The organism is Streptomyces caatingaensis, from assembly GCF_001187435.1.
GTDB classification, from domain to species: Bacteria; Actinomycetota; Actinomycetes; order Streptomycetales; family Streptomycetaceae; genus Streptomyces; species Streptomyces caatingaensis.
In genome coordinates, this window is the sequence record NZ_LFXA01000004.1 from 624,020 (window position 1) to 719,325 (window position 95,306).

General features: G+C 72.5%; 81 protein-coding genes, 2 tRNA genes and 2 pseudogenes (1 of these 85 cut by a window edge). 23 read left to right on the top strand and 62 right to left on the bottom strand.

Annotated features, from left to right (window positions below; translation table 11 throughout):
- The 6 genes from AC230_RS10225 to AC230_RS10250 all read left to right on the top strand — a co-directional run.
- Window positions 1-361, top strand: partial view of a TetR/AcrR family transcriptional regulator gene (locus AC230_RS10225; protein ID WP_049715750.1) — the 3' portion only. 227 nt of this gene lie to the left of the window's left edge; the window shows 361 of its 588 coding nt (coding positions 228-588); its start codon lies off the left edge, out of view; its stop codon occupies window positions 359-361.
- Window positions 362-467: 106 nt separating this feature from the next.
- Window positions 468-776, top strand: coding sequence for an SAV_915 family protein (locus tag AC230_RS10230; RefSeq protein ID WP_157868546.1), 309 nt, complete (start codon window positions 468-470; stop codon window positions 774-776).
- Window positions 769-1,071: a DUF6317 family protein gene (locus tag AC230_RS10235; protein WP_049715752.1), complete on the top strand. Its 303-nt coding sequence runs from the start codon at window positions 769-771 to the stop codon at window positions 1,069-1,071. The genes AC230_RS10230 and AC230_RS10235 overlap by 8 nt, the downstream gene beginning before the upstream one ends.
- A complete protein-coding gene (locus AC230_RS10240; protein WP_049715753.1) occupies window positions 1,068-2,330 on the top strand; it encodes a GumC domain-containing protein in 1,263 nt (420 codons plus the stop codon). Before AC230_RS10235 ends, AC230_RS10240 begins: the two co-directional genes overlap by 4 nt.
- A 25-nt stretch (window positions 2,331-2,355) precedes the next feature.
- Window positions 2,356-2,817, top strand: a complete 462-nt coding sequence (locus tag AC230_RS10245; RefSeq protein ID WP_049715754.1) for a hypothetical protein — start codon at window positions 2,356-2,358, stop codon at window positions 2,815-2,817.
- Window positions 2,818-2,895: 78 nt separating this feature from the next.
- On the top strand, window positions 2,896-3,390 hold the full coding sequence (locus tag AC230_RS10250; RefSeq protein ID WP_049715755.1) for a hypothetical protein: 495 nt from the start codon (window positions 2,896-2,898) through the stop codon (window positions 3,388-3,390).
- On the opposite strand, the gene AC230_RS10255 is transcribed toward AC230_RS10250, so the two are convergent.
- A complete protein-coding gene (locus tag AC230_RS10255; RefSeq protein WP_049715756.1) occupies window positions 3,348-3,989 on the bottom strand; it encodes a response regulator transcription factor in 642 nt (213 codons plus the stop codon). The genes AC230_RS10250 and AC230_RS10255 overlap by 43 nt on opposite strands.
- Window positions 3,977-5,224, bottom strand: coding sequence for a sensor histidine kinase (locus AC230_RS10260; RefSeq protein WP_049715757.1), 1,248 nt, complete (start codon window positions 5,222-5,224; stop codon window positions 3,977-3,979). The genes AC230_RS10255 and AC230_RS10260 overlap by 13 nt, the downstream gene beginning before the upstream one ends.
- A 132-nt stretch (window positions 5,225-5,356) precedes the next feature.
- Between AC230_RS10260 and AC230_RS32960 the strand changes: the two genes are divergently transcribed.
- Window positions 5,357-5,890: a hypothetical protein gene (locus tag AC230_RS32960; RefSeq protein ID WP_198535485.1), complete on the top strand. Its 534-nt coding sequence runs from the start codon at window positions 5,357-5,359 to the stop codon at window positions 5,888-5,890.
- Here AC230_RS32960 and AC230_RS10270 read toward each other — a convergent pair.
- Complete coding sequence (locus AC230_RS10270) at window positions 5,860-7,242, bottom strand: glycine--tRNA ligase (RefSeq protein ID WP_049715758.1); 1,383 nt, start codon at window positions 7,240-7,242, stop codon at window positions 5,860-5,862. The two genes, AC230_RS32960 and AC230_RS10270, sit on opposite strands and share 31 nt — an antisense overlap.
- 210 nt (window positions 7,243-7,452) lie before the next feature.
- On the opposite strand from AC230_RS10270, the gene AC230_RS10275 reads away from it, so the two are divergent.
- The 4 genes from AC230_RS10275 to AC230_RS10290 all read left to right on the top strand — a co-directional run bounded on the left by AC230_RS10275 (window position 7,453) and on the right by AC230_RS10290 (window position 10,736).
- Window positions 7,453-8,475 (top strand): metal ABC transporter substrate-binding protein, encoded by a 1,023-nt coding sequence (locus AC230_RS10275; RefSeq protein ID WP_049715759.1) that lies wholly within the window; start codon window positions 7,453-7,455, stop codon window positions 8,473-8,475.
- 14 nt (window positions 8,476-8,489) lie between these two features.
- On the top strand, window positions 8,490-9,257 hold the full coding sequence (locus AC230_RS10280) for a metal ABC transporter ATP-binding protein (RefSeq protein WP_049715760.1): 768 nt from the start codon (window positions 8,490-8,492) through the stop codon (window positions 9,255-9,257).
- Window positions 9,257-10,147, top strand: a complete 891-nt coding sequence (locus tag AC230_RS10285; RefSeq protein WP_049715761.1) for a metal ABC transporter permease — start codon at window positions 9,257-9,259, stop codon at window positions 10,145-10,147. Before AC230_RS10280 ends, AC230_RS10285 begins: the two co-directional genes overlap by 1 nt.
- A 178-nt stretch (window positions 10,148-10,325) precedes the next feature.
- Window positions 10,326-10,736 carry a Fur family transcriptional regulator gene (locus tag AC230_RS10290; protein WP_049715762.1) on the top strand — a complete coding sequence of 137 codons (411 nt, stop codon included), beginning with the start codon at window positions 10,326-10,328 and terminating at the stop codon, window positions 10,734-10,736.
- A 16-nt stretch (window positions 10,737-10,752) separates the two neighbouring features.
- Here AC230_RS10290 and AC230_RS10295 read toward each other — a convergent pair whose 3' ends face one another.
- The 4 genes from AC230_RS10295 to leuA all read right to left on the bottom strand — a co-directional run bounded on the left by AC230_RS10295 (window position 10,753) and on the right by leuA (window position 15,126).
- Entirely contained in the window at window positions 10,753-11,586 is an 834-nt protein-coding gene (locus tag AC230_RS10295) for an isoprenyl transferase (protein ID WP_049715763.1), read from the bottom strand.
- Window positions 11,587-11,612: 26 nt separating this feature from the next.
- Window positions 11,613-12,359: a DNA repair protein RecO gene (recO, locus tag AC230_RS10300; RefSeq protein WP_049715764.1), complete on the bottom strand. Its 747-nt coding sequence runs from the start codon at window positions 12,357-12,359 to the stop codon at window positions 11,613-11,615.
- 76 nt (window positions 12,360-12,435) lie between these two features.
- Complete coding sequence (locus tag AC230_RS10305) at window positions 12,436-13,176, bottom strand: tellurite resistance TerB family protein (RefSeq protein ID WP_049715765.1); 741 nt, start codon at window positions 13,174-13,176, stop codon at window positions 12,436-12,438.
- Between the two features lie 171 nt (window positions 13,177-13,347).
- Window positions 13,348-15,126, bottom strand: a complete 1,779-nt coding sequence (gene leuA, locus AC230_RS10310) for a 2-isopropylmalate synthase (protein ID WP_049715766.1) — start codon at window positions 15,124-15,126, stop codon at window positions 13,348-13,350.
- Window positions 15,127-15,445: 319 nt separating this feature from the next.
- Between leuA and AC230_RS10315 the strand changes: the two genes are divergently transcribed.
- Both AC230_RS10315 and AC230_RS10320 read left to right on the top strand, forming a co-directional pair.
- The gene (locus AC230_RS10315) at window positions 15,446-16,510 is read left to right on the top strand and encodes a M4 family metallopeptidase (RefSeq protein ID WP_049715767.1); all 1,065 of its coding nucleotides are present in this window, start codon (window positions 15,446-15,448) and stop codon (window positions 16,508-16,510) included.
- 30 nt (window positions 16,511-16,540) lie between these two features.
- Window positions 16,541-16,807 carry a protealysin inhibitor emfourin gene (locus tag AC230_RS10320; protein WP_049715768.1) on the top strand — a complete coding sequence of 89 codons (267 nt, stop codon included), beginning with the start codon at window positions 16,541-16,543 and terminating at the stop codon, window positions 16,805-16,807.
- A 21-nt stretch (window positions 16,808-16,828) separates the two neighbouring features.
- Here the strand turns inward: AC230_RS10320 and era are convergent, their stop codons facing one another.
- From era to AC230_RS10335, 3 genes are read right to left on the bottom strand one after another with little or no spacing between them, the layout of a single operon-like run.
- Entirely contained in the window at window positions 16,829-17,770 is a 942-nt protein-coding gene (era, locus tag AC230_RS10325; protein WP_078871112.1) for a GTPase Era, read from the bottom strand.
- Between the two features lie 47 nt (window positions 17,771-17,817).
- Entirely contained in the window at window positions 17,818-18,180 is a 363-nt protein-coding gene (locus AC230_RS10330) for a cytidine/deoxycytidylate deaminase family protein (protein WP_049715888.1), read from the bottom strand.
- Window positions 18,177-19,055 carry a helix-turn-helix transcriptional regulator gene (locus AC230_RS10335; RefSeq protein ID WP_078871138.1) on the bottom strand — a complete coding sequence of 293 codons (879 nt, stop codon included), beginning with the start codon at window positions 19,053-19,055 and terminating at the stop codon, window positions 18,177-18,179. The genes AC230_RS10330 and AC230_RS10335 overlap by 4 nt, the downstream gene beginning before the upstream one ends.
- 153 nt (window positions 19,056-19,208) lie before the next feature.
- Here AC230_RS10335 and AC230_RS10340 point away from each other — a divergent pair, with 153 nt between their 5' ends.
- Window positions 19,209-20,717: an MFS transporter gene (locus AC230_RS10340; RefSeq protein ID WP_078871113.1), complete on the top strand. Its 1,509-nt coding sequence runs from the start codon at window positions 19,209-19,211 to the stop codon at window positions 20,715-20,717.
- Between the two features lie 5 nt (window positions 20,718-20,722).
- On the opposite strand, the gene AC230_RS10345 is transcribed toward AC230_RS10340, so the two are convergent.
- A complete protein-coding gene (locus tag AC230_RS10345; RefSeq protein WP_241833175.1) occupies window positions 20,723-21,568 on the bottom strand; it encodes a helix-turn-helix transcriptional regulator in 846 nt (281 codons plus the stop codon).
- 136 nt (window positions 21,569-21,704) lie between these two features.
- On the opposite strand from AC230_RS10345, the gene AC230_RS10350 reads away from it, so the two are divergent.
- The gene (locus AC230_RS10350; RefSeq protein WP_049715772.1) at window positions 21,705-22,886 is read left to right on the top strand and encodes an MFS transporter; all 1,182 of its coding nucleotides are present in this window, start codon (window positions 21,705-21,707) and stop codon (window positions 22,884-22,886) included.
- Window positions 22,887-22,922: 36 nt separating this feature from the next.
- On the opposite strand, the gene AC230_RS10355 is transcribed toward AC230_RS10350, so the two are convergent.
- The 5 genes from AC230_RS10355 to AC230_RS10375 form a co-directional block, all read right to left on the bottom strand.
- Window positions 22,923-23,357 carry an SRPBCC family protein gene (locus AC230_RS10355; RefSeq protein WP_049715773.1) on the bottom strand — a complete coding sequence of 145 codons (435 nt, stop codon included), beginning with the start codon at window positions 23,355-23,357 and terminating at the stop codon, window positions 22,923-22,925.
- A 54-nt stretch (window positions 23,358-23,411) separates the two neighbouring features.
- Entirely contained in the window at window positions 23,412-24,773 is a 1,362-nt protein-coding gene (locus tag AC230_RS10360; protein ID WP_049715774.1) for a hemolysin family protein, read from the bottom strand.
- On the bottom strand, window positions 24,770-25,267 hold the full coding sequence (ybeY, locus tag AC230_RS10365; protein WP_049715775.1) for an rRNA maturation RNase YbeY: 498 nt from the start codon (window positions 25,265-25,267) through the stop codon (window positions 24,770-24,772). Before ybeY ends, AC230_RS10360 begins: the two co-directional genes overlap by 4 nt.
- 12 nt (window positions 25,268-25,279) lie before the next feature.
- Complete coding sequence (locus AC230_RS10370) at window positions 25,280-27,370, bottom strand: PhoH family protein (protein ID WP_049715776.1); 2,091 nt, start codon at window positions 27,368-27,370, stop codon at window positions 25,280-25,282.
- Window positions 27,371-27,507: 137 nt separating this feature from the next.
- Complete coding sequence (locus AC230_RS10375) at window positions 27,508-28,614, bottom strand: carbohydrate kinase family protein (protein ID WP_049715777.1); 1,107 nt, start codon at window positions 28,612-28,614, stop codon at window positions 27,508-27,510.
- Between the two features lie 66 nt (window positions 28,615-28,680).
- Between AC230_RS10375 and AC230_RS10380 the strand changes: the two genes are divergently transcribed.
- Both AC230_RS10380 and AC230_RS10385 read left to right on the top strand, forming a co-directional pair.
- On the top strand, window positions 28,681-30,009 hold the full coding sequence (locus tag AC230_RS10380; RefSeq protein ID WP_049715890.1) for a family 4 glycosyl hydrolase: 1,329 nt from the start codon (window positions 28,681-28,683) through the stop codon (window positions 30,007-30,009).
- A 119-nt stretch (window positions 30,010-30,128) separates the two neighbouring features.
- A complete protein-coding gene (locus AC230_RS10385) occupies window positions 30,129-30,914 on the top strand; it encodes an HAD family acid phosphatase (RefSeq protein ID WP_107082101.1) in 786 nt (261 codons plus the stop codon).
- On the opposite strand, the gene AC230_RS10390 is transcribed toward AC230_RS10385, so the two are convergent.
- The 12 genes from AC230_RS10390 to hrcA all read right to left on the bottom strand — a co-directional run bounded on the left by AC230_RS10390 (window position 30,902) and on the right by hrcA (window position 45,520).
- Window positions 30,902-31,819, bottom strand: a complete 918-nt coding sequence (locus AC230_RS10390) for a ribonuclease Z (protein WP_049715779.1) — start codon at window positions 31,817-31,819, stop codon at window positions 30,902-30,904. The genes AC230_RS10385 and AC230_RS10390 overlap by 13 nt on opposite strands.
- 13 nt (window positions 31,820-31,832) lie before the next feature.
- Window positions 31,833-32,192 (bottom strand): histidine triad nucleotide-binding protein, encoded by a 360-nt coding sequence (locus tag AC230_RS10395; protein ID WP_049715780.1) that lies wholly within the window; start codon window positions 32,190-32,192, stop codon window positions 31,833-31,835.
- A 42-nt stretch (window positions 32,193-32,234) separates the two neighbouring features.
- On the bottom strand, window positions 32,235-33,026 hold the full coding sequence (locus tag AC230_RS10400) for an alpha/beta fold hydrolase (protein WP_049715781.1): 792 nt from the start codon (window positions 33,024-33,026) through the stop codon (window positions 32,235-32,237).
- Between the two features lie 294 nt (window positions 33,027-33,320).
- Window positions 33,321-33,659, bottom strand: a complete 339-nt coding sequence (locus tag AC230_RS10405; RefSeq protein ID WP_049715782.1) for a hypothetical protein — start codon at window positions 33,657-33,659, stop codon at window positions 33,321-33,323.
- 137 nt (window positions 33,660-33,796) lie between these two features.
- Window positions 33,797-34,729 (bottom strand): barstar family protein, encoded by a 933-nt coding sequence (locus AC230_RS32965; protein WP_053161106.1) that lies wholly within the window; start codon window positions 34,727-34,729, stop codon window positions 33,797-33,799.
- 1,068 nt (window positions 34,730-35,797) lie between these two features.
- On the bottom strand, window positions 35,798-36,367 hold the full coding sequence (locus AC230_RS10415; protein WP_049715783.1) for a hypothetical protein: 570 nt from the start codon (window positions 36,365-36,367) through the stop codon (window positions 35,798-35,800).
- Window positions 36,368-36,369: 2 nt separating this feature from the next.
- Window positions 36,370-40,620 carry a DUF6531 domain-containing protein gene (locus tag AC230_RS10420; RefSeq protein ID WP_053161109.1) on the bottom strand — a complete coding sequence of 1,417 codons (4,251 nt, stop codon included), beginning with the start codon at window positions 40,618-40,620 and terminating at the stop codon, window positions 36,370-36,372.
- Complete coding sequence (locus AC230_RS10425) at window positions 40,617-40,976, bottom strand: hypothetical protein (protein WP_422125572.1); 360 nt, start codon at window positions 40,974-40,976, stop codon at window positions 40,617-40,619. The genes AC230_RS10420 and AC230_RS10425 overlap by 4 nt, the downstream gene beginning before the upstream one ends.
- A gap of 249 nt (window positions 40,977-41,225) precedes the next feature.
- Window positions 41,226-41,975, bottom strand: a complete 750-nt coding sequence (locus AC230_RS10430) for a 16S rRNA (uracil(1498)-N(3))-methyltransferase (protein WP_049715785.1) — start codon at window positions 41,973-41,975, stop codon at window positions 41,226-41,228.
- Window positions 41,976-41,997: 22 nt separating this feature from the next.
- The gene (locus AC230_RS10435; protein WP_049715786.1) at window positions 41,998-43,104 is read right to left on the bottom strand and encodes a nitronate monooxygenase; all 1,107 of its coding nucleotides are present in this window, start codon (window positions 43,102-43,104) and stop codon (window positions 41,998-42,000) included.
- A gap of 259 nt (window positions 43,105-43,363) precedes the next feature.
- Window positions 43,364-44,503 (bottom strand): molecular chaperone DnaJ, encoded by a 1,140-nt coding sequence (gene dnaJ, locus AC230_RS10440; protein ID WP_049715787.1) that lies wholly within the window; start codon window positions 44,501-44,503, stop codon window positions 43,364-43,366.
- On the bottom strand, window positions 44,504-45,520 hold the full coding sequence (gene hrcA / locus AC230_RS10445; RefSeq protein WP_049715893.1) for a heat-inducible transcriptional repressor HrcA: 1,017 nt from the start codon (window positions 45,518-45,520) through the stop codon (window positions 44,504-44,506).
- A gap of 250 nt (window positions 45,521-45,770) precedes the next feature.
- Between hrcA and AC230_RS10450 the strand changes: the two genes are divergently transcribed.
- Together AC230_RS10450 and AC230_RS10455 are read left to right on the top strand one after the other, a co-directional pair.
- Window positions 45,771-46,490, top strand: coding sequence for an MBL fold metallo-hydrolase (locus tag AC230_RS10450; protein ID WP_049715788.1), 720 nt, complete (start codon window positions 45,771-45,773; stop codon window positions 46,488-46,490).
- Between the two features lie 33 nt (window positions 46,491-46,523).
- Window positions 46,524-47,366, top strand: a complete 843-nt coding sequence (locus tag AC230_RS10455; RefSeq protein ID WP_049715789.1) for a DUF3097 domain-containing protein — start codon at window positions 46,524-46,526, stop codon at window positions 47,364-47,366.
- Between the two features lie 870 nt (window positions 47,367-48,236).
- Here the strand turns inward: AC230_RS10455 and hemW are convergent.
- From hemW to lepA, 3 genes are all read right to left on the bottom strand, one after another.
- Window positions 48,237-49,469, bottom strand: a complete 1,233-nt coding sequence (gene hemW / locus AC230_RS10460; RefSeq protein WP_049715790.1) for a radical SAM family heme chaperone HemW — start codon at window positions 49,467-49,469, stop codon at window positions 48,237-48,239.
- Between the two features lie 26 nt (window positions 49,470-49,495).
- Window positions 49,496-51,385, bottom strand: coding sequence for an AMP-dependent synthetase/ligase (locus tag AC230_RS10465; protein WP_049715791.1), 1,890 nt, complete (start codon window positions 51,383-51,385; stop codon window positions 49,496-49,498).
- A gap of 180 nt (window positions 51,386-51,565) precedes the next feature.
- Window positions 51,566-53,431, bottom strand: a complete 1,866-nt coding sequence (gene lepA / locus AC230_RS10470) for a translation elongation factor 4 (protein ID WP_078871115.1) — start codon at window positions 53,429-53,431, stop codon at window positions 51,566-51,568.
- A gap of 206 nt (window positions 53,432-53,637) precedes the next feature.
- On the opposite strand from lepA, the gene rpsT reads away from it, so the two are divergent.
- The gene (rpsT, locus tag AC230_RS10475; protein WP_049715793.1) at window positions 53,638-53,898 is read left to right on the top strand and encodes a 30S ribosomal protein S20; all 261 of its coding nucleotides are present in this window, start codon (window positions 53,638-53,640) and stop codon (window positions 53,896-53,898) included.
- Window positions 53,899-54,090: 192 nt separating this feature from the next.
- Here the strand turns inward: rpsT and holA are convergent, their stop codons facing one another.
- On the bottom strand, window positions 54,091-55,089 hold the full coding sequence (holA, locus tag AC230_RS33575) for a DNA polymerase III subunit delta (RefSeq protein WP_078871140.1): 999 nt from the start codon (window positions 55,087-55,089) through the stop codon (window positions 54,091-54,093).
- Window positions 55,090-55,178: 89 nt separating this feature from the next.
- On the opposite strand from holA, the gene AC230_RS33580 reads away from it, so the two are divergent.
- Entirely contained in the window at window positions 55,179-55,430 is a 252-nt protein-coding gene (locus AC230_RS33580) for a hypothetical protein (RefSeq protein ID WP_078871141.1), read from the top strand.
- A gap of 25 nt (window positions 55,431-55,455) precedes the next feature.
- On the opposite strand, the pseudogene AC230_RS33585 reads toward AC230_RS33580, so the two are convergent.
- From AC230_RS33585 to AC230_RS32980, 15 genes and pseudogenes are all read right to left on the bottom strand, one after another.
- Window positions 55,456-57,882: pseudogene (locus tag AC230_RS33585) on the bottom strand (ComEC/Rec2 family competence protein); the annotation flags it as partial.
- Window positions 57,879-58,658, bottom strand: coding sequence for a ComEA family DNA-binding protein (locus AC230_RS30965; protein WP_338399788.1), 780 nt, complete (start codon window positions 58,656-58,658; stop codon window positions 57,879-57,881). The pseudogene AC230_RS33585 and the gene AC230_RS30965, both read right to left, overlap by 4 nt.
- Before the next feature lie 607 nt (window positions 58,659-59,265).
- The gene (locus AC230_RS10495) at window positions 59,266-60,111 is read right to left on the bottom strand and encodes a DegV family protein (protein ID WP_049715795.1); all 846 of its coding nucleotides are present in this window, start codon (window positions 60,109-60,111) and stop codon (window positions 59,266-59,268) included.
- 103 nt (window positions 60,112-60,214) lie between these two features.
- Window positions 60,215-60,997, bottom strand: a complete 783-nt coding sequence (locus AC230_RS10500) for a hypothetical protein (protein WP_049715796.1) — start codon at window positions 60,995-60,997, stop codon at window positions 60,215-60,217.
- Window positions 60,998-61,207: 210 nt separating this feature from the next.
- Window positions 61,208-64,093 (bottom strand): leucine--tRNA ligase, encoded by a 2,886-nt coding sequence (leuS, locus tag AC230_RS10505; RefSeq protein ID WP_049715797.1) that lies wholly within the window; start codon window positions 64,091-64,093, stop codon window positions 61,208-61,210.
- A 248-nt stretch (window positions 64,094-64,341) separates the two neighbouring features.
- Window positions 64,342-66,318 (bottom strand): S53 family peptidase, encoded by a 1,977-nt coding sequence (locus AC230_RS10510; protein WP_049715798.1) that lies wholly within the window; start codon window positions 66,316-66,318, stop codon window positions 64,342-64,344.
- Between the two features lie 221 nt (window positions 66,319-66,539).
- Window positions 66,540-66,612 (bottom strand) — tRNA-Ala (locus AC230_RS10515).
- Between the two features lie 122 nt (window positions 66,613-66,734).
- Entirely contained in the window at window positions 66,735-66,968 is a 234-nt protein-coding gene (locus tag AC230_RS10520; RefSeq protein ID WP_049715799.1) for a hypothetical protein, read from the bottom strand.
- 357 nt (window positions 66,969-67,325) lie between these two features.
- A tRNA-Ala gene (locus AC230_RS10525) sits at window positions 67,326-67,398 on the bottom strand.
- Between the two features lie 124 nt (window positions 67,399-67,522).
- A complete protein-coding gene (locus tag AC230_RS10530) occupies window positions 67,523-68,176 on the bottom strand; it encodes a histidine phosphatase family protein (protein ID WP_049715896.1) in 654 nt (217 codons plus the stop codon).
- Window positions 68,173-68,613 carry a ribosome silencing factor gene (gene rsfS / locus AC230_RS10535; RefSeq protein WP_049715800.1) on the bottom strand — a complete coding sequence of 147 codons (441 nt, stop codon included), beginning with the start codon at window positions 68,611-68,613 and terminating at the stop codon, window positions 68,173-68,175. The genes AC230_RS10530 and rsfS overlap by 4 nt, the downstream gene beginning before the upstream one ends.
- A 115-nt stretch (window positions 68,614-68,728) precedes the next feature.
- Window positions 68,729-70,297 (bottom strand): LCP family protein, encoded by a 1,569-nt coding sequence (locus AC230_RS10540; RefSeq protein WP_049715801.1) that lies wholly within the window; start codon window positions 70,295-70,297, stop codon window positions 68,729-68,731.
- Between the two features lie 57 nt (window positions 70,298-70,354).
- Window positions 70,355-70,966 carry a nicotinate-nucleotide adenylyltransferase gene (nadD, locus tag AC230_RS10545; protein WP_049715802.1) on the bottom strand — a complete coding sequence of 204 codons (612 nt, stop codon included), beginning with the start codon at window positions 70,964-70,966 and terminating at the stop codon, window positions 70,355-70,357.
- Between the two features lie 61 nt (window positions 70,967-71,027).
- Window positions 71,028-71,189 carry a hypothetical protein gene (locus tag AC230_RS32975; protein WP_049715803.1) on the bottom strand — a complete coding sequence of 54 codons (162 nt, stop codon included), beginning with the start codon at window positions 71,187-71,189 and terminating at the stop codon, window positions 71,028-71,030.
- 95 nt (window positions 71,190-71,284) lie between these two features.
- On the bottom strand, window positions 71,285-71,461 hold the full coding sequence (locus AC230_RS32980) for a hypothetical protein (protein ID WP_198535488.1): 177 nt from the start codon (window positions 71,459-71,461) through the stop codon (window positions 71,285-71,287).
- 98 nt (window positions 71,462-71,559) lie between these two features.
- Between AC230_RS32980 and AC230_RS10555 the strand changes: the two genes are divergently transcribed.
- On the top strand, window positions 71,560-72,663 hold the full coding sequence (locus tag AC230_RS10555) for a M48 family metallopeptidase (protein WP_049715804.1): 1,104 nt from the start codon (window positions 71,560-71,562) through the stop codon (window positions 72,661-72,663).
- Here the strand turns inward: AC230_RS10555 and AC230_RS10560 are convergent.
- The 5 genes from AC230_RS10560 to proB all read right to left on the bottom strand — a co-directional run bounded on the left by AC230_RS10560 (window position 72,660) and on the right by proB (window position 77,681).
- Window positions 72,660-73,727, bottom strand: coding sequence for an SCO2583 family membrane protein (locus AC230_RS10560; protein ID WP_049715805.1), 1,068 nt, complete (start codon window positions 73,725-73,727; stop codon window positions 72,660-72,662). The genes AC230_RS10555 and AC230_RS10560 overlap by 4 nt on opposite strands.
- 150 nt (window positions 73,728-73,877) lie before the next feature.
- Entirely contained in the window at window positions 73,878-74,471 is a 594-nt protein-coding gene (locus tag AC230_RS10565; protein ID WP_049715806.1) for an SCO2584 family spore wall biosynthesis protein, read from the bottom strand.
- Window positions 74,472-74,556: 85 nt separating this feature from the next.
- On the bottom strand, window positions 74,557-75,846 hold the full coding sequence (locus AC230_RS10570) for a glutamate-5-semialdehyde dehydrogenase (protein WP_049715897.1): 1,290 nt from the start codon (window positions 75,844-75,846) through the stop codon (window positions 74,557-74,559).
- A gap of 54 nt (window positions 75,847-75,900) precedes the next feature.
- On the bottom strand, window positions 75,901-76,308 hold the full coding sequence (locus tag AC230_RS31895) for a hypothetical protein (RefSeq protein WP_049715807.1): 408 nt from the start codon (window positions 76,306-76,308) through the stop codon (window positions 75,901-75,903).
- 284 nt (window positions 76,309-76,592) lie between these two features.
- Window positions 76,593-77,681 (bottom strand): glutamate 5-kinase, encoded by a 1,089-nt coding sequence (gene proB / locus AC230_RS10580; RefSeq protein ID WP_479683265.1) that lies wholly within the window; start codon window positions 77,679-77,681, stop codon window positions 76,593-76,595.
- A gap of 396 nt (window positions 77,682-78,077) precedes the next feature.
- On the opposite strand from proB, the gene AC230_RS10585 reads away from it, so the two are divergent.
- Window positions 78,078-80,126, top strand: coding sequence for a hypothetical protein (locus tag AC230_RS10585; protein WP_422125574.1), 2,049 nt, complete (start codon window positions 78,078-78,080; stop codon window positions 80,124-80,126).
- A 157-nt stretch (window positions 80,127-80,283) separates the two neighbouring features.
- Here AC230_RS10585 and obgE read toward each other — a convergent pair whose 3' ends face one another.
- The 10 genes and pseudogenes from obgE to AC230_RS33590 form a co-directional block, all read right to left on the bottom strand.
- Window positions 80,284-81,723, bottom strand: a complete 1,440-nt coding sequence (gene obgE, locus AC230_RS10590) for a GTPase ObgE (RefSeq protein WP_049715809.1) — start codon at window positions 81,721-81,723, stop codon at window positions 80,284-80,286.
- A 137-nt stretch (window positions 81,724-81,860) separates the two neighbouring features.
- Window positions 81,861-82,115 (bottom strand): 50S ribosomal protein L27, encoded by a 255-nt coding sequence (gene rpmA, locus AC230_RS10595; RefSeq protein WP_049715810.1) that lies wholly within the window; start codon window positions 82,113-82,115, stop codon window positions 81,861-81,863.
- Window positions 82,116-82,129: 14 nt separating this feature from the next.
- On the bottom strand, window positions 82,130-82,450 hold the full coding sequence (gene rplU / locus AC230_RS10600) for a 50S ribosomal protein L21 (protein ID WP_049715811.1): 321 nt from the start codon (window positions 82,448-82,450) through the stop codon (window positions 82,130-82,132).
- Between the two features lie 379 nt (window positions 82,451-82,829).
- Window positions 82,830-86,945: an Rne/Rng family ribonuclease gene (locus tag AC230_RS10605; RefSeq protein ID WP_049715812.1), complete on the bottom strand. Its 4,116-nt coding sequence runs from the start codon at window positions 86,943-86,945 to the stop codon at window positions 82,830-82,832.
- 220 nt (window positions 86,946-87,165) lie between these two features.
- Window positions 87,166-87,936 (bottom strand): TIGR03936 family radical SAM-associated protein, encoded by a 771-nt coding sequence (locus AC230_RS10610; RefSeq protein WP_049715813.1) that lies wholly within the window; start codon window positions 87,934-87,936, stop codon window positions 87,166-87,168.
- Window positions 87,937-88,075: 139 nt separating this feature from the next.
- A complete protein-coding gene (locus tag AC230_RS10615) occupies window positions 88,076-89,998 on the bottom strand; it encodes a TIGR03960 family B12-binding radical SAM protein (protein ID WP_049715814.1) in 1,923 nt (640 codons plus the stop codon).
- Window positions 89,999-90,163: 165 nt separating this feature from the next.
- Window positions 90,164-91,633 carry a CYTH and CHAD domain-containing protein gene (locus AC230_RS10620; protein WP_049715899.1) on the bottom strand — a complete coding sequence of 490 codons (1,470 nt, stop codon included), beginning with the start codon at window positions 91,631-91,633 and terminating at the stop codon, window positions 90,164-90,166.
- Window positions 91,634-91,673: 40 nt separating this feature from the next.
- On the bottom strand, window positions 91,674-92,873 hold the full coding sequence (rodA, locus tag AC230_RS10625; RefSeq protein ID WP_049715815.1) for a rod shape-determining protein RodA: 1,200 nt from the start codon (window positions 92,871-92,873) through the stop codon (window positions 91,674-91,676).
- Window positions 92,870-95,011, bottom strand: coding sequence for a penicillin-binding protein 2 (mrdA, locus tag AC230_RS10630; protein WP_049715816.1), 2,142 nt, complete (start codon window positions 95,009-95,011; stop codon window positions 92,870-92,872). Before mrdA ends, rodA begins: the two co-directional genes overlap by 4 nt.
- A gap of 40 nt (window positions 95,012-95,051) precedes the next feature.
- Window positions 95,052-95,306, bottom strand: a pseudogene (locus AC230_RS33590) (rod shape-determining protein MreD); the annotation flags it as partial.

Below are 95,306 nucleotides of genomic sequence, written 5' to 3' on the forward strand. Positions count from 1 at the left end.
CGGCCCCGCGGCCCCCCGCCTCCGCTCCTGGCTCGCCGCCCTCTTCGCGTCCAAGCGCCGCAAGGCGGGCGACGATCCGGAGCTCTTCGCGACGTACATGGTGCTCGTCGGCGAGAACAGCGCCACCGTCGACCGCCACATCGCCGAGATGATCGCCCAGATCGCCGCCATCATCGAAACCGGCGTCGCCCAGGGCGAGTTCTCGGCCACCGACCCCACCGCCACGGCCCGCGCCGTCTGGGACGCGACCAACCGCTTCCACGATCCCGCGTACGCGGCGGAGTGGGGGCGGGAGGGGATCGACGCGGCGTTCGGGGCGGTGTGCGACCTGGTGTTGCGGGGGCTGGCGAAGTCCGCCTGATGACACGTTCTTTACGCCCCGGTGACAGGATCTCCCTGGACCACCGGGGCGTCCTCTTCATAGGCTGACACTCCGTCCGACCCCCGGCCCGGCTGGAGTTGCACCCTTGACAACGCCGTTGCTGGACGACGAGCAGATCGTCCTCGCACCCGCGCATCCCCAACCGGCGGGCGAGCACGAGGGCATGGAGGACTCCATCGCCTTCGAGACGCGCCGCTCGGCCACCGGGGAACCCTACGGACTCGCGTTCACCTCCGCCGAGGCGCTCGTCTCCTGTCTCGGCCCGGACCAGCCCTGGGTGGCAGTTCCCCTCGGCGTGCTGCGCAACCTCTTCGGCCACGCGGGCGTCCCGACCGTGGCCGTCGACCCGCACGCCCTGCCGCCCCGCACGGAAGGGCACGCGGAACATGGCTGACAAGCTCAGGGCGACCGTCGAGCACATCGACGAGGCCGGGAAGGGATTCCACCGCGAAGCCCTGCACCTGGGCGAGTTCAAGCACCTGGCCTCGCCGTCCACCCCGCGCGTCGGCGACGCGGGGCTGAGCGAGGCCCTCTCCGTGCTCAGCGAAGCCTTCGGCCTCGCCCACGAGTTGCTCACGGGTCTCGTGGACACCCACGGCACCAACCTGCGCGGCGCGGCCTCCGACTACCACCACGAGGACCTCGACCGGCGCAAGATGTTCGACGACCTGATGGGCAGGGCCAAGTGATCGACGACGACATCACCGGGCTCAACGGCGTCGCCACGGACTACACCTCGGCCGTGGGCAAGTACGACGAGTCGTCCAAGGTCCTCAACAACAAGGTGAACGGCATCGTCCACGAGGCCGGCTGGACGGGCGAGGGCGCGGCCGCGTTCCAAGCGCGGTGGGCACACGACGGCACCATCGCCGCCGCCATGGCGGAAGCCATGTCCCAGACCTCCGACGTGATCTCCCTCCTCACCGAGGAACTGACCGGCGCCAAGAACGACTTGGCCGACGTCCAGGAGACGGCCCGTGCCGCCGGCCTCACCCTCGACAGCCAGGGCGGGGCGACCGGCAAGGCGGACCAGCAGGCGGCGCTCGACGCGTACCGGAAGGGCCGGGACGCGGCGCTGGCCCGGGCGCAGAGCGCGCGGGAGTCCGCGGCGCAGAGCCTGAACGCGCTCGTCGACCAGATGCTCAACAAGGGCAGCTCCACATACGTCAATGGCGCGGATGTGTGCACCCTCTCCGATGTGCTGCGGGGTCTGTACACCATTCCCGCGGCCTCTCCGGAAGCCCGGGCGAAGAAGCTGGAGAAGCTGCGGCAACGAGCCCAGGAGCTCAAGCGCGGCACGGCCAAGTCGCTTGCGCACAACAAACTGCCAAAAGGCAGCGATGATTGGAACAGGCGTCTTCAGCAGCGTCGTGAAGCCAGGGCCAAACTGACCGAGCAACGGCTCAAACTGACGTCGGCGGAGGCCCGGGCGCTCAAGGGCAGGTACCGGCTCAGCGGTCCGGCACGGGCAACCTTCGGTGACATCTCGGAGAGCTACGGCGGCAAGGGTCTCGGTGCAGCCGGCAAACTGGGAGCGGCCAGCACCGTACTGAACGCCGGCATGGTCGGGCTCCAGATGTACGACGACATGAGGACGAGGAACTGGTCCTGGCAGGAGGCACTTGCCCGGGATGCGACACCGGCGGCGGCGGGGATGGCGGCAGGGACAGTCGTCGAAGGAGGACTGGCCGCTGCAACGGCCGTATCGGTACCGGCCAGTGCCGCCGTGGGCCTGGGCATCGTCGCCGCGTACGGGGTGGGGACGTTCGGCTATGAACTGACCCACAGCGCGCACTGGGGAAGCAACATCCATAAGTACGGTGTCGTCGAGGGCATCGGGCGCAGCTTCGGCGACGCCGGCAAGGAGTGGGTGAAGTCCGACGTGGTGGGCATGACCAAAAAGGTCGGTCACACCGCGATGAAGGCGTGGCATGGCCTCTTCGGGTAAATTGGGCAGGCGGAAGTCCGCGTATATGCCGGAGCCTCTGCACTGGGTGGGGCTGACCTACCTGGAACGCGACTTCTCCTACTGGTGGCGCCGCGTGGCACTGACGCTCTTCTGGTTCTTTCTCACAGCCCTGTCCGGCGGCATGGCCGTCGGATTCTCCTACGGCATGGCACAGGTGAACACGGCCGCCCTGATCGCCTTCGTCTCCGTCTACGGATTGCTGTCCGCTACCCTCGGCTGCACAACAGCGGTGAAAATCCGGAGAGTCGACCGACTCGGTGTCACAGTCGCCTCCCACGAGGCAAGGAAGTCCCGCTTTCACGCCTGGGAACAGAAGGCCGACGCTCTGCTTTCCAGCTGCGCCCCGGTGGTGTTCATCGCCGTTCCCATCGCGTTCGGTGCCGCGCTTCCGCACTTCATCCGCAGCTTCGGCCGCTACACCATCGGCGAACGCGTCGAACGCCAGAAGTCCGGCCTCGACGCCTGACGGCACAGCGCCATGGCCAAGAAGAAGCGCCCCCGCAGGCACGCGCCCCAGCCTCCCCCTCCCAAGAGCCTCCACGGCGTGGGAACCACCTGGGTGGACCGCGGCCTCCCCTACTGGTGGCGCAGGCTGAAGATGACGCTGACCTGGCTGTTCTTCAGCACTGTGCTGGGCGCCATGTCCCTCGCCTCCGGCTGGGCCGTGGCCAAGGACGGTCCAGTTGCCCTGACGGTCTTCCTGGTTGTGTACGCCGTACTCGGCACCGGCGTGGTGTGCCTGGTCGCTCAGGACATCCGCCGCCAGGACCGACACGGAGTCCTTTCCGTCCCCGTACGGCGACGGTCGAAGCGGTTCTGGACCGTCGTGTCCGTTCTGGCCGCTGCCGCGTCCGTCGTCTTGGCGCTGCTGCAGATCTTCGAGGTCGCCGTCGCGCCCCTGTGCCTGGCCGTCACCCTCCCCCACCTCGTCCGCAGCTTCGGCCGCTACGCCGTAGGAGAGCGCCATGAGCACCAACGAGCTGAGATCTACCGCCCTCACACCCCCAGAAACCGCAACACCGCCAACACCCGCCGATGATCCCCCTCCGCCTTCGGCAGATCCAGCTTCGCCAGGATGCTGTTGATGTGCTTCGCCACCGCGCTCTCGCTCACCACCAGCCGCTCCGCGATCCCCGCGTTCGAGCGGCCGCCCGCCATCAGCTCCAGGACCTCGCGCTCGCGCGGGGTCAGCCGGTCCAGCGGGTCGCTGTGGCGGCGCAGCAGCAGCTGCGAGACGACCTGCGGATCCAGCGCCGTCCCCCCGGCCGCCACCCGCCGCAGCACGTCCACGAACTCCTCGACGTCCGCGACGCGTTGCTTGAGCAGGTAGCCGACGCCGCGGGTGTCCCCGGTCAGCAGGTCCGCGGCGTAGCGCTCCTCGACGTACTGGGAGAGGAGCAGCACCGCCGTGTCCGGCCACTGCGCGCGGATGGCGAGCGCGGCGCGGACGCCCTCGTCCGTGAAGCCGGGCGGCATGCGGACGTCGCATACGGCGATGCCGGGGCGGTGCTCCTCCACCGCCGCGAGGAGCGCCTCCGCGTCGCCCGCCTCCGCGACCACCTCGAACCCGGCCATCTCCAGGACCTTCACCAGGCCCACCCTCAACAGGACGGAATCCTCGGCGATCACGGCGCGCACGGCAGCTCCACAGTCACGACGGTCGGGCCCCCGACGGGGCTGCTGATCGAGAAGGTGCCGTCGACCGACGCGACCCGCTTGGCCAGACCCGCCAGGCCCGTACCGCCCGCCACGTCCGCCCCGCCCACGCCGTCGTCGGAGACGACGACGAGAAGTATCCCCCCGAAGCGTTCGACGGCGACCTCCGCCCCGGACGCCTGCGCGTGCTTGACCACGTTGGCGAGCGCCTCGGAGACGACGAAGTAGGCGACGGACTCGATCGCGGGGGCGGGACGGGAGGCCAGGTCCACCCGGACCCGCACGGGCAGCGGGGCGCGCTCCGCGAGGCCGGAGAGCGCCGCGTCCAGCCCCCGGTCCTCCAGGACCGCCGGGTGCAACCCCCGTACCAGGTCGCTCAGTTCCTGGATCGCGGCCTTCGCCTCCCGGTGCGCCTCGTCGATGACGCGCCGCGCGTCCTCCGGCAGGTCCGTGAGCGTCGCCTTGGCCAGGCCGAGGTTGACCGCCAGCGACACCAGCCGCTGCTGCGCGCCGTCGTGCAAGTCGCGCTCGATGCGCCGCCGTTCGGCGTCCGCCGCGTCGACGACGCCGGCCCGGGCCTCGGTGACCTCCTCGACGCGGCGGGCGAGCCGCTCCTCCCGGCTCGGGCCGAGCAGCGTCAGGGCCGTGCGGGTGTCGAGGCGTACGAGGGCCCCGGCCGCCCGCGCCCCGCCGTACAGCAGCAGCACCCCGCCCGCGGTCAGGTACGCCGCCTGCGTCGCGTATCCGAACTGGCTCAGCCGCCAGCCGACCGGCAGCGCCCACACCCACACGTACACCGTCGCGGCCACGACCGCCGTCAACGCGCCCAGCAGGACGAGGAGTCCGGCGAGGGCGACGGCCGGGCCGGCGAGCAGGTGGTAGCGGAGCTGCGGACCGGTGTACGCGGACCGCAGCCGGGCCGCCAGCGGCCCCCGGGCCCGCGGCCGGCGCGGGATCTCCACGCCCGCCGCGGCCGCGAACCGCCACCGCTGCAACGCCGTGAGCCCGGGCGCGGCCAGCGCCACGCCCCCGAGCGGCAGGAGGACGGACAGCAGGATCTCCGGCACGGAGGAGATGTCCTCGTACGACACCCACGGCAGCGCCATGATCAGCAGGGCGGGGAGCTGGGCGAGCGCCCCGGCGGCGAGGCGGGCGGCGGGGCGGCCGGCCTGGGCCAGGGGCAGCAGGGCGGTGCGCGACAGGCGGGCGACGGTCATGCCGAGAACGGTAAAACGCCTGGTGGACGGGGTCCATGGCGCTGTCGTCCGGCTCGGTGGTGAACCTGGTGCCACCCCGGGACGGACAGCCGCGCTACTGACCGGAAGCCCCCGGCGGCGAAGGCTGGACCCATGCCGCAGCCAGCCCTCCGACTCCCCCGCCGACGCACCGTCGGCCTCGCCCTCGCCGCCTGCGGAGCGGCCCTGGTCCCCTGGCTCGCCTGCCTGGCGACGGGCCTGCCCGCCACCTATCCCGCGGTCCGCTGGCCACTGGCCTGGGCCGGCCTCGACGCCCTTGAGGCCGCCGGCCTCCTCACCACGGGTCTGCTCACCGCCCGCCACGACCCCCGGCACCGCCCGGCCGCCGCCGCGACGGCCGCCCTCCTCGTCGCCGACGCCTGGTTCGACACCGTGACGGCCGTCCCGGGCGCGGACTTCGCCTCGGCCCTCGCCATGGCCGTCGCCCTGGAACTGCCCCTGGCGACGGTGTGCGCGGCGCTGGCGGCGCGGGCGCCCGGTGACACGCGGCCCTCGGGCCCGGCCGGGGACGCGGTCCGCCGGCCGGCGCGCCGGACGCAGGAGGCCCCGCCCCCGCACGGCGGCGGGACCGGGGCCTCCGGAACGAGCGAACGGCCTCAGCAGCCGATCAGGCGGCCCGCCAGGTAGCCCTCGATCTGGTCGAGGGAGACGCGCTCCTGCTTCATCGTGTCGCGCTCGCGCACCGTGACGGCGTTGTCGTCGAGGGTGTCGAAGTCGACGGTGACGCAGAACGGGGTGCCGATCTCGTCCTGGCGGCGGTAGCGGCGGCCGATGGCGCCGGCGTCGTCGAAGTCGATGTTCCAGTGCTTGCGCAGGTCGGCCGCGAGGCCCTTGGCCTTGGGGGAGAGCTGCGGGTTGCGGGAGAGCGGGAGGACGGCGACCTTGACCGGGGCCAGGCGCGGGTCCAGGCGCATGACGACGCGCTTCTCCATGACGCCCTTGGCGTTGGGCGCCTCGTCCTCGACGTAGGCGTCGAGCATGAAGGCGAGCATGGCGCGGTTCAGACCGGCCGCCGGCTCGATGACGTACGGGAACCAGCGCTCGCCGGCCTCCTGGTCGAAGAACGACAGGTCCTGGCCGGAGGCGGTGGAGTGCGCCTTGAGGTCGTAGTCGGTGCGGTTGGCGATGCCCTCCAGCTCCGAGTACTCAGTGCCGCCGAAGTTGAAGCGGTACTCGATGTCGACGGTGCGCTTGGAGTAGTGGGAGAGCTTCTCGGCGGCGTGCTCGTACCACCGCATGTTCTCCTCGCGCATGCCGAGGCCGGTGTACCAGCTCCAGCGCTGCTCCATCCAGTACTCGTGCCACTTCTCGTCCTCGCCCGGCTTGACGAAGAACTCCATCTCCATCTGCTCGAACTCGCGGGTGCGGAAGATGAAGTTGCCCGGGGTGATCTCGTTCCGGAAGGACTTGCCGGTCTGGGCGATGCCGAACGGCGGCTTGCGGCGCGAGGTCTGCTGGACCTGGGCGAAGTTGGTGAAGATGCCCTGGGCGGTCTCCGGGCGCAGGTAGGTCACCGAGCCGGTGTCCTGGGTCGGGCCGAGGTGCGTGGAGAGCAGGCCGGAGAACTGCTTGGGCTCGGTGAAGCCGCCCTTGTTGCCGCAGTGCGGGCAGTTGACGTCGGCCAGGCCGTTCTCGGGGAGCCTGCCGTGCTTGGCCTCGTACGCCTCCTCCAGGTGGTCGGCGCGGAAGCGCTTGTGGCAGGAGGTGCACTCGGTGAGCGGATCGGTGAAGGTGGCGACGTGACCGGATGCCTCCCAGACCTCGCGGGCGAGGATCACCGACGAGTCGATGCCGACGACGTCGTCGCGCGAGGTGACCATGGAGCGCCACCACTGGCGCTTGATGTTCTCCTTGAGCTCGACGCCCAGCGGTCCGTAGTCCCAGGCGGCGCGCTGGCCGCCGTAGATCTCACTGCACGGATAGACGAAGCCACGGCGCTTGCTCAGGCTGACGATGGTGTCGATCTTGTCGGCGGCCACGGTGCTCTCTTCATTGTGACGACGGTTAATGGACAGGGGCGGCGCGTCAGCGCCTCGTTGAGGGGTGGCGGTCGGGAGACGGGCGGGCGAATGCTTCAGGTTACCGGCGCGACACCCCTCCTCATCAAATCGGTGCCGGGCCCTGGCCGGGACCGGCCCCCCGACCCCGCTAGTTGACAATCGTTTCCATTTTCGTTGAAAATGAGTGTCATGAACGCCAGCCGACCCCGTCCCCGCTCCCGAGCCCCCCGAATATCCCGGAAGATCCGGAAGGTCCGGATAACGGTGCGCGTCGCCGTCGCGGCCGCCCTCGGCCTGGTATCGCTCTCCGCCTGCGCGTCGGACGAGGACGCGGGGCACAAGGAGGGCCAGATCGACGTGATCGCGTCGTTCTACCCGATGGAGTTCCTCGCCCACGAGATCGGCGGGGACCACGTCCACGTCACCGGCCTGACCAAGCCGGGACAGGAACCGCACGACCTGGAGCTCAAGCCCCGGCAGGTCGCCGCCCTGGGGAAGGCCGACGCGGTCGTCTACCTCAAGGGCCTCCAGCCCGCCGTCGACGAGGCGGTCAAGCAGTCCGGCGCGCGGCACGTCGCCGACGCGGCCTCCTTCACCTCCCTGGAGAAGCACGGGGACGAGGTCGACGGCCACCACCACGGCAGCGACGCGGAGAAGGGCCACGAAGGCCACGACCACGGCGACGACAACGCCGCCGACCCGCACATCTGGCTCGACCCCGTGAAGTACGCCGAGGTCGCCAAGGGCGTCGCCAGGACCCTCGCCGAGGCGGACCCGGGCCACCGGGCGGACTATGAGAAGAACGCCGCCGCGCTCACCAAGCGCCTCGGCGACCTCGACAAGAAGTTCGCGGACGGGCTGCGGAACCGCGCCTCGGACACCTTCATCACCACCCACGCCGCCTTCGGCTACCTCGCCGAGCGCTACGGCCTCACCGAGGAGGCCATCAGCGGCGTCGACCCGGAGTCCGAGCCCAGCGCCGCGCGGATCAAGGACCTGCACAGGCTGGCGGAGGACCACCATGTGAAGACGGTGTTCTTCGAGACCATCGCCAGCCCGGCCACGGCGAAGACGCTCGCCCGCGACCTGGGGCTGAAGACCGACGTCCTCGACCCGCTGGAGGGCATCACCGACGAGTCCAAGGGCCACGACTACTTCGAGGTCATGGAGTCCAACCTCGCGGCCCTGCGGAAGGCGCTGGGCACCAAGTGACGCAGGAGGCAACCATGGAGCAGCCCGTCATATCCCTGCGCGGAGCCACCGCGTCGCTCGGCTCGCGGCCCGTCCTGCGCGGCGTGGACCTGACCGTCGGCCGCGGCGAGGTCGTCGCGCTGCTGGGCGCCAACGGCTCCGGCAAGTCCACCGCGGTCCGCGCGATCGTCGGCCAGGTCCCGCTGACCGGCGGGGAGCTGGAGCTCTTCGGCACGCCGAAGCGCACGTTCCGCGACTGGGCGCGCATCGGGTACGTCCCCCAGCGCACCACCGCCGCGGCCGGCGTCCCCGCCACCGTGCGCGAGGTCGTCGCCGCCGGGCGGCTGGCCCGCACCCGGCTCGGGCCGCCCCGCAAGGCGGACCGCGAGGCCGTGGTCGAGGCCCTGGAGCTGGTCGGCATGGCGGACCGCATCAAGGACTCGGTCAACGCGCTCTCCGGCGGCCAGCACCAGCGGGTCCTGATCGCCCGTGCCCTCGCCGTCCGCCCCGAACTGCTGATCATGGACGAGCCGATGGCCGGCGTGGACCTCGCCAGCCAGGAGGTCCTGGCCGAGGCGCTGCGCACGGAGGTCGCCCGGGGCGCCACCGTCCTGCTCGTCCTCCACGAACTGGGGCCGCTGGAGCCCCTCATCGACCGGGCGGTCGTGCTCCGCGACGGCTGCGTCGTCCACGACGGACCGCCGCCGGAGGCCGTGGGCCAGCACGCGCTCCCGGGCCACGACCACGTACACCCGCACGCCGGACCGGGTGCGGAACCGATTCGGACAGGGCTGCTGAGCTGATGGACATCCTCGACGCCGCATTCATGCAGCGGGCACTGCTCGCCGCGCTCCTCGTGGGCATCACCGCCCCCGCCATCGGCATCTACCTCGTACAGCGCCACCAGTCGCTGATGGGCGACGGCATCGGCCACGTCGCCCTCACCGGCGTGGGCCTGGGCTTCCTGCTGAACGCCAGCCCCGTGTGGGTGGCGGCCGCCGTCTGCGTGGCCGGCGCCGTGATCATGGAGCTGGTCCGCTCGTACGGCAAGGCCCGCGGCGACATCGCCCTCGCCATGCTCTTCTACGGCGGCATGGCCGGCGGCGTGATGCTGATCAACCTGTCGGACGGCGGCTCCAACGCCAACCTGGTCACCTACCTCTTCGGCTCGCTGACCACCGTCTCGCAGCAGGACCTCGTCGCGATCTGCGTCCTGGCCGCGTTCGTGATCCTGGCCACACTGGGCCTGCGCCGACAGCTTTTCGCCATCTGCCAGGACGAGGAGTTCGCCCGCGTCACCGGACTGCCGGTGCGGCTGCTCAACCTCCTGGTGGCGATCACCGCCGCGCTGACCGTCACCGTCGCCATGCGCGTCGTCGGCCTGCTGCTGGTGAGCGCCCTGATGGTGATCCCGGTCGCCGCCTCCCAGCAGATCGCCCGCAGCTTCGCCACCACGCTCGCCCTGTCCGTGGGCATCGGCGTGCTGGTGACCCTTTCGGGCACCACCACCTCGTACTACGTGGACGTCCCGCCCGGCGCCACCATCGTGCTGCTCGCGATCGGCGTCTTCGTGGTCCTCACCGCGATCGCCGCGCCCCTGGCGAAATCCCGCGCCCGACGGAGCGCCGACGAGGAGCGCTGCACCCTGGAGGAGGACGGCGGGGCGGTTCCGGCCGACGACGTACGGGTCTGAGGCGACGGGAGAGAACCGCTGGTCCAGGGCCTGGTAAGGCGACCCAAACCTGTGTTCCCGGAACCGTCCGGATCCCGTGGATCACAGCGCACGGGCCGTCCGCCGGGCCTGGCACAATTGGCCGGACACGCCGAAAAACCCGTGCGTTGGGTGTTCAGCCGAGTTTGAGGAGGCAACTGTGGCGACCGCCGGTCCCCCGGTACGCGGCCGTGCCACCAAGCAGCGCGCCGCCGTAGCGGCCGCGCTCGACGAGGTGGACGAGTTCCGCAGCGCGCAGGAACTCCACGACATGCTCAAGCACCGCGGCGCCTCCGTCGGGCTGACCACGGTCTACCGCACCCTCCAGTCCCTCGCCGACGCCGGCGAGGTCGACGTCCTGCGCACCAGCGAGGGCGAGGCCGTCTACCGCCGCTGCTCCAGCGGACACCACCACCACCTGGTGTGCCGGGAGTGCGGCAAGGCCGTCGAGGTCGAGGGCCCGGCCGTCGAGACGTGGGCGGACACCATCGCCCGCGAACACGGCTTCGTGGACATCGCCCACACCGTCGAGATCTTCGGCACCTGCGGGGACTGCGCGCGCCGGGCGTAGCGCAGCCCCCGGCCCGTCAACCCTGCTGTCCGGGCACGGTGTTGGGCACCGCGTTGGGGATCGCCCCGCCGAAGCGGCGGTCCCGCTGCGCGTACTCCAGGCACGCCCGCCACAGGTCGCGGCGGTCGAAGTCCGGCCACAGCACGTCCTGGAAGACCATCTCCGCGTAAGCGCTCTGCCAGATCAGGTAGTTGGAGGTGCGCTGCTCGCCGGAGGGGCGCAGGAAGAGGTCCACGTCCGGCATGTCCGGGTAGTAGAGGTACTTCGCCAGCGTCTTCTCGTTGACCTTCGACGGGTCGAGGCGGCCCGCCTTCACATCCTCGGCGAGCGCCTGCGCGGCGTCCGCGATCTCGGCGCGGCCGCCGTAGTTCATGCAGAAGTACAGCGTGAGCAGGTCGTTGTCCTTCGTCTGCTCCTGGGCGACCTGGAGCTCCTTGGCGACCGAGCGCCACAGCCTGGGCATGCGGCCCACCCAGCGGACGCGGATGCCGAGTTCGTCGAGCTGGTCGCGGGTCTTGCGGATGAAGTCGCGGTTGAAGTTCATCAGGAAGCGGACCTCCTCCGGGGAGCGCTTCCAGTTCTCCGTGGAGAAGGCGTACAGCGAGATGCTGCCGACACCCATCTCGATGGCGCCCTGGAGGACGTCCAGCACGCGCTCGGCGCCGACCTTGTGCCCCTCGGTGCGCGGCAGCCCGCGCTCCTTGGCCCAGCGGCCGTTGCCGTCCATGACGATGGCGACGTGCTCCGGCACCAGCTCACCGGGGATCTTGGGCGGGCGCTCCCCCGAGGGGTGCGGCTCGGGGGTGCGGTACTCGCGTCGGGGGCGGCCCAGAAGCCCGCGTCGTGCCATGACTGCCACTACTCCTCGTCAATCGTTCACTTTTCCACGTAGCGGAGCGAACGCAGGCCCCGCTCCAGGTGCCAGTGCAGGTAGGCGGCGACGAGGCCGCTGCCCTCCCTGACGTACCGCGCCTCGCACGCGTCCGCGGTGGCCCAGTCCCCGGTCAGCAGCGCCCCGAGGAGTCCGATCGCCTCCGAGGAGGGTACGACGCTTCCGGGCACCCGGCAGTCGCCGCAGACGACGCCGCCGGCGGCGGTCGAGAAGAATCGGTTCGGCCCGGGCATCCCGCAGCGCGCGCAGGCGTCGAAGCTCGGCGCGTAGCCGTTGACGGCGAGGGAGCGCAGCAGGAACGCGTCCAGGATCAGGTGCGGGGCGTGCTCCCCCGCGGCGAGGGTGCGCAGCCCGCCGACGAGCAGCAGGTACTGCTGGACGGCGGGCTCGCCCTCGTGGTCGGTGAACCGCTCGGCGGTCTCCAGCATGGCCGTGCCGGCGGTGTAGCGGGCGTAGTCGGTGACGATCCGGCCGCCGTACGCGGCGATGGTCTCGCTCTGCGTGCACAGCGGCAGGCCGCGGCCGACGAGCTCCCCGCCGCGGGCGAAGAACTGCACGTCCACGTGCGAGAAGGGTTCGAGCCGGGCGCCGAACCTGGACTTGGTGCGGCGGACGCCGCGGGCCACGGCCCTGACCCGGCCGTGGGTGCGGGTGAGGAGGGTGATGATCCTGTCCGCTTCACCCAGCTTCTGGGTGCGCAGCACGATGCCGTCGTCGCGGAAGAGGGTCATGGACTCATTGTCCCGCACGGGACGGGTGCTTCTCCCCGCCCCGCGCGAGGGCGGCGCGCGCGGCGCCGCTGCCGCGTCACGACGGCGTGCGCGCCGCCGTCAGCAGCCGGTCGGTGTCCTCGGGACAGATCATCAGAGCGCGGCCCACGGTCGCGAGGACCTCCCGCTCCGCGGGGCGGTAGGGCCCGTCCGCCAGGGCGATCCGCGCCCCCTGGAGCAGGATCGACTCCCGCCCCGCGGGCGCGAGGTGCGGAGCGAGCGGCTCCAGCGCCTCGTGCAGCTCGATCGCCAGGGCGGTCCCGCAGGGGTCGAAGCCGTCCCGGCCGGCCACCGCCGGCGCGGGGTATCTGCCCGGCAGCCGGCCCGTGTCGGCGGCGAGGGCCTCGATGAGCGTGACGAGCTGCTCCTCGCTGCAGTCGGCGAAGCCGGCGGCCCGCACCGCCCCCACCGCCGCCCGCCGTACCGTGGCGGACTCGGTGCCGCCCGCCGCGAGGACGGCCAGCGCGATGGTGTGCACGGCGTCCCGCAGCATCGCGGAGAACCGCGTCGTCGTCGGGTGGTCGAGGACGTCCGTCCCGTACCGCTCGCCGCACGCCGTGCACTCGACGACCGGGCCCACCGGCCCGCGGGGCAGCAGCGGGACGCCCAGCACGACGAGGCGCCTGCGGCCCGTGCGGCGGTGGTAGTTGCGGTCCCCTCCGCAGCCGGGACAGAAGAACTCGCCGTCCCCGACGGTCCGCCACACGGTCCGTACGCCCAGCACACACCGGTCGGGGTCGTGTCGGCCTTGCGCGTGCTTCACGGCGCACACCTCCATAACGCCACGGCCTCGTCGCCGCGTTGACGTGATGTTAGCCACATCGATGATGTGGCGTCAGTACCTCGTGCGCGGTCTTCGGGCGCCCGCCCGGCCGCGCGCCACCGGCCCCACCGGATGCGGTGGTTTCGGCGGCGCGCCCTTGACGTCACGGGACGGCCGGCGGCCGGGTCAGGGCCGGTACGCCCGGTTCACCGCCGAGACGACGGCCTTGATCGAGGCCCGCGTGGTGTTGGCGTCGATGCCGATGCCCCACAGCACCCTCCCGTCGATCACGCACTCGATGTAGGAGGCGGCCTGGGCGCTGGCCCCCTCGCTCATCGTGTGCTCGGAGTAGTCGAGCAGACGGGCGTCGATGCCGGTCGCGCCGAGCGCGTCGAAGAAGGCGGAGATCGGTCCGTTGCCCGTACCGGTGAGCACGGTCTCGACGCCGTCCACGACGGCCTCGACGGTCAGCGCGTCGGTGCCGTCGCTCGCCGTCGAGGTGTGGGTGGCGCGCAGCTCGACGCGGCCCCACGGGTTGTCCTCGGTCGGCAGGTACTCGTCGCGGAAGACGGACCAGATCTCCTGCGGGGTGACCTCGCCGCCCTCCGCGTCCGTCCGCGCCTGGATGATCTTCGAGAACTCGATCTGCATCCGGCGCGGCAGGTCCAGCTTGTGGTCGTTCTTCAGGACGTAGGCGATACCGCCCTTGCCGGACTGGGAGTTGACGCGGATGACGGCCTCGTACGAACGCCCGACGTCCTTGGGGTCGATGGGCAGGTACGGTACGGCCCACTCGATCTCGTCCACGCTCCGGCCCGCCGCCGCGGCCGTGGCCTCCATCGCCTCGAAGCCCTTCTTGATGGCGTCCTGGTGGGAGCCGGAGAAGGCGGTGTAGACGAGGTCGCCCGCGTAGGGGTGGCGCGGGTGGACCTCCATCTGGGTGCAGTACTCGGCGGTGCGGCGGATCTCGTCGATCTGCGAGAAGTCGATCTGCGGGTCGACGCCCTGGGAGAAGAGGTTCATGCCGAGGGTCACCAGGTCGACGTTGCCGGTGCGCTCGCCCTGGCCGAAGAGGCAGCCCTCGACGCGGTCCGCCCCGGCCATCACGGCCAGTTCGGCGGCGGCGACCGCGGTGCCGCGGTCGTTGTGCGGGTGCGCGGAGAGGCAGACGTACTCCCGGCGCGACAGGTGGCGCGACATCCACTCGAAGCGGTCGGCGTGCGTGGACGGCGTCGAACGCTCCACCGTGGCGGGCAGGTTGAGGATGATCTCGCGGCCGGCCTCCGGCTGCCAGACGTCCATCACGCCCTCGCAGACCTCCAGGGCGAAGTCCAGCTCGGTGTCGGTGAAGATCTCGGGGCTGTACTGGTAGCCGAACACGGTGTCGTCACCGAGGATCTTGTCCGCGTACTCCATCACCAGCCGTGTGCCGTCGACGGCGATCTGCCTGACCTGCTCGCGTGAGCCGCGGAAGACGACGCGGCGGAAGACCGGGGCGGTGGCGTTGTAGAGGTGCACGGTGGCGCGGTGCGCGCCGCGCAGCGACTCCACGGTCCGCTCGATCAGCTCCTCGCGCGCCTGCGTCAGCACGGAGATCGTCACGTCCTCGGGGATCGCCCCCTCCTCGATGATCGAGCGGACGAAGGCGAAGTCGGTGGCGCCGGAGGACGGGAAGCCGACCTCGATCTCCTTGTAGCCCATGCGCACCAGCAGGTCGAACATCTCCCGCTTGCGGGCCGGCGACATCGGGTCGATCAGCGCCTGGTTGCCGTCGCGCAGGTCGGTGGAGAGCCAGCGGGGGGCCCGGGTGATGCGGCGGTCCGGCCAGGTGCGGTCGGGCAGGTCCACCGCCTCGTAGCGGCCGTACTTGTGGACGGGCATGCCGGACGGCCGCTGGGTGACGGTGGCGGCGGTCAGGGGGGTCGGGCGGCCGACGGGGGCGGGGGAATCGGTGGTCACGGGCATCGGCGCGAGGCTCCTCGTGCGGGCTCGGAAGGAGGACGACCGACACGGTGCTCGCCTGGACCGCAGCACCGGACCCCGCGGGGAGGGCGTCGGTCTACGACTGCGAACCCTCGCCGCGGCAGCTAAGGAGAAGCAGCCCGTAGCGCATGGTGTGCAGCACAGTATCCGAGGCGGGACGGATCGCGGAGGGGCGTTCCAGCATGCGGGACGGCTACCAGCACCGAACGGAACGTGCCGGTCAAAGCCGACCGAACACTCGATTTCATTAATCATGGCACCAGGGAGTGACATGCGGGTGACCCGGTGCCACATTCGGGCCATGAATGACGACCCCACCGGGACGGCACACCGTCCCTTCTGCACGATCATTCCCCCCCACGTCCTCGACCGGCTCGCCCAGTCCGAGGACCCCCTCCACCACGAGCCCGCCCGCCGCACCCTGGAGCACGACGGCGCCCTGCGCACCCGCCGCCGGGTCACGGCCGCCCGCGGCGTCGCCGCCCCCGCCGGCACGCCGTCCGACTCGGCGCGGCGCACGATCCACGACGCCCACCACCTGACGCAGCTCCCCGGCACCCGGGTGCGCGGCGAGGGCGACCCGCCCGGCAAGGACGCCACCGTCAACCGGGCCTACGCCGGCCTCGGCGCGACCTTCGACTTCTACCTCAAGGTCTTCGGACGGCACTCGGTCGACGACGCCGGGCTGCCGCTGACCGCCTCCGTCCACTACGGCGTGAAGTACGACAACGCCTTCTGGGACGGCGAGCAGATGGTCTTCGGCGACGGCGACGGCACGCTCTTCGTGGACTTCACCATCCCGCTCGACGTCATCGGCCACGAGCTCACCCACGGCGTCACCCAGCACACAGCCAACCTGGAGTACTACGGGCAGTCCGGCGCGCTCAACGAGTCGGTCTCGGACGTCTTCGGCGTGCTGATCAAGCAGTACACGCTGGGGCAGACCGCCGCCGAGGCGAACTGGCTGATCGGCGAGGGGCTCCTCGGCCCGGGGCTGGAGGGCGCGCTGCGCTCCATGAAGGCGCCCGGCACCGCGTTCGACAATCCGCAGATGGGCAAGGACCCGCAGCCCGGCACCATGGACGACTACGTCCGCACCCCGCGCGACAACGGCGGCGTCCACATCAACTCCGGCATCCCCAACCGGGCGTTCTACCTGCTGGCGACGGAGCTGGGCGGGCACGCGTGGGAGCGCGCGGGCCGGATCTGGTACGCGACGCTGACCGGCGGCGGGCTCACCCCCACCGTCGACTTCGCCGGTTTCGCCCGGCAGACGCTGGCCTCGGCGAAGGAGCTGTACGGGGACGGGGACGAGGTGCGGGCGGTCCTCAAGGCGTGGTCCCAGGTGGGCGTCCCCGCCTCGTAACCGGGCGGCCGGCGGGCCAGAATGGGCGCCATGCGGATCGTCATCACGCGGAGCGGTGGCTTCGCCGGCATCGAGCGGCGGGCCGAGCTGGACACGTCCGGGCGGCCCGACGCGACGCACCTGGAGGCGCTCGCCCACCGGGCTCTGGCCCCCGGCCGCGACGCCCCCTCCCGGGGAGTGCCCGACGGCTTCCACTACGAGATCACCGTCGACAACCGCAAGGTGCACCTCGCGGACCCGCACCTCACGGAGGACCAGCGGGAGCTGATCCGGGCGGTGCTGCGGGAGGGTGCGTGAGGGGGGCGCCCGCCCCGGCGGTCAGAAGCCGAGCCGGCGGAGCTGCTTCGGATCGCGCTGCCAGTCCTTGGCGACCTTCACATGGAGGTCGAGGTACACCGGCGTGCCGAGCAGGGCCTCGATGTGCTTGCGGGACTTCACGCCGACCTCCTTGAGGCGGGCGCCCTTGGGGCCGATGATGATGCCCTTCTGGCTGGGACGCTCGATGTAGAGGTTGGCGTGGATGTCGAGCAGGGGCTTGTCCGCGGGACGGTCCTCGCGCGGCAGCATCTCCTCGACGACGACGGCGATGGAGTGCGGCAGCTCGTCCCGCACCCCCTCCAGCGCCGCCTCGCGGATCAGCTCGGCCACCATGACCTGCTCGGGCTCGTCCGTGAGCTCGCCCTCGGGGTAGAGCGGCGGGCTCTCCGGGAGGAGCCCGACGAGGAGGTCGGCCACGAGGGAGACCTGCGAGCCGCCGGTCGCGGAGACCGGGATGATCTCCTGCCATTCGATGCCCAGCTCCTGGCCGAGCTTCTGGACGGCGAGCAGCTGGGCGGCCAGCGCCCTGGAGTCGACGAGGTCGGTCTTGGTGACGATCGCCACCTTGGGGGTCTTCCTGATCGCGGCGAGCTCGCCGGCGATGAAGCGGTCACCGGGGCCGATCTTCTGGTCGGCGGGCAGACAGAAGCCGATCACGTCCACCTCGGCCCAGGTGGTCCGCACCACGTCGTTGAGCCGCTCGCCCAGCAGCGTGCGCGGCTTGTGCAGACCGGGGGTGTCGACCAGCACGAGCTGGGCGTCGGGGCGGTGCACGATGCCGCGCACGGTGTGCCGGGTGGTCTGCGGGCGGTTGGAGGTGATCGCGACCTTCGTCCCCACCAGAGCGTTGGTCAGGGTCGACTTGCCCGCGTTGGGGCGGCCGACGAAGCACGCGAAGCCCGCGCGGTGGGGCGCCTGGGAGGGGGAGGAAGCTCTGTCCATGGGGTTCATTCTCCCTGATCGCCCGCACCGCGCCGACCAGAGGCCGGTCAGCCCGCGGTCACGACCGCCGAGGGCGTGCCGTCGGGGCCCGCGAGGAACACCGGCGTCCCCGCGCCGCCCAGGTCCCGCACGGCCGCCCGGTCGGCGTCCGGGACGGCGGACGCCTCGGTGACGACCGCCGCGGCCTCCAGCGAGGTCGCCCCGCTCGCCACCGCCATGGCCACGGCCGTGGCGAGCGCGCTCAGCCGCAGGGAGTCGAGGGCGACGGTCCCGGCGACGTACGTCCGCCCGGTCCCGTCGCGCACGGCCGCCCCCTCCGGGACGCCGTTGCGGGCCCGGGCGGCGCGGGCGAGCGTGATGAGCTTGCGGTCCTCGGGGTCGAGCGGGTCGGGCGCGCTGATGTCCGTCATGGCCAGAGGATAGACAGCGGCCGGGGCCAGCACGCCATCGCGTACCCCGGCAGCGACCGGTCGGCCGCCCGCGTCCGCTCGCGCCCCTCGGGGGTGTTGAGCCGGGCCACGCGCTCGGCGGTGTCCGTGCCCGGAACGGGGTTGTGCAGCACGATCGTCAGGTCCGGCCGGGCCGGGATCTTCAGCGGGCTGATCTCGAAGCGCAGCGTGCCGGCCACCGGGTGGGCGTACTCCTTGCTGAGCTGCCCGGCCGGCTGGACGTCGTTGCGCGCCCACAGCTCCGCGAACTCCGGGCTGAGCGCGGAGAGTTCCGCGACGATCGCCTCGAAGCCCTCGTCGCCCGGGCGTTCCGAGCAGGCCGCGCGGTACTGGGCGACGACGCTGTGCGCGTTCCGCTCCCACTGGGCGGCGCGCGAGCGGTAGACGGGGTCGGTGAAGAAGGAGATCAGGCAGTTCTGCCGGACCTCGGGGCGGAAGCCCATCACCAGCGCGGCCGAGGCGTTGTAGGCGACGGTGTTCCAGTAGGGGTCCATGACGTGCGCGGGGTGGGGCATCCAGCCCTCGATCAGCCGGAGCACGCCGGAGCACAGGTACTCGGGGTCGTCGACCGCCGCGTCGGGCAGCGGCGGGTTGAGACCGGCCAGGACGTACAGGTGACGGCGCTCGGGGCCGGTCATCCGCAGCACCCGCGCCACCGCGTCGAGCACCTGCGGGGAGACGGTGATGTCGCGCCCCTGCTCCAGCCACTGGTACCAGGACGCTCCCACCCCCGCGAGCACGGCGACCTCCTCGCGGCGCAGCCCGGGGGTCCGGCGGCGGGCGCCGCCGCCGGGCAGGCCGGCCTCCGCCGGGCTGACCCTGGCCCGCCGGCTCATCAGGAAGTCGCGCAGTTCGGAACGGCGGTTCGTCCCGGCCCCGGCCCCGCGCGTCGTCGCGGTCGTCAACGTTCCCCCTCGGTACCTGGTGGTGCGGCCACCACCATAAGCACCGACTCCCCACCGGTATTCCGCCTTCCCGAGGGTGGGCGCATGCCGATCGACACGTCCCCCTCCCCCACCCCGTCCCCCTCCCCCACCTCCACCGCCCCCGCGCCGGCCCCCGTCGCGGCGGGGGCGGGGATGTCCGCCCGCGCGAAGCTGACCCTGCTGGTGCTGTGCGCCGCGCAGTTCATCGTCGCGCTCGACTTCTCCGTCCTCAACGTGGCCCTGCCCGTGCTCGGCGACGACCTCGGCATGGGCCGGGCGGACCTCCAGTGGGCGGTCACCGCCTTCGCCCTGCCCTCCGGCGGCTTCCTGCTGCTCTCCGGCCGCCTCGGCGACCTGTACGGCCGGCGGCGGCTCTTCCTCGCCGGGCTCGCGCTCTTCACCGCCGCCTCGGTGCTGGCCGCGCTCGCCTGGGGCCCGGCGTCCTTCCTGGCCGGACGCGCCCTGCAAGGGGTGGGCGCGGCCGTCACCGTGCCCACCGGCATGGCGCTGCTCACCACGACCTTCCCCGAAGGGCCGCAGCGCGAGCGGGCGTTGGGCATCAGCAGTACCCTGCTCTCGCTCGGCTTCACCGTCGGCATGCTGCTCGGCGGCGTCATGACCGACGGGCTCGGCTGGCGCTCGACCATGGGCCTCCTCGCCGTCGCCGGCACCGGCGTCCTCCTCGGCGCCCCCGGCCTGCTGACCGAGTCCATCCCCCATAGCCTTAAGGGCATGGGAGGTGCCCCCATCCCCGACCGGCCGCGCCTGGACCTGCCCGGCGCCGCCACCGTCACCGGCGGCCTGCTCGCCCTCATCTACGCCCTGTCCACCGCCGCACAGCGCGGCTTCGGCGGCACGGACGTCCTCGTCGCCCTGGCCGCCGGCCTCGTCCTGCTCGTCGCGTTCGTCCTCGTCGAGTCGCGGGCGGCCGAGCCGCTGGTCTCGCTGCCGATGCTGCGCCGGCGCACGGTCGCCTTCGGCAACCTGGCCGGGCTGACGACGTTCTCGACGATGACCGCCGTCGTCTTCCTGCTCACCCTCTACCTCCAGGACGTGCTGGGCCTCTCGGCCTTCCGCACCGGGCTCGTCTTCGGCGTGCAGGGCGCCTTCGCGGTGGCCGCCGGCACGGTGGCGCCCCGGGTCATCGCCCGCTTCGGCACCCGCGCCACCCTCGTCGGCGGACTGCTGGTCCAGGCCGCGTTCACCGCGCTGCTGCTGGGCGTGGGCGCCACGTCGGGCGCCTGGCTGACGCTGGTGTGCGCCTCGCTCGCGTGCGTGGGCCACCTGTGGGCCATCGTCGCCTACGGGGTCGTCGCCACCTCGGGCCTCCCCGACCGCGAACAGGGCCTGGCCACCGGCCTGGTGACCAGCTCCCAGCAGGTCGGCCTCACCATCGGCATCCCGCTGCTGAGCGCCCTCGCCTCGGCCCGCACGGCCGCCCTCCGCTCGGGCGGCGAGGGCGTCGTCCCCGCCACGCTGGACGGCGTCAGGCTCGGCCTGGGCGTGGACGCGGCGGTCGTCGCGGCGGTGGCCGTGCTCGTCGCGGTGGCGCTGCGCCCCAGGAACCGGTAGCGGCGTCAGGAGGACGGTACGGGCGAAGACGCCCTCCCGTCCGCCGCGACGAGCCGCGCCACCCTCTCGGCCGTGCCGCTGCCGGGGACCGGGTTGTGCATCACGATCGTCAGATCCGGCCGGGAGGGGATCCGCAGCGGGCTGCTCTCGAACGCGAGCCGGCCGGCCAGCGGATGCTCCAGCTCGTTGACGAGCTGCCCCTCGGGGCGGACGGCACCCTCCTCCCACAGCCCGGCGAACTCCTCGCTGGCCGCGCGCAGTTCGTCCACCAGCTCCGCGACCTCACCCGCCCGCCAGGCGTCCGGCCGCTCCGTGCACGAGGCGCGGAACTGCGCGACCACCCGCCGGGCGTTCTCCTCCCGCGCGGCCGACCGCGGCCGGAACGCGGGGTCGGTGAAGTAGTGCCACAGCCAGTTGTGCGGCCGGCCGCCGGGTTCGCGGCCGTCCGGGCCGAGGCCCAGGAGGCGGGCGGCGGATGCGTTGGCCGCGACGGTGTTCCAGTACGCGTCCATGATGTGCGCGGGGTTGGGCAGCCAGGCGTCGATCAGGCGCCGCAGCCCCGGGCAGAGGCTGTCCGGCGCCTCGCCGGACTCCGGCAGCGGCGGGTTGAGCCCGGCCAGGACGTACAGATGGCGCCGCTCGACGGCGGTCAGCCGCAGGACCCGGGCGACGCCGTCGAGCACCTGCGGGGAGACGGTGATGTCCCTCCCCTGCTCCAGCCACCGGTACCAGGTGGTGCCCACCCCGGCGAGCACCGCGACCTCCTCGCGCCGCAGCCCCGGCGTCCGCCGCGCCCCGCCGCCCGCCGGCAGCCCCGCCTCGGCGGGGCTCAACCCGGCCCGGCGGCTCATCAGGAAGCGGCGCAGCTCGTGGCGGCGGTGCGGGGTGCTCTGGCGCACGGTCGTCCTCCCGGGCAGGCAGGTGCTGTGGACACCCCCATCAACACGCTCTCCCCACCGGTATTCCGCGGACCGGAGGCTGACCGTCATGTCCGTCGATGCCCTCACCCCGCCCCTGTCCGGCCGCGCCCGGCTGACCCTGCTGGTGCTGTGCGCCGCCCAGTTCGTCGTCACGCTGGACTTCTCGATCCTCAACGTCGCCCTGCCGGTGCTCGGTTCCGACCTCGGCATGGGCCGGGCCGACCTCCAGTGGGCGGTCACCGCCTTCGCCCTGCCCTCCGGCGGGCTGCTGCTGCTCTTCGGCCGGCTCGGCGACCGCTACGGGCGGCGCCGGCTCTTCCTCCTCGGGCTCCGCGTCTTCACGGCGGCCTCGGTGCTGGTCGCCCTCGCCCCCGGCACCGCGTCCTTCCTCACCGGGCGGGCCCTTCAGGGCGTGGGCGCGGCGCTGATCGTGCCGACCGGCATGGCGCTGCTCACCACGTCCTTCCCCGAAGGGCCGCTGCGCGAGCGGGCGTTGGGCATCAACGGCACGGTGCTCTCGCTCGGCTACACCACGGGGATGGTCCTCGCCCTGTCGGCCGCCGCGCAGCGGGGTTTCGGCGCGGCGGACGTGATCCTTTCCTTCTCCGCCGGCGTCCTGCTCCTCGCCGTCTTCGCCGTCGTCGAGTCCCGGGCCGCCGCCCCGCTGGTGCCGCTGGCGATGCTGCGGCGGCGGACGGTGGCCTGGGGGAACCTCGGCGGGCTGGCCACGGTGGCGACCATGACCGCGCTGATCTTCCTCCTCACCCTCTACCTCCAGGACGTGCTGGGCCTTTCGCCCTTCCGCACCGGGCTCCTCTTCGGCGTGCAGGGGCTCTTCGCGGCCCTCGGCGGCCTGACCGCCTCCCGCGTCGTGGCCCGCTTCGGCGCACGGCGTGTGCTGGCCGGCTCCCTGCTGTTCCAGGCCGGCGCGACCGCGCCGCTGGCGTGGCTGGGCACGGGCCCGGGGGCGGTGTGGACGGCCCTGGCCGGGGCGTCGGTGGGGGTCGTGGGGAATCTGTGGGCCGTGGTGGCCTACGGGGTCGTCGCGACGTCGGGTGTGCCGGATGACGAACAGGGCCTGGCCACGGGCCTGGTGACCAGCGCGCAGCAGCTCGGGACGACGGTCGGCATCCCGCTGCTGAGCGCGGCGGGGGCGGGGTGGGGGCTGCGGCCGGCGATCGGGGTCGATGCGGTGGTGGTGGCGGGGGTGGGGGTGCTGGTGGCGCTGGGCCTCCGGGCGGGGGATTGAGCCCCAGCCCCTCCCCCAGGGGGGTAGGGCCGGGGCTCAGTCCCCCCGGCCGGCGCCCAAGCCACCCCGCACCACCGCCTCCTCCAACCGCTCCAGACTCCGCTCCAGCGCCGCCTCCACCACCCCGTCCTCCGGCCGGTGCGACCCCGGCCCGAACGACAGATGGACAGTCACAGCACTGCCACCGGAACCACCCCCGCCCCCATCCGCCGGCGCCACCTGCAACCACCCCGCATACCGCCGGTCCTCACTCGTGCACCACTCCAGCCGGAGCCGCTCCCGCCGCGGGCAGACGAGGGCCTCCGCGTCGTCGCCGGTGCGGTCCTCGTGGACGGTGACCACCGGCGGGTGGCCGGCGTGGACGTGGAGCTCCCCGGGGAGCCAGTGCTCCAGCCGCCCCACATCACAGGCCTGGTCGAAAACCGCCTCGGGAGGGGCGGCGATGGTACGGGTGCGTTCGAACTCGCTCATGGGGCGGTGGGTAACCCGCCACCGCCCCGCCCATGCGCACCCCCGGAGAACCGGTCAGGAAATTCCGCCGCCCGGCCCCGCGCCCGGCCCCCCGGCCACACCCTCGGCCGCGGACGCCGCGGATCCACCCCGCACCGGCTCCACCAGCACCGTCACGATCCGGTTCCGCCGCCCCGCGGGCGCCTCGGCCGTCAGCCGCAGCGCCGTCACCGCCGGATCGGCCCCCCGCTCGGCGAGCGGCACATCCGCCGTCGCGCCGGCGATCGGCACCCGGCCCAGGGACTTGGCGAGGAGCCCGCCGACAGTCTCGACGTCCTCGTCGTCCAGGTCCTCCAGGCCGTACAGCTCCCCGAGGTCCCCGAGGTCCAGCCGGGCCGTGACCCGGTAACGGCCCTCGCCCAGCTCCTCCACCGGCGGCAGCTCGCGGTCGTACTCGTCGGTGATCTCGCCGACGATCTCCTCGAGGATGTCCTCGATCGTGACGATGCCGGCCGTGCCGCCGTACTCGTCGATGACGACCGCGCAGTGATTGCGCTGCTGCTGCATCTCGCGCAACAGATCACCGGCGTTCTTGGTGTCGGGCACGAAGACCGCCGGCCGCATCACCGTGGAGACCGGCTCCGACTCCGCCTCGCGATTGATGTGGGTGCGCCGGACGAGGTCCTTGAGGTAGACGATGCCGACGACGTCGTCCTCGTTCTCGCCGGTCACGGGGATCCGCGAGAAGCCGGAGCGCAGCGCCAGCGTCAGCGCCTGCCGGATGGTCTTGCCGCGCTCGATGACGACGAGATCCGTCCGGGGCACCATCACCTCGCGGACGAGCGTGTCGCCGAGCTCGAAGACGGAGTGCACCATGCGCCGCTCCTCGTCCTCGATGAGCGACTCCTTCTCCGCGAGGTCCACCATCGCCCTCAGCTCCGCCTCGGAGGCGAAGGGACCCATGCGGAAGCCGCGGCCGGGGGTGAGGGCGTTCCCGATGAGGATCAGCAGCCGCGGCACCGGCCCCATGACCCGGGCGAGCGGCAGCAGGACGTACGCGGCGGCCGTCGCGGTGCCCAGCGGATGCTGGCGGCCGATGGTGCGCGGGGAGACGCCGACGGCCACGTACGAGACGAGGACCATCACCGCGACGGCGACGGTCAGCGCCTGCCAGGTCGCCTGGAACTCGCGCAGGCAGACGTACGTCACCAGCACGCCCGCCGCCATCTCGCAGGCGACGCGCACCAGCAGCGCGACGTTGAGGTAGCGCGTCGGGTCGGCGGCGACGGCCATGAGCTTCGCGCTGCCGCGCCGCCCCAGCCGCACCGCCTCCTCCGCGCGGAACCGCGTCGTCCGGGACAGCCCCGCCTCCGCGCAGGCCGCGAGCCAGGCGACGACGAGCAGGAGGACCGCCGCGGCGATCAGCTGGCCGGTCACGTGATCGTGGGAGCCGGGGAGGCCCCTTCGATCCCGCGCTCGGCGCGCCAGCCGTCGATGATCGCCGCCTGGAGGCCGAACATCTCGGCCTTCTCGTCGGGTTCCTCGTGGTCGTAACCGAGGAGGTGCAGGACGCCGTGGACGGTCAGGAGCTGGAGCTCCTCGTCCATGGAGTGCCGGGTGGGGGCCGCCTCGCCCTGCTTCCTCGCGACCTCCGGGCAGAGCACGATGTCGCCGAGGAGCCCCTGCGGGGGCTCGTCGTCGTCCTTCGTCGGCGGACGCAGCTCGTCCATCGGGAAGGACATGACGTCGGTCGGGCCGGGCAGGTCCATCCACTGGATGTGGAGCTGCTCCATGGCCTCGGCGTCGACGACGATGACCGACAGCTCGGAGAGCGGGTGGATGCGCATCCGGGCCAGCGCGTAGCGGGCGACGTCGAGGATCGCCTGCTCGTCGACCTCCGTGCCGGATTCGTTGTTGACGTCGATCGACATCGTGCTCAGTGACTACTTTCCTTCGCGGTTGTCGTACTTCTCGTACGCGTCCACGATACGGCCGACCAGCTTGTGCCGGACCACGTCGTTGCTGGTGAGACGGGCGAAGTGGACGTCCTCCACGCCCTCCAGGATCTGCTGCACCTGACGCAGACCGCTCCGGGTGCCGCCGGGGAGGTCGACCTGGGTGATGTCACCCGTGATCACGATCTTGGAGTCGAAGCCGAGCCGGGTGAGGAACATCTTCATCTGCTCGGGGCTGGTGTTCTGCGCCTCGTCGAGGATGATGAAGGCGTCGTTGAGGGTGTTGTGCGTCAGCAGATAGTCCTGGGTGACGTACAGCGAGTCCTCGGCGGCCACCTGGATGCAGACGGCTTCCTCGCGGCCCGCGGGCTCGATGCTGTCGATGAACCGCATCGGGCGGCCGCCGCCTCCGGCCGCGTGGTACGCCTCCCGCTTGCGGGCCAGGCGGAAGGGCTCGATGCCTTCGGGGAGACGGATGTCGACGACATGCGAGTCGTACCGGTGAGTGCCCAAGGCCGAGCCCTGCTCTCGGCCCTCGGCCGGCCGACGCCGCGTGTAGGCGACCCCACCGAGGGACTGAACGAGCGCGATCACGTCGTCGCGAAGGACGATCGACGCGGTCGAGTACTGGATCCGGCATGTGCGGTCCCGCTGCGTGACCGGACCGCCGTCGGAATCGAGCAGCCCCTGGAGGACGGCGAGCCGCACCTCTGCGGTGTTGAACAGGTAGTCGTCCGGGATGAACTTGGAGTGGGACCGGGTGCCGATCAGCTCCAGTTCGCGGATCATCCGGGTGACCGGGTTCTCCAAAGTGACCACGTCGCCGGGCGACTTCACCCGGTTCAACACGTGGTCGGGGCCACTCCGGTGCCGGACAGTGATGCCCGGGAGCGCAGTGTCCAGGGCTTGGGCAAGCTCTTCGTCCTCCGTCGAGAAGGACGGTGTGGTGGAACCGGTCAGACATCCGTCGCCGAGCAGCAGACCCAGTGCATAGGGGTCCATGGGGACCTCGCGCTCGGGGAAGGATGCGGGGGCGGTGAGCATCGGCAGCTCGTAGCGGCGGGCGTGCGCGGCACGGAGGTTCCCGATCATCTCCTTGGTCTCCAGGACCCGCCACGGCTCGTTGCGGCGCTTGTCCGACGCCGTCCGGACCGTCCACAGGTGCTCGCCGCAGCACAGCGTCCAGGAGCCGTCCTGGGCCGTGACACGGTAGATGTCCTTCTCGCCCTGCGGGTAGACACCGAGGACGGGGGTCGGCTCACCGTTCGATCCGATGACCAGGTCGCCGACCTGGAGATCACCGATGGGGCACCAGCCGTCCGGTGTCAGCACATTGGTGAAAACGGGCTGGGCCCTACCCCGCATATAGGCCAGCGGCGCCACCTCGATCGTCCCCGCGGCCATCAGCCGGGGGATGGAGTCGGGGTCGATCATGTCGTGCAGCGCGTCGTAGAGCGGGCGCAGATACGGGTCGATCTTCTCGTAGAGCGTGCCGGGCAGGAAGCCCAGCCGCTCGCCCGCCTCGACCGCCGGCCGGGTCAGGATGATCCGGTTGACCTGCTTGGACTGGAGGGCCTGGACGGCCTTGGCCATGGCCAGATAGGTCTTGCCGGTACCGGCGGGGCCGATGCCGAAGACGACGGTGTGCTTGTCGATCGCGTCGACGTAGCGCTTCTGGTTGAGCGTCTTGGGGCGGATGGTGCGGCCGCGGTTGGAGAGGATGTTCTGGGTGAGCACCTCCGCCGGGGTCTCGCTCTGCTCCTCCACGTTGCGCAGCATGGCGATCGAACGTTCCACCGCGTCCTCCGTCATCGGCGCACCGGTCCGGAGCACCAGCATCATCTCGTCGAACAGCCGCTGGACGAGGGCGACTTCCGCCCGGTCCCCCGTCGCGCTGACCTCGTTGCCCCGGACGTGGATGTCCGTCGCCGGGAATGCGTTCTCGATCACGCGCAGGAGCCTGTCCCCGGAACCCAGAACGGTCACCATCGGGTGCTTCGCCGGGACCGTGAAGCGGGCCTCGGCCCGCTCGGCCGGCTGCTGGGCTGCCTGCTGCGCTCGTGTGGGTGTCTGAGTCATGGGCCGGCTCTGTGGCCTGCTCATCCCTCTTTCCATGTGCGTGCGTCCGGCGGCCACGGATCCGGCCGCCCCGTACCGCCCAGGGTACGCCGGAGCCGGGGCGGGCCCGAGGGGATTTCCGCGTCCCGGAAGACCCCTCACGCGCCCCGGAAGCCGAGCGTGGGCTGGGCCCGGCGGAGCGGCCAGGGCCTGGTCACGCCGGGGAGCAGCCCGTCGAGGAAGGCGTAGCGGCGCAGGGCGTCCCGGGACTGGTCGTCGTAGGAGCGGGTGTGGTGCCACCAGGCGGCGATCTCCACCCAGCCCGGCGCGGAGAGCGAGCCGCCGAACTCCTGGACGGACAGGGCCGAGGTCAGGCAGGCGAAGGCCAGCCGGTCGGCCAGCGGCCAGCCGGCCAGGGTGCCGGTGACGAAGCCGGCGACGAAGACGTCCCCCGCGCCGGTGGGGTCGAGCGCCTCCACGACGATGGCCGGCACCTCGGCGGTCTCCCCGGTCCGTCCGTCGGCGGCGTAGGCGCCCTTCTCCCCCATGGTCACCACGGCCAGCGGCACCCGGTCGGCCAGCGCGCGGGCGGCGGCGCGCGGGCAGTCGGTGCGGGTGTAGCGCATGGCCTCCTCGGCGTTGGGCAGGAACGCCTCGCAGTGCTCCAGGTCGGCCAGGTCGGCCGGGTCCCAGCGGCCGGTGTCGTCCCAGCCGACGTCGGCGAAGACCCGGCTGCCGGCCCGCGCCGCGTTGCCGATCCACTCCTCCTGCCTGCCGGGGACGAGCAGCGCGACGGCCGCCTCGGCGCGCACCGGGCTGGCCGGCACGGGCGTCTCGGGCGGCGGCGCCTCGTGGCCGTGCGAGATCATCGTCCGCTCGCCCTCGTACGCCATGGAGACCGTCACCGGGGAGTGCCAGCCGGGCACGGTGCGCGACTGGCCGAGGTCGATGCCCTCGCCTCTGGAGAGCGCCTCCCAGCAGTACTCGCCGTACATGTCGTCGCCGAACGCGGCGGCGAGCGAGGTCCGCAGGCCCAACCGGGCCAGCGCCGTGGCCATGTTGGCGATGCCGCCGGGGCTCGACCCCATGCCCCGCGCCCAGGACTCGGTGCCGCGCACGGGCGCCGAGTCCAGGCCGGTGAAGATGATGTCGAGGAAGACGGTGCCGGTGAGGTAGACGTCGAACTCCGGTCCGCCCGGGGCGCGCAGACCCGCGAGGGGATCGAGGACCGGGGCACCTGCGGGGCGTTCGGAAGGAATCGTCATCTCGTCGCTACTCCTCTCGGGGGTGCGGTTCGGACAGTGTGCCCGATGCTGCGGTACGTTCCGGCCATGAGGCTGACGATTCTCGGCGGTGGCGGATTCCGGGTGCCCCTCGTGCACCGGGCCCTTCTCGACGACGCGCGGCGCGATGCGCCGGGCCGCGTCACCGAACTGGTGCTGTTCGACACGGACTCGATGCGCGCCAGAGTGATCACATCGGTGCTGACCGCGCAGGCGGACGGGGTGCCCGGCGCGCCCTCCGTCCGGGTGGCGCGCGATCTCGACGAGGCGCTGCGGGGCGCCGACTTCGTCTTCTCCGCCATCCGTGTGGGCGGTACGGCGGGGCGGGTGCGCGACGAGCGCATCGCGTTGGACGAAGGGGTGTTGGGGCAGGAGACCGTCGGCGCCGGCGGGGTCCTGTACGGGCTGCGCACCCTTCCCGTGGCCCTGGACATCGCGCGGCGGGTGGCGGAGAACGCGCCGGACGCGTGGGTCATCAACTTCACCAATCCGGCGGGGATGGTGACCGAGGCGATGGCCTCGGTGCTGGGCGAGCGGGTGATCGGCATCTGCGACTCGCCGGTCGGTCTGGTCAGGCGCGCCGCGCGGGCGGCGGGGGCCGATCCGGACCGGGTCGAGTACGACTACGTGGGGCTCAACCACCTCGGCTGGCTGCGGTCGTTGACACTGGACGGACGTGAGTTGCTGCCGGGGCTGCTGGAGAACCCCGAGGCGCTGGCGTCGTTCGAGGAGGGCAAGCTCTTCGGCTCCGCCTGGCTGCGGGCGCTGGGCGCCCTGCCGAACGAGTACCTCCACTACTACTACTTCCGCCGTGAAACCCTGAGCGCGGTACGGGAGTCGGCGCAGACGCGGGGCGAGTTCCTCGACCGCCAGCAGGCCGACTTCTTCCGCCGGGCGGCGGCCGCGTCCTCGCCCGCCGCGGCCTACGACCTGTGGCGGCGCACCCGGCTGGAGCGCGAGGAGACGTACGGGGCCGACAGCCGTGCGGCGAGCGGGGGTTGGCGGCGCGACTCCTGCGACCTGGAGGGCGGCGGCTACGAGCGGGTGGCGCTCGCGCTGATGCGGGGGGTGGCGGGGGACGAGCGCTCCCGGCTGATCCTCGACGTCCGCAACGAGGGCACCGTTCCGGAGCTCGACCGGGAGGCGGTCATCGAGACCGTCTGCGAGGTGAGCGCCAAGGGCGCCCGGCCGCTGCCGTGCGCCCCCCTGCGTGAGGACCAGCTCGGGCTGATGTTCCAGGTCAAGGCGGTGGAGCGGGGTGTGATCGACGCGGCGGCCGGACGGGATCCGCGGGCCGCGCTGCGGGCGCTGGCCCTGCACCCGCTGGTGGACTCGCCGGCGGTGGCGGCCCGGATCCTGGAGCGGGCGGAGGTGTAGCCCGTCCTGTAGCCCGTCCGGGGCAGGTGTGGCGGGCGTGACGGGAGTGACATTGACCGGGTGCGGCGCGAGGCCCTAGCTTCGCGCTGCACCTTTTATGCCCTCCGCAGGAGTCACCCGTGCCACTCTCGTCCAAGCGTGCCCGTCTCGCCGCCACCGTCGCCGCCGTCGCCGTCGGGGCCGGTCTCTACACGGCGGGCGCGGCCACCGCCGACCGCTCGGTCCCCCGGACGGACAAGGAGATCCCCAACCTCTCCCTCGTCCAGGAGAAGATCAAGGCGTACTACGGCGACACCGTGGACAAGAACGGCGAGCACTGGGCGTCGCCGGACAGCGCCTACGCGCGGCAGGTCGCCGGCATCGAGAAGCGCGCCAAGGCGCACCTGGAGGACGTCCTCGCGCGGGGCACCGCCAAGGGCGGGAAGCCGGCCATCGTCCTCGACCTGGACGACACCACCCTGCTCACCTACAACTATGAGCTGAAGCAGGGCTTCCACTTCACTCCGGAGTCGCAGGACGCGTACCTGAAGTCCACCGACACCAAGCCGGTGTTCGGCATGCCGAAGCTGGTCAACTGGGCCAAGTCCCGGGGCATCGAGGTCTTCTACGTGACCGGGCGCGACGAGCACCAGCGCGACTGGAGCGTCCGCAACCTCAAGAACGTCGGCTACAAGCCGGCCGCCGACACGGCCCACTTCTTCCTCAAGAACAAGAAGAACCCGCCGGCCTACCTGCCCTGCGGCGCGACGTGCACCACCACCGAGTACAAGTCGGGCACGCGCAAGCACATCGAGGCGCGGGGCTACCGCATCGTCGCCAACTTCGGCGACCAGTGGAGCGACCTGAACGGCGGCCACTCCGGCCGCGCGTTCAAGATGCCGAACCCGATGTACTACCTGCCCTGATCCCGTTTCGGGACGGGAACGCGCATCAGGTCCCGGGCGATGGTGAGTTCGCCCTCGTACCCGGCCGCCCGGGCCTGCCGCTCGAAGACGGACGCGTCGTGGTAGCGCTGCGAGAAGTGCGTCAGCACCAGGTGCCGCACCCCCGCCTCGCGCGCCACGCGCGCCGCCTGGCCGGCCGTCAGGTGCCCGTGCTCCTTGGCGAGCCCCTCGTCCTCGTCGGTGAAGGTCGACTCGATGACGAGCATGTCGCAGCCCTCGGCGAGGGCGTGCACGCCGTCGCACAGCCGGGTGTCCATCACGAACGCGAACCGCTGTCCGCGCCGCAGCTCGCTGACGTCCTCCAGGGACACCCCGCCGAGCGCGCCCTCCCGCTGGATCCGCCCCACGTCAGGGCCGGCGATCCCATGCTCCGCCAGCCTCTCCGGCAGCATGCGCCGCCCGTCGGGCTCGACGAGCCGGTAGCCGTACGACTCGACGGGGTGCGAGAGCCGCCGCGCGTCCAGCGTGTACGCCGGGCCGTCCACCAGCCGCATCGCGACGCCGGACACGGGCTCCTCCACGAGCTCCACCGTCTCCCGGTACGCCGTCGCGTACCGCAGCCGGTCGAAGAACCGCCGGCCGCCGGCCGGGTAGTGCGCGGTGACGGTGTGCGGCACGCGGTCGAGATTGATCCGCTGGATCACCCCGGCGAGCCCCAGCGAGTGATCGCCGTGAAAGTGCGTCACACAGATCCGGTTCAGGTCGTGCGCGGCGACGCCGGCCCGCAGCATCTGCCGCTGCGTCCCCTCCCCGGGATCGAACATGATCCCCTCGCCGTCCCACAGCAGGACGTACCCGTTGTGGTTGCGGTGCCGCGTGGGGACCTGGCTGGCGGTCCCCAGCACGACGAATTCACGTACGGACACGGTTCCGCGCTTTCTAGCCGGGAGGCCAGTTGAACCCGCGCCCGCCGAGCAGGTGCGCGTGCGCGTGGAAGACGGTCTGCCCGGCGCCGCTGCCGGTGTTGAAGACGATCCGGTACCCCGACCCCGTCACATCCTCCTCCGCGGCCACCTCGCCCGCCACCCGCAGTATCTCGGCGGCCGCCCCCGGCTCCCCGGCGGCGAGCGACGCCGCGTCCGGGTAGTGCACCTTGGGGATCACCAGCACATGCGTGGGCGCCTGGGGGTTGATGTCCCGGAACGCGACCGCGCTCTCCGTCTCCCGCACGATCGTCGCGGGCACCTCCTTCGCCACGATCTTGCAGAACAGGCAGTCGGCCTGCGGTTCTCCCGCCACCGGCGCACTCCTTCCGGGTCGTCCGCTCGTACGGACCGGATGTTACCGGGCGGTGCCGACAGGGCCCGTTCCGGACCGCCGCGCGAGCGCGTCCGCCGCGGCCCTGGCGAAGGCGTCCGGGTTGTCGAGCATGATGTTGTGCCCGCAGTCCGGCACGGCGACGACGTCCACCCCGGCGGCCGAGAGCGCGTCCGCACCGGGCAGCGGGCCGTCGGCCGCGGGCACCAGGAAGGTCCGCGGAACGTCCAGCTCCATCAGCACCCCCCGGACCGCCCCCTTCGCAAGATGAACGGCACTGCGGTGCAGAGCCTCCCGCCCCGCGAGCCGCATCGTGGCCCACCAGTGCGCCCCGGCCCGCTCGCGCACCTCGCGCCAGCCACCCGCGAGGAATTCCTCCTCGGAGTACGCGGCGATCCCTCCACTGCCGGCGGCACCGGCCCGCACCTCCACCGGGTCGAGGTTGGCATCGACAAGCACCAGCCGCGCCACGAGCCCCGGATGCCGCGCGGCGAGCATGACGGCGATCGCCCCGCCCATGCTGTGCGCGACCACCTCCGCGCCACGCACACCTTCGGCGACCAACGCCGAGGCGACGGCGTCGGCATGCCCCTCCAGCGTGTACCCGAACTCCACCGGCCGGTCACTGATCCCGTGCCCGAGCAGATCGAGCAACAGCGAACGATGCCCGCCGAGCAACGGATGCGCCGCAACTCCCGCGAAGTACGCGGGCGAAGACGCCCCCAGCCCATGCAGATAGACCCGCACCGGCTCCCGCCCGGGCAACTCGACCCACCGAATCCGATCCCCCGCGTTCGTGACGACGGCACTCCGCATGCCCGACTCCCCCCAACTTCAAGATCGCTGAAGGAGCGAGCGTAACTGGGGGATCAAGCGGGCTCCGCACAGTGGAGTTGCCGACGCGCCGGTCACGCCGGACCGCTGCCCGACGACGCATGGCAACTGCCTTCCGTCGGTCGCTCGGTGGGCCACAAGGGTGGTGCCCGACGGATGGGCGACCTCCCCGGCAACCTTGATTCGTCACCCTGCAACCTTCATGTCCGATGGCCGGCTTGAACTGCGCGACAACCGGGCAGTGGACTCTACCTGCTCCCGAACTCGATCAGGTCCTCAACGGCTCGCCCGGAGCCAGGAATTGAAGTCCTCGAATCGTGCTCTCTGCTCCCGGCCGGCATTGTCAAAGTCATGGATCACCACCGCACCGCCGTGATCCACATCCCGGCAAGCGACATCGTCATGATCCTGCCGACGCGCGAAAGGAAGCAACTTCCTGTCGGGATAACGCTCCCGCAGTCCCCTTGTTCTCCGTCGCAGCAGATCACCATCGAAGATCCACCACGGTTCGAGGTTGGTCAGGCCGAGCTCCACCACGCGAATGAATTCGTCCGGGTACTCGAACCCCTCGGGAAGGTCGTCGATCGCCAGAAGGCCGGATTTCCCAGTTTCCATCCCAGGAAGTGTACGGTGACCCCGTGGGCCACTGATCACGGAACTTACCTGACTGCTTTCCCATACGGAGCTTGACTGCCCCCGGGAGAGACGCCGCCTTCTGGGCCCGCGACCAGAACGACGATGCCGGGGGGCGATCAGCCGGTGGAGTGGTCGCGCCAGGTCCGGTGCAGGTCTCCCGGCAGTTCACCCGGCTCGCAGAACAGCAGCACTTTGAACGGCACACCGGTCCTTCCGGGCTTCGCCCGGGAGTTGGCCCACGCCTCTGCCGCCCCCTCCAACGCCCGGACGAACAAATGCAGTTCCTCCACTGCCCCGGAGAGCAGGGCACCCGCGTTGTCGATCACCACCATGTACCGGTCGGCCGGCAACCAATTGAGATCGCGCAGACAATCCAGCAGGGCTGACCAGTTCCAGCCGAAGTAGTCAGGGAATCTGAACTTTTCCCAAAATTGCCCGAACACCCCGTCCGGATCCGTCATATCGCATGCGTCCATGCGCGCCACATGGGTCATCCCCGTCGCGGGGAGGGCAGCCGCCACCGTCATGGATTCCGTCCTCGGGAAGACGTTCAGCCATGGCCCGTCAAGGCCCCACAGCCCGTCATCGCCGATCGGTGGCGGCTCTCCGGAGGGCACCGAGAAGAAGCTGACCACCGGCCCGTCATCCGTATCGGTCGCTACGACTTCGAAAGCGCGACGCGGATAGGCGGCGGAGAGCGCGGCTCTCCAGGACCGCTCCACCGTCCGGGCCACTTCGTGCAGCGCGGCATTGTCGTCGGCGCCGTCGCCGCAGTCGATGACGTCGCGCAGCACAAGTCTGTTCAGCGTCGCCTCAATACGGTGCGTGTCTCCCCCGAGGCAGCGATACCACTCGTCGAACCCTTCACGGTCGTACACACGCCCCCAGACGACACAGCCTCGGTCGAGGACGAACCGCGGCCACAACGCGCGGCCGAGGGCGAGCCATTGCCCCAGGGTGCAATGGCGGGTGAGGAAGTGCACGTGGTCGGGTGCCCCCCGAAGCCCTGCCGCCCATCTCTGGATTTCCGGATACTCCTCAGGATCCACGACGCTCCCCACACGTACGTACAGCGGTCAGCCAGCGGGCACCGAGCCGCACCGCGCCACCGCCCCGTCCGGCCCAGCAGCGTTCTCCGAGCACCCTGACGGCAATTGTATCGAGGTCGCTCCATCCGGGGCATATCTCGCGATACGAGAGAGCGACGAACCGGGCATAACCGTCGGAACGACGGCAGCCGGACTGGGCATGCTCCTTGCGAGCGTCAAGGCCGGTGCGTTCGGAAGTGGCATGCAGTCACTGCCGCATTGACGGCCCCTTCACGTTGTCCCAAGTGGGCGAAGCATCACTGCGCGTAACCCGGTTCGGGGCATAGCTCCATAGGGTTGTGTAAATACAACGCGTTTTATCCAGCTGGCCGTTGTCGCGACGGTTGCGCCAACGCAGTTCAGCTGCCGACCAGTTGCCACCATGGAAACGCCCCGGCGGTGTTAGTGGCCCCCCCGGGGCCGGCCAACGCCAGCCAGGAGCGTCAGCATGCCCCGCCGTAGCGGGTTCTCCCTGCGAAGAACATTCACCCTCCTGCTCAACCGACTCATTTCGATCCCCGACGCCGCGCGCCCGCGCCCGTACGCACGCGCCGGAGCGCATCCCAAGCCATGCCTGCACCGCGCACTACCTCCGGCCTCGGCCTCCTCATCCGTGATGCGGCCCCACCGCCCCTGCCCCCCGGAGGAGCCCGGCTCACCGCCGAACTCCCACCCGCAGCAGCCCGAACCCTCCACCGGCAGTTCCGCCTTCCCCGACTACCCCATGCCCCTCATCCGCCCGCGCCCCCAGCCCCAGTCCCGCTCCCTCACCCCCGAACAGCAACAGCGCCGCGCCACCCTCGCTCTCGCCCTGATCGGCATCGATATCGGCCCGTCCGTCATCCACGGCCACCGCTTCGGCTCACGATCAGCCGGAAACATCAACCCCAACAACCCCGAATGGCGACCCGCTGACAAGAGACGGCACCCCGCCCCGTACATCCCTCCGCAACAAGGTCTCCGCGTCAGCCGTGTCCCCTGCAAGCCCGTCAGTGACCGGCTGCCGCGCTCCGCACGACAGGCCACAGGTCAATTGCCGTATGAAGAGGTGGAACTCGCAGGAATCCGATAGGCATCTGCAACGTCTTCGTCGAAGATGGCCACCAAGGAATCGGGCATATAAGTAATTTCCGAGCCCTCCGACTCTCCGAGTGCGATCACCACACTGGATCCGTTGGAAAAATCCATACGGAAGGCCCATGGCATGTCGGAACACCCCTCATTCGGCACGTGCCAGGCCGGAGTCACGCTGACGATCGAGCGACCCAGGAGCCCTACCCACTCCATACGTTCGCCGACCGCGACCATGTCCCCTGACGGACCAGCATTGGGCGCATCACGGCCACTCAGTTCAATCGCCAGACCTTCATTGGCCCCATCCATGGCCCACGAAAGGGTAACAACGCTGTTAGCCAGCACCAGTTGCACAGCCATGTCGACCTCATGGACACGATCGACCCTGTACCCTTCCGGCCAGTCCTCTCCGTTCAGTACGAAATACCTGACCGAAACCAAGGGCTCCCCGGATACCTCCGCCACCACCTCCGCGAGCTCAGCTTCGACCTGTGCACGGCCGATCCACGGCTGGATTACCCTCATCACTAATACCGCCCAAAGTACTGGAATACGCCATTGGAGTCGAACGTGGCGCCGTAGCCTCGCCCGCCGCCAGGATCTGGCATGACAAACCGAGTGCCGCCGGCAAAGTTACCCGACGTCACTGGAACCTGTACAACCTTCGGGTTTGTCAGAATGTCATCGAGAAGGTCCTGCCCGGCGGAGTCCAACCGCTTCCCTGGAACAACTTCCAAGTCACCGCGATTCATGTGCTTCTGATACTCACGGCCTGCCCGGGTCAGCTTCCCCTTGTCCGGCCGTTGGCCACTCCTCGAGAGGTCATCCAGGCTCGGGCACGGCGCAAGGCCGAGAGGATCGGACCAGGTGTGCGGGTTACTGACGTAGGCATGGTGGTTCGGAGCGGGCTCAAGGCCAAGGGGATCCGGCGAGAGGTAGCTCGCGACCTCCGGATCATAAAACCTGAAACAGTTGTAATTGATCCCGGTCTCGGCGTCATGGTATTGCCCTGGAAACCGGATCGGGCAGTCGACCTCTTCTTCCCCTGACCCTGGAAGTCTTGTGCCCCATAGTGAGACTCGACGTCGCCAGCCCAAGTCACCGTCGAATGAGATCAACTCTGTCGGACTGCCGACCAAGTCGGTCACAATACCGTAAAACTGGGGACAGTGGGACAGGCCGTCTGGAGAAAACCTCGAAACCAAAGACTCGGACTCGGAATACATCCGTTGCCGGTGTTCAATCTGAGCAACCGGGCGATGAGTTCCTGGCATGTAGTCCCAAGAACTCACCTTCTCTTTCGCGCCTACTCGTTCCGCAAGCCGGGTGCCATCCCAGGAGAAACAGGTCCCCTCCTCTGCCGATCCATCCTCGGAAATGCGGTGCTTGGATATCCGGCGACCGAGGGGATCATGGGGATCATACACATATTCCCAACACTCACCCTCCGCGGTCATCGCCTGCGTCAGACGGTCTTTCGTGTTCCACTCATATGTCCATACCCTGGTCTGCCCGTTGAGGAGTTTGCGCACCTTGCGTACGAGACGCCCCTGCGCATCATGCTCGTATGTCGTCCGCCCGGCGCGCCGAATAAGCGTTCCCTTGAATTCACGGTCGCCGGGTGACTGATGCTCCGGTGCAACAGCGTGGGTCAAGTTGCCCGCGGCATCGTAAGCGTAATTCTCCCTCCAACCGTAGGCGTTGACGGCGGCGATGCGGCCCGTTGGGGTGAGGTCGAAGTGCCGTGTTCCCGAGGTGAGCTCGCGAATCTCCGTGAGGTAGCCGTCCCTGCGGTAGGTGTAGGTGCGGTGCTGCAGGAGACGGTCGGCCTCCGGGTGGGTGCCCTGTCGCGTGATCGTCTGTGTTCTGAGGCGGTCCGTCGCGTCCCAAGTCTGGGTGAGAACAGCCGTGTCACCGAGGCGGCGTTCCGTCTCCCGGCCGCCGACGTCGTAGGTGAAGGCAAGACTGCCTGCATCGGTGTGGAGCTCTGCGGGCTGGCCCGCCGCGTCGTACGTCCAGGTGGATGTCAGACCCGAAGGGGTCGTGCGCTGGAGGCGGCGGCCCACAGCATCGTATGCATAGCGCATCGTCCGGCCGTTGACCGTCTCCGACAGCGGACGGCCCAAAGCATCGCGTTCGTAAATGACTTCGGCGTCCGTGTTGACCGCGCGGGTCAGGCGGCCCAGCGCGTCGTAGGCGAACGTCGTGACGTCACCCTCGTCCGTCCGCTGCTCGACGATCCGGCCCAAGGTGTCGCGGGTGAAGCGCACCGTCTCGCCCGCCCCGTTCGTGCGGGAGGCGAGGTCTCCCGCCGCGTCGTGGGTGTACGTCAGCGTGCGGCCGTTGAAGTCCGTCTCGGAGACCAGACGGCCGGCTTCGTCGTAGGCGTAGGTCCACGTCAGGCCCTGCGGGTTGGTGACGCCCGTCAATCGCAGCTCGGTGTCGTACGCGAAGGAGTACGTCGTCCCGTCGGGGTCGGTCCGGGACGCCGGGAGGTCGAAGTGCGTGGACGTGTACCGCGTCGTGTGGCCCGCCTGGTCGGTGTGGGAGACGAGGTTGCCCTCTCCGTCCCAGGTCCAGGTCTCGGCCGTACCGTCGGGGTATTCGCGGCGGGTCGGTCGGCCCTCCGTCGTCCAGGAGGTGCGTGTGGTGTGGCCCAGTGGGTCGGTCGCCTCGGTGACCCGGCCGAAGCTGTCGCGGCGGGCCTTCGTCTCGCGGCCCAGCGGGTCGGTGATCGAGAGCGGGAGACCGGCCGCGTTGCAAGTGATACGGCTGGTGTGGCCGAGAGCGTCCGTGACGGCCGTCAGGCGGCCCGCGCCGTCGTACTCGTAGTGGGTCTCCGCCCCGGCCGGGTCCGTGGTGGTGACGAGGTTGCCCGAGTCGTCGTACGTGTGCCGCCACACGGTGCCGTCCGGCTCGGTGATCCGGACCGGCTGGCACAGAGCGTTGTACTCGGCCGTGCGCGCGCTGCCGTCCGGCAACGTGATCTGCGTCAGGTCGCCGGACTCGTCGTAGGTGTAGCGCGTCGTGCGGCCCAGCGGGTCGGTGGTCGAGAGCCGCTTGTCGCCCCTCGCGTTCCACTCCGTCAGGGTGGTGTTGCCCAGGGGATCGGTTTCCTGGATCACCTGGCTGTTGACGTCGTAGCGGTAGGTGCTTCGACGTCCGAGTGAGTCTGTGAGAGTTGTCGTCCGGTTCTCGTCGTCGTAGGTGAGGGTGCCGGAGAGGAAGCCCTCGCTCCCCTCCGTCCGGACCACACGGCCGCGCGCGTCGTAGACGTAGCCGTACTCGCTGCCGTTGCGGTCGGTCCAGGAGGTGATGCGGTGCTCCGCGTCGTAGGTGAAGCGGAGTGGTTCACCACTGGAGTTGACGACCTCGGTGAGGTCTCCGGCGTCGTCGTAGACGTAGCGGATCAGTGTCGTGCCGCCGGTGGCCGTGCGGGGCGATTCGTACGCCGAGGGCGGCTCGTCCAGCAGTCGCAGTGCGGTGACGCGGGGGCCCTCGGTGTCGACCGCGAGGTAATAGCCGCCGGAGTGCTGGATCGCTGTCGGGATGCCGTGCAGGGTGCGGTGGATGTCGATGTGCGAGCCGTTGCGGTCCCGCACGCTGTCCAGCGGGAGTTGCACCGATCCGGGAACGCCGGCGGGTACGGGGTGAGCGAAGCTTTTCACCCATCCCGTCTCGGGGTCCGTGACGGTCATGACGCCGTCGGGGGTTCCGTCCCACGTCAGCGGCCGGCGCGGGCCCTTGAGAGGGAGGGCCGGCTCCCCGGGCTTCGGTACCGGGTAGCAGAGCCGCATTCCGTCGGCCGACACGAACACCGCGCCCTGGGCGTCGAGTTCGATGCGTTCGTCCAGCGTGGACGCCCAAGTGGGGCCGAACCAATGACCCACCCGGGACGAGGAGAGATGGGTGCGCTCGAAGACGAGCGGAAGGGTCCCGGGGAGCGTCACGTCCGTCTGCGGGAGCAGCATCGCCCCGGTCACGACGTCGATCGGGTCCTGCACGCACTTGAGATCCTTGGGGAGGCGGGCGGCAGCGGGCATCTCGATCAGGTTCGGGCGGGCTCCTTGTTTCAGCAGCCATTGCATGCTGCCCGGTTGGGTTCCCAACCTGAAGAGCTCTGTCGCTCCGCCCATCGCGCCGCCGAAGAGCATCCCGTCGTTGGCGGCCTGGGCCACCTCGCCGAGGCTCCAGCTCTTCTGCTCGCCCAGCGCGATCTTCACCGGCTGTGCCACGGCCCCGTCGATGGTCATCGCGGCGATGCCGCCGAAGACGGCGCCGGTCAGCATCCCGGCGGCGATGGAGGCGACCGCGGCCTCGACCTCGATGCCGAGTCCGGCAGCCATGCCGATGATCCCGGCGGCGACCTCGTCGGAAACACCTGCGGTGACGACCGTGAGCAGCACACCGCCCGCGATGGCGACCGCGTCGATGCCGATCTGGGTCCAGAGCTTCTCGATCGCCTTGTCGACTACGTCGGCGAACTTGTCCAGGGCCTCGGCCATATTCCGGGCGGCCTTGGCGATGTCGCTCAGCCATCCCCCCTCGCCGCCCTGGGCGTACCGTCCCCAGAACTCCTGGAAGGCGTCGATGGCCTTGCCCGTGTTGTGGTGGATGAGGGAGTTGGCCGCCTTGTCCGTGTCGGCCCGGACATCATCGACCGTGCCGGCGAACGTCCGCCAGGCATCGGCCGCGTGGCGCAGGGTCCCGGAGTTGGCGTCCGGCCACCACATGCCCATTTTGAGGAGGAGCGCCTTGGCGTCGTCCTCGATGCTCATCGGGCGTCCTTGGTGAAGATCCCGGCGATGGCCTTGTCGTTCGCCACGTGCCCGTCGGCCATCTCGACCATCGCCTGGTGGATGCTCACCAGGCCGAGGACGAGGATGCCGGTGGCCCGTTCGATCTCCTTCTGATTCGGGCCGTACTTGGCGGCGAACTGCTTGCCCGGCTTGTCGTCGCCCCACGGCTTGCCCAGCCCGTCCAGCGTGTTGACGAGCGTGGTCAACGCATCACTGAGCTTCTTGCCCTGCCGGCGGAACACCGGCGCCACGGCCTTGATGTCGGCCGTCTTGATGTCGAGCACCTTGTCGCTGCCGCTGCCGCCCATGCCCCGCCCCTCCACCGAATCGGCCATGCGGCGGTCAACACTAGGCAACCAGCGGTCACGACACGCCTGCAGACGGCAATCTCCTGGCAAAGCCCGACTGCGTTCCTGCACCGCCCGCAGTACTGCTCGCCGTCATGACGCAGCGGTGCTCTGCTCGCGTCGTGACGGAGACCACCGACAACGAGTGAGGAGGACCGGCATCACAGCCACGGCACACCCAGGATCAGCGCTGGTTCTCGCCGTCGGCACACGGCTGCGGCGCCGAGCCCGCAACGCTCAGCTCCACCGCCCCGTCCGCCCCAGCAGCAGGGCCACCGCCGCCGTGCCCGCCGTCGAGGTGCGGAGGACCGTGGGGCCCAGGCGGAACGGGAGGGCGCCGGCGGTCTCGAAGGCGGTCAACTCCTCGGGGGAGACGCCGCCTTCGGGGCCGACGACGAGGACGATGTCGCCCGTCGGGGGGAGGTCCGCCGTGGCCAGGGGGGTGCTGCCCTCCTCGTGGAGGACGGCGGCGAAGGAGGCGCCGGCGAGGAGGGCGCAGACCTGCTTCGTCGTCATCGGGTCGGCGACGGAGGGGAAGCGCAGGCGGCGCGACTGCTTGCCCGCCTCGCGGGCCGTCGAGCGCCACTTGGCCAGGGCCTTCAGGCCCCGGTCGCCCTTCCACTGGGTGATGCAACGGGACGCCGCCCAGGGGACGATGGCGTCGACGCCGGTCTCCGTCATGGTCTCGACGGCGAGTTCGCCGCGGTCGCCCTTCGGGAGGGCCTGGACGACGGTGATCCGCGGCTGCGGCAGGGGTTCCGAGCGGACGGAGGTCACGGCGACCTCCAGGTGGTCCTTGCCGGAGACGGCGGCGACCGTGCCGTGGGCCCCCGTGCCCGCCCCGTCCGTGAGGACGATGTCCTCGCCGACCCGCAGCCGGCGGACGGACACCGCGTGCCGGCCCTCCGGGCCGTCCAGGGCGAAGACCGTGCCGGGGAAGACGCCGGTGAGGGAGTCCTCCTCGACCAGGAAGACCGGCGCTGTCATGACGTACGTCCTCTCGGAGTTCTCATCGGCTCGTCAACGACGCGCGTGCCGCGTCGAGTTCGGCCGCCAGCAGCCCGACGAGCTGCGCCGCCGGAAGTTCGCGGGCCAGCCGGTGGCCCTGGCCCGCCCACAGGTTGAGCGCCTGCGGGTCGCCGGCCGCCGCGGCGGCCCTGCGCAGCGGCGCGGTCAGGTAGTGGACCTGGGGGTACGCGGCCGGCGCGTACGGGCCGTGCTCCCGGAGGAACCGGTTCACCAGCCCCCTGGCCGGGCGGCCGGAGAAGGCCCGCGTCAGCTCGGTCCCGGTGAAGAGCGGGTCGGTCAGGGCCCGCTTGTGCGGCTCGCTCGCGCCGGACTCCGGGCAGGCCAGGAACGCCGTGCCGAGCTGGGCGGCGCGGGCGCCGGCCGCCAGGACGGCGGCTATCTGCGCGCCGCGCATCAGCCCGCCCGCGGCGATCAGCGGCAGCGGCACGCTCTCGCGGACCTCCGCGAGCAGCGCCAGCAGCCCCCTGCCCGCCCCCGCGCCGTCGGCCCGCGGGTCGTCGTGGTGGGTGCCCTGGTGGCCGCCGGCCTCGACGCCCTGCACGCAGAGCGCGTCCGCGCCGGCCTCCCGCGCGGCGAGCGCCTCCGCCACCGACGTCACCGTCACGACGGTCGTCGTGCCCGCCCGGGCGAGCGCCTCGACGTCCGCGGCGGACGGACAGCCGAAGGTGAACGAGACGACGGGCACCGGGTCGTCCAGGAGGATCGCGAGCTTGGCCTCGTACGCGTCGTCCGCCGCGCGGTCCCAGTCGCCGAGCGGGACGTCGTACCAGGTGGCCTCGCCCGCGAGTTGCTCGGCGTAGACCTCCACGGCGGCGGGGTCCGCGACGGGCGGCTGCGGCATGAAGAGGTTCACCCCGAAGGGGCGCCCCGTCAGCGCGCGGAGCTGCTTGACCTCCTCGTACATCGCGGCCGGCGTCTTGTACCCGGCGGCGAGGAAGCCGAGGCCGCCGGCGTCCGACACCGCGGCGGCGAGCGGCGGCCCGGAGGCGCCGCCGGCCATGGGGGCCTGGACGATCGGGAGGCGGAACAGCCCGTCGAGCGGGGTGCGCCGCGCGCGAGCGTGCTCACCGTCGGGTGCGATGGCCATGCCCACATCGTGTCATGCGGCCGCGGGTCGTCCGAATCGGCGGCCTCCTGCCGGCCGGGGCCGCGTCCCGGGCAGGCCGCACGCGGAAACACCCGGAAAGCCGGACGGGCCGGCCGCGCGCCCCGCGCGAAGACCGGCCCGTCCGGGCAAGGGCTACCTACCGCCCGTCGAACGCGTCCTTCAGGCGCGAGAAAAGCCCCTGCTGCCCCGGCTTACCGCGCTCACCCGGGGGGCCACCCCCGGACCCCCGGCCGGACGCCTACCGCCCGTTGAACGCGTCCTTCAGGCGCGAGAAAAGCCCCTGCTGCCCCGGCTTGAACTCGCCCATCGGACGCTCCTCGTTGCGGATCTTGGCGAGCTGGCGGAGCAGCTCCTCCTGCTGGGCGTCCAGCTTGCTCGGCGTCTGCACCTCGACGTGGACGACGAGGTCGCCGCGGCCGCCGCCGCGGAGGTGGGTGACACCGCGCTGGTGCAGCGGGATCGACTGGCCCGACTGCGTGCCGGGGCGGATGTCGATCTCCTCCAGGCCGTCCAGGGTCTCCAGCGGCACCTTCGTGCCCAGCGCCGCCGCGGTCATCGGGATGGTGACCGTGCAGTGCAGGTCGTCACCGCGCCGCTGGAAGACGGGGTGCTGCTTCTCCTGGATCTCGACGTAGAGGTCGCCGGCGGGGCCGCCGCCGGGGCCGACCTCGCCCTCGCCCGCGAGCTGGATGCGGGTGCCCTGGTCGACACCGGCCGGGATCTTGACCGTCAGCGTCCGGCGGGAGCGGACACGGCCGTCGCCCGCGCACTCCGGGCAGGGCGTCGGCACGACCGTGCCGAAACCCTGGCACTGCGGGCAGGGCCGCGAGGTCATGACCTGGCCGAGGAAGGAGCGCGTGACCTGGGAGACCTCGCCGCGGCCGCGGCACATGTCACAGGTCTGGGCGGACGTACCGGGCGCCGCGCCCTCGCCGCTGCACGTGGTGCAGACAACGGCCGTGTCGACCTGGATCTCCTTGGTCGTGCCGAACGTCGCCTCGTTCAGGTCGACTTCGAGCCGGATCATCGCGTCCTGGCCGCGGCGCGTGCGCGAGCGCGGCCCCCGCTGCGACGCCTGGCCGAAGAAGGCGTCCATGATGTCGGAGAAGTTGCCGAAGCCGGCGCCGAAGCCGCCGGCGCCCGCGCCACCGCCGCCCGAGGAGGACAGCGGGTCGCCACCGAGGTCGTAGACCTGCTTCTTCTGCGGGTCGGAGAGCACCTCGTAGGCGGCGTTGATCTCCTTGAACCGCTCCTGGGTCTTGGGATCCGGATTGACGTCCGGGTGCAGCTCGCGGGCGAGGCGGCGGAAGGCCTTCTTGATCTCGTCCTGCGAGGCGTCACGCCGCACGCCCAGGACCGCGTAGTAGTCCGTGGCCACTTACGACTCCGCCAGGATCTGTCCGACGTAACGTGCCACTGCGCGTACCGCTCCCATCGTTCCGGGGTAATCCATGCGGGTCGGTCCGACCACGCCGAGTTTGGCGACGGCCTCGTCGCCCGAACCGTAGCCGACGGCGACGACGGATGTGGAGTTCAGTCCCTCGTGGGCGTTCTCGTGACCGATGCGTACGGTCATGCCCGAGTCCGACGCCTCACCCAGCAGCTTCAGCAGGACGACCTGCTCCTCCAACGCCTCCAGCACGGGCCGGATCGTCAGCGGGAAGTCATGCCCGAAACGGGTGAGATTGGCGGTGCCGCCGATCACCAGCCGCTCCTCGGTGTCCTCCACCAGCGTCTCCAGGAGAACGGCCAGGACCGTAGAAACGGTTCCCCGGTCGTCCTGCTCGAAGACCTCGGGGAGATCCTGCACCAGCTGCGGCACATCCGTGAACCGCCGCCCCACGACACGGCTGTTGAGCCGGGCCCGCAGATCCGCCAGCGTGGTCTCGCCGACGGGCGTCGGGCAGTCCACCATCCGCTGCTCGACCCGGCCGGTGTCCGTGATCAGCACCAGCATCACCCGCGCGGGGGCGAGCGGCAGCAGCTCCACGTGCCGGACGGTGGACCGGGTCAGCGACGGATACTGCACGACCGCCACCTGCCGGGTCAGCTGCGCGAGCAGCCGAACCGTGCGGGCGACGACGTCGTCGAGGTCGACGGCGCCGTCCAGGAAGTTCTGGATGGCGCGGCGCTCCGCGGCGGACAGGGGCTTGACGCCCGCCAGCCGGTCCACGAAGAGGCGGTAGCCCTTGTCGGTGGGGATGCGGCCGGCGCTGGTGTGGGGCTGGGCGATGAAGCCCTCCTCCTCCAGCACGGCCATGTCGTTGCGCACCGTCGCCGGGGACACCCCCAGGTGGTGGCGCTCGGTCAGGGCCTTGGAGCCCACCGGCTCCTCCGTGCCCACGTAGTCCTGGACGATGGCACGCAGCACCTTGAGCCTGCGTTCGCTCAGCATCGCGCGCACCTCCAGTTCCGCGGGCCGCCGTCTCGTGGGTCCTCCCGGGCTCTTACCCGGGTCGTGTGCCTGGCACTCAAAGGTCACGAGTGCCAAAGCCCACACGTCAGTGTACGGCCGGTCCCCGCACACCCGGCAAGGGCAGTGGCTCCCCCCGCCCTGCCGTGCCCCGCCGTGCTCCTCGCCACACTCGGGGCCGCGCCGGGTGGGGGGACGGGCCACCGTACCGCGCCGGCCGTAGCTTCCTGCCATGGAACTTCACGAGGGCGGGCACGACGAGCAGCACACGGGGGCGCACTGGGAGCGGCTCGCGCCGGGGGTGGCGCGGTGCCGGCTGCCCGGCTGGGACGCGACGGCGGGCGCCGTGGCCGGGACGGCGGGCGTCCTGGTCGTCGACGCGGGCGGCTCGCCGGCGGAGGGCGCGGGTGTCCGGCGCGGCGCGGAGGGCCTCTTCGGGCTCCCCGTGACGCATGTCGCCCTCACGCATCCGCACTTCGACCACGTCCTGGGCGCGTCCGCGTTCCCCGGGGCGGTGGTGCACGGGACGACGGGCGACGCGGAGGAGCTGTGCCGGGACGCGGTGGCGTACGGGGTGCCGGCCGGGGCCGCCCGGGACGCGGCCGGCCGGCTGCCCGCCGCGCGGCCCGTCGACGGCGAGCGGGAGATCGGCCTGGGCGGCGGGCGGCGCGTACGGCTCGTCGCGCTCGGCGCGGCCCACAGCCCGGACGACCTCGTGGTGCTCGTGCCGGGCGACCCGGCCGTCGTCTTCTGCGGCGACCTCGTCGAGGAGTCGGGCGAGCCGCAGGCCGGCCCGGACGCCTCCCCCGGCCGCTGGCCGGCCGCGCTCGACCGGCTGCTGGAGCTCGGCGGCGAGGACGCGGTGTACGTGCCCGGGCACGGCGCGGTGGTGGATGCCCGTTTTGTCCGTGAGCAACGCAACGCGCTGGCACGGCGGTTCGGCGTGTCGTGACCCCGGGCGCCGGGTTTTTCCTATCGTCGGCGGGTGCGCAGCCGACAGTACGATCCCGACCTGACCCCGCCGTGGAAGCGGAACACCGCCGTCCCCGAGGTGCCGGCGGACGCGGACCTCGTCGTCGAGGAGGTCACGACCGGCTTCTGCGGGGCGGTGGTGCGGTGCGAGAAGACGGCGCAGGGGCCGGTGGTGACGCTGGAGGACCGCTTCGGGAAGCACCGCGTCTTCCCGCTGTCACCGCGGGGCTTCCTGCTGGAGGGGCGGGTCGTGACCCTCGTCCGGCCCTCCGCGCCCTCCTCGCCCTCCTCGGGCGGCGGTCCGGCCCGTACGGCGTCCGGCTCCCTCGCCGTCCCCGGCGCGCGGGCCCGGGTGGCCCGGGCCGGGCGCATCTACGTCGAGGGGCGGCACGACGCGGAGCTCGTGGAGCGGGTGTGGGGCGACGACCTGCGCATCGAGGGCGTCGTCGTCGAGTACCTCGAGGGCGTCGACGACCTCCCCGCCCTCGTCCGCTCCTTCGCCCCCGGGCCGGACGCGCGGCTCGGGGTGCTGGTGGACCACCTGGTGCCCGGCTCGAAGGAGTCGCGGATCGCGGCCTCCGTGACCGATCCGCACGTCCTCGTCGTCGGCCACCCGTACGTGGACGTCTGGGAGGCCGTGAAACCGGCCTCGGTGGGGATTCCCGGGTGGCCCTCCGTGCCGCGGGGGCAGGACTGGAAGCGGGGGGTGTGTGCGGCGCTGGGTTGGCCGCCGCATACCGGGGCCGCGTGGCAGCGGATCCTGTCGAGCGTGCGCTCGTACAAGGATCTTGAGCCGGCGCTGCTGGGGAGGGTGGAGGAGTTGATCGATTTCGTCACGGCGCCGGGGGTGGGCTGAGCGTTCTCGCTTGCCCCCGCCCCGCCCTTTCACCGTTTCCCCGGGGCTCCGCCCCTCGCCCGGGAACCGCGCTCCGCGCGGCGGGGGGCTGCGCCCTCGCGCCCCGTCGGGGGCTGCGCCCCCTGGCCCCCCGGAACACGCGCTCCGCGCGTGGGCGGGGGCTGCGCCCCCTGCACCCCACCGGGGCTGCGTCCCCTGGCCTCCACAGGACCGTGCTTCGCACGGTTGGAGCGGGGCTGCGCCTCTGCACCCCACCTCGGGGCTACGTCCCCTGGCCCCGCGGGAGCGTGTTCCGCGCGGTTGGAGCGGGGCTGCGCCCCTGCGCCCCCTGGCCCCCGGAACCTGCGCTCCGCGCGTGGGCGGGGGCTGCGCCCCCTGCACCCCCGATCGCGGCCGCGCCGCTCGTCCTCAAGCTCCCCCAGAGGGGTACCCCCAGGACGGGCTGATGTTCAGCCCGTCCTGGGGGTACCCCTCTGGAGTTGGAAGACGAATGCGGCGAAGCCGCACTGCCCCGCGCGGCAGCGCGCAGAAACGGTGAAAGGGCGGGACAGGGGCACCAGGCCGTCCGCAGGACAACCGCGCGAAGCGCGGTTGCGGACCCGCGGGGGCGCAGCGCCAAAGCAAAGCCCGGCCAAAGCAAAATCCAAGGGAGCACAGCCCCGAGGCGGGGTCCAGGGGGCGCAGCCCCCGATGAGGTGCGGGGGTGGAGCCCCGCCCCCGCACGAAGCGCTGTCCCACCCCGGCGCGGAGGGCGCCCTCACCCGCGCGAAGCGCCGCCCCGCGCCCCGCGGCACGGAGCGCCCCCCGCGCCGGCGAACTGGCGCAGGGGCGCAGCCCCTGAGGAAGTGGGTTGGGGGGCGGGGCCGGGGCTCAATCCACCAGGTCGCGGACTACGGCGTCGGCGAGTAGCCGACCCCGCAGCGTCAGCACGGCGCGCCCCTCCGCGTAGGGGCCGGCTTCGAGGAGGCCGTCCGACAAGGCGCGCGCCGCGGCCGCCGCACCGGCGGGGCGGAGGAGGGAGAGCGGGCAGCCGTCCGCGAGGCGGAGTTCGAGGAGGACGCGCTCGACGCGGCGGTCCTCGGCGGAGAGGAGTTCGCGCCCCGCGCCGGGGGAGCGGCCCTCGCTCAGGGCCTGGGCGTAGGCGCCGGGGTGCTTGACGTTCCACCAGCGGACACCGCCGACGTGCGAGTGGGCGCCGGGCCCCGCGCCCCACCAGTCGGCCCCGCGCCAGTACAGCTCGTTGTGGCGGCAGCGCCCGGCCTCGGTCGTGGCCCAGTTGGAGACCTCGTACCAGTGGAAGCCGGCCGCGGAGAGCGTCTCCTCGGCGATGAGGTAGCGGTCGGCGTGGACGTCGTCGTCCGTCATCGGGATCTCGCCGCGGCGGATGCGGCGGGCGAGCCGCGTGCCCTCCTCGACGATCAGCGCGTAGGCGGAGACGTGGTCCGGCCCGGCGCCGATCACCGCGTCCAGCGACGCCCGCCAGTCGTCGTCCGACTCCCCGGGCGTGCCGTAGATCAGGTCCAGGTTGACGTGGTCGAACCCGGCCGCGCGGGCCTCGGCCACGCACGCCTCGGGGCGGCCGGGGGTGTGCGTGCGGTCGAGGACCTTCAGCACGTGCCGCCGGGCGCTCTGCATGCCGAAGGAGACCCGGTTGAAGCCGGCCTCGCGCAGCTCCGCGAGGTAGCGGGGGTCGACGGAGTCCGGGTTGGCCTCGGTGGTGACCTCGGCGCCGGGCGCCAGCCCGAACTCGTCGCGGATGACGGCCAGCATGCGGCCCAGGTCCGCCGCGGGCAGCAGCGTCGGCGTGCCGCCGCCGACGAAGACGGTCTCGACGGGGCGCGGGTCGTCGCCGAGGACCTTGCGCGCGAGGCGGATCTCCTCGGCGACGGTGCCGGCGTAGGTCTCCCGGGAGGCGAGCGCGCCGCCGGAGCCGCGCAGCTCGCTCGCGGTGTAGGTGTTGAAGTCGCAGTACCCGCAGCGGGTGGCGCAGTAGGGAACGTGCAGGTAGAAGCCGAGCGGGCGCTGCCCGGAGCCGTCGAGGGCAGGGCGGGGCAGCGACCCGTCCTCGGGCATGGGCTCGCCGTCGGGCAGTGCGGAAGGCATGAGCCCATTGTCCGTCATCCGGACGGTCAGGCCTCCCGGGCGCCCTCGTACATCTCCTCGATCAGGTCCTTGTAGGTGCGCTCGACCGCCGGCCGCTTGAGCTTGAGGCTCGGCGTGAGCTCGCCGTGCTCCACGTCCAGCTCCCTCGGCAGCAGCCGGAACTTCTTGATCGTCTGCCAGCGCTGGAGGCCGTCGTTGAGCCGCCGCACGTACGCGTCGATCAGCTCGTTGGTCTGCGGGGCGGCGACCACTTCGGCGTACGTCCGGCCGCCGAGGCCGTGGTCGGCGGCCCACTTGAGGATCGAGGGCTCGTCGAGGGCGATCAGGGCGGTGCAGTAGTTGCGGTCGGCGCCGTGCACCAGGATGTGGGAGACGAAGGGGCAGATGCCCTTGAAGCGGCCCTCGATCTCGGCGGGCGCGACGTACTTCCCGCCGGAGGTCTTGATCAGGTCCTTCTTGCGGTCGGTGATGCGCAGGAAGCCGTCGGGCGACAGTTCGCCGATGTCGCCGGTGTGGAACCAGCCGTCGGGTTCGAGGACTTCGGCGGTGCGCTCGGGCTGGCCGTGGTAGCCCGTCATGACGCCGGGGCTGCGCAGCAGCACCTCGCCGTCGTCCGCGATGCGGACCTCGGTGCCGGGCACGGGCTTGCCGACGGTGCCGGTGCGGTACGCCTCGCCGGGGTTGACGAAGCTGGCGGCGCTGGTCTCGGTGAGGCCGTAGCCCTCCAGGATGTGGATGCCGGCGCCGGAGAAGAAGAAGCCGATGTCGGGGGCGAGGCCGGAGGCCCCGGAGATGCAGGCGCGCAGCCGGCCGCCGAACGCCTCGCGGATCTTGGCGTAGACGAGCACGTCGGCGGCCCGGTGCCGGACGGCGAGCCCGAAGGGGACCGAACGGCTGCCGGTGCGGCGGAAGTTGTCCTGGGAGACCCGCGCGTACTCGCGGGCCGTGTCGGCGGCCCAGCGGAAGATCCGGTACTTGAGCCCGCCGGCTTCGCGGGCCTTGGCGGCGACGCCGTTGTAGACCTTCTCGAAGACCCGGGGGACGGCGGCCATATAGGTCGGCCGGACGACCGGCAGATTCTCGATGATCTTGTCCTGGCGGCCGTCCACGGCGGTGACGTGGCCCAGCGCGATGTGCCCGGCGGTCAGCACCTTGCCGAAGACGTGGGCGAGCGGCAGCCACAGGTACTGGACGTCGTCGGGGCGGGCGAGCCCGGTGGCCTCGATGGCGCGGGCCATGTACGACCAGGCGTCGTGCGCGAGACAGACGCCCTTGGGGCGGCCGGTGGTGCCCGAGGTGTAGATGAGCGTGGCGAGTTGGTCGGCGCGCAGGGCGGCGACGCGCTCCTTCACCAGCCCGGGGGTCTTCTCCAGCCGTGCGGCGCCGCGCCGTTCGAGCTCGGCGAGGGAGAGCACCCAGCCGTCCGGGTCGCCCTCGGCGGCGACGGCGTCGGCCTCGTCGATCACCACCACGTGGGCCAGGTGCGGGAGTTCGTCCCGCTGCTCGCGGGCCTTGGCGAGCTGGGCGGCGTTCTCGGCGATCAGCACGCGGCTCTCGGAGTCGGAGAGCATGTACGCCGACTCCTCGGCGTTGGTGCTGGGGTAGATCGGGGTGGTGGCGGCGCCCGAGCAGAGGATGCCGAGGTCGGCGAGTATCCACTCCAGCCGGGTGCTGGAGGCGAGCGCCACCCGCTGCTGGGGCTCGATGCCCAGCTCGACGAGGCCGGCGGCGACGGCGAAGACCCGTTCGGCGGCCTCCCGCCAGGTCATGGAGACCCAGGCGGAGGGGCCGCGGCCGCCGAGGGAGGGGACGGGGTGGCGGTACGCCTCGGCGTCGGGGGTCGCCTCGACGCGGTCGAGGAAGAGCGTCGCCACGGAGGGCGGCCGGTTGTCGATCAGGGACTGTGCGTCGGTCACGGCATCCTCCGGGGCCCGCCTCGTTGCTGGGTGACTCGTGAGTAACCTTGGAGCAGTGATCAGAGTAGAGGCCATGCGCCCGTCACGTAAGGGGACGTGACCCCCGTACCCGCGGCGGCACGGAAAATGCCCGCCCCCGGTGCGGGGACGGGCATTCCCACGAGCGGTCGCGGGCGGCCGCTACTTCTTCTTCTCGCCGCCGCTGTCGTCCGTGGACAGCACCGCGATGAAGGCCTCCTGGGGCACCTCCACGCTGCCGACCATCTTCATGCGCTTCTTGCCCTCCTTCTGCTTCTCCAGCAGCTTCCGCTTGCGGGAGATGTCACCGCCGTAGCACTTGGCGAGGACGTCCTTGCGGATGGCGCGGACGGTCTCGCGGGCGATGACGCGGGAGCCGATGGCGGCCTGGATGGGCACCTCGAAGTTCTGCCGCGGGATGAGCTCGCGCAGCTTGGCGACGAGCCGGACGCCGTACGCGTACGCCTTGTCCTTGTGCGTGATCGCGGAGAACGCGTCGACCTTGTCGCCGTGCAGCAGGATGTCGACCTTGACCAGGTCGGAGATCTGCTCGCCGGTGGGCTCGTAGTCCAGCGACGCGTAGCCGCGGGTCTTGGACTTGAGCTGGTCGAAGAAGTCGAAGACGACCTCGGCGAGGGGCAGCGTGTAGCGGATCTCGACGCGGTCCTCGGAGAGGTAGTCCATGCCCATCAGGACACCGCGGCGGGTCTGGCACAGCTCCATGATCGCGCCGATGAACTCGCTGGGCGCCAGGATCGTGGCCCGGACGACCGGCTCGTGCACCTCGGCGATCTTCCCGGTGGGGAACTCGCTGGGGTTGGTGACCTCGTGCTCGGTGCCGTCCTCCATGAGGACGCGGTAGATCACGTTGGGCGCGGTGGCGATCAGGTCGAGGCCGAACTCGCGCTCCAGGCGCTCGCGGATGACCTCCAGGTGCAGCAGGCCCAGGAAGCCGACGCGGAAGCCGAAGCCGAGCGCGGCGGAGGTCTCCGGCTCGTAGACCAGGGCGGCGTCGTTGAGCTGGAGCTTGTCGAGGGCCTCGCGCAGCTCCGGGTAGTCCGAGCCGTCCAGCGGGTACAGGCCCGAGAAGACCATCGGCTTCGGGTCCTTGTAGCCGCCCAGCGGCTCGGTGGCACCGCCCTGGAACTGGGTGATCGTGTCACCCACCTTGGACTGGCGGACGTCCTTCACACCCGTGATCAGATAGCCCACCTCGCCGACGGAGAGGCCGTCGGCGGGCAGCATCTCGGGCGAGTTGGTGCCGATCTCCAAGAGCTCGTGGGCCGCGCCGGTGGACATCATCTTGATGCGCTCGCGCTTGCTCAGCGTGCCGTCGACGACCTTGACGTACGTCACGACGCCCCGGTACGCGTCGTAGACCGAGTCGAAGATCATCGCACGGGCGGGGGCGTCCTTGACGCCGACCGGGGCCGGGACGTCGCGGACGACGCGGTCGAGCAGCTCGGGGACGCCGACGCCGGTCTTGGCGGAGACCTTGAGGACGTCGGACGGGTCGCAGCCGACGAGGTTCGCCAGCTCGGCGGCGAACTTCTCCGGCTGGGCGGCCGGCAGGTCGATCTTGTTGAGCACCGGGATGATCGTGAGGTCGTTCTCCATCGCCAGGTAGAGGTTGGCGAGGGTCTGGGCCTCGATGCCCTGGGCGGCGTCCACCAGGAGGATGCAGCCCTCGCACGCGGCGAGGGAGCGGGAGACCTCGTAGGTGAAGTCGACGTGGCCCGGGGTGTCGATCATGTTGAGGATGTGAGTCGTCCCCGACTCGTCCTCGGTCGGTGCCCAGGGCAGGCGGACCGCCTGCGACTTGATCGTGATGCCGCGCTCGCGCTCGATGTCCATCCGGTCGAGGTACTGCGCACGCATCTGCCGCTGGTCGACCACACCGGTCAGCTGGAGCATCCGGTCGGCGAGCGTCGACTTGCCGTGGTCGATGTGCGCGATGATGCAGAAGTTGCGGATCAGAGCCGGGTCGGTACGGCTCGGCTCGGGCACGTTGGTAGGGGTCGCGGGCACGCAGGATCCATTCGGTGACTTCGGCGTTTGCACGCCAGCCTCGGCGGGAGTCGGGTATACGACGCCTCCATGGTCCCATGAGCGGGCGCCACCGTCCGGTTTGGGAGGGTGCGGATCCTGCTGGTAGCCTGGACCACTGTGCTTCGCGACCCTCTCATGCGCGGGGCACGCTCTTGACATCCAACGAACCTGAAAAGGCTCTTTTCGTGGCGAACATCAAGTCCCAGATCAAGCGGAACAAGACCAACGAGAAGGCGCGCCTGCGCAACAAGGCCGTCAAGTCCTCGGTCAAGACCGCCATCCGCTCGGCCCGCGAGGCCATCGCCGCCGGTGACGCCGAGAAGGCCGTCGCCGCGGTGCGCCTGGCCGGCAAGAAGCTCGACAAGGCCGCCAGCAAGGGCGTCATCCACAAGAACGCCGCCGCCAACAAGAAGTCGGCGCTGGCGAAGCTGGTCGCCGCCAAGTAAGGCTCCGGCCCTGCCGCCGGTCGGGATTCAGCGGACCCTCTCAACCGCTCCTGGTCGGCAACCTGCCGCACACGGTCGTTCGCCACGCGGGTGCGGCGCTTGAGCCTTCGGCTCGTGATCTTTTCGGAGGCCCGGCCTCTGCCCTTTCCCCGGGGCAGACGCCGGGCCTCCGTTGTGTCTGCCCCGGACCCGCTACCCGCGTGCCCGCGCCGCCCGCGCGACCGCCACCACCGCCTTCTCCAGGGCGTACTCGGGGTCGTCGCCGCCGCCCTTGACGCCCGCGTCGGCCTCGGCGACGGCGCGGAGGGCCGCGGCCACGCCGTCGGCCGTCCAGCCCCGCATCTGCTGCCGGACGCGGTCGATCTTCCAGGGCGGCATGCCGAGCTCGCGGGCCAGGTCGCCGGGGCGGGCGCCGCGCGGGGCGGAGGCCAGCTTGCCGATCGAACGGACGCCCTGGGCGAGGGCGCTGGTGATCAGGACGGGGGCGACGCCGGTCGCCATCGCCCAGCGGAGGGCCTCCAGGGCCTCCGCGGCCCGCCCCTCGACCGCGCGGTCGGCGACGGTGAAGCTGGACGCCTCCGCCCGGCCCGTGTAGTACCGGCCGACGACGGCCTCGTCGATCACGCCCTCGATGTCGGCCACCAGCTGCGCACAGGCGCTGGCCAGCTCACGCAGGTCGCTGCCGATGGCGTCCACGAGGGCCTGGCAGGCCTCCGGCGTCGCCGAGCGGCCGAAGGCGCGGAACTCGCCCCGGACGAACGCCAGCCGGTCCGCCGGCTTGGTCATCTTCGCGCAGGCGACCTCCCGGGCACCGGCCTTGCGGGCCGCGTCCAGCAGGCCCTTGCCCTTGGCGCCGCCGGCGTGGAGCAGCACGAGGGTGATCTCCTCGGCGGGGGCCGCGAGGTACGCCTTGACGTCCTTGACCGTGTCCGCCGAGAGGTCCTGCGCGTTGCGCACGACCACGACCTTGCGCTCGGCGAACAGCGACGGGCTGGTCAGCTCGGCGAGGGTGCCGGGCTGGAGGGCGTCGGGGGTGAGGTCGCGGACGTCGGTGTCCGCGTCGGCCGCGCGGGCGGCCGCCACCACCTCCCGCACGGCGCGGTCGAGGAGGAGTTCCTCCTGCCCCACGGCGAGGGTCACGGGAGCGAGGACGTCGTCGTTTGCAGTCTTCCTGGCCATCGCGTCCAGCATCCCACGCGCTACCGACACCCCCCTCCGCCGAGGCCCGGACCCTGTCGCACAATGAGCGGGTGAGCAGCGCTTCCTTCCCCTCCGACGCCGTGTATCCGGCCCACCGCCGCCATCTGCTGGTGCTCCCCGACCGGGACGCCGCCGAGGAGGCGGCCGAGCTGGCCGGCGAGCGTTTCGGCCTGGACGAGGAGCCGCAGATCGTCCGGGAGGCACTGGCCGGGGAGGACGACGCGGAGGACGCCCAGTGGCTGGTGGTCCTGGAGGACCCGGACGGCACCCTGGACACGGTGGCCCTGCGCGAGCTGGCCGAGGAGTACGACGGCTGGGTCGAGGTGGAGTGACTCCGCCCGCGCCGGTGCCGCCGAGGACGGCGGTGGCCGTCCCCGTCACGGCGACCGGGCCGTCGGTGTCGGTGCGCAGCACCGCGGCGCCCCCGGCGCGCAGCGCGGCGAGCGTGCGCGGGGCGGGGTGCCCGTAGGGGTTGCCCGCGCCCGCCGACACCACGGCGAGCCGGGGGGCCAGCCGGCCCGTCAGCTCCGGGTCCTGGTGGGCGGAGCCGTGGTGGGCGACCTTGAGGACGTCCACCGGGGGCAGCCCGGGGTGGGCCGTCAACAGGGCGTGCTGGGCGGGCGGTTCGAGGTCGCCGAGCAGGAGCAGGGTCAGGCCGGCGGTGCGCACGAGGAGCGTGATGCTGGCGTCGTTGGGCCCGGTCTCCGCCTCGGGGACGGTCCCCGGGGCCGGGGGCCAGAGCACCTCCCAGGACAGGGGTCCGAGCCGGCGGCGCTCGCCGGGGGTGACGGTGACCACCGGGACGCGGGCCCGTCCGGCCGCGCGCCGGACGAACGAGGCCCGTTCCGCGGGCTCCTGGAGCGGGGTGCCCTCGATCGCCCCGACCGGCCTGCCGCGCAGCACGCCGGGCAGCCCGTCCACATGGTCCGCGTGGTAGTGCGTCAGCACCAGCAGTGGCACCGTCTCCACACCGAGGGCGCGCAGACAGCGGTCGACGGCCGCGGGCTCGGGGCCCGCGTCCACGACGAGGGCGGCGCCGCCGCCCGCGGCCAGCGCCAGGGCGTCGCCCTGGCCGACGTCACAGGCGGCGAACCGCCAGTCCGGCGGGGGCCAGCCGGTGACCGCCCGGTCCAGCGGGGCCGGGCGCAGGACCGCCAGGACGAGCAGCAGCGCGCCGGCCGCGCACGTCCACCGGCCGGGCCGCCCGCGCCGCAGCAGGCGGCGCACGGCGAACACCCCGAGCACCGTGGCCGCCGCCATGAGCAGCGCTCCCGGCCCGCCGGCCGGCCAGCCCAGCTCGGCCCCGGGCAGGGCCGCGCCGGCACGGGCCACCCCGGCCGTCCAGGCGGCCGGCCAGCCGGCGAGCCAGGCCAGTCCGTGGGCGACGGGCGGGGCGAGCGGGGCGGCCAGCAGCGCGGCGAAGCCGAGGACGGTGGCGGGGGCGACCGCGAGCTCCGCCAGCAGATTGCACGGGACGGCGACCAGGCTCACCCGGGACGACAGCACGACGATCACCGGCGCGCACACGGCCTGCGCGGCGGCGGCCGCCGCGAGCGCCTCGGCGGCCCTCGCCGGGACGCCCCGCCGGCGCAGGGACTCCGCCCAGCCCGGGGCGACCGTCAGCAGCGCCCCGGTGGCCAGCACCGACAGCAGGAACCCATAACTCCGCGCCAGCCACGGATCCCAGAGGACCAGCACGAGAACGGCCGCCGCCAGGGCGGGCAGCAGCGTGCGGCGCCGTCCCGTGCCGAGCGCCAGCAGCGCCACCAGACCGCAGGCGGCCGCGCGCAGCACGCTCGGCTCGGGGCGGCACACCACGACGAACCCCAGCACCAGCGCCCCGCCCGCGACCGCCGTCCAGCGCAGCGGGATCCCCAACCGGGCGGCCAGGCCCCGGCGTTCGGCCCGCGCGGCGAGGTGGACGGGACCGGTCAGCAGGGCGAGGAGGATGGTCAGGTTGCTGCCGGAGACGGCCAGCAGGTGCGTGAGGTCCGTGGCGCGGAAGGCGTCGTCCAGATCGGGCGGGATGCGGGAGGTGTCGCCGACGACCAGCCCGGGGAGCAGCGCCGCGGCGTCGGGAGCGAGTCCGTCGGTGGCCCTGCGCAGGCCCTCCCGCAGCCGTTCCGCCGCCCGTTGGAGAGCGGTCGGCGGCCCGGTGACGCGGGGCGGGCCGTGGTCGCGGACGCGGAGGACGGCCGCGAGCCGGTCCCCGTCGTGGGAGGGCGGGGCGAGGCGGCCGGACGCGCTGAGCCGGGTGGACGGCGGCAACGCGCCCCAGCCGGGCGGGGCGACGATCAGGACGGGCGTGCGGACGCGTGCCGTGCCACCCGGGGCGGCGGTCACACGGGTCGCCTCCGCCTCGACCGTGACCGCCGGGGCGGTACGGGCCGCGCCGCGCACGTGCGGCCGGACGGGGCGCGGATCCCCGGTGACCGTCACGTCGAGGGTGACCGTCGCGTAGCGGCGTGCCAGCGCCGGCAGGGGGCCTCGGCGGGCGTCCGCCGCCCGCAGCGCGCCGACGGCCGCGCCGGCCGCCGCGCAGAGCAGCACGGCGGCGAGCGTCACGGCGACCGGTCCGGCCCCGGCGCGCCCGCCCCCTGCGCGGGTGCGGGCGCGGGCACAGAGCAGCAGGACGCCGGCCGCCGCGAGTGCGGCCGCGCAGCACGCCGCCACCGTCCCGCCGTCCGCCGTCAGCGCGGCCGCCGCCCCCGCCCAGGCGGCGAGCGCGAGGACCGGCAGGCGCAGGTCGGCCGGGCGGACGGGGCCGGGCGGCTCGCCGTTCACGGCTGGACCAGGGCGCTCAGGTCCGCGAAGCGGCGGGCGCCGATGCCGTTGACCCGGCGGAGCTCCTCCACCGAGCGGAAACCGCCGTGCTCCGTGCGGTAGTCGACGATGTGCCGCGCGAGGACCGGGCCGACGCCCGGCAGGGCGTCGAGCTGTTCCGCCGTCGCGGAGTTGAGGCTGACCGGGCCGCCGCCCGCGCCGGGCCGCGGCGGGCCGCCGGCCGGACTCGCCCCCGGCGCGGGGGCGTTGGGCGGGGCGCCGACCACGATCTGCTCCCCGTCGGTGAGCACCCGCGCCCGGTTGAGGCCCGTCATGTCGACGCCGGGGCTCGGCCCGCCGGCCGCTTCCAGGGCGTCGACGACCCGCGATCCGGGCGGCAGCCGCCGGATGCCCGGGTGGCGCACCTTGCCGGAGACGTCGACCACCACCACGCCCCGGGCCGGTGGGGCGGGAGCCGCGGGCGGGGCCGCGGCCCGGCCCCGTTCGCGGGGCGCGGCGGCGGCCACCGGCTCCTCCCGGGCGGGGGCCCTGACGGTCTGGGGGCGCCCCGTCCAGAAGTGGTACGCGGCGAAGACGCCGGCGGCGGCCAGCACGACCGCCAGCGCCGCGAGCGTCCGCGGCTCGATGCCGCACCGCACCTGCGCCCACAGCACCAACCGCCGCACCCCGCGCGGCGGATCGGCGCCCCCGCCGACGCCCCGGACGGCCTGCCGCCCGGCCCGGGGAGCCGGGAAGGGCCGGTCTCCGGCCCCCGGGGAGTGCTCGCCCTCGGTCACCGCGAGCGGCCCGTGCCCGCCGCCCGCCGGATGCGGGACCTCTCTTCGCGGCGTACGGCCGCGCCCCGGCCGCCGTACCGGACGGCCCGGCGGCCGGTCCCGGGCGGGCACCCGCGCCCGGCCACGGACACCGGCCCCCGCGGCCCCCGTGACGCCCGTGGCGCCCGTGGCGCCCCTCCCGCCGACAGCGCGGCCGCCGCCGGGATCACCAGCGGGGTCACTGGCGGAATCAACGCCGGGATCACCGGCGGGATCTCTGGCGGGATCAACGCCGGGATCACCGGCGGGAAGGCCCGCGGAGACCCCCTCTCCCCGCACCGCCCCCTCCCCCACCAACAGCGCCGCGCGTTCGGCCGTTTCACGTCCGGTCAGTGATGCGTTCGTCATGGAGCGGACGCTAGGGCCTTCCGCCCCGTCCCCGTCGATCACGGGGAAAAGCCGTGGAAAAGCCGGGAGTTGTGGATAACTTCGTCACCCGGCCGGGGGAACGCGCTCAACGCCCATCACGCCACCGCCCGTTGCTGCCCCGCGCCACCGCCCACTACCCCACACCACGGCACCACCAAGCCAACGCACCACCCCACCACGGCGCCACCGCCCTCCCGCCCTACCGCGGCGACACCACCACACCCAGCAACCCCGGCCCCGTATGCGCCCCGATGACGGCGCCGACCTCGCTCACGTGCAGCTCCCCCAGGCCGGGCAGCCGGTCGCGGAGGCGTTCCGCCAGGAGGGCGGCGCGGTCGGGGGCGGCCAGGTGGTGGACCGCGAGGTCGACGGCGGCGGTGCCGGCCCGTTCGACGGCGACCTCCTCCAGGCGCGCGATGGCCCGGGACGCCGTGCGGACCTTCTCGCGGAGTTCGATCCGGCCGCCCTCCAGCTGGAGCAGCGGCTTGACGGCCAGCGCCGACCCCAGCAGGGCCTGCGCGGCCCCGATGCGCCCGCCCCTGCGCAGGTAGTCGAGGGTGTCGACGTAGAAGTACGCGGAGGTGCCCCCGGCGCGCTTCTCGGCGGCGGCCACCACCTCGTCCGGGGTGCCGCCCGCCTGCGCCGTCTCGGCGGCGGCCAGGGCGCAGAAGCCCAGCGCCATCGCGACCATCCCGGTGTCCACCACGCGGACCGGCACGGGCGCCTCGCGGGCCGCGAGCACGGCGGCGTCGTACGTACCGGAGAACTCGGCGGACAGGTGCAGCGAGACGACCGCCTCGGCGCCGGCCTCCGCCGCCGCGCGGTAGGCCCCCGCGAACAGCTCGGGGGCGGGCCGGGAGGTGGTCACCGGCCGCCGCTTCTGGAGCGCCTGGGCGACCGACCGGGCCGAGATCGCGCCGCCCTCCTCGAGGGCGACATCGCCCAGGACCACCGTGAGCGGTACGGCCGTGATGCCGTGCCGCTCCATCGCCTGCGGCGGCAGATAGGCCGTGGAATCGGTGACGATGGCGACATGGCGGGACATGCCCCGGAGGTTACCCGTCCGCCGCCCGGCCGGGCGGCCCGGCCCCGAAGGTGATCGTTTCAGACCGGGGACCACCGCGGAAGGGGAATCGCGACCGGAGACGTCAACCGGCCGTCCGCTTCTGCCACTTGTCCTGGAACCGGCCGTGCGTCCCGCCGGTCTCCCAGGGATGTCCGCCCTCCTGCGACGGCTGCCGCCCCGCTATCGAAGGCCGCTCCGCGGCGGGCCCCGGAGAAGACGCTGTGGACGGAGAAGACGCCGGGGACGGAGAAGACGCCGGGGACGAAGAGGACGCCGAGGACGGAGAGAACGGAGAGGACACCGAGGGCTCGCCCTCCTCCACCGGCGTCCAGTGCCGCAGCGCCCCCGCCTCCATCCTGATCTGCTCGCTCAGGTCCGCCAGGTCGTCGTCCGAGAAGCGGCGCGCCCGGTCCTGCGCCGCCCACCGCAGGGAGTCCGCGGAGTGCCGGATGCGCTCGGTGCGCTCCCGGAGGGCGGGCAGGCTCTCCCGCACCCGCTCGGCGTTCGGCTCGGACTCCAGCCTCCGCAGCTCCTCGTCCAGCTCGCGGCCGTGCCCGCTCAGCCGCTGGAAGAGGGCGAGGGACTCACCGAGCGACGGGTCCTCCCGGACGCCGAGCCGCAGGGCGTCCTGCGTGGCCCGCATCGTCGTGCGCAGGGACAGCCGCAGCTCGGCGACCTCGCCGCCCGCGCCCGGCACGGTGTACCGGCGGGCCTTGAGCCGGGTGTCCTCCACCGTGCGCCGGGCCTGGCCGACCGTGCGGTCCACGCCGCGCTTGACGGCCTTCACCGCCTTGACGGTGGCGACCACGCCGAGGGCGACGAGCACCGCGAAGACCAGAGCGACGATCACGGCCGCGGCTTCCATGGGCGCTCCTCGGCGGGGTTCGGGACAACAGAATGACGACGACGCACCTCTCCACCGTAAACGGCACGGGCAGGCCGCGGGTTCCAGCGGAACCCCCAACCTGCCCGCAGCCGACCCGTAGGGGACGGATCCCGCCGGGCACCGCGCCGGGACCGCTGCCCGAACCGCCACGCCCGGACCGCTACGCCCCGGACCGCCGCCCCGGAACCGCTACGCCGGGACGATGTTCACCAGCTTCGGCGCCCGCACGATCACCTTGCGGATGCCCGCGCCGCCCAGCGCCGCGACGACCGCCGGGTCGGCCAGCGCGGCCTTCTCCAGCTCCTCGTCGGAGATGGACGGCGGCACCTCCAGCCGCGCCTTGACCTTGCCCTTGATCTGGACGACGCAGGTGACGGCCTCGTCGACCAGGTAGGCCGGGTCGGCCACCGGGAAGTCGCGGTGCACGACCGAGTCGGTGTGGCCCAGGCGGTGCCACAGCTCCTCGGCGATGTGCGGGGCCAGCGGCGCGACCAGCAGCACCAGCCGCTCGGCGACCGAACGCGGCACCTCCGCCAGCTTGGTGACGTGGTTGTTCAGCTCCGTCACCTTGGCGATGGCCGTGTTGAACCGCAGGTTGGCCATGTCCTGGCCGACGCCGTCGATCGTCTTGTGCAGGATCCGCAGCGTCGCCTCGTCCGGCTCGGCGTCGACGACGGTGACCTCGCCGGTGCTCTCGTCCACCACGTTGCGCCACAGGCGCTGCAGCAGCCGGTACTGGCCGACGACGGCACGGGTGTCCCAGGGGCGGGAGACGTCCAGCGGGCCCATCGCCATCTCGTACAGGCGCAGGGTGTCGGCGCCGTACTCCGCGCAGATCTCGTCCGGAGTGACCGCGTTCTTCAGGGACTTGCCCATCTTGCCGAGCAGGCGGGAGACCTTCTCGCCCCGGTACCAGAAGGCGCCGTCGCGCTCCTCGACCTCGGCGGCCGGCACGGCGATGCCGCGGGCGTCGCGGTAGACGTACGCCTGGATCATGCCCTGGTTGTAGAGCTTGTGGAACGGCTCGGCCGACGAGATGTGCCCCAGGTCGAAGAGGACCTTGGACCAGAAGCGCGCGTACAGCAGGTGCAGCACGGCGTGCTCGGCACCGCCGACGTACAGGTCGACGCCGCCGTGCGGCTTGCCCTCGCGCGGGCCCATCCAGTAGCGCTCGGCCTCGGCGGAGACCAGCCGCTCGTCGTTGTGCGGATCCAGGTAGCGCAGCTCGTACCAGCACGAACCGGCCCAGTTGGGCATGGTGTTGGTCTCGCGGCGGTAGGTCTTGACGCCGTCGCCCAGGTCCAGCTCGACGTTGACCCACTCCTCGTTGCGGGAGAGCGGGGTCTCGGGCTCGGTGTCGGCGTCGTCCGGGTCGAAGGTGCGCGGGGCGTAGTCCTCGACCTCGGGCAGCTCCAGCGGCAGCATCGACTCGGGCAGCGCGTGGGCGACGCCGTCCTCGTCGTAGACGATCGGGAAGGGCTCGCCCCAGTAGCGCTGGCGGCTGAACAGCCAGTCGCGCAGGCGGAAGTTGACGGTGCCCTCGCCGATGCCCTTCTCGGTCAGCCAGGCGGCCATACGGGTCTTGGCCTCGGGGACGAGCAGGCCGTCCAGCGAGACCTCGGGGCCGGCCGAGTTGATGATCTCGGCCTCGTACGAGTCGAAGGAGTCGGCCCAGGTGGACGGGTCGGTGCCGCGGTCGTCGGAGGGCTGCACGACGCAGCGCATCGGCAGGTCGAAGGCGCGGGCGAAGGCGAAGTCGCGGCTGTCGTGGGCGGGGACGGCCATGATGGCGCCGGTGCCGTAGCCCATCAGCACGTAGTCGGCGACGAAGACGGGCAGCTTCTCGCCGCTGACCGGGTTGACGGCGTACGCGCCGGTGAAGACGCCGGTCTTCTCCTTGGCGTCGGCCTGCCGCTCGACGTCGGACTTGGCGGCGGCCTCCTTGCGGTACGCGGCGACGGCCTCGGCCGGGGTGGCGTGCCCGCCGGTCCAGTCCTGGTGGGTGCCCTCGGGCCAGGCGGCCGGGACGACCGAGTCGTGACCGTCCCCGGTGACCAGCGGGTGCTCGGGCGCCAGGACCAGGTAGGTGGCGCCGAAGAGGGTGTCGTGGCGGGTGGTGAAGACGGTGGCCTTCGCGTCCAGGCGGCCGTCGATCGCGAAGTCGACGTGGGCGCCCTCGCTGCGGCCGATCCAGTTGCGCTGCTGGAGCTTGATGGCCTCGGGCCAGTCCAGCGCGTCCAGGTCCTCCAGCAGGCGGTCGCCGTAGGCGGTGATCCGCATGTTCCACTGGCGCAGCTTGGACTTGAAGACGGGGAAGTTGCCGCGCTCGGAGCGGCCGTCGGCGGTGACCTCCTCGTTGGCCAGGACGGTACCCAGGCCGGGGCACCAGTTGACCGGCGCGTCGGAGGCGTAGGCCAGCCGGTACTCGCCCAGCACGGCGTCGCGCTCGACGGCGCTCAGCTCGCCCCAGGGGCGCCCGTCGGGGGTCGCGCGCTCACCGCTCGCGAACTGCTCCACCAGCTCGGTGATCGGCCGGGCCTTCTTCGCCTCCGGGTCGAACCAGGAGTTGAAGATCTGGAGGAAGATCCACTGGGTCCACTTGTAGTACTCGGGGTCGATCGTCGCGAACGAGCGGCGCTTGTCGTGCCCCAGGCCCAGGCGGCGCAGCTGGGCCTTCATGTTCTCCATGTTGGCCTCGGTGGACACCCGGGGGTGGGTGCCGGTCTGCACGGCGTACTGCTCGGCCGGCAGGCCGAAGGCGTCGAAGCCCAGGGTGTGCAGGACGTTGTGGCCGGTCATGCGGTGGTAGCGCGCGGTCACGTCGGTGGCGATGTAGCCCAGCGGGTGGCCGACGTGCAGACCGGCACCCGACGGGTACGGGAACATGTCCATGATGAACTTGCGGGGGCGGGCCACGGCCTCGGGGTCGCCGCCCAGCTCGCCGTCCGGGTTGGGCGCCTCGTACGTCCCCTCGGCGTCCCAGACGTCCTGCCAGCGTGCCTCGATGTCGGCGGCCAGCGCGGCCGTGTAGCGGTGCGGGGCAGCCACCTCGGCGCCGGTTGTGGTCTCGCTCATCGTCCTCAAAGCTCCATCGATCGTCGTCTCTGCCTGCGGACAGCGCGTCTCCGGGCGCCCCGGAAACCGAGGGACGCGGAAACGAAAAAGCCCCTCGCACAGGAGGGGACGCCGCGCCGATTCCGACCGGGGGTCACCGGTCGGCACTGATCAGCGCGGCTCGCTAAGCAGGAGGCGTACGGCACGCATGGGCCCAGATTACCGCAGGGGTGCCGGGCCCCGCACCGAGGTGCGGAGCCCGGCGACGCTCAGTGACGGGGCCGCGGGACGTAGGAGGTGACGTAGCCGTCGGCCGGGGAGCCGACGCCGGTGACGTCGTCGTAGCCGACGGTCGCGGACAGCGAGCTGTCGGAACCCATGCTGCGCAGCGAGACGGTGGTGCCGCCCTTGGCGTCGACGCCGTTGACGAAGTCGACGCGGACGTTGCCGATGCCCTGGTTCTTCCCGAGCGGGTGGTCGGTGACGTCGTGGTACGCGGCGGTGCCGTACCGGTCGTAGAGGGCCGGGTTGGCGAAGCCGATCGGGACGCCGTGGCGGGCCTGCTGGGCGAGGGCCTGGACGCCGGCGATCACGGGGGCGGCGAGCGAGGTGCCGCCGATGCGGTACTCGGCGTACTTCACGGACGTGTCCGGGAAGGTCTGGGTCTGGCCGACGAGGAAGCCGGTGGTCGAGTCGGCGACGGCGGCGATGTCGGGGCCGACGCGCATCGGCTTGGTCGCGCCGTCCGCCTCGGCGAGCGCGTCGGGGACGACGCCGCGCTGGTAGAAGGGCTGCTCGAAGAGCTTGCTGGTGCCGCCGCCGGCGCCGCCGGTGAAGTCGCCGGGGAAGCCCTCCCAGGCGTGGCCGTCCTTGGAGAGGTCGGCCCGGTGGGTGCCCCAGCCGGTCTCCCACAGGTACCTGTCGCCCTTGCCGACGGCGAGCGAGGTGCCGCCGACGGAGGTGGCCCAGGGGGAGTTGGCGGGGGTGTCGACCTGCTTCCGCCCGTGCTTGTGGGCGTTGTCGCCGTCGTCTCCGGAGGAGAAGTAGAAGCCGATGCCCTCGACGGCGCCGGTCTGGAAGACCTGGTCGTAGGCGGCGGCCACGTCGGGGGTCTCGTGGCTCTCGACGTCGCTCCAGGAGTTGGAGACGATGTCGGCCAGCCGGTTGTCCACGATCTTGTGCAGGGAGTCGATCAGGTCGTCGTCCTGGCAGGAGGCTCCGGCCACGTAGAGGATGTTCGCCTCGGGGGCCACGGCGTGCACGGCCTCGACGTCCAGGGTCTCCTCGCCGTACCAGCCGGCCGCGTCGCACTCGTCGGGCGAGGCGTGCGTCCACGTGCCGGGCAGCACCTGGGAGAACTGGCCCTTGCGGTACGGGCGGTCGCCGTTGCGCCGCGCGTACTGCTCGATGTCCTTGACGATCGTCGGCGAGGCGTACGCGTCGGTGATCGCGACGGTGACGCCCTTGCCCGTGAAGTTCCTCGCCCCGTAGGCGGCGCGGAGCTGCTTCCCGGTGTAACCCTTGACCGCGTAGGGGGCGTGGCCGCCGTAGGCCGCCGGGAGGCTCTTGTCCACGTTCGAGCCGTAGTACGTGGAGAACGGGCCGGAGTTGACGAACGCGGCGCTCGGGCCGGGCAGTTCGTCGTCGCGGTGGGCGCGGCGCGGCGCGTCGTCGAGGCCCACGACGGTCAGGACCGCGTCGCCGACCGAGGCGGGGACGGTGGCGGTGCTGGACGGGGCGTGGTACGTCCGGCCGTCCTTGACGTAGTCGTGCAGCCGGGTGCCGAACGCCTTGCGGACGGCGGCGGCGTCACCGGCGACCGAGACGTAGTGGCGGTTGGTGCCGGTCACCTTCAGGCCCGCGGACTTCAGCCATCCGGTGACCCCGGCTATCTGGCCGCCGGTCGGGCCGAAACGATTCTGCGTCTCCTGCGCCGTCAAGTACCTGCCGTACGAGGGCGACTTGGGGTCGGAGACGGCGCGGGCGTAGGCGGCGAGGCCCCGGGCGTCCCGGCCGGCGAGGTAGACGCGGGCGGTGACGGTCCTCGACTCCGGGGTGGCGCCGCGGTCCGCGCGGGCGGTGGCCCACTCCGGCCTGGTGCCGGCCAGTGCCTGCCGGCCCTGCGGCCCGTCGGCGGCGCCGGCGGCGGGTGCGCCGAGCGCCAGCGCCCCGGCCACCAGGGGCAGTGCGGCCGCCAGGGAGAGGCCCGCGCGTGCTCCGGAACGGCGTGATCGCCGTGATCTCATGAAACCCCCTGCGATGCGAGTGGTTCGCTGCGGTGTGCGCGGGGCGCACACGGGAGGTCACTCTTTCGGCGAACCGTTCATGCAGGGGGCATGTTCTCGTCAATTGGCGACCAAGGAACGGTCATGAACATGCAAGAGCCCCCACCGTGAGGGCGCGTGGGGGCGGGGGCATGCCGCACACACGGAAGGGCCGCCCTCCCGGACGACCCTTCCGATTCCTGTGGAGCTAAGGAGAATTGAACTCCTGACCTCTTGCATGCCATGCAAGCGCTCTACCAACTGAGCTATAGCCCCTTGTTCTCTTGTTGCCGCCCGGTCTCCCCGGCGACACCCAGAACATTACACGGACCCCTGCCCGAAGCCCAAATCGATGAACGAGGCAACCCCATTCGCCCGATTTGTCGGGATCGCCCCGTCTAGGCCGTCGCGAACGAGTAGAACCGCTTGAGCGCGCAGTGCTCGTCGAGCAGCCGCCCGTAGATCGGCTCGCCCTCCAGCTCGCGGTAGGTCTCGATGGGGTCGCCCTTTATGATCAGCGCCCGGGCGCACTCGACGCACCAGTACTGGTAGTCGGGGTTGACCGGGTCCATATCGCGCACGATGGGCGTCCCACTGCCGCACCAGTCGCACTTCCGGCTGTGTGCACCCATTGACTCAGCTCCAGCTGTGGCCGCAGGCCGTGCAGACGTACGAGACACCGCCGTTGTCGCCGAGCACCTGGGCCACGTGAGCGGATCCACAAGCCGGGCACTGGAGGGCGGTCGCTCCGGGAAGACCGCGGGTCGCCGCGGGAACGCACACCGGCATGTCTCTTTCCCTCCCCTTCACCCCGTCCGCGCCCGGCCGTCCGATTCTGCCACGGGACGGGCGCCCGGGTCAGTGCCCCGGACGCATAAGGAACGCGCCCCTCCGCCAACGCCGGGAGGGCGGTGGCCCGTTGGGGCCGGAGCGACGGGAAAAACAGCGATCCCGCCCCTCCGGGAGGAGGGACGGGATCATCCGTAGCGTGGAGCTAAGGAGAATTGAACTCCTGACCTCTTGCATGCCATGCAAGCGCTCTACCAACTGAGCTATAGCCCCGCTGTTCCGGTCTTCCCGGAGGTTTCCCTCCGCGTTCCCCGCGAACAAGAAGAACTTTAGCCTGTGACCTGCCCGAAGGGGAAATCGGGCCGGAGCGGGGCCCGCGCCCCGGCCCCGCGGGTGCTCAGTCGTCGTCGCCGAGGACGGGCTCCGGCAGGGTGCCGGCGTTGTGCTCCAGCAGCCGCCAGCCGCGCACGCCCTCGCCGAGGACGGACCAGCAGCAGTTGCTGAGGCCGCCCAGCGCCTCCCAGGAGCGGGACTCCAGGCCGAGCAGCCGCCCGATCGTGGTGCGGATGGTGCCGCCGTGGCTGACCACGACGAGGGTGCCGCCGTCCGGCAGCTTCTCGGCGTGCGACAGGACCACCGGCGCGGCCCGGTCGGCCACCTCGGTCTCCAGCTCGCCGCCGCCGCGCCGCACGGGCTCGCCGCGCTTCCACGCCGCGTACTGCTCGCCGTACCGCTCGATGATCTCCTCGTGCGTCAGGCCCTGCCAGGCACCGGCGTACGTCTCGCGCAGCGCGGAGTCGCCCACGACCGCCAGGCCGGTGAGCGCGGACAGCTCGGCCGCGGTCGCGGCGGCCCGCTTGAGGTCGGAGGCGACGATGGCGTCGGGCTTCATGGCCGCGAGCAGCCGGGCGGCCCGGCGGGCCTGGGCGACGCCGGTGCCGGTCAGCTCGATGTCCGTGGAGCCCTGGAAGCGGCGCTCGACGTTCCAGGCGGTCTGGCCGTGGCGCCACAGCACGATCCGGCGGCCCCGGCCGCCCGCGCTGCCGTTCAGCTCAGGTCTCCGTCCAGGCTCTCCCGGGCCTCCTGGGCGCGGGCGTACTCGTCGGCCTTGCCCCGGGTCGCCACGGCGTCCTCGGGCAGGGCGATCTCCGGGCAGTCCTTCCACAGCCGCTCCAGCGCGTAGAAGACGCGCTCCTCGCTGTGCTGGACGTGCACGACGATGTCGACGTAGTCGAGCAGCACCCAGCGGGCGTCGCGGTCGCCCTCGCGGCGGACGGGCTTGGCGCCCAGCTCCTTCAGCAGCCGCTCCTCGATCTCGTCGACGATCGACTTGACCTGGCGGTCGTTGGGGGCCGAGGCCAGCAGGAAGGCGTCGGTGATCGACAGCACGTCGCTGACGTCGTACGCGATGATGTCGTGCGCGAGCTTGTCGGCGGCCGCCTGGGCGGCGGCCTGGATGAGCTCGATGGAGCGGTCCGTGGCGGTCACAAGCCATGCTTTCGGTAGGGGGTCCGTACCCGTCAAGGGTCTCACGACCGGCCGCCGGACCTCCGGGGAGTTTCCGGGCCCCGCTTCCCCGGCCCGCTTCCGGGGCCCGGGAGGCTCACCCCTTGTAGTCCTTGCCCAGCACGACGGTGACGTCGGCGTTCGGGGCCACGTCGGAGCCGCCGCCCTTGCGGACCGCGGCGTCGGGCAGCCCGAGGGTCCGGGCGACCTCCTTGGCGTCCGCCGCCCGCTTGTCGTCCGTGTAGAGGACCGCGGAGCGGCCCGCGGCCGGGGCCCGGCCCGCGTCCAGGTAGGTGTAGCCGCCGTTGACCAGGGCGACCCGGGCCGCCCCGGCACCGGCCGCGCCGCCGGTGGCGTTGCGCACGCCGACGCGGGGGGTGGCGTCGGTGCCGGTGTTCCGCACCGCGCCGCCGAGCACCTCCTTGACCACGCCGTCCGCCTCCTGACCGCCCAGCGTCCCGTCCGGCCGCACCGGCAGCAGGGCCGTGCGGTAGGCGCCCGCCTTGGCGCGGGCGGCGAGCTGGGCCAGGGAGGCGCCGAGCTGCTGGACGGAGAGCGAGGGGTCGGGGATCTGGGCGAGCGCCTCGACGGTGGTGGTGGCCGCCCTGGTGTCGCTGGAGAGCTTCTTGAGGACGGCCTCCATGACCTGGCCGAACCGGGCGAGCTGCTTGTCCGGCTCCTCGCCGGGCCCCCGGTAGGTGGCGTAGGCGACGGCGGACTGCCCGTTGAGGGACTGCCCGCTCCCCCGGCGCACCACCGGGTTGTCCCCGGCCTTCGCCCCGGGGACGTCGGTGTCGGCGTCCACGGAGATGCCGCCGACGAGCTGGACCAGGTTCTCCAGGTAAGGGGTGTCGAGCCGCCAGCTGCCCTTGATCTGCGAGCCGAGCAGGGTGTTGAGGGCGTCGCGGGTGGCGCCGGTGCCGGCGTCCTGGACGGACTTGCCGAGCGTGGTGGACCCGCCGCCGTCCTTGGTGACCGCGAGGGAGTTGGGCAGCAGGACGGCGGTGGCCCGCTTCGTCGTCGCGTTGTCCACCAGGAGCGCGGTCGAGCTGCCGCCGCCCTTGGTCTGCCGGAGGTGGACGACGATGACGTCGCGCTTCTGGCCGGCGGCGGCCTTCGGGCCGTCCCCGCCGTCGCCGCCCGCGAGCAGCAGCCAGCCGACGACCGCGCCCACGGCCAGGACGAGCACCACCGCGAGGGCGACGACGCGGTTGCGGCCCTTGCGCTTGCGCTCGTCGCGGCGCTCGCTGCGGCTCTCGGTGAACTTGAGCCAGTCGATGACGTCCTCGGACTCCTCGTCCGGCGCCTCGACGAAGGAGAACTGCTCGGTGCGGTAGTCCGGCGCGGCGCCGGCGTCCGGGGCCTTCCTCGGCTCGGGGACGACGGGCGCGGGCCGCGGCTCCGCGGCGGGCCCGGCCTGCTGCGGGACGGCCCACTCCTGCTGTGCCGTCTGCTGCTGGGGGGCGGGCTGCTGAGGGGCGGGCTGCTGGACGGCGTACGGGTCGTGCCCGTACGCGGGCGGGGCGGCGAGCGGCTGCCCGTAGGCGTCGTAGACCCGCTGCGGGTCCTCGGGGTGGTACACCGGCCGGCCGTAGGCGTCGTAGCCGTACACCTGTGGTTGCTGTGCGTACGGGTCGTGCGCGTACGGGTCCTGGCGGTCGTTCAACGGGTGCCCCTCGGTGCCACTGGAGCCGGGCCGGCGGATGTCGGCCGGCGCCGGATGTCAGCCGTCGTGACGGTACAGCCTGCGCTTGGCGATGTAGCGCACGACACCGTCCGGCACCAGATACCAGACGGGCTCGCCCTCGGCCACCCGCGCCCGGCAGTCGGACGAGGAGATGGCGAGCGCCGGGACCTCGACGAAGGAGACCCGGTCGTCGGGCAGGCCGGGGTTGGCCAGTATGTGACCGGGCCGGGTGACCCCGATGAAGTGGGCGAGGGAGAACAGCTCGTCCGTGTTGTGCCAGGTCAGGATCTGGGCCAGGGCGTCGGCGCCGGTGATGAAGAACAGGTCCGCGTCGTCGTTCAGGGCGCGCAGGTCCCGCAGCGTGTCCACGGTGTACGTCGGGCCCCCGCGGTCGATGTCGATCCGGCTGACCGAGAACTGCGGGTTGGAGGCCGTGGCGATGACCGTCATGAGGTAGCGGTCCTCGGCGGGCGAGACGGCCCGGTGGCTCTTCTGCCAGGGCTGGCCGGTCGGCACGAAGACCACCTCGTCGAGGTGGAACTGCGAGGCGACCTCACTGGCGGCGACCAGGTGGCCGTGGTGGACCGGGTCGAACGTCCCGCCCATGACGCCGAGCCGCCGCTTCGCGGGCTCTGTCTGCTCTCCCATGCGTGCAGACCCTACTGGGCGCGGCGGGACGCCGGTCCTCCGGGAGGTCCGCGCGGTCGCGTCAGCGGTCGCGGTTGAAGCGGGTGGTCACCCAGAGCAGGAGCAGCAGGATGACGAAGGCGGCACCGCCGGTCAGGAACGGGCTGATGCTCGGGTGGGTGTCGACGTGCTCGCCCTCGGAGGCGAGCGTGACCAGGGCCGAGTGGGCGGAGGTGAGGGACATCGTCGGCAGGACCTCTCCGGAGGCGATCGGTTGGAGACTTCTGCCACATCGTATGCGGGCGCCGTGCGCGCCCTCACGCCGACTCCGGGGTGAGGCTAGTCCTTGTCCTTGCGGTAGCCGCGCAGCAGCAGGTAGGCGGTGAGGGGGACGCCGATCAGGGCGAGGAGGACGACGGTGCGCAGCACCGGGCCCGGACCGTCCTTGGAGGCCAGGAGGACCTGGGAGACGGCGGGGGAGGCTGCGAGGTGGGTGAGACCCTGGGCTGCGGACATGCCTCCCACGGTAGCGATGTCGGTGCCACGCCCTAGGGTGGGGTGCGTCGGCGGGGGGACGGGCACGGAGACGAGCGGTTGAGGTCGAGGGGGTCTCGATGAGTGACGACAGCCAGGCGGCGGGCGGGACGGGTGCGGGAGAGGGCGTCCCCGCGCGCGACAGGAAGCGCTTCCCGGACATCTCGTCCCGGGCGTACGAGCATCCCGCGGACCGCTCCGCGCTGGTCGCCCTGCGCAAGCTGAGCGGTTTCGACACGGTCTTCAAGGCCATGAGCGGGCTGCTGCCGGAGCGCAGCATGCGGCTGCTGTTCCTGTCCGACTCGGTGCGGGTGGGCCCGCAGCAGTTCGGCCACCTGCACACGATGCTGCTGGACGCGTGCTACGTGCTGGACCTGCCGAAGGTCCCCCCGATGTACGTCACGCAGGACCCCGTGCCGAACGCGATGTGCGTCGGGCTGGACGAGCCGGTCATCGTGCTGACGACGGGTCTGGTCGAGCTGCTGGACGAGGAGGAGATGCGGGCGGTCGTGGGCCACGAGGTGGGCCACGCCCTGTCGGGCCACTCGGTCTACCGCACGATCCTGCTGTTCCTGACGAACGTGGCGCTGAAGGTGGCCTGGATCCCGCTGGGCGGGATGGCGGTGACGGCGCTGGTGACGGCCCTGCGGGAGTGGTTCCGCAAGTCGGAGCTGTCGGCGGACCGCGCGGGCCTGCTGGTGGGGCAGGATCTGCGGGCGTCGCTGCGCGGCCTGATGAAGCTCGCGGGCGGCAACCACCTGCACGAGATGAACGTGGACGCCTTCCTCGCCCAGGCCGAGGAGTACGAGGCGGGCGGCGACCTGCGGGACTCCGTGCTGAAGATCCTCAACCTGCTGCCGCGCAGCCACCCGTTCGCGGCCGTGCGGGCCGCCGAGCTCAAGCGCTGGGCGGAGAGCCGCGACTTCCAGCGGATCATGGACGGCCACTACCCGCGCCGCTCGGAGGACCGGGACGCGTCGGTGTCCGACTCGTTCCGCCAGTCGGCGAACCACTACGCGGAGTCGGTGCGCTCCAGCAAGGATCCGCTGATGGGCCTGGTGCGGGACATCGCGGGCGGCGCGAACGACCTCGGCAGCAAACTGCGGGACACCTTCACGGGGCGGAGCGGCGGCGGGCGTCCGAAGGAGGGCCCCGGCGAGGACGGCCCGCGGAAGGACGCCTAGGGCGCCCGGCGCGGCGCCGGGGCCAGGACGCCGCACAGCGCGGTGGCCTGGCGGCCCGTCGCGTAGGGGTCGGTGGCGGGCTGGTGGGCGTTGTCGGCCGTGCGGCCGGCCGCCAGCGGTTGCAGATAGGCGGCGTCGTCGGCCCCGCAGGACTCCGGTCCGGCCTCGACGGTGCTCTGCAGCACTTGGACGTGGTGGTCCCGGAGGTCGTCCCGGTCGAAGCGGAAGTGCACGATCCGGCGGACGGTGAACAGCGAGGACGCGTCGGCCGGGGCCCCGGCCGGGCGGACGGCGTAGACGAAGGTGTGGTCGGCGGAGACCTCCAGCACGGCCGGCGAGACCTCGGTGACCGAGAAGGCGCCGTCGGCCCGCACGGGGGTGTCGTCGACGACGGTCCGGGCGGGGTCGAAGCGCACCAGCCAGCCGGTGGCCGCGTGCTGTCCGTCGTCGGCGGGCCGGTCGAGGCTGCGGTCGTACTGTTCGAGCTGGTCGGGCGTCAGCAGCAGGCGCACCGCCCGGTCGTCCCCGCCGGTGATCACGGACCGCTCGACGGCGGACTTCACCGTGTACTCCTTGGCCGTGGCGAGGGCGGTCATCACCAGGGCCTCGGAGAAGTTCCGGGTGCGCCGCACCGCGGGCAGGACGACGGCGTCCGGGCCCTGCCGGAAGCGGGCGGCCGGGCTGTGCGCGAGCAGCTCGCCGGCCGTCCCGCCGGGCACGGTGCCGCGGGGCGCCAGCGGCACGACGGCCGTCCGCAGCGGCTCGGCCGACGGCGGGCGGGGTTCCTTGTAGGGGTGCCGCAGGCCCATGTAGACGGCCGTGCCGAAGGCCAGGGCGATCAGCAGGACCAGGAGCAGGAGCTGCCGCGAGGCGCCGAGCCGGGCCCAGACGTGCCGGGTGCGGACGGCGGGGGCGTGGTCGTCCATGCGCTCGCGGGCCGAGAACTCCTGGAGCCGCGCAGCCCGCACGAACGATTCGTCGAAGACGACCGACCGATACTCTTCGTCACCGCTTCCCGGGGCACCGTCGGGCTGGCCCTCAGGCGGGTCTCCAGGCCCTTCCATACCTCAAGGGTAGGTCCCGCGGGCCCTCGGTAAACGCGCTGGTACACGACAAGTTGCGGTGCGGCCGGCGCCGCGCGCCCCGGCCCGCGCCGGATCCCCCACCCCCGCGCGGAGCTGCGGGAACCACGGACGGTGACGGGCGGGGCGCGGTCAGCCGCGGCGCGGGACGGCGGAGGCCACCGGCGCGCCGGAGTCCATCGAGACGCTGGGCCGCACGGAGGGCGGCAGCGCGTCGTGCCGCGCGGGGGACGGGGTGTCCACGCCCGTCGTGGCGGGCGGCGGGGCCGGTTCCCGGCGGTCGCCCGAGGAGGCGCCCCGGTAGACGGCCGCGAAGGCGAAGGCGACCACCCCGACGCCCATCAGCACGCACAGCACCCAGGCCACCGGCCGCTGCCAGCGGGGCCGGCCCCGGTAGGGCCGCCGCCAGGTGCCGTACCTGCCGTACGGCCCGTAGGCGTCGTCCGGGTCGAGGTCGTCGGCGAGTCCGCACCACGGCCCGGCCGGGCGCGGCCCGCCGGGCACGTCCCCGTACGCGTCGCCCTCGTAGGCCTCGTCGTCGGCGAGGCCGGCGCCCGAGCGGGCCCGCGCGGCGCGCATGCGCTCGGCCGCGCTGGGCTCGTGGACGGCGGCGGACCGCACGAACTCCTCGTCGAAGACCACGGAGGCGAACTCGTCGTCTCCGTGGCGGTGGCTGTCGGGCTCCTCGCCGTCCGGGAACGGCCTGCCCCCCACGTCGTCCGGCACGCCGTCCAGCGTAGACCCGAAGCGCCCAATCCGCGCGGGCGGTACGGGAATTGCTCCCGCCGCCCCGCCCGGCACCGGTGCCGCGCTAGCCGCGGACGTGCCCGTCGCCGGTGACGACGTACTTGGTGGAGGTGAGTTCCGGCAGGCCCATGGGGCCGCGCGCGTGCAGCTTCTGGGTGGAGATGCCGATCTCGGCGCCGAAGCCGAACTGGCTGCCGTCGGTGAACCGCGTCGAGGCGTTGACGGCCACCGTCGTGGAGTCGACCAGCTGGGTGAAGCGGCGGGCCGCCTGCTGCGAGCCGGTGACGATCGCCTCGGTGTGTCCGGACGACCAGCGGCGGATGTGCCGGACGGCCTCGTCCAGCGAGTCCACGACGGCGGCGGCGATGTCGTAGGAGAGGTACTCGGTCTCCCAGTCCTCCTCCGTCGCGGGCACCACGGCCGCCTTCGTGCCCGCGGCGGCCGCCAGCACCCGCTCGTCGCCGTGGACCGTCACGCCCGCCTCGGCCAGGGCCTCCAGCGCGAGCGGCAGGAAGCGGTCGGCCACGTCGCGGTGCACCAGCAGGGTCTCGGCGGCGTTGCACACGCTGGGGCGCTGGGCCTTGGAGTTGACCAGGATCCGCACGGCGGTGTCCAGGTCGGCGGCGGCGTCCACGTACACGTGGCAGTTGCCCGTGCCGGTCTCGATCACCGGGACCGTGGACTCCTCGACCACCGTGCGGATCAGCGAGGCGCCGCCGCGCGGGATCAGCACGTCCACCAGGCCGCGGGCGCGCATCAGCTCGCGCACCGACTCGCGGCTCTCGCCCGGCACCAGCTGCACGGCGTCCGCCGGCAGCCCGGCCCCCGCGACCGCGTCGCGCACGACGCCCACCAGGGCCGTGTTGGAGGCGTACGCGGACGAGGAGCCGCGCAGCAGCACGGCGTTGCCGGACTTCAGGCAGAGCGCGGCGGCGTCCACCGTCACGTTCGGCCGGGCCTCGTAGACGATGCCCACGACGCCGAGCGGCACCCGCACCTGGCGCAGGTCGATGCCGTTGGGCAGCGTCCCGCCGCGCACCACCTCGCCGACCGGGTCGGGCAGGCCCGCCACGTTGCGCACGTCGGCGGCGATGGCCCGCACCCGCTCCGGGGTGAGGGTCAGCCGGTCGACGATGCCCTCGGCCGTCCCGGCCTCGCGGGCCTTCGCCACGTCCTCGGCGTTGGCCGCGACGATCTCCTCGGTGCGGGCGTCGAGCGCGTCGGCGATGGCGAGCAGCGCCGCGTCCTTGTCCGCGCGCGGCAGTGGCGCGAGCGCGGCCGCGGCCTCACGGGCGCGGGCCGCGGCGCGGAGCACGGGGGACTCGGGGGACGGGGCGGTGGTCTGGCTGCTCATGAGCATGCAGCTTAGTCCGGCGCCGGCGCTCCCCCCGCCCCGTCGCGGAGCGGCTCAGAACGGGTGCACCCCCACCGGCGTCGCCGGCAGCGGGCCGTGCCCCTCCGCCACCCTCTGGTGGTACGTCTCGCGGTCGATGACCTCCAGGCCCACGATCTCCCACGGCGGCAGCCGCGCCGTCGAGCGGTGCTCGCCCCACAGGCGCAGCGCCACCGCGGCGGCGTCGTGCAGGTCGCGCGCCTCCTCCCAGTAGCGGATCTCGGCGTGGTCCTCGGCGTAGCGGCTGGTCAGCAGGAAGGGGTGGTCGTGGGCGAGCTGCTCCAGCGCGCGGCGCACCTCGGCCGGCGGGGCCGCGCTGCCGCTGACGCTGAGCGTGACGTGCCACAGCCGGGAATCCGTGCGTTCCGCGCCGCATTCCCCGACGCTCGTCAGGGCCGGGGCCCCTGGGCGCCCTCGTCTCACCGGCGGCCTCCTGGTGTCGTGCTGGTCCTCTTTAAGAGTTGAGCAGGCCGGGGGCGGGTGCGGGGCCGTTTTCCGGAAAGGGGTTCCTCCCCGCTTTCCGGAAAGGGGTTCCTCCCCGCCCCGCCCTTTCACCGTTTTCCCGCCGCGCCGCCCCGCGGGGGCCAGGGGGCGCGGACCCCGGTGAACGCGGCGCAGCCGCGCCGTGGGTCCGGGGCGGAGCCCCCGCGAACGCATGCGGAGCCCCGCGAGCACACGGTGAAAGGGCGGGCGGGGAGGAAGACCCCTCAGCGGTGCAGCACGACCAGGTCGTCCCGGTGCACGACCTCCCGCTCGTACCCCGGCCCCAGCTCCCGTGCAAGGTCCCGCGTCGAGCGCCCGAGCAGCCGCGGGATCTCCCCCGCGTCGTACGAGACGAGCCCCCGCGCCACCGCCCGCCCGGCCGCGTCCCGCAGCTCGACCGGGTCGCCCGCGCTGAACTCGCCCTCGACGGCCGCGATGCCCGCCGGCAGCAGGGAGCCCGTGCCGTGCACGACGGCGTCCACGGCCCCGTCGTCCAGCGTCAGCGCCCCCCGCGGCGTGGAGGCGTGGGCGAGCCAGAGCAGCCGGTCGGCGGAGCGGCGGCCCGTGCGGTGGAAGAGGGTGCCGGTGGGCCGGCCCAGCAGCGCGTCCGCGGCGCGGCTGGCGGCGGTGAGGACGACGGGGATCCCGGCGGCGGCCGCGATCCGCGCGGCCTCCACCTTGGTCACCATGCCGCCCGTGCCGACCCCGGCCTTGCCCGCGCTGCCGATGGAGACGCCCTCCAGGTCCGCGGGGCCGGCGACCTCCGCGATGCGGGAGGTGCCGGGGATGCTCGGGTCGCCGTCGTAGAGGCCGTCCACGTCGGAGAGGAGGACGAGCAGGTCGGCGCGGACCAGGTGGGCCACCAGCGCGGCCAGCCGGTCGTTGTCGCCGAAGCGGATCTCGTCCGTGGCCACCGTGTCGTTCTCGTTGACGACCGGGACCGCGCCCATGGCCAGCAGCTGGTCCAGCGTGCGGCGGGCGTTGCGGTAGTGCGCGCGCCGGCTGGTGTCGTCGGTGGTCAGCAGCACCTGCCCCACGCGGCGGCCGTAGCGCGCGAAGGAGGCGGTGTAGCGGGCGACCAGCAGGCCCTGGCCGACGCTGGCCGCGGCCTGCTGCCGGGCCAGGTCCTTCGGCCGCCGGTCGAGCCCCAGCGGCGCCAGGCCGGCCGCGATGGCGCCGGAGGAGACGAGGACGATCTCCTTCGCGCCCTCCCCGTCCAGGACGCGGGCCAGCACGTCGACGAGCGCGTCAACCCGGTCCGCGTCCAGTCCCCCGCCCGCGGTGGTGAGAGAGGACGAGCCCACCTTGACCACGATCCGGCGCGCGCCGGTGACCTCCGGCCGCAGCCCGTCCCGCTCGTCCGCCGCCCGGCCCGCCGCCTCGTCCGCCGTCCCTGCCCGCACTGTGTCCCGCACCTTCGCTCTCGCCTCGCAGCCCTGCCCGGTCCCTGCCCGGACGCCGCCCGGACCGGCAAATCTACCGTCTGACGATTGTGGTCGTTCGACCCTATTTTGTGAGGGTTGCCGTGACCGAAGATTGCCCCTGGCCCAGCGGCCGTCATACGGTCGGTTGCGGCCGTTGTGCCGACCGTTGCCCATGACGTGTCCGCCGCGGTCTCTCCGACCCTCTCAGTTCTCCTGCCAGGAGCCAGCCCAGTGCCTGCCGGAACAGTCCCTCGCCGAGCCGTTCAGGCTGCGGCGCTGCTCGCGATGCTGGTGTCGTTCGTACTCCAGCTCGTGGGCGCGCTCGCGCCGAACGCGCCGCTCTTGATCGCCAGCTCGGCGGCGGGCCTCGCCCTCGACCTCTATCTGCAGCACCGCGACCCCGGGCTGCTCGCCCTGCTCGGCAAGGTCCGGTTCGACGTCATGGTGCGGCAGCTGCTGCGCGACATGGTGATCATGCTCGGGCTGCTGCGCCTGCACGGTGACGGCTCGCTGCGCGACTACGCGCCGGTCTTCGTCGGCATCGTCCTCTTCTACGCGGCGCACCTCAGCTGCCAGGCCGTCGCCATCGTCGTCCGCCGCTCGCGCACGCTGCCGTTCGTCACGCGCAACATCGACACCACCGGGCTGCACCTGACCGCCGCGCCGCCGCGCCTGCTGGCCCGCCAGCACGGCCGCCGCCTGGTGCGCTTCGCGATCCCCGCCTCGGCCGGCCTGCTGTTCACCGTCGGCAGCGGCAAGCCCGCCGGCGGCATGATCGGCGTCGGCGTCGCCCTGCTGCTGGCCCTCGCCGGCACCCTCTACCTGTCGACCTGGCTGCGCCCGGCCAAGCGGGTCGCCACCGAGGAGCAGGCCATAGAGTGGCTGGAGCAGTGGCTGGCCTCCTACCGGCCCACGGTCGGCATGTACTTCTCCGGCGGCACCAGCTCCGCGTACCAGGCGAACATGTGGCTCTCCACCCTCGCCGAGCTCGACGGCAACCCGCTGATCGTGCTGCGCGAGCGGTTCATGGTGAAGAAGATCGACGCCACGGACATCCCGATCATCTGCTTCCCCAAGGTCGTCCACCTGATGGCCCTGGAGAAGTCCACGCTGAAGCTGCTGCTGCACCCGGCGAACTCCGGCAAGACCTCGCAGGTCCTGCGCATGCCGTCGATCAAGCACGCCTTCATCAACCACGGCGAGAGCGACAAGCTCTCCAGCTGCAACCCGTACTCCAAGGCGTACGACGAGATCTGGGTCGCCGGCCCGGCCGCGCGCGAGCGCTACCAGCTCGCCGACATCGGCGTGGACGACCGGGACGTCGTCGAGGTCGGCCGGCCGCAGCTGGCCCCGATCCAGCCGTACACCGGCGCGCCGACCCGCCCGTACACGACCGTCCTCTACGCCCCCACCTGGGAGGGCTGGGACGGCAACCCGGGCAACACCTCGGTCATGCTCGCCGGCGAGAACATCGTCCGCGAGCTGCTCGCCGACCCGGCCGTCCGGCTGCTGTACAAGCCGCACCCGATGACCGGTTCCGTCGACCCGCGCGCGGGCGAGGCGAACCGGCGCATCAAGGAGATGATCCGCGAGGCGAACGAGCAGCGCGACGGCTACCGGCCCGGCCCGGAGGCCGCGGCCGAGATGGAGCGGCTGGCGGCCGAGCTCCAGGAGCTCACCGCGAAGAAGTTCCCGCCGAGCGTGGACGAGACCGAGCGCATGCTGCTCCAGACCGCCCCCGAGCCGGGGCGTGCCGCGGCGGTCGCCGCCACGCTGGCCGCCTGGGAGGCGGCCTACTGGGCCTCGCTGCCCGAGTGGGAGCACCAGATCGTCACCGGCAGCCGGCCGACGCTCTTCAGCTGCTTCAACCAGGCGGACGTGCTCATCAGCGACGTCTCCAGCGTCGTCTCCGACTACCTGATCAGCGAGAAGCCGTACGCGGTGGCCAACACCAGCGGGATGTCCGAGGAGGAGTTCCGCGCCACCTTCCCGACGGTCACGGCCGCCACGATCCTGGAGCCGGACGCCGCCGGTGTGCCGGCGCTGCTCGCCGCGGTGCGCGACCCGCGCCTGGACCGGCTGGCCAAGGCCCGTGCCGAGCTGAAGGTCCAGCTCCTCGGCCCGTCCGACCCGCCGTCCCTCGTCCGCTTCAACCAGGCCGCGCTGGCGCTGGCCCGCAAGGCGGACGAGCGCGCGGCCCGGGTCGCGGCGCGGGCCGCCGCCTCGCCCCTCCCCGGCCAGCGGGAGGGCGTGGAGGCGCCGTCCACGGACGACGCCGCCTCCCCGGCCCCCGGGGAGCCGGGAGGCTGGTTCACGCCCGCACAGGGGCGCTGAGCGCTTTTCGCGAAGGGGCGGGTGCGGGGCAGCAGACCCCCGCACCCGCCCCTTCACCTTTCGCCCGTCCCTCCGCCGGGACGAGCGGCGGCGCCGGAACGACGAAGGGGCGGGGCGGGGGCAGAACGCCCCGCACCCGCCCCACCGGCGGCACCCGTCACGCGAAGGGGTCGAACCCCTCGTACGCCGTCTCCGCCTCGTCCCGCTCCGCCTGCTTGTCCCGGCGCCGCTGCGCCGCCGGGCGCGGCGCCTCGAAGCGGTGGTCCTCGCCGCGGCGGCCGAGCATCTCCGCACCGGCGGCCATCGACGGCTCCCAGTCGAAGACGACGGCGTTCTCCTCGGGGCCGATCGCGACGCCGTCGCCCGCGCGGGCACCGGCCTTCATCAGCTCCTCCTCGACACCGAGGCGGTTGAGGCGGTCGGCGAGGTAGCCCACGGCCTCGTCGTTGTTGAAGTCGGTCTGGCGGACCCAGCGTTCGGGCTTCTCGCCGCGCACGCGGTAGAGGCCGTCCTCCTCGCGGGTCACCGTGAAGCCCGCGTCGTCCACGGCCTTCGGCCGGATGACGATCCGCGTCGCCTCCTGCTTCGGCTTCGCCGCGCGCGCCTCGGCGACGATGCCGGCCAGGGCGAAGGACAGCTCCTTCAGCCCCTGCCGGGAGACCGCCGACACCTCGAAGACCCGCAGGCCGCGGGCCTCCAGGTCGGGGCGGATCATGTCGGCGAGGTCCTGGCCGTCGGGGATGTCGACCTTGTTGAGGACGACGATCCGCGGCCGGTTCTCCAGCCCGCCGTACTCCTTGAGCTCGGCCTCGATGACGTCGAGGTCGCTCAGCGGGTCGCGCTCCGACTCCAGCGTCGCCGTGTCCAGCACGTGCACCAGCACCGAGCAGCGCTCGACGTGCCGCAGGAACTCCAGGCCCAGGCCCTTGCCCTGGCTGGCGCCCGGGATCAGCCCCGGCACGTCGGCGATGGTGTAGACCGTCGAACCGGCCGTCACCACACCGAGGTTGGGGACGAGCGTGGTGAACGGGTAGTCGGCGATCTTCGGCTTCGCGGCGGACAGCACGGAGATCAGCGAGGACTTGCCGGCGCTCGGGTAGCCGACGAGGGCCACGTCCGCGACGGTCTTGAGCTCCAGGACGATCTCCTGGACGTCGCCGGGCTCGCCGAGCAGCGCGAAGCCGGGCGCCTTGCGGCGGGCCGAGGCCAGCGCGGCGTTGCCGAGGCCGCCGCGGCCGCCCTGGGCTGCGACGTACGTGGTGCCCTGGCCGACCAGGTCGGCCAGCACGTTGCCGCGCTTGTCGAGGATGACGGTGCCGTCCGGGACGGGCAGGACGAGGTCCGTGCCGTCCTTGCCGGAGCGGTGGCCGCCCTCGCCGGGCTTGCCGTTGGTGGCCTTGCGGTGCGGGCTGTGGTGGTAGTCGAGGAGCGTGGTGACCGACTGGTCGACGACCAGGATCACATCGCCGCCGCGGCCTCCGTTGCCGCCGTCCGGGCCGCCCAGCGGCTTGAACTTCTCACGGTGCACGGAGGCGCAGCCATGGCCTCCGTTACCCGCGGCGACGTGCAGCTCGACGCGGTCCACGAAGGTGGTCATAGCGGTCTGCCTCCAGTGCCTGGTGCGTTGGGGATTGTCTTCGTTGTAACGGTTGTAACGCAGCGAGGGCGGACCCGCTTCCCCACACCGGGGAAGGGAGGTCCGCCCTCGCGCTCTACCGCTCTACGGGGCCTGGATCAGGCGACCGGAACGATGTTGACGACCTTGCGGCCGCGGTGGGTGCCGAACTGCACCGCACCGGCCTGCAGCGCGAACAGGGTGTCGTCGCCGCCGCGGCCGACACCGGCGCCCGGGTGGAAGTGGGTGCCGCGCTGGCGGACCAGGATCTCACCGGCGTTGACGGTCTGGCCGCCGAAGCGCTTCACGCCGAGCCGCTGAGCGTTGGAGTCGCGACCGTTCCGGGTGGACGATGCGCCCTTCTTGTGTGCCATCTCTCCTCAGTCCCTTACTTCGCAGCCGACGGGATGCCGGTGATCTTCAGCGCGGTGTACTGCTGGCGGTGACCGATCCGCTTGCGGTAGCCGGTCTTGTTCTTGTACTTCAGGATGTCGATCTTGGCACCCTTGTGGTGGTCCACGATCTCGGCCTGGACCTTGATGCCCGCCAGGACCCACGGGTCGCTGGTGACGGAGTCACCGTCGACGACGAGCAGCGTCGAGAGCTCGACCGCGTCGCCCACCTTGCCGTCGGAAATCTTGTCAACCTCGACGATGTCGCCGACAGCAACCTTGTGCTGGCGACCGCCGCTACGCACGACTGCGTACACGCGGATCTCACTCTCTCGCTAGTAATGGAACCTCTGATGCCAGCCGCTCGAACGGGTGAACCCGCGTTTCCGAGAGGACGAGCGGCCTCTCCCGGCGCACGCACCGGAAGGGATTTGCTCAGGGGCAGGCGTACAGACGCCGACTGGCAAGGTTACGGGCCCTGCCGCAAGGGGTCAAACTGGGCGGGGTTGCGGGGCGGATCCCGGTGCGGGGCGGGCACCGGCCGGGACGGCCCCGGGAGGACGCAGGCGCGGAGCCCCGCGCTGCCGCGCGGAGGGCGGTGGGGGCCGGGGGCCGCCCCCGGGCCCCGGGAGACGGAGAAGGGGCGGGGCGGGGGCATGTGGCCCCCGCCCCGCCCCTACAGACGGGCGGACCGGACTACTCCTCCGTACCCGCCGCCGCGTCGGCAGCGGCGGCGGCCGCCTTCTTCGCGGCGGCGGCCGACGTCTTCTTGGCCGCCGTCTTCTTCGTGGCGGCCTTCTTCGCCGTCGTCGCCTTCTTGGCGGTCGTCGTCTTCTTCGCCGCCGTCTTCTTCGCGGTGGTGGTCTTCTTCGCCGTCGTCTTCTTGGCCGTGGCCTTCTTGGCGGCCGTCTTCCGGGGCGTCTTCTTGGCCGGAGCCGCCGCAGCGGCCTCCTCCGCGACCTCCGCGACCGCGGCGGCCTCTTCGGCCGCAGGGGCCTCGGCAACCTCGGCAGCCTCGACGGGCTCGGGAGCCTCCGAAGGAGCCTCCGCCGCCTCCGGCGCCGCGACCACGACCACCGCCGCCTCGGCCTCCGCCGGCGATCCCGCCGGAGCGGACACCCTGCGGGTCACCCGACGCCGCGTGCGGGCCGGAGCCGCAGCGGCAGGCGCCTCGGCCTTGACCTCGGGCTCGGGCTCGGCCTGGCCAGGAGCCACGGCCTCGGCGGGAGCCTCGACGGGAGCCACCACCGGCTCCTCCACCGGTGCCGCCTCCACAACGGCCTCCGGCTCCGACGGCTCGGACGGCTCCGACGGCACTGCGGCCTCGGCCGCCTTCGGCGCACCCGCCGGAGCGGACGCCTTCCGCGTGGCCCGGCGCCGCGTACGGCCACCACGGCCGCCCCGCGCCGCCGCCTCCGCCTCGGCGGGGCTGGAGAACCACTCCTCCTCGCCGCCGACGGCCGGCACCAGCTCCGCCTCGGCGACGGGCGCGGGCTCCAGCTCGGGAGCCGGCTCCGCGACGGGCTCGGCAACCGGCTCGGCGGCCGGTTCGACGACGGCCTCGGCCACAGCCTCCGCCTTCGCCGCGCCACCCCGCTTCTTGCCGCGCTTGCCGCCGCCCCCGCCGCCGCCGGACACCGACGGCTGGTCCATGTGGACGATGACGCCACGGCCGTTGCAGTGCACGCACTGCTCGGAGAACGACTCCAGCAGCCCCTGGCCCACCCGCTTGCGGGTCATCTGGACCAGACCCAGCGAGGTCACCTCGGCGACCTGGTGCTTCGTACGGTCCCGGCCCAGGCACTCCAGCAGGCGCCGCAGCACCAGGTCCCGGTTGGACTCCAGCACCATGTCGATGAAGTCGATCACGATGATGCCGCCGAGGTCGCGCAGCCGCAGCTGGCGCACGATCTCCTCGGCCGCCTCCAGGTTGTTCCTGGTGACCGTCTCCTCCAGGTTGCCGCCCTGGCCGGTGAACTTGCCGGTGTTGACGTCGATGACGACCATCGCCTCGGTCCGGTCGATGACGAGCGAACCGCCGCTCGGCAGCCAGACCTTGCGGTCCAGCGCCTTCATCAGCTGCTCGTCGATCCGGTACGTGGCGAAGACGTCGACGTCCGACGTCCACTTCTGCAGCCGGTCCGCGAGGTCCGGCGCGACGTGCGAGACGTAACCGTGGATGGTCTCCCACGCGTCGTCACCCTGGACGATGACCTTGGAGAAGTCCTCGTTGAAGATGTCGCGCACCACGCGGACGGTCATGTCCGGCTCGCCGTAGAGCAGGCTCGGCGCGCTGGTGGAGATCATCTTGGACTTCTTCTGGATGTCCTCCCACTGCGCCTGCAGCCGCTCGACGTCACGGCGCAGCTCGTCCTCGCTCGCGCCCTCGGCGGCGGTACGCACGATGACGCCCGCGTCCTCGGGAACGATCTTCTTGAGGATCTGCTTCAGCCGCGCCCGCTCGGTGTCGGGCAGCTTGCGGCTGATGCCGGTCATCGAGCCCTCGGGCACGTACACCAGGTACCGACCGGGCAGCGAGACCTGGCTGGTCAGCCGGGCGCCCTTGTGCCCGATCGGGTCCTTGGTGACCTGCACCAGCACGGACTGGCCGGACTTCAGCGCGGTCTCGATGCGGCGCGGGCCGTTGCCCATGCCGAGCGCGTCGAAGTTGACCTCACCGGCGTAGAGCACCGCGTTGCGGCCCTTGCCGATGTCGACGAAGGCGGCCTCCATCGACGGCAGCACGTTCTGGACCTTGCCCAGGTACACGTTGCCGACGTAGCTGGTCGCCTGCTCCTTGTTGACGAAGTGCTCGACGAGGACGTTGTCCTCCAGCACGCCGATCTGCGTCCGGTCGCCGTTCTGGCGGACGACCATCACGCGCTCGACGGCCTCGCGGCGCGCCAGGAACTCCGCCTCGGTGATGATCGGCACCCGGCGCCGGCCCTGCTCGCGGCCCTCGCGGCGGCGCTGCTTCTTCGCCTCCATGCGGGTCGAGCCCTTGATGGACTGCACCTCGTCGAAGCCGGTGCCGCGCTCGCGCGGCTCGCGGACCTTGACGACGGTGCGCTCCGGCTCGTCGGCGCCCGGCTCGGTGTCGAGGGCCTCGCCCGAACGACGGCGGCGACGGCGGCGACGGCGGCTGCCCGCGGTGGACGCGCCGGCCTCCTCGGCCTGCTCCTCCTCCGCCTCGGCGGGCTCCTCGGCGACGGCCTCGGGCTGCTCGCCCTCCGCCGGCTCCTCCTCGCCGGCCTCGAACTCGGCCTCCGCGGCCTCGCCCCGGCGCCGGCGACGGCCACCGCGGCGACGGCGGCGCGAGGGACGCTCGCCCTGCTCCTCGTCCCCGGCGGCCTCGACGTCGGCGGCCGGGACGGCCTCCGGCTCCTCGGCCTCCTCGACGACGGCGGCCTCGGCGGTGACGACCGGCTCGGCGGCGGCCGGGACGGGCTCGCCGCGACGGCGCCGACGACGGCGGCCGGCCGGCTGCTCCTCCTCGGCCCCCTCGGTGGTCCGCTCCTCGGCGGCGTAGGCGGCAGCGGCGGTCTCCGGCGTCTGGAACATCGGCTCGGTGAACACCGGCGCCTGGAAGACGGCCGTCGGCGGACGCACCGCACGACGCCGCGTCCGCGCGGGCGCCTCCTCGGCGGCCGCGCCCGCGGGCCCGGCCTCGGCCGTCTCGGCCGCCTGGCGCTCGGCCTCCGCGCTCACGACGCGCCGCCGCGTACGACGGCCGCGCGGCGCCTCCGGCTCCTCCTCGGCAGCGGCCGCGGGCTCCTCGGCCGCGGGGGCGGCCGCCGTGCCGCCGGCGGCGCGGGTCGCCCGGCGGCGCGTACGCGCCGGCTTCACCGGCTCCTCGACGGCCTCGGCCGCGGGGGCGACCTCTTCGGCCTCTTCGGCTTCCTCGATCTCCTCGGCCTCTTCGGGCTCTTCGGGCTCCTCGGCCTCGGGCACCCGGGCCGGCTCGGCGACGGGCTCGGCCGGCGCACCGGCGGGCGCGGACGCCCGGCGGACGACACGGCGGCGAGCTCGCGCGGGAGCGGCGGGGGCCTGGACCTCTTCGGCGGCCTCGGCCTCTTCGGCCCCGGTCTCTTCGGCCCCGGTCACGGCGGCCGGCTCGGCGGCAGCCGCCTCGGGCGCGCCCACGGGCGCACCGGCACGACGGACCGCACGACGGCGCGGACGCGCCGGAGCAGCGGCCTCCGCCTCCTCGGCGGCAGCCTCGACGGGGGCCTCGGCCCCGGCCTGCGGGACGTCGGCGGTCGCGACCGGCTCGGGCGCGGTCACCGGCGCCGTCGCCTTGCGGACGGCACGCCGGCGCGTCCGCGCCGGGGTGGCGGCCGCCTCGGGGGCACCGGCCGGCTCGGCGGCCTCGGTCTCCACAGCCTCAACGGCCTCGGCGGTCGGCGTACCGACCTTGCGCACCGCACGGCGGCGCGGACGGGCGGGCGTGGCGGCAGCGGCGGCGGCCGGCTCGGCGGCCTCCTCCTCGCCGGCGGGCACAGCCACGGACTCGGCGGCCGCCTTCGGCGCGCCGGCGGGCGCGCTGGCGCGGCGGCGCGGGCGCACCGGGGCCGCGGCTCCGGCCGTCTCCGCGGCCGTGACGGCGGGGGCGCCCTGGACCGGCTCGGCGAGCTCCTCGTCGAGGGCGGCCGGGGCCTCGGTCCGCGGCGCGGTCACCGGCGGACCGGCCGGCCGCGAGGCGGCCCGGCGGCGGCGCCGCGGGGGCAGAGTGTCGCCGGGGCCGGTGTCTGCGTTGTTCCCGGTGGCGCCGAGCGCCTTCCCGGGCTCCATGGGTTCGGTGGATTCGGGCATGCGGGCGGTTCTCCCGTCACGCTCCCGGGCGCCGCGCCGAGTCCGGCCCGCCGGTCCGCGTGATGAGCGCGGTACCGCCGTCCGGGGCGCGGTCGCCGCACGGGAGCTGTCGTCTCACTCGCCGGGTCCGGTGGGTGGCACCGGCGAAAGTCTCCTGGTCAATGCGCTTGCCGGCCCCGGGTGGCTCCCTGGTGCACCGGCCGCGCGGCGACGGTCGTCCTTACGATGGGCGACCCGGCGCCATCGCCGCGCCGGCGGTCGTTGATGAGGCGGCCGTGGCAGCGTCGCGATCGGGCGCGAGCGGATCGGTCACCGTACCGGTCTCTTCGTCGAGCGGCCCCTGCGCCAGCCTGGTCACCGCTGCGGGGACCGGCGGCGCCAGGTCGGCCGTGGCGCGGAGCCCGGACAGGACGTCGTCGGGTCGAACGGCAGGTGTCGCATGCCGAACAACCAGCCGCAGTATCGCACAGGGTCCGTCACCCGGCCTATCGGCCGGAGCGGCGGCCACCTCGAGTCGGCACACGGCACCACGTGCGTCGAAGGTCCGCATCCCGCTCTTGGTGCGGCGCTCCACCTCCACGGTCCCGGCCGCGAGGAAGGCGGCCACGGCGCGTTCGGCGTCCGCCGGCTCCACTCCGTCGAGCCGCACCTCCCATACGGAGGCCTCCAGCCGCTCCGCGAACGAGGAGGTGTGCGCCTCGACCGCGTCGACGACGTCGAGCCCGGCGGGCAGCGACGCGTCGAGCAGCTCCCGCAGGCGCGCGGGGTCGCGTGCCTCCGCGAGCTGGATCTCCAGGTACTCGGCCTCACTGCCCGTGCCGGTGGGTGCGGCATTGGCGTACGACACCTTGGGGTGCGGGGTGAAGCCGGCCGAGTACGCCATCGGCACCTCGGACCGGCGCAGGGCCCGCTCGAAGGCGCGCTGGAAATCACGGTGGCTGGTGAACCGGAGGCGGCCGCGCTTGGTGTAGCGCAGTCGGATGCGCTGCACCGCGGGTGCGGGCGGCGGGCCTTCGGGCTGTCGCTTACCCAGTGTCCTGATTCCTTCGTGAGTGCGGTCGTACTGCTACCTAGAGTACGTGCAACGAGGGCCCCGCCAACCCGGCGGGGCCCTCGTCCGTACAGATGTGCTACTTGACGACGGTCAACGGCAGCAGCTTCTTGCCCGTCGGACCGATTTGGATAGTCGTGTCCATCTGCGGGCACACGCCGCAGTCGAAGCACGGCGTCCAGCGGCAGTCCTCGACCTCGACCTCGTCGAGCGCGTCCTGCCAGTCCTCCCAGAGCCAGTCCTTGTCGAGGCCGGAGTCCAGGTGGTCCCAGGGCAGGACCTCCTCGTAAGTGCGCTCGCGGGTGGTGTACCAGGCGACGTCGACGCCCTGCGGCACCAGCGTCTCCTCGGCGCACTTCATCCACTGGTCGTAGCTGAAGTGCTCGCGCCAGCCGTCGAAGCGGCCGCCCGACTCGTACACCGCGCGGATGACCGCGCCGACGCGGCGGTCGCCGCGCGAGAGCAGGCCCTCGACGATGCCGGGCTTGCCGTCGTGGTAGCGGAAGCCGATCGAGCGGCCGTACTTCTTGTCGCCGCGGATCTTGTCGCGCAGCTTCGCCAGCCGGGCGTCCGTCTCCTCGGCGGAGAGCTGCGGCGCCCACTGGAACGGGGTGTGCGGCTTGGGCACGAACCCGCCGATCGACACCGTGCAGCGGATGTCGTTGGAGCCGGAGACCTCGCGGCCCTTGGCGATCACGTTGACCGCCATGTCGCCGATCTGGAGGACGTCCTCGTCGGTCTCGGTGGGCAGGCCGCACATGAAGTACAGCTTCACCTGGCGCCAGCCGTTGCCGTACGCGGTGGCGACGGTCCGGATCAGGTCCTCCTCCGAGACCATCTTGTTGATGACCTTGCGCATGCGCTCGGAGCCGCCCTCGGGGGCGAAGGTCAGACCGGAGCGGCGGCCGTTGCGGGTCAGCTCGTTGGCGAGGTCGACGTTGAAGGCGTCCACGCGGGTCGACGGCAGCGAGAGGCCGATCTTGTCGTCCTCGTACCGGTCGGCCAGGCCCTTGGCGATGTCACCGATCTCGGTGTGGTCGGCGGAGGACAGCGACAGCAGGCCGACCTCCTCGAAGCCGGTCGCCTTCAGGCCCTTGTCGACCATCTCGCCGATGCCGGTGATGCTGCGCTCGCGCACGGGACGCGTGATCATGCCGGCCTGGCAGAAGCGGCAGCCGCGGGTGCAGCCGCGGAAGATCTCGACGGACATCCGCTCGTGCACGGTCTCCGCGAGCGGGACCAGCGGCTGCTTGGGGTACGGCCACTCGTCCAGGTCCATCACCGTGTGCTTGGAGACGCGCCACGGGACGCCGGAGCGGTTGGGGACGACGCGGGCGATGCGGCCGTCCGGCAGGTACTCCACGTCGTAGAACCCGGGGACGTACACCCCGCCGGTCCGCGCGAGCCGGAGCAGCAGCTCCTCGCGCCCGCCCGGACGGCCCTCCGCCTTCCAGGCCCGGATGATCTCGGTGATCTCCAGGACCGCCTGCTCGCCGTCGCCGATCACGGCGCAGTCGATGAAGTCGGCGATCGGCTCGGGGTTGAACGCCGCGTGTCCGCCGGCGAGGACGATCGGGTCGTCCAGCGTCCGGTCCTTCGCCTCCAGCGGGATGCCGGCGAGGTCGAGGGCCGTGAGCATGTTGGTGTAGCCGAGCTCGGTGGAGAAGGAGAGCCCGAAGACGTCGAAGGCGCGGACGGGCCGGTGCGCGTCCACCGTGAACTGCGGGACGCCGTGCTCGCGCATCAGCGCCTCGAGGTCCGGCCAGACGCTGTACGTGCGCTCGGCGAGCACGCCCTCGCGCTCGTTGAGGACCTCGTAGAGGATCATGACGCCCTGGTTGGGCAGCCCGACCTCGTAGGCGTCCGGGTACATGAGCGCCCAGCGGACGTCGCAGCTCTCCCACGGCTTCACCGTGGAGTTGAGCTCACCACCGACGTACTGGATCGGCTTCTGCACGTGCGGGAGCAGGGCCTCGAGCTGTGGGAAGACCGATTCGGACATCTCGAACCTTCATGAGCGGGCAAGGGTGACTCTCAAGCGTAACCGCTTGGAGTCATCCCCCGGCACGGCGATCACAGCGACCCCGCGCCGGCGGGGACCCCGGGGCCCAGCGCACTTCGCACTCGTCCCAAGGCGGAACACCCCCGCCGGAAAACCCCCGTCGGATCACGCCCCCGCCACCTCCCCCCACACCCCCGGCAGCTCCCGCTCGTCCTCCCCCGCCCGCGCCTCCTCCCGCCCGTACAGCAGGCCGTACGTGAACGTCGGCTCCCCGGCGCCCTCCGCCTGGGCCGCGAGCGTGCGCAGCGCGCCCCGGGCCAGGACGGAGTCCTGGTGGTCGCCCAGCACGGTCTGGACGGCCCTCGTGCGCCGCACGAGCCGCCGCGCCTCCTTGCCCAGCACCGGAATCGCCGCCTCCGCCGCGTAGCGGGCCCGCTTGGCCGCCTTGCGGGCGTCGTGCAGGGCCCTGTCCCGCTCCGGCCCCGGGGCGGCGGCCAGGGCGCGCCCGACACGGACGGACAGCCGCCCGCAGTCCCGCCGCACGGCCTTCGCGAGCACCTTCTCCGGGCGCCGCGCGGCGGCCGGCAGCAGCGGCGGGTCGGCGACCAGCGCGTCGAGGGCGTCGAGCAGCGCGAGATAGCGGGGGCTGTCGAGGACGGCGGTCAGCCGGCGCCGCGCCTCGGCGCCGCCGCGCACGGACCACACCCGCAACCGCGCCCGCACCGGCCCCCGCACCAGCGACCGCGGCAGCTCGTCCAGCCGCTCGCGCAGCCGCGCGACGAGCACCTCGCGGTCCCGCTCGAAGCCCAACTCACCGGCCAGCCAGCGCAGTTCGACGCCGAGCGGATCCGTGACCCGCCGGTCGAGAACCGTGCCGTACGTCCGGAAGGCGCCGCGCAGCCGCCGCGTGGCGACCCGCATCCGGTGGACGGCGTCCTCCGTGCCGCGCCGCGCGCCGGGGTCGAGGGCGACGACGGCCTCGACCTGCTCGCGGACGTACGCGAGGACGTGCCCGCCCGCGTCGGCGGGCGGCGGAACGGCCTCCCTCCCGGCGGACCCCAGCGCCCGCGCCAGCTTGCTCCCGGACCGCGAGGGCCGCAGCCCGGCCTCGCGCAGCCGCGGTTCGAGCGCGTCGAAGAGCGCGGGATCGGTGCCGCGGGCGAGTTCGACCTCGACCTCCGTCCACTCCGCGTCCCCCGCCGTGACGACGTCGAGGGCGACCTCAGCGAGCACGGCCCCGCGCTCGTCCACCAGCTCGCCCACCGTCCGCCGCGTGGCGAGGTGGGCGACGGGAGCGAGCGGCGCCTCCCGGACGCGGGAGCGGACGAGCGCGGCGAGGGCGCGCGGGACGCGGGCGGCGGTGAGCGGGGCGCGGACCTCGTCCCGCACCCCGGGCGCGACGGGGAGCTTGAGGTGCCAGCCGTCGTCCGGCCCGCCGGTGCGCCGGCGCAGGGTGATGCCGGCCGCGAGCAGCCGCCGGTCGGCGGTGTCGTAGTAGAAGGCGTCGAGAAGGGCCGTTCCCCGGTCTCGGACGGCGGCCACGGACGCGGCCCCGCTCAGGTCGGGGAGACGGGCCGGACCCGCCCCGTCCACGGCTTCGTACTTCCGCTCGATCTCTCTCACGGTGTCCGCCATGCCCACGAATCTAATCCGGCACCGCGCGGCGCGACAGGTCTCAGGGCGCCGCCAGCGGCCGCTGCACCTTGATCGACTGCAACAGCCCCACCGCGATCCAGGCGGCGAACATCGACGACCCGCCGTAGGAGACGAACGGCAGCGGCAGCCCCGTCACGGGCATGATCCCGAGCGTCATGCCGATGTTCTCGAAGGACTGGAAGGCGAACCAGGCGATGATCCCGGCGGCCACGATCGTGCCGTAGAGGTCGGTGGTCTCGCGGGCGATGCGGCAGGCGCGCCAGAGGACGACGCCGATGAGGAGGATGATCGTGCCCGCGCCGACGAAGCCGAGCTCCTCGCCGGCGACGGTGAAGATGAAGTCCGTCTGCTGCTCGGGGACGAACTGGCCGGTGGTCTGGGAGCCGTGGAAGAGCCCGGAGCCGGTCAGCCCCCCGGAGCCGATGGCGATGCGCGCCTGCTTGGTGTTGTAGCCGACGCCGGCGGGGTCGAAGGCGGGGTTGGCGAACGCGGCGAAGCGGTTGATCTGGTACTCGTCGAGTATCCCGAGCTGCCAGACGAGGACGCAGCCGAGCACGCCCGCGCCGATCAGCCCGGCGGTCCAGCGGTTGGAGGCGCCCGAGGCGAGCAGCACGGCGAGCACGATGACGACCAGGACCATGACCGAGCCGAGGTCCGGCATCAGCAGGATGACGAGGATCGGCAGGGCGGCGACGCCGAGCGCCTGGAGGACGGTGCGGTGGTCGGGGTGCGGCCGGTCGCCCGCGTCCACGGCCTGGGCCAGCAGCATCGCCATGCCCAGCGTGATGGTGATCTTGGTGAACTCGGAGGGCTGGATGGAGAATCCGCCGCCGAGCTGGATCCAGGAGCGCGCGCCGTTGATCGTCGCGCCCAGCGGGGTCAGGACGGAGGCCGTGACCAGCACGGACACCACGTACAGCACGGGGACGGCGCCGCGCAGCGCCCGGTGCCCGGCCCAGACCGCGCCGGCGGCCAGGGCCACGCCTATGCCGGTGTTGAGGATGTTGCGCAGCAGGAAGTAGTACGGGTCGCCGTGGGTGAGTTCCTTGCGGCCGCGCGTGGCGGAATAGACGAGCAGGGTGCTGATCGCCGACAGGGCCAGCGCCGCCAGCAGCATCGTCCAGTCCAGGCGCCGGACGACCGAGTCGCGGTCGGTGAGGCGGGCCCAGGTGGAGCGCCGCGGGGCGAAGCGGCGGATGCGGAAGCCGTCGGCGCTCACTCGTCCTGCCCCTCTTCCCTCCTGGCCGGCGGCGTGGGGTTGTCGATGTGCTGGGCCTCGATGGTCCCGTCCTTGTCGATCTTCGGCAGCTCGGCCTGGGGTTCGGGCAGCAGCGCCTTCTTGGGGTCGATGTGGCCCTTGTCGTCGAGGCCGTACAGCGCGTTGTAGATGTTGCGGACGGCGGGTCCGGAGGCGCCCGAGCCGGTGCCGCCCTGGGAGATCGTCATGACGATCGTGAAGTCCTTGGTGTAGCTGGCGAACCAGGAGGTCGTCTGCTTGCCGGCGACCTCGGCGGTGCCGGTCTTGGCGTGCATCGGGATCTCCTTCTGCGGCCAGCCGCCGAACCGCCAGGCCGCGCTGCCCTGGGTGGCGACGCCGGCCAGGGCGGCGTCGAGCTGGTCGCGGGTCTTGCGGTCGAAGGGCAGTGTGCCGTGCGCCTTGGGCTCGATCCGCTCGATCCGCTTGCCGTCGGCGCTGATGATCGCCTTGCCGATGGTCGGGTCGTGGAGGGTGCCGCCGTTGGCGATGGCGGCGTAGATGGTGGCCATCTGGATGGGGGTGACGAGGGTGTCGCCCTGTCCGATGGAGTAGTTGACGGAGTCGCCGGCGCGCATGCGGGCGAACGACTCGCAGTTCTCCTTGGCGATCTGCGCGGCGTAGTCGCCCTTGTCGGCGTTCTCGCCCTGCTTGCACCAGGTGTCCTTGTTGGCCTCCCAGTAGCGCTTCTTCCAGTCGCGGTCGGGGACGCGGCCGCGGACCTCGTTGGGCAGGTCGATGCCGGTCGGCTTGCCGAGGCCGAACTGATGGGCCGTCCGGTAGAACCAGTCCTTGGGGTGCTTGGGGTTGTTGCCGCCGTCCTTCTGCCACTGGCGGTAGGCCAGGTCGTAGAAGACGGTGTCGCAGGAGACCTCCAGCGCCCGGCCCAGGTCGATGGGCCCGTAGCCCTTGGACTCGAAGTTCTTGAAGACCTGGTGGCCGATGCTGTACGAGCTGGAGCAGTTGTACTTGTCGGTGAAGGAGTAGCCGGCGTTCACCGCCGCCGTGGCGGAGATGACCTTGAAGATGGAGCCGGGTGCCGCCTGGCCCTGGATGGCCCGGTTGAGCAGCGGATAGTCGGAGTCCTTGCCGGTGAGGGCCTGGTAGTCCCTGGCGGAGATGCCGCCGACCCAGACGTTGGGGTCGTAGGTGGGGTTGGACGCCATGGCCACGACCCGGCCGGTCTTCGACTCCATGACGACGACGGCGCCCGCGTCGGCCTTGTAGGTGGTGCCGGTGTTGCGGTCGACCTCCTTGCGGGCGTCCTTCATCGCCTGGTCCAGCTCCCGTTCCGCTATGGCCTGCACGCGGGCGTCGATGCTGGTGACGATGTTGGAGCCGGGCTGGGCCTTGTCGCTCTTGGCCTTGCCGATGACGCGGCCGAGGTTGTCGACCTCGTAGCGGGTGACGCCGGCCTTGCCGCGCAGCTCGGTGTCGTACTGCCGCTCCAGGCCGTTGCGGCCGATCTGGTCGGAGCGCATCAGCGGGGTGCGGGAGTCCTTGGCCTTGGTGATCTCGTCGTCGGTGACGGGCGAGAGGTAGCCGAGCACCTGGGCGGCGTTGGAGCCGCCGGGTCCGGCGTAGCGGCGGACGGCCATGGGTTCGGCGGTGATGCCGGGGAAGTCCTCGGCGCGCTCGCGGATCTGGAGGGCCTGCTGGGTGGTGGCGCCGTCGGTGATGGGGATGGGCTGGTAAGGGGAGCCGGCCCAGCAGGGCTTGGGGGTCTTGGCGTCGCAGAGCCGGACCTTGGCGGCCACGTCCTCGGGCTTGAGGCCGAGGACCCCGGCGAGCCGGGTGAGGACGCGCTTGCCCTTGTCCTTCATCTTCATCAGGTCGGTGCGGTTGGCGGAGACCACGAGCCGCGTCTGGTTGTCGGCCAGCGGGATGCCGCGCGCGTCGAGGATCGAGCCGCGGGTGGCGGGGACGACGACCTGCTGGATGTGGTTGTCGGCGGCCTCGGCGGTGTACTCGTCGCCGTTGCGGATCTGCAGGTACCACAGCCGTCCGCCGAGGGTGAGCAGGAGCGAGACGACGAGGATCTGGAGGACGACGAGGCGGATGGTGACGCGTGAAGTGCGGCCGGTCTCGGGGATGTTGGTCATCCGTTCCTCCGGTTCGCGCGCCGGTCCGGGCGGTGCGGCATCACAGGCGCTTGCCGCCCTTCAGCCGGCGGCCGTTCCGCGGCGCGCGCGTCAGCAGTCCGCCGCCGCGTCCGGCGAGGCTCTTGCCGCGTCCGGCGCGCATGCTGATGGAGAGCCGGCCGTAGGGGTTGTCGCCGCCGGCCGCGACGGCGGCGGTGCCCTCGGCGGTGAGCGGGTCGTTCTCGCAGCGTCGGGCCAAGGCCATGATCAGCGGGACGGTGAAGGGGGCGAGGAGCAGGTCGTAGAGGCGGCCGGT

Bases quoted from the DNA above. Each gene is read 5' to 3' on its own strand.
- AC230_RS10235 (WP_049715752.1), top strand. From the start codon at position 769: ATGGCTGACAAGCTCAGGGCGACCGTCGAGCACATCGACGAGGCCGGG.
- AC230_RS10245 (WP_049715754.1), top strand. From the start codon at position 2,356: ATGCCGGAGCCTCTGCACTGGGTGGGGCTGACCTACCTGGAACGCGAC.
- AC230_RS10260 (WP_049715757.1), bottom strand. From the start codon at position 5,224: ATGACCGTCGCCCGCCTGTCGCGCACCGCCCTGCTGCCCCTGGCCCAG.
- AC230_RS32960 (WP_198535485.1), top strand. From the start codon at position 5,357: ATGCCGCAGCCAGCCCTCCGACTCCCCCGCCGACGCACCGTCGGCCTC.
- AC230_RS10275 (WP_049715759.1), top strand. From the start codon at position 7,453: ATGAACGCCAGCCGACCCCGTCCCCGCTCCCGAGCCCCCCGAATATCC.
- AC230_RS10280 (WP_049715760.1), top strand. From the start codon at position 8,490: ATGGAGCAGCCCGTCATATCCCTGCGCGGAGCCACCGCGTCGCTCGGC.
- AC230_RS10285 (WP_049715761.1), top strand. From the start codon at position 9,257: ATGGACATCCTCGACGCCGCATTCATGCAGCGGGCACTGCTCGCCGCG.
- AC230_RS10295 (WP_049715763.1), bottom strand. From the start codon at position 11,586: ATGGCACGACGCGGGCTTCTGGGCCGCCCCCGACGCGAGTACCGCACC.
- recO (WP_049715764.1), bottom strand. From the start codon at position 12,359: ATGACCCTCTTCCGCGACGACGGCATCGTGCTGCGCACCCAGAAGCTG.
- AC230_RS10305 (WP_049715765.1), bottom strand. From the start codon at position 13,176: ATGGAGGTGTGCGCCGTGAAGCACGCGCAAGGCCGACACGACCCCGAC.
- leuA (WP_049715766.1), bottom strand. From the start codon at position 15,126: ATGCCCGTGACCACCGATTCCCCCGCCCCCGTCGGCCGCCCGACCCCC.
- AC230_RS10315 (WP_049715767.1), top strand. From the start codon at position 15,446: ATGAATGACGACCCCACCGGGACGGCACACCGTCCCTTCTGCACGATC.
- AC230_RS10320 (WP_049715768.1), top strand. From the start codon at position 16,541: ATGCGGATCGTCATCACGCGGAGCGGTGGCTTCGCCGGCATCGAGCGG.
- era (WP_078871112.1), bottom strand. From the start codon at position 17,770: ATGGACAGAGCTTCCTCCCCCTCCCAGGCGCCCCACCGCGCGGGCTTC.
- AC230_RS10330 (WP_049715888.1), bottom strand. From the start codon at position 18,180: ATGACGGACATCAGCGCGCCCGACCCGCTCGACCCCGAGGACCGCAAG.
- AC230_RS10335 (WP_078871138.1), bottom strand. From the start codon at position 19,055: ATGAGCCGGCGGGCCAGGGTCAGCCCGGCGGAGGCCGGCCTGCCCGGC.
- AC230_RS10340 (WP_078871113.1), top strand. From the start codon at position 19,209: ATGCCGATCGACACGTCCCCCTCCCCCACCCCGTCCCCCTCCCCCACC.
- AC230_RS10345 (WP_241833175.1), bottom strand. From the start codon at position 21,568: ATGAGCCGCCGGGCCGGGTTGAGCCCCGCCGAGGCGGGGCTGCCGGCG.
- AC230_RS10350 (WP_049715772.1), top strand. From the start codon at position 21,705: ATGTCCGTCGATGCCCTCACCCCGCCCCTGTCCGGCCGCGCCCGGCTG.
- AC230_RS10355 (WP_049715773.1), bottom strand. From the start codon at position 23,357: ATGAGCGAGTTCGAACGCACCCGTACCATCGCCGCCCCTCCCGAGGCG.
- ybeY (WP_049715775.1), bottom strand. From the start codon at position 25,267: ATGTCGATCGACGTCAACAACGAATCCGGCACGGAGGTCGACGAGCAG.
- AC230_RS10370 (WP_049715776.1), bottom strand. From the start codon at position 27,370: ATGACTCAGACACCCACACGAGCGCAGCAGGCAGCCCAGCAGCCGGCC.
- AC230_RS10375 (WP_049715777.1), bottom strand. From the start codon at position 28,614: ATGACGATTCCTTCCGAACGCCCCGCAGGTGCCCCGGTCCTCGATCCC.
- AC230_RS10380 (WP_049715890.1), top strand. From the start codon at position 28,681: ATGAGGCTGACGATTCTCGGCGGTGGCGGATTCCGGGTGCCCCTCGTG.
- AC230_RS10400 (WP_049715781.1), bottom strand. From the start codon at position 33,026: ATGCGGAGTGCCGTCGTCACGAACGCGGGGGATCGGATTCGGTGGGTC.
- AC230_RS10405 (WP_049715782.1), bottom strand. From the start codon at position 33,659: ATGGAAACTGGGAAATCCGGCCTTCTGGCGATCGACGACCTTCCCGAG.
- AC230_RS10415 (WP_049715783.1), bottom strand. From the start codon at position 36,367: ATGAGGGTAATCCAGCCGTGGATCGGCCGTGCACAGGTCGAAGCTGAG.
- AC230_RS10420 (WP_053161109.1), bottom strand. From the start codon at position 40,620: ATGAGCATCGAGGACGACGCCAAGGCGCTCCTCCTCAAAATGGGCATG.
- AC230_RS10425 (WP_422125572.1), bottom strand. From the start codon at position 40,976: ATGGCCGATTCGGTGGAGGGGCGGGGCATGGGCGGCAGCGGCAGCGAC.
- AC230_RS10430 (WP_049715785.1), bottom strand. From the start codon at position 41,975: ATGACAGCGCCGGTCTTCCTGGTCGAGGAGGACTCCCTCACCGGCGTC.
- AC230_RS10435 (WP_049715786.1), bottom strand. From the start codon at position 43,104: ATGGCCATCGCACCCGACGGTGAGCACGCTCGCGCGCGGCGCACCCCG.
- hrcA (WP_049715893.1), bottom strand. From the start codon at position 45,520: ATGCTGAGCGAACGCAGGCTCAAGGTGCTGCGTGCCATCGTCCAGGAC.
- AC230_RS10450 (WP_049715788.1), top strand. From the start codon at position 45,771: ATGGAACTTCACGAGGGCGGGCACGACGAGCAGCACACGGGGGCGCAC.
- hemW (WP_049715790.1), bottom strand. From the start codon at position 49,469: ATGCCTTCCGCACTGCCCGACGGCGAGCCCATGCCCGAGGACGGGTCG.
- holA (WP_078871140.1), bottom strand. From the start codon at position 55,089: ATGCTGGACGCGATGGCCAGGAAGACTGCAAACGACGACGTCCTCGCT.
- AC230_RS10495 (WP_049715795.1), bottom strand. From the start codon at position 60,111: ATGTCCCGCCATGTCGCCATCGTCACCGATTCCACGGCCTATCTGCCG.
- AC230_RS10500 (WP_049715796.1), bottom strand. From the start codon at position 60,997: ATGGAAGCCGCGGCCGTGATCGTCGCTCTGGTCTTCGCGGTGCTCGTC.
- leuS (WP_049715797.1), bottom strand. From the start codon at position 64,093: ATGAGCGAGACCACAACCGGCGCCGAGGTGGCTGCCCCGCACCGCTAC.
- AC230_RS10510 (WP_049715798.1), bottom strand. From the start codon at position 66,318: ATGAGATCACGGCGATCACGCCGTTCCGGAGCACGCGCGGGCCTCTCC.
- AC230_RS10520 (WP_049715799.1), bottom strand. From the start codon at position 66,968: ATGGGTGCACACAGCCGGAAGTGCGACTGGTGCGGCAGTGGGACGCCC.
- nadD (WP_049715802.1), bottom strand. From the start codon at position 70,966: ATGGGAGAGCAGACAGAGCCCGCGAAGCGGCGGCTCGGCGTCATGGGC.
- AC230_RS32975 (WP_049715803.1), bottom strand. From the start codon at position 71,189: ATGTCCCTCACCTCCGCCCACTCGGCCCTGGTCACGCTCGCCTCCGAG.
- AC230_RS32980 (WP_198535488.1), bottom strand. From the start codon at position 71,461: ATGTCCGCAGCCCAGGGTCTCACCCACCTCGCAGCCTCCCCCGCCGTC.
- AC230_RS10555 (WP_049715804.1), top strand. From the start codon at position 71,560: ATGAGTGACGACAGCCAGGCGGCGGGCGGGACGGGTGCGGGAGAGGGC.
- AC230_RS10560 (WP_049715805.1), bottom strand. From the start codon at position 73,727: ATGGAAGGGCCTGGAGACCCGCCTGAGGGCCAGCCCGACGGTGCCCCG.
- AC230_RS10570 (WP_049715897.1), bottom strand. From the start codon at position 75,846: ATGAGCAGCCAGACCACCGCCCCGTCCCCCGAGTCCCCCGTGCTCCGC.
- AC230_RS10585 (WP_422125574.1), top strand. From the start codon at position 78,078: ATGCTGGTGTCGTTCGTACTCCAGCTCGTGGGCGCGCTCGCGCCGAAC.
- obgE (WP_049715809.1), bottom strand. From the start codon at position 81,723: ATGACCACCTTCGTGGACCGCGTCGAGCTGCACGTCGCCGCGGGTAAC.
- rpmA (WP_049715810.1), bottom strand. From the start codon at position 82,115: ATGGCACACAAGAAGGGCGCATCGTCCACCCGGAACGGTCGCGACTCC.
- AC230_RS10605 (WP_049715812.1), bottom strand. From the start codon at position 86,945: ATGCCCGAATCCACCGAACCCATGGAGCCCGGGAAGGCGCTCGGCGCC.
- AC230_RS10615 (WP_049715814.1), bottom strand. From the start codon at position 89,998: ATGTCCGAATCGGTCTTCCCACAGCTCGAGGCCCTGCTCCCGCACGTG.
- AC230_RS10620 (WP_049715899.1), bottom strand. From the start codon at position 91,633: ATGGCGGACACCGTGAGAGAGATCGAGCGGAAGTACGAAGCCGTGGAC.
- mrdA (WP_049715816.1), bottom strand. From the start codon at position 95,011: ATGACCAACATCCCCGAGACCGGCCGCACTTCACGCGTCACCATCCGC.